The organism is Anaeromyxobacter soli (genome assembly GCF_022808855.1).
Taxonomy (GTDB): domain Bacteria; phylum Myxococcota; class Myxococcia; order Myxococcales; family Anaeromyxobacteraceae; genus Anaeromyxobacter; species Anaeromyxobacter soli.
In genome coordinates this window covers 246,597-358,047 of sequence record NZ_JAKZLF010000001.1, presented here as the reverse complement: position 1 = coordinate 358,047, position 111,451 = coordinate 246,597, and the positions used below count along the sequence as shown (strand labels likewise).

Genomic DNA, 111,451 nt, shown 5'->3' with positions numbered 1-111,451 from the left:
GGGGTGTTCTACCCGCTCGCCACGCTCCCGCCCTGGATGCGCGCGGTCGGGCGCGCGCTGCCGCCGTCGCACGTCTTCGAGGCGATGCGCGCGATCGTCGCCGGCCGCGCCTTCTCGGGCGCGGCGCTCGCCTGGGGCGGCGGCCTCGCGGTCCTCTACATCCTGCTCGCGAGCTGGGTCTTCGTGCGCGTCCACCGCCACGCGGTCCGGACCGGGCTCATCGCGCGCTACAGCGCCGAGAGCGTGAGCTGAGCCAGCGGCCGGCGCGGCCGGTCGCCATCCCGCCCCAACACGCCGCGGCCGCCTGGCCGCTTCCTCGCTCGCCCGTGGCACGGGCGGCCGGGCGAGCCATCGCTCGCGGCCACGGCCGGCGAGCGCCCGAAATCCACGAGGCATCCGGCGTGAGCTGAAACAGCTCGTATTCGCTTCGAGCCGCGCTCGAGGAGAGCGAACCGGGTCGGCAGGGAGGCGAACGGGGGAGGCTTCGCGCGCTCCGTCCATGCGAAGGCCATGGGACGGGCGAGCGAGGGTAGATGGGTCGGGTAGACGGCGACTCGCCTGCAGGAGAGCCCCCATGACGAGTCACGGCAGTCGATCCCGCGCGCTGGCCTCGTGCGCGCTCCTCATCCTCGCCCTGCTCCCCGCGCACGCCCGGGCCGCGCCGGCCGCGAAGATCTGGGTCGCTTCGGCGACCGAGAAGATCCGTCCGGGCGACCCCGCGCGCGCGACCTCGGTCGCACGGATCTCCGCCGCCCGGAACGAGTTCGAGGCCTTCCAGGTGGTCGTCACCGGCAACGCCCGGGGCGTGCGCGCGAGCGCGTCCACGCTCTCGGGCCCGGGCGGCGCCGTCATCGCCGGCGTCCGGCTCTACCGCGAGGCCCTCATCAACCTGACGCGGCCGTCCGCGCCCGACGGCGCCACCGGGCGCTTCCCCGACGCCCTCGTCCCGGACGTGGACGAGATCGTCGGGGAGCGGCGGAACGCGTTCCCCTTCGACGTCCGGGGCGGCGAGAGCCGGGCGATCTGGGTGGAGGTGTTCGTGCCGCGCGGCGCCGCCCCCGGGCTCTACCGAGGGGAGCTCCGCGTGGACGCCTCGGGGCGCTCCACGGTCGTGCCGGTCGAGCTCACGGTGTGGGACTTCGAGCTGCCCTCGACCTCGACGCTCCGCACGGCCTTCGGCCTCATGTGGGGGACGCTCCCCGCCGGCCACGGCATCAGCGCGTCGGACGTGGCCGCGTTCGCGACGCTGCGCGCTCGCTACGGCCAGCTCGCGCTCGACCACCGCCTCTCCCTCTCGCGTCACGATGACGGACAGTGGAACGACCTCGACCACTTCGACCGCTACTACCGTCCGCTGATGGACGGGACCGCCCCGACGCGGCTCGCCGGCGCGCGGCTGACCGCCGTCGAGTACCTCGGCAACCTCGAGGACGTGGCGAACCTCGCGCGCTGGGCGACGCGCTACCGGTCACGGCCGGGCTGGTTCGAGCGGCTCTTCCAGTACACGTGCGACGAGCCGCCGTACCAGGGCTGCACCTTCGCGGACGTGCTCACCCGCGCCCGGGCGGCGAAGACGGCCGACCGGGAGTTCCGGACGCTCGTCACCACCACCATCCAGCAGGCGGACGCGAACGGGATCTCCCCGGTGCTGGATCTCCTCGTGCCGGTGGTGAACTTCATGGACGACAAGTCCGGCACCTACGCGGGGAACCAGCGCAGCAAGTACGACCCGTTCCTCGCCGCCGATCCGCTGAACGAGGTCTGGCTCTACCAGAGCTGCATGAGCCACGGCTGCGGGAGCAGCTCCGCGTACGACACCGGCTGGCCGAGCTACATGATCGACGCGTCGGCGGTGCGGAACCGAGCCATGCAGTGGCTCGACTTCGTGTACCGGGCGACGGGCGAGCTGTACTGGGACACGACCTACGCGTACCTCTCCGGCGATCCCTGGACGAGCCAGTGGGAGTTCGACGGCAACGGCGACGGGACGCTCTTCTACCCGGGCACGCCGGCCAAGATCGGCGGCGCGACCCACGTCCCAGTCGCGTCGATCCGCCTCAAGATGATCCGGGAGGGGATGGAGGACTACGAGTACCTGAGCCTGCTCTCGCGGCTCGGGGACCCGGGCCTCGCGGCCGCCGTCGCGAGCGACCTCTTCCCGACGGCCTCCTCGACCGACCCCGGCGTCGCCCGGCTCATGGCCGCGCGCGAGCGCGTCGCGCGCCGGATCTTGGAGCTTCGCGGCGTCCCGTTGCCGTGAAGGACGGATGCGCGCGCGCCCCGGCAGACGAGCAGCCGGTAGCTTGACTCGACGCGGCGCGCGGGACTAGCCTCGCGACGTTCCTCGGACGAAGCGCAGCGGGTGCTGCGCCGCGTCCGCGGACGATCCCGATCACAACGACCCGAGCGTCGCCCGGCTCCGGGCGTCGCGGAGCGCGAGAGGCGCCCCGCGGCGCTCACACCGGCGATCGTCGTTGCAGGAGTGGTCCGACCATGCAGTCCGCGCTGTTGCCCGCGCTCGTCCTCGCCGCTGCCGCCATCGTCGTGGGCCAGAGAATCCGCGCGCGCCGTCGCTTCGCCAGGCTGAAGGTCTCCGGGGGCCGGATGGCTCTCGTCCTCAACATCGTCAATCGACGCTGATCCGTCGCTGGATCCCGCGCCGCGATCACCAGATCGTAGCGCCCGGGTCGGGTGGCGGTACCATTCGCGCCGTGGCGAGACGGCGCGCGAGGCGGAGGCCTGCCCGGAGCCGGCGGCGCGAGGCGCCGCCGCTCGCGGTGGTCGTGCTCCTCGCCGTCGCGTCGCTCGCGGCGGTCAACTTCGCCTACCAGGTCATCCGCAAGCCGACCGAGCTGCTCGGGCTCGTCGCGCCGACTTCCCCGAAGCCCCCCGAGGCGACCTGGGCCGAGTACGGCGCGCTCTTCGAGGAGCACTCGACCGATCTCGTCCGTCCGGAGCTCCTCGCCGCGCTCGTCCAGGTCGAGAGCGCGGGAGACCCGCTCGCGCGCACCTACTGGCGCTGGCGGTGGAGCTGGAACCCCCTCGAGCTCTACGCGCCCGCCTCGAGCGCCGTCGGGATCCTCCAGATCACCGACGGCACGTTCGTGGAGGCGAGCCGCCTCTGCATTCACGACCACGCGGTGGCGCACGAGGGCGCCTGGTACGACCCGCGCGCCTGCTGGCTCAACGCGCTCTACTTCCGCACCGTCCCGAGCCACGCCATCGAGATGACGGCGGCGCTCCTGCACGAGGCGATCGCGGAGGCGCTCGGAGGACGCAGCGCGACGGTGGCGCAGGGCGCGCGCCTCGCCGCCCTCGTCCATCTGTGCGGCCGGGGGCGGGCCCCCGCCTTCGCGGCGCGCGGGTTCCGGGCGCTGCCCGGCGAGCGCTGCGGAGACACCGACCTCGGCGGCTACCTGGATCGCGTGGAGGCGCTCTCGCGGACGTTCGCGCGCATGGCGGCGGTGGACCTCTGATCGCGCCGCCCGCCCGGGCGGGCTCCCTGCGCTCGGACTCCCTGGCGCGGGTCACTTGCACGCGACCGGCCGGCAGGCCCCCGCCGCGCCGGCCTGGCAGCAGTGCAGCGCCACCCCGCTCGTGTCGAAGAAGTCGACGCGGTAGCCGTGGCCGTCCGTCTCGAGCACCGCGTAGCCCCAGGCGGTCGTCGCGAAGCGGACCTGGGCGCGGGCGGGCGTGCGGGTCGTGAAGTGCGCGAAGCTGCCCATCGCGGTGCTGCCGGAGACGAACACCTCGAGACCGTCGAGCGTCAGGTGCTCCAGGGCGTGGACGTGGCCGGCGAAGAACGCGCGGGCGCGGCCCCCGGCGGCGGCGAGGAGCCGCGCCATGCGCGCGCCGTAGGGGAGCGGGCGGCGCGTGCCGTACCAGTGCACCGCCGCCGGCGGGTGGTGGCCGACGAGGAAGCAGAGTCGCCCGGCGCCGCACGGCGCGGTCGCCTCGCGGACGAAGGCGAGCTCCTCCTCGAGCGTGAAGCCGCCGTAGTCCCGGACGACGACGTTCGTGTCGAGCACGACGAAGCGGACGTCGCCCCGGTCGAGCACGTAGTGGCGCGCCGGCTGGAGCCACTCGGGCGAGCGGCGCGCGACCGCGAGGCACGCGCGCCGCCGCATGGCCTCGACCTCGCCCAGCGCCGGCCGCGCGCAGCTCCCGCCCCCGAGGCCGACGTCGTGGTTCCCGAGCGCGAGGTAGATCGGCAGAGGACCGCCGTGGCGCCCGCGCAGCCCCGCGAGCGGCGCCTCGTTCACGCGGAAGAGCGGGTCGTCCGGCGGCGAGGCGCCGGGCGCGACGGTCAGGCCGTCCTCGGCGAAGCGGCAGGTCTCCGCTCCCGGTCGGGTGGGCTCCGGGCCGCAGTGGTAGATGTTGTCGCCGAGCTCCAGCGCGAGGTCGAACGGGCGCGCGCGGGTGGCGCGGCGCATCGCGCCCGCCACGAGCCGCTGAGGGATCGACTGGAAGCCGAAGTCTCCGAAGACGAGGACGCGCTCCGTCTCGGAGCGCGAGGCCGGGCGCGGGCCGAGCGGCTCGGCCCGGTACACGTCGTGGACGCAGGCGAGCAACGCGGCGGCCACGAGCGCGACCGAGCCACTCCTCAGATGCGCCGCGTTCATCGTCGGATCCCCTCGGCGTGGCTCGGGGGCCCGAGCGGGCCGCTCCCTCGGGTCCGCTCCATGGCCCCCGGACGCCATGGCGCGAGTCTCGCCCGAACCCGGAGGACGGACGGCGCTCGCGCTGGGGGCTCCCCGGACGAGCGCCCGGCCCGGGCGAGGTGGCGCACGCCCCGGCGCCCGCGTTGAGCGCTCGAGCGTCCTGAGCGTACCGTGTTCGTCGTGGCGATCGCAGCGATGCCCGCTCGCCTGCTCCCCGACGCAGCACGGACCGTGACGCGCCGGCGCGCCGACGTGGAGTGGCTCAAGGTCGCGGGCGCGCTCCTCGTGTTCCTCATCCACGCGGCGGAGCCCTTCAACCCCTGGGACAGCTGGCACGTCACGAGCCCGGAGCGGACGAAGTGGCTGGGGGAGGTGATCCTGTTTTTCGCTCCCTGGATCATGCCCCTCTTCATGATGCTCGCCGGGGAGAGCACCTGGTACGCGCTCGCGCGCCGCTCGACCCGCGCGTACGTCAAAGACAGGCTCCTGCGCCTCGCGCTCCCCCTCGCCGCGGGGCTCCTCGTGCTCGTCCCGCCGCAGGTGTATCTCGAGCGCCGCCTGAAGGGTCAGTTCGGCGGGTCGTTCCTCGACTTCTACCCGCACTTCTTCGACGGCCTCTATCCGCGGGGGAACTTCGGCTGGCACCACCTGTGGTTCGTCGTCTTCCTGCTCGCGTTCTCGCTCGCCACGCTGCCGCTCCTCCAGTGGCTGCGCACGCCCGCCGGCCGGCGCACGATGGCGCGCATCGCGGCGCCGTGCGACGCGCCGGGTGGGCTCATCTGGCTCGTCCTGCCGTACGTGGCGATCCGGATCGCGATCGAGGTCGTCTTCCCCGGCACCCCGCCGCTCTCCGCGGACTGGTCCGACCGGGCGCTGCTCCTCCCCGGGTTCGTGTTCGGGTTCGCGCTGGCGGGAGAGGACGGCTTCAAGCGCGCGCTGGACCGGTGCTGGCAGGCGGCCCTCGTCCTGGCGCTCGCGACGTCCGCGACGCTCGCGGTGTGGGCCTGGCCCGGCCACCTCCTGGACCGCCTGCCCGCGCCGCGCTCCCCGGCCGGCGCGCTCCTGTGGGGCGGCTACGCGTTCGGCGCCGCCTGCTGGCTGCTCGCGCTGCTCGGCGGCGCGCGCCGCCACCTCGACGTCCGGCGTACGGTGGCGTTGCGCGCAGGAGAGCTGGTCTTCCCGTTCTACGTGCTGCACCAGCCGATCGTCGTCGGCTTCGCGTACCTCGCCGTGCGGGCGGGGCTCGGGATCCTGCCCGCGTTCGCGTTCATCTTCGTGGCCTCGCTCGCGACAACGCTCGCCCTCTGCGCGCTCGTCGCCTCGAGCGACCTCCTCCGGCCGATCTTCGGGCTCAAGCGGCGCTCAGCCGCCGTGCGCGCCAGCCAGGCGTGACGCGGCCCTCCCCGCCTCGCGCAGGTGCCGCGCGAGGAAGGCGCCGACGCGTCGCTCGTACTCGGCGGGCGCGAACGCGTGCAGGTCGACGTGCGCCGCCCTGTCGACCTCCCAGAGCTCCTTCGGCGACCGGGCGCGCTCGAAGAGCGCCCGCGACTCGCTCGGGGTCGTGTACCGGTCGGCGGTGCCGGCGGCGACGAGCACCGGCGCCGTCTGCTCGCCGATCCGGTCGATCGGCCGAAGGTCCGCGGCCCGCACGCCGTCGCGCGGGAAGATCGAGTGGAGCACGAGCGAGGTGAGGGGCGGGCCGATGGGCCCGAGCCAGGCGCGCAGCCGGTCGCGCACGGCGTCCCGGATGGTGGGGTAGACCGACTCGAGCACGAGCGCCTCCACCGGGAGCGGCGTCTCCCCGAGCAGCGCCGCGGCGCCTCCCATCGAGATCCCGATGACGCCCACCCGCTCGCCGGGGAGGGCGCTCCGCACGAACTCGACCGCGGCGCGCGCGTCGCGGCTCTCGAGCGCGCCGTAGGTGGACTCCTCGCCCGGGCTCTCGCCGTGCGCGCGGAAGTCGATGAGCAGCACGGAGTAGCCGGCGGCGCTGAGGAAGCGCGCCCGGTCCACCATCGTCAGCCGGTTCGCGCCGATGCCGTGCAGGAGCACCACCGCTCCGGCCCGCGGCCGTCCGCGCACGAACCAGCCGTGGATGTCGCTGCCGGAGGCGCTGGGGAACGCGACGGGCTCGGCGTCGAGGTCCTTCGGCGGTGGCCGCACGGCCGCGCCCGCGCACTGCACCGTCAGCGCGGCGAGCGCGAGGAGCGCGACGCGCACCGCGCCGCTCCGCCGCTCGATCGATCTCCCGACGCGCTCCGTCATGAGCGACGTTTGATAACGGCGCGTCGTCACGGCCACAGCGCGGGAGCGCCCGGATGCCCGGTCGCCGCCGCGAGGGCGAAGCTCCCTCCCGCCCGCGCCCGGGAGGCCGCGCCAGCCGGGCACGTCCTCCTCGGCGCCTACGCGCCGTGCCACGCTCGCTCGCTTCGCGGGGGGTACGACCGGCTGCCTCAACCGGGCCGCGAAACCGGACCGGTCCGTCGCGCGTCCAAGACTGAGAGCGCGGTCCGGAGGCGCGGGCCGAAGCGCGAGGAGAGGGAGGGGCGTATGCAGGCTGGAACGAGGGCCGGGCTCGTCGCCGTGGCGATGGGCGTCCTGGCCGGCTGCGGAGGATCGAGCTCGTCGAGCACGCCCTCCACGCCCGGCTTCTACATCACCATCTCCAACATGACCTTCTCCCTGGCGAGCCTGTCCGTGCCGCCCGGCGGGACGGTGACGGTCCTCAACAAGGACGCGGTCCCGCACTCGGTGACGAGCGAGGCGACCGCGAACGCCTTCACTCCCGGCGCCGTCGCGGGGGTGTCGTTCGACACCGGCACCTTCGACGGCCAGAAGACCTTCACGATCCCCGCGAGCGCGCCCGACGGGACGAAGATCCCCTTCTACTGCACGGTCCACGCGGCGACCATGAAGCCGCCGAACGGCACGATCACCGTCGACGCGGCCGCGCAGCCCGCCGCGCCGCCGGGCGGCAGCGGCGGCGGAGGCTACTGAGTGGCCCGCCGGTCACTGCTCGAGCGCGAGCGTCGCGAGGTAGGCGGCGGCCGTGAGGTAGCCCAGGCCGACGTGGATGGTGCGCGTGTTCTTGGGGAACCGATCGCCGGGCGCGGTGTTGCGCACCCCGATCACCTGGGGAAACGCCGAGACGAGGCCGAGGATCGGCTGCAGGGTGATCCCGCCGAGGTGGACGTAGGTGAGCGCGCGATGCCAGGGCCGGGCCGCCGGCCTGACGTGGCCCACCGGGCCGGGGAGCGAGAGCGCGAGCACGCCGTTCGCGGTGTAGAGCGTCGCGGAGAGGACGCCGCTCGTGCCGTGGAGGGTCGACAGCCCGCGATCGCAGCCGTACGTGCCGAGGACGGGGTGGCCGGTCTGGCAGCGCCCGTCCCCGAACGCCGTGGGCTGGTTGATTGCGGCCAGCGTCCCGAGGGTGCTCGTCGCGAGGAGCGCGCCGGCGGTGCTCCACTTGAGGGCGCGCTCCCAGCGGCGAAGGCTCCTCACGCGGGCGTCGTCCGGCGGCGCGAGCTCGCCGGCATCCTGGTGCGCTCGCTCGCCTTCGCCGAGCCCGGGACGGTGGAGCGCGAGGTCGCCGGGTGCGCTCGCGGTCACCCCGGCGGGCGCGAGGAGCTCGAGGTGGAGCGCCGCCTGCACCGTCCGAGCGGGAGCGGGGGCCGTGGAGAGGCTCCCCGCCGTCGCGCAGACCACCGACATCACCAGCGCGTGGAACATGTCGTCCTCCTCGCCGCGTCACCTGCCGGCATGCTGTGTATCCACGTTCGGTCCCGGTCGCGAGGTCTCGCCCGGAGCGGCCCCGTCGCCGGCCCGTCGAAGGATCGTGCGCCCGCGCGCTCACCCTTTGAAAGGGATCCTCCCGTGACGAGGAGCTGCCCGTGAGGTTCCTCTCGCTCGCGCTCGCGGTCGGTCTCGCGGCGGTCGCTCCGGCGGCGTCGGCGGGGGAGTGGGAAGCGCTCCCGCCGAGCGGCCGCATCGTCGTGCACGTCCAGAAGAAGGGCCTCTTCTCCGGCTTCGCCCACGACCACGCGTTCGAGGTCACGGAGTGGCGCGCGAGCGCGGTCATCCCCGACGGAGACCCGGCGTCCACCTCGGTCGAGGTCATCCTCTCGGCCGGCTCGCTGCACGACCGGCAGCCGCGCCTGTCCGAGGGCGACCGCCGGAAGGTGGACGCGCAGGCGAGCGGGCCGGACGTCCTCGACGCCGAGCATCACCCGCGGATCGAGTTCCGATCGCAGCGCCTCGAGCTCGAGCGCGGCTCGACCGACGGGGCGCACCTCCGCGGAACGCTGCACGGCACGCTCGCGCTCCGCGGCCGGAGCGCGCCCGCCGACGTCGACTTCGAGGCGGAGCGGGGCGCGGACGCCTGGAGCGTCCGCGGGAACGCGCACGTGAAGCAGACGGCGTTCGGGATCAAGCCGTTCAGCGGGTTCGGCGGGACCGTCGGCGTCAAGGACGAGCTCGTCGTCGAGATCGCCCTCACGTTGCACCGCGCCGGTCCCCGGGGGGCGTCCGCGAAGCCGCGCCCGGGCGCCGCGGCAAGAGAGCCGTAGCGCCCAGGCGCGATAGTGGAGTAAAGCAGTCCCCTTCACGCCGGCCCGCGAATTGGCCGGCTCGCGAGCTCTGGGCGCGCGGCGAAACGCCGCAGCGCCGGGCGAGGAGCGGCGGTGGAAGGGCAGCAGGTCGAGTCTCGAGCGCCACGGGTCGTCATCGTCGGGGGCGGTTTCGCCGGGATCTACGCGGCGCGGGGGCTCGCGCGCGCGCCGGTGCAGGTGACGCTCGTGGACCGGCGCAACCACCACCTCTTCCAGCCGCTGCTCTACCAGGTGGCGACCGCGGCCCTGAACCCCGGCGACATCGCCGAGCCGATCCGGCACGTCCTGTCGCGGCAGCGGAACGCGCGCGTGCTGCTCGCGGAGGCGGCGGCGATCGAGCCGGACGCGAGGCGGCTGCGGCTCGTGAACGGCCTCGCGCTCGACTACGACTACCTCGTCGTGGCGGCCGGCGCGACGCACTCCTACTTCGGCCACGACGAGTGGGCCCGGTTCGCGCCGGGGCTGAAGACGCTGGAGGACGCGGAGGAGATCCGCCGCCGCGTGCTCACCGCGTTCGAGCGCGCGGAGGCGGACCCGGACCGCCAGCGCCGCGAGGCGCTCCTCACCTTCGTCGTCGTCGGCGGCGGCCCCACCGGCGTCGAGCTCGCGGGGGCGCTCGCGGAGATCGCCCGCTTCACGATCCCGCGCGACTTCCGGACGGTGTCCACCGAGCGTGCGCGCGTGATCCTGGTCGAGGGCACCGAGCGCATCCTCCCGGCGCTGCCGCCGGAGCTCTCGGCGGCGGCGCAGCGCGAGCTCGAGCGGCTCGGGGTGCACGTCTGGACGGGCAAGCGCGTCACCGGCGTGGACCCGCGCGGCGTGCAGATCGGAGAGGAGCGCGTGGCCGCCCGCACCGTGCTCTGGGCCGCCGGCGTCGCCGGTGCACCGCTGGCGCGAACGCTGGGGGTGCCGCTCGACGGCGCGGGGCGCGTCGTCGTGAACCCCGACCTGACGGTCCCGGGGCACGAGGAGATCTACGTCGTCGGCGACCTCGCGGCGGCGCGGAAGAAGGACGGCACGCCGATCCCCGGCGTCGCGCCGGCCGCGATCCAGCAGGGCAAGCACGCCGCGAGGAACCTCCGCGCGACGCTCGCGGGGAAGCCGCGCCGGCCGTTCGCCTACTTCGACAAGGGCGTCATGGCCACGGTCGGGCGCGGGCGCGCCGTGGCCGGGTTCTGGAGGTTCCGCCTGACCGGGGTCCTCGCCTGGTTCGCCTGGCTCTTCATCCACATCTGGTTCCTCATCGACTTCCGGAACCGGGTGGCGGTCATGTTCCAGTGGATCTGGCACTACCTGACCTTCAAGCGCGGCACGCGCCTCATCCTGGAGACGCCGGAGGAGGAGCGGTTCCGGGCCGTCGCGGGGGTGGCGCCGCCGGACGTGGACGCCTGGCCGCCCAACGAGAGCGATCCGGAACGGCCGGACACCTAGGCGGCCGTCGTGGCGGCGCGCGGCCTGGCGACCGCACGCCCCGCGACCCGAGCCCAGCGCTTTGGATGGGAGGCCCTCGCGGGTTAGAACCCGGCCCCATGTCGGATCGGAGAGAAGAGGGCGGGCGGCCCCTCACCGGCGAGGACCTCGCGATCGCGCTGAGGGTCCTCGCGCGCGTCGCCGCCGACCGGACGGTGCTCGCGGACCTCGACGCCGAGACCCGGACGACGCTGCAGAAGCTCGCGGGCGAGGTGGCGCGGCCGGACCTCAAGCAGCGGAAGAAGCTCCAGCGGGCGCTCCTGCGGAACGAGCGGGTGGAGCGCAGGGCGCGCGACGAGGCGCTGCGCAGGGGGACCGGCATCCAGCAGCTGCGGGCAGCGCCGGTGTTCGAGACGCCGCTCCCCGAGCTCCCGCCCGCGGGCGCCGACGCCTCGGGCTGGTGGCCGCGGCTCCCGGGCGCCGAGGAGGCGGGGGCGGTCCGCCCGGCCGCCGGGGCGCCCCCGGACGCCGGCGAGGGCGACGGCCCGGAGCTCTCCGAGCCGCGCAAGTGCTACGTCTGCAAGGCGCCGTATCACCGGCTCCACCCGTTCTACGACCAGCTGTGCCGCGCCTGCGGCGACGAGAACCTCGCGCGGCGCACCGCGACGGTGGACCTCCGCGGGCGGGTCGCCCTCGTCACCGGCGCGCGCGTGAAGATCGGCTACCAGGCCGCCATCCTCCTGCTCCGCGCCGGCTGCAGCGTGGTCGCCTGCACGCGCTTCCCGCGGGACGCCGCCGCGCGCTACGCGCGCGAGCCGGACTTCGAGGCCTGGAGGGATCGGCTCACGATCCACGGCGTCGACCTCCGCCACACCCCGAGCGTCGAGCTGCTCTGCCAGCGGCTGGACGCGACCCTCCCGCGGCTCGACTTCCAGCTCCACAACGCCTGCCAGACCGTGCGCCGCCCGCCGGGCTTCTATGCGCACCTCCTCGAGCGCGAGGAGGCCCCGCTCGCGGCGCTGCCCGAGGGCGAGCGCGCGCTGCTGCGCGAGCACGAGGCGCTCAAGGCGGCGCTCGCGGATCACCGCCGGGCGGCGGGGGTGACGCGGCCGGCGCTCCTCTCGCAGGCGCCCGGCGACGAAGGCCCGCTGCTCTCCGGCAAGAGCGCGCTCGAGCTCTTCCCGCGCGGGGTCCTCGACCAGGATCTCCAGCAGGTGGATCTCCGCAGCCACAACTCCTGGCGGCTCACGCTGCACGAGGTCCCCACGCTCGAGCTGCTCGAGGTGCTGCTCGTGAACGCGACCGCGCCGTTCGTGATGACCGCGCGGCTGAAGGCCCTCATGCTCCGCGCGCGCGCGGCGCCGCCCGAGACCGCGACGAGCGGCGACCCGGCGAAGCACGTCGTGCTCGTGTCGGCGATGGAGGGGCAGTTCTACCGCGAGCACAAGACCGACAAGCACCCCCACACGAACATGGCCAAGGCCGCGCTCAACATGATCGTGCGCACGAGCGCGGGCGACTACGCGCGGGACGGCATCCACCTCAACGCGGTCGACACGGGGTGGGTGACGGACGAGGACCCCGCCCACCTCGCCGCGCGCAAGGTCGAGGAGCACGCCTTCTCGCCGCCGCTCGACATCGTCGACGGGGCGGCCCGGATCGTGGCGCCCATCTTCGACGGCTTCCGCACCGGCCGGCACGAGGCCGGCCTGTTCTTCAAGGACTATCGCCCGACGCCGTGGTGACGGGGGACGATGCCCCACGCGAGCTCGGCGCGGCGGCGAGGTCCGCTCGTGGCTCGGCGGCTCGCCACGAGCGGACGTCCGATCGGTCTCGCGCTCAACGCGTCGGCGCGGGCGGCGTCGTGCCGCTGCCCGTGCCGCCGGTGCCCGTCTGGCTCGCGGGCGGCGACGCGCCGGGCGCCGCGGGGTTGCCGGTCACGACCTGCACGAGCACGGCGGTCGGCTGGGTGCCGGTCATCTCGTACGCGACGCGCGCATCTTCACCCGGGGTGATCTGAGCCGCGGAGGCCTGCTGGCCGTCGATCTGGACGCGCGTCCGGTTCGTGATCTGGAAGGTCATCGGGTCGCCGCCGGGCGGCTGCACCACGACCTGGTTGGCGGTCGCCTGCTTCACCTGGCCACCCAGGATCTGCTCACCGCGGCTCACGAGCCGCTGCTGCTGGGAGAGCTGCCGTGAGGCCTCCTGCTGCGCCTGCTGCGCCTGCTGCGTCGACTGCTGGATCGCGAGGTTCGCCTCCCGCTGCGCCTGCTCGGCCTTCATCGTCTCCTGCTGGGCACGCTGCTGCGCCTCGTTCAGCCTGCGCTGCGCTTCCCTCACGTCCGCCTGCGCGGTCGCGGCGCGCTTCTGCTGGTCGGTGGCCTTCTCCTGCGCCTTCTGCGCCGCGCTCAGCGCCTCCTTCGACTGGCGCTGCGACTCCGAGACCCGCTCCGCAGCCGGGTTCTCACCCTTCGCCTGGCGGCCGGTCGCGCACCCGCTCGCCGCCACTGCCAGGAGTGCCGCGCCCGGCAGCGCATACCTCTTCCACGTTTTCATGGCTCCCCCCTCGTCCTATCCCCAACCTGGGGCCGCGACGCAGGGTCCGCAATCCGAGTGGCGCGGCGCCGCCGGGGGCGATGGCGATGCCGCTCCGCGTCATGGCATGTTCACCGATCGCCGAGGCGGCGCGAGGAACTGCGAACGGCGGAGGTCGCCGCCGCTAGGATGGCGGGGGTGCGTAGCGCCCGCCTCGATCTCGCCCCGTTCGGCCGCCTCGACTTCGGGGAACCCGCGCGCGTGATCGCGACCGACGACGTCCGGCGCGTCCGCGCCGCGCTCGTCGAGGTGGAGGCGGAGGCGCGGCGCGGCCGCTGGGCGGCGGGGTTCGTGTCGTACGAGGCGGCGCCCGGCCTCGATCCCGCGATCGCGGTGCGCCGCGGCTCCGGCCCCCTCGTCTGGTTCGGGATCCACGACGCGCCCGCGACCGCAGCGGCTCCTTCCGCGGCGGAGGTCGCGGCGGCCCGCGTGGATGACCTCGCGCCGGAGGTCACGCGCGCGCAGCACGTCGCGGACGTGGAGGCCGTGCGCGCCGCGCTCGGCCGCGGCGACGCCTACCAGGTGAACCTCACCTTCCGGATGCGGGGCCGGTTCACGGGCGATCCCTTCGCGCTGTACGAGCGCCTCCGCCGCGCCCAGGGAGGCGGCTTCACTGGCTGTCTCGTCGTGGACGGGCGGGCGATCCTCTCCGCCTCGCCGGAGCTGTTCTTCTATCGGCAGGGGGATCGGGTGGAGGTCCGGCCGATGAAGGGGACCGCCCGGCGCGGGCGCGACCTCGCCGAGGACGAGCGGGCCGCCGCCGCGCTCGCGGCCTCGCCGAAGGAGCGCGCCGAGAACGTCATGATCGTGGATCTGCTCCGGAACGATCTCGGCCGGGTGGCGCGGGTCGGCTCGGTGCGGGTGGGGGAGCTCTTCACGGTCGAGCGCTACCCCACCGTGCTGCAGCTCACCTCGACCGTCGAGGCTCGGCTTCGACCCTCGGCCGGCCTCGCCGAGCTGTTCGCCGCGCTGTTCCCGTGCGGCTCGGTGACCGGCGCGCCCAAGATCGCCGCCACGAAGCTCATCGCGGACCTGGAGCGGAGCCCGCGCGGCCCGTACTGCGGCGCCGTCGGCGTGGTCGCGCCGGGCGGCGACGCGGTGTTCGACGTCGCCATCCGCACGCTGGACCTCGACCTCGAGTCCGGCGCCGCGACGTACGGCGTCGGCGGCGGGATCACCTGGGGCTCGGACCCGGAGCGCGAGTGGGACGAGGCGATGGCGAAGGCGGCGGTGCTCTCGGAGCCCGCGGACGACCTCCAGCTCCTCGAGACGCTCCGGCTCTTCGGCGGCGCGTACGCGCGCCTCGAGCGGCACCTCGCCCGGCTCGCGGGCTCGGCGCGCTACCTCGGCATCCCGCTGGAGCTCGCGGCGGTGCGAGCGGCGCTCGAGGCGGAGGCGTCGCGCGCGCCGGCGGAGGGGGCACGAATTCGCCTCCTCGTGGGGCTCGACGGCCGCCCCCGCACCGAGGCGGCGCCGCTGCCGCCGCCCGCGCAGGCCCCGCTCCCCGTGACGCTGGCGCGCGCCCCGGTGGATCGCGCCGATCGGCTCCTCTTCCACAAGACGACCCGGCGCGAGGTGTACGCGTCCCGCCGCGCCGAGCGGCCGGAGGCGTTCGACGTGATCCTGCAGAACGCGGAGGGCGAGCTGACCGAGCTCACCATCGGAAACCTGGTCGTCGAGGTCGGCGGCGAGCGGCTCACGCCGCCCGTCGACGCCGGGCTCCTCGCCGGGACCATGCGCGCCGAGCTCCTCGAGCGCGGCGAGGTGCGCGAGGCGGTGCTCCGCCCCGAGGACCTCGCCCGCGCCGCGCGGCTGTGGCTCGTGAACTCGGTGCGCGGATGGGTGCCGATCCGGTACGTGCCGTGACGGCGTCCCGAGCCCCTGCGCCGGGCACCGAGCTTCACCGCAGCCTGGGGACCCGCATTCGCGGCTGCTCCCCTCCCTCGGCCCACCGCCTCGCGGCGGCTCGCCAGCGCTCCACCTCGACCACGAACGTGGAGAGCGCGAGCCCGCCCACCCCGCCGCTCGCCTCGAGCTTCCCGAGCCCGGCGCCGAGGAGCCGCACCATCCCCGCCGGCCGGCCCTGCACGAGGCCCTTGTGGAAGCCCGCGGCGATCTGGATGAGCCCCTGGAGCGCGAGCCTCGGCGCCCCGGCCTCGTCGCGCCACGCGTCCTCCCACACCTCGTGCGCGTCGAAGAACCGCCCATCGTCGAAGAGGCGCACGCCCGCGTCGAGCGCGGCGCGCGTGTCCGCGGAGAGCGTGTCCGGAGGCCGTGCCATCCTCCTCGTCTAGCGCGCGCTTCGCGGCGGCGCGACGCGGTGGCGCCGAGGTTTTTCGCTCCCGTCCAGGTGCGGATCGGAGGTATGGCTGCGCGCCATGACCGACGACGCGAGTCGCCCGGGGCTCGGGCACGCGCTCCTCCTCGCCGGCGCCGCGTGGGCCGCCCTCGCCGCCTCGTCCGCCGGCGCGCTCCTCGCGGGCGCGGCGATCGCGCTCGCGGTCGGGAACCCCGCCCAGGCGCTCACGCACCGCCTCTCGAAGAAGCTGCTGCCGCTCGCGGTCGTCGGGCTCGGCTTCGGGATGGACCTCGGCGCCGTCGCCCGGGCCGGGGCGCGCGGCTTCGGGTACACCGTGGTCACCATCGCCGCCGCCTTCGCGCTCGGCACGCTCATGGTCCGGGCGCTCCGGGTGCGCGGCAAGACCGGCCTCCTCATCACGGTCGGCACGGCGATCTGCGGCGGCAGCGCGATCGCCGCCGCGGCGCCGGCCATCCAGGCGGACGACCGCGAGGTCACGGTCGCGCTCGGGACGGTGTTCCTCCTGAACGCGGTGGCCCTCGTGGTCGCGCCGCCGCTCGGGCACGCCGCGGGGCTCGCCGAGGCGCCCTTCGGCGTCTGGGCGGCGCTCGCCATCCACGACACGAGCTCGGTGGTCGGCGCCGCCCTGCAGTACGGGCCGCGCGCGCTGGAGGTGGCCACGGCGGTGAAGCTCGCGCGCGCCCTCTGGATCCTCCCCGTCACGGTCGGCCTCGCGGCGCTGGAGCGGCGCGCGGGGCGGGCGGCGGCGGGCCGCGCTTCCTTCCCCGGGTTCATCGCGGGCTTCGTCGTCGCCGCGGCGATCGCGACGTTCGTCCCCGCCGCCGCCCCCGTGGCGGGCGCCCTGGCGCTCGCCGCCCGGCGGGCGCTCGTCCTCACGCTCTTCCTCGTCGGCGCGAACCTCTCGCGCGAGGCGCTCCGCGAGGTCGGGGCGCGCCCGCTCGCGCACGGGGTCCTCCTGTGGCTCGCCATGGGAGGCGCCACGCTCCTCGCCGTGCGGGAGGGCTGGATCTCCTGACGCGCCCGCGCCCGGGCGGGTTGAAGCGGGGCCCGCGGCGTGCGAAAACGCCCGTCCCGTGATCCGCTTCGACGGCATCTCCAAGCAGCACGGCCGGCAGCTCCTCTTCGTCGAGGCGTCGGCCGTCCTCCACCGCGGCGAGAAGATCGGCCTCGTCGGGCCGAACGGCGCCGGGAAGTCCACCCTGTTCCGGCTCGTGACCCGCGAGGAGGAGCCGGACGAGGGCAACGTCTCGATCGACCGCGGCGTCACCGTGGGCCACTTCTCCCAGGACGTGGGGGAGATGTCCGGGCGGAGCGCCGTCGAGGAGACGATGGACGGCGCCGGCCCGGTGTCGGCGGTCGCGGCCGAGCTGCACGCGCTCGAGCACGCCCTCGCCGATCCCGCCCGCGCCGACGAGCTGGAGGAGCTCGTCGAGCGGTTCGGGAACGTGCAGGCCCGCTTCGACGAGCTCGGCGGCTACGCGCTCGAGGCGCGCGCGCGGGAGATCCTGGGCGGCCTCGGCTTCACGCCGGAGATGATGGACGGCGACGTCGGGGCGCTCTCCGGCGGCTGGAAGATGCGCGTCGCCCTCGCGCGCATCCTCCTCATGCGGCCCGACGCGATGCTCCTCGACGAGCCCTCGAACCACCTCGACCTCGAGTCGATCATCTGGCTCGAGGAGTTCCTCCAGGCCTACGACGGCGCGATCCTCATGACCTCCCACGATCGGGAGTTCATGAACCGGGTCGTCTCCAAGATCGTCGAGATCGACGGCGGCGAGCTCACCACGTACTCCGGCAACTACGACCTCTACGAGCGCGAGCGCGCCATCGCGGACGCGCACCAGCAGGCGCAGTTCGACCGCCAGCAGGCGATGCTCAAGAAGGAGCTCGCGTTCATCGAGCGGTTCAAGGCGCGGGCGTCCCACGCGGCGCAGGTGCAGTCGCGCGTGAAGAAGCTCGACAAGATCGAGAAGGTCGAGCCGCCGCGCGTCCGCAAGACCGTCGACTTCGAGTTCCGCGCCGCGCCCCGCTCCGGCGAGGACGTGGCGAAGCTCGCCGGGGTCGTCAAGCGGTACGGGGCGCGCGTCGTCCACGGCGGCCTCGACTTCCTCGTGCGCCGCGGCGAGCGCTGGTGCGTGCTCGGCGCGAACGGCGCGGGCAAGTCGACCCTGCTCAAGATGGTCGCCGGCGAGACGGCGCCGGACGCGGGCACCGTCGCGGTGGGCGGGAGCGTGAAGATGGGCTACTTCGCCCAGCACGCGATGGAGCTGCTCGCCCCCCACCGGACGGTCTGGGAGACGCTCCAGGACGCCTTCCCGCGCGCCTCGATAGGCTCCCTGCGCACGCTCGCGGGCTGCTTCGGCTTCTCCGGCGACGAGATCGAGAAGCGCTGCAAGGTGCTCTCCGGCGGCGAGAAGGCGCGGCTCGTCCTCGCGAAGCTCCTCTACGATCCGCCGAACTTCCTCGTGCTCGACGAGCCCACGAACCACCTCGACGTCTCGACCAAGGAGATGCTGGTGCGGGCGCTCGCGGGGTACGAGGGGACGATGCTGCTCGTGTCCCACGACCGGCGCTTCCTCTCCGCGCTCACGAACCGCGTCCTGGAGCTCACGGCCGAGGGCCCGATCGCCTACGGCGGCGGCTACGGGGAGTACGTGGCGCGCACCGGCCGCGAGGGGCCGGGGCTCCGGCACCTCGGGGCGGCGCGCTAGTCGAGGCGCGGGCCCCGCGGCCGCCCCGCGCGAGCCGCCCGCGGCGCGGGAGTCCTGCCCGGAGGCCGCGGGCGCGGCGTGATCGCGGGCGCGTCGCCGGCGCGGTAACCTGTCCGGATGAGGACCGTCACCGCGACCCGCTACGTCACCGCGCTGCGCGAGGGCGGCTCGCTGCCGGCCATCGTCGAGGGCGACGACGACGGCCTGTACGTCGCGAAGTTCCGGGGCGCGGGGCAGGGGCCGAAGGCGCTCGTCGCGGAGGTGATCGCCGGCGAGCTCGCCCGCGCGGCGGGCCTGCCGGTCCCCGAGCTCGTCCGGCTCGAGGTCGGCGCGGAGCTCGGGCGCAACGAGCCGGACGGGGAGATCCGCGATCTCCTCAAGGCGAGCGTCGGGGCGAACGTCGGCCTCGACTACCTGCCGGGCAGCGCCACCTTCGATCCGGTGGCCGGGCCGCCGCCCTCCGCCGCGGAGGCCTCGGAGATCGTGTTCTTCGACGCGCTCGTGACGAACGTCGACCGCACGGCGCGGAACTCGAACCTGCTCTGCTGGCACCGGCGGCTCTGGCTCATCGACCACGGCGCGTCCCTCTACTTCCACCACGCCTGGCCGGACGCGCCGGACCCCGCGCTCACCCCGTTTCGCGCGGTGAAGGACCACGTGCTCCTGCAGTGGGCGGCCGAGCTCCCCGCCGCCGGCGCGCGCCTCGCCGCGCGGCTCGAGGGCGGGGCCGTCGCGCGCGCGGTGGGCGAGGTGCCGGACGCGTGGCTCGAGGGCGAGCCGCGCTTCGCCTCGGTCGCGGAGCACCGCGCGGCGTACGTGCGGCTCCTCGAGCGCCGCCTCGCGGCGGCGCCGCTCTTCGTGGAGGAGGCCGAACGTGCCCGCGCACTGCTCGTTTGACTACGCCGTCGTCCGCGTCGTCCCGCGCGTCGAGCGCGAGGAGTTCCTGAACGCGGGCGTCATCCTCTTCTGCCTCGAGCGGGACTTCCTGGCCGCGCGCGTGGAGCTCGATCGGGAGCGCCTCCGCGCGCTCTTCCCCGGGGTGGACCTGCCGCTCGTCGAGGAGCACCTCGCCGCGCTCTCGCGCGTCGCGGCGGGCGGGGAGGGGAGCGGGCCCATCGGCCGGCTCTCGCTCCGGGAGCGCTTCCACTGGCTCGTCGCGCCGCGCAGCACCGTCATCCAGGTCGGGCCGGTGCACTCCGGCGTGTGCGAGGACCCGGCGCGGGCGCTCGAGAAGCTCCTCGAGCGCATGGTGCGGCAGCCCCGGGCCCCTGCGCCATGACGCCCGGGCCCGCGCCCCTCCGCGACGTCCCGGTCCTCTTCGCGTCGCGTGCCCTGAGGCTCTTCGCGTACGGGCTCGTCTCGGTGGTGCTCGTGCTCCACCTCTCCGCGGCGGGCTACGGCGAGCGGCGGATCGGGGCGCTCCTCACGCTCACGCTCCTCGGCGACACCGCGCTCTCGCTCGTGATCACCACCCACGCCGACCGCTGGGGGCGGAGGCGCATGCTCCTCGCCGGCGCGGCCCTCATGGCGCTCGCGGGCGCCGCCTTCGCCGCCACGACCTCGTTCGCGCTCCTCCTCCTCGCGGCCACCGTCGGGGTGATCAGCCCCTCGGGGAACGAGGTCGGCCCGTTCCTCGCCGTCGAGCAGGCGGCGCTCTCGCAGGAGCTCCCCGCGGAGCGGCGGACCGCCGCGTTCGCCTGGTACCAGCTCGCGGGATCCGCGGCGACGGCCCTCGGCGCGCTCGCCGGCGGCGGCCTCGCCGGCGCGCTCCAGTCGCGCGGCGTCGCGCCGCTCGCGAGCTACCGCGCCGTGATGGCGGGCTACGGCGCGGCGGGGCTCGCGCTCGCGGCGGTGTTCACGCGGCTGTCGCCCGCGGTGGAGGCGCCCTCGGCGCCGGCCGCCTCCCGCCGCTCGCGCCTCGGCCTGCACCGCTCGCGGGGCACGATCCTCCGCCTCTCCGCGCTGTTCTCCGTCGACGCCTTCGCCGGCGGGCTCGTGGTGCAGAGCTTCGTCGCCTGGTGGTTCCACGCGCGCTTCGGCGTGGGGCCGGCGAGGCTCGGCGCGATCTTCTTCGGCGCGAACGTGCTCGCCGGGATCTCGGCGCTGTCGGCCGCGTGGATCGCCCGCCGCGTGGGGCTCGTGAACACGATGGTGGCGACGCACCTGCCCTCGAACGTGCTCCTCGTGCTCGTCCCGCTCATGCCGACGCTGCCGCTCGCGATCACGGTGCTCCTCGTGCGGTTCTCCATCTCGCAGATGGACGTGCCGACGCGCCAGTCCTACACGATGGCGGTCGTCGACCCCGACGAGCGCTCGGCGGCGGCCGGGGTGACCGGCATCGCCCGGACGGTCGGCGCGGCCCTCGCGCCGCTCGCCGCCGGACCGCTCTACGCGATCGCGGCGCTCTCGTCCGTTCCGTTCTTCCTGTCGGGCGGCCTCAAGATCCTCTACGACCTCGCGCTGTGGCGCAGCTTCCGCAACGTGGTGCCGGACGAGGAGCGCGCAGGGAGCGCGCGGTCTGCGGAGCGCTGATGCGGCCGCGCGCGCGATTCACGCGCCGCCGCCTCCCCCGCGCGCCCGTACCCGCGATTGCTCCCGCCGAGAAGGCGAGCAGCGGGGGGTGGAGTGGCTACGTTCTCCGCCCGGACCGAAGTCGGGTTGGGTGGGGGTGTGTCATGGAAAGGATCGAGAAGAAGATCCTCGTCGAGGTGGAGGCAGCGCGGGTGTTCGACTACCTGCACGATCCGAGGAACCTGCTCGAGATCTGGCCGAGCCTGGTCGAGGTCACGAACGTCCAGCTCAAGGAGGGCGGCGGGGCGGACTGGGACTGGACCTACAAGATGGCTGGCCTGCGCTTTCACGGACGGTCGGAGACCGTCGAGGCGGTGCGGCCCCGCCGCTTCGTGACGAAGAACGAGAAGGGGATCCCGAGCACGTTCACCTGGACCCTCGAGCAGCGCGACGCCGGGACGGAGGTGGTCCTGAAGATCCAGTACGAGCTCCCGCTGCCGCTGCTCGGGCACGTCGCGGAGCTGTTCCTCCGCCATTCCAACGAGCGCGAGGCCGAGACGCTGCTCGAGAACCTGAAGGAGCGGCTCGAGTCCGCGGGGGCGTCCCCGAGGGCGCCAGAGATGGCTCCGCCCTCGAGGCAGCCGCCGCCGACGTTGCCGCACGCCTAGCGCGCTCGAGCGGAGGCGCCGGCCTCCCGGCGCCTCGCCCCAGCGGGAGCGCTCAGTGATGGGCGGGGGCCTGGGACTCCGCGCCGGGCTGGGCTCGGGTGGTCCGGCCTTCCGCGTAGTGCTCCATGCCGGCGAAGTCGATGATGACGCACGCCTCGTCGCCGACCGTCCAGGCGTCGTGGCCGGGCGGGATGACGGCGTAGTCGCCGGCCCCGATCTCCGCCTCCTCGCCGTCGTCCATCACGAGGTGCATCCGGCCCGAGACGACGTAGCCGGAGTGCGCGGCCTGGCAGCTCCGGGTGCCCGCGAGCGGCTTCACGTGCGTCGACCAGCGCCAGCCCGGCTCGAACACGCCCCTTCCCACCACCCCGTCGCCGAACTTCAGGATCTCCGCGTGCCCGTTGCCCTTGAACGGACGGGTCTCGTCCGGCGACGAGAACCGCTTGATCGAGATGCGCGCCATCGCGATGTCCTCCCATCCGGCCGACGCGGCCGGGGAAGAGACGGTGCTCCGAGACCTTGTCGCATTCAACGGCCGGCGGCGGTCGTTCGGGTTCGCTCGAAATGTCCGAGCGGGCGGGACACGCCGCTCGCGCATGGCGGCTCCGACCCGGCCTTCTAGCGCCCGGGGGGCTGCCCGATCGCGAGCTCCGCGGACGCAGAGACCGGCTTACCGTCCGGCCCGACGCCCGGCCGCCAGCCGCGGCGCTCCAGCGCGCGCCGGAGCTCGGCCGTCTGCCGGGGTGAGGAACTGCACGAGGTACGGCCCGCCCTGCGAGCCGCCTCGGGCCGGGGTCAGGTCCCGAGGTAGCGGCCCGGCCGGTGGTTCACGGCCAGGACCAGGTTGAGCGCGACCGCGCCGACGACCGACAGGGCGATCGTGGAGAGCGGCGCGACGAACAGCGACGCGAGCACGACCAGGGCGTCGACGACCATCTGGAACGCGCCCGCGCGGACGCCGTGCCGCTCCTGCAGGTGGATGGAGAGGATGTTGAGCCCGCCGAGGCAGGCGTGGTGGCGGAAGAGCACGAGGAGCCCCACGCCCACGAGGACCCCGCCCATCACGGCGCCGTAGAGCGGGTGCAGCCGGTCGAGGTGGAGCACCGCCGGCAGGTGATCGGACGCGAGGGACACCAGCGCGATCGCGACGAACGTCTTCACCGTGAACCGCCACCCCATCCGCCGGACGCCGAGCCAGAAGAACGGCAGGTTGAGCGCGACGAAGAGCTGGCCGAAGGAGAAGGGCGTCACCCGGGCGAGCAGGAGGGCGACGCCGGCGGTGCCGCCCGTCAGGAGCTTCGCCTGCGCGAGGAAGCCGTAGCCGAGCGCGACGAGCGCCGAGGCGGTCAGGATGGCCTGGGCGTCGTCGAACGCGCTGTGGCTCTCCGCCGGGAGGACGGTGTCCATGAGGCGCGGCAGATTAGCGGAACGGCCCGGCGATGTCGCGCCGGGAGCGCCCGCTCACGGCCGGCGGGCGCGGGCGCCCCGGCGCGTCCACGCGAGCACCGCGCCGACGATCCCGAGGGCGAGCGCGCCGCCGGGGCCCGAGCCGCAGCCGCCGCCTCCGCCCGCTCCCTTGGGGCCGGCGACCGACTGCTCCGGGACGGGGGGCGGCGTCGTCGTGTCGCCGGGAGCCGGCGGCGTGAGCGGGTCGGCGCTCGGCGGCGGGACGTCCTTCACGATCTGGAACTTGTCGAGGAGCGAGCCGTCCGGCCGGACCGACTCCACGAGGAGCGTCCCGCCGTCGAGCGTGAGGATGAGGTGCTGGTACTCGGTCGCGCGGAACGCGGTCCACTCCGCCGCCGGGAGGACGGACTCGTACAGGTAGTCGCTGCCGCCGCCGGCGGTCAGGTACACGGGGGCGCCCGGGTGGTCGTAGTCCTTCTTCACGACCGCACCCTGCCGCGCCGGCCAGGTGCGCTCGTAGAGGTGGTTATGGGCCTGGAGGACGAGGTCCACCCCGTACTTCTCGAACGGGCCGAGGAGCGCCCGCGGGATCTCCGGAAAGACGCCGTACTTACCCGTGGCGAGCGCGGGCCGATGCATCGTGACGAGCTTCCAGGGCGCCTTCGACGCCGCGAGGTCCGCCTCGAGCCAGGCGACCATCGTCGCCGTGTCGCAGCCCATCTGGCTCGCGTCCATCGGGACGATGCAGTTCGTGTCGAGCGCGGCGACGTGGAGGTCGCCCCAGTCGAACGAGTAGTAGCGCTCGCCCTGCGGTCCCTGCGGCAGCTCGACCGCGTCGAGGTACGGCTGCGCGAACGGCGTCCGGTACTCGTGGTCGCCGACGCCCGTCCACATCGTCGCGGACCGCATCAGGTCCTTCCACACGCCGAAGAACGTCGTGTCCCACTCGCCGGCCGCACCGTCGGGGTACGAGTTGTCACCCATGGTGAGCACCGCCTCGACGCCGCGCAGCTCCATGCGCGCGACGTTCGCGCGCGCGTTCGGGCCGGCCGAGCCGGTGTCCGCGGTCGCCCCGATCACCGCGTGGCGCGCGGCCTCGGTGCCGGGCACGGCGGGCGTCCGCACGGAGCCGTCGCCGGCGGGTGCGCCGTCCAGCGTCACGTGGAACGGGATGGTCGCCGCGGCCGGGAGGCCGGAGAGGCGCAGCAGGTGGTGCGTGCCGTCGCTCTTCGCCTGGGCGGTGCCGCCGCCGGGGAGGTCCGCGACCGCCTCGACGTGCGCCGCCGCGTCGGTCGAGACGACCACGATCGTGGACGTGGGCGTGGTCTGCTGCAGGAAGGGCCCGCGCACGATGCTCGTGGCGAGCGCGAGCTGCGGGAGCGCGAGGGCCGCGGCGAGCGCGGGGAGGCGCGAGGTGAGGCGCACGGACGTCTCCTTCCACGTCCGCATGCGCGGACGCCGGGGCGGGCACGACGGGTTCTTGGTGACCCCGGTTGAACAGCCGGGCGCGCGCGCCACATTCCGTCCGGAGGCCCCTCGGAGGTGCGGACGGGTGCGCGGTTGTGGGTGCGCGCCGCGCGCCGGGATCGCCCCGCGGGCTTCACCTCCAGAGCGATCGGCTCCTGCGGGCGCGGCGAGGTGGCGCCACGCGCCTCTCTACCGGGGGCGGTCGTGCTCGTCGCGCCAGGTCCCGCCCACCTGGCCGGTGCGCCGCTCCTCCGCGACGGGGGCGCTCGGACCGTAGGGGTGGCCGCCGAACCCGTGGCGCATCATCGCGACGGCGCGCGCCCAGCGCTTCTCGCCGTCGCGCGAGGCGAAGAGCTGCAGGACGGCCTGGGCGATGACCGGGATCGGCGCCTCGAGCCGCAGCGCGTCGGCGACGAGCCAGGAGACCTCGCCCGTGTCCTCCACGTACGGCGGCACGGCCTCGAGCCCGCCCTCCGACTCGTACCCGGCGTGCATGAGGTCCATGAGCCAGCCGCGGATGACCGAGCCGTGCCGCCACGCGGAGAGGACGGCCGCGACGTCCAGCCGGTCGTGGTAGCGCTCGAGGAGGTCGACGCCCTCGCCGATCGCCTGCAGCATCCCGAACTCGATGCCGTTGTGGACGAGCTTCACGAAGTGGCCGGCGCCGGGCGGGCCCGCGTGGACGTAGCCGTCCTCGACCGCGAGCGCGCGGAGCAGCGGCTCGACGCGCGCGACCGCCGCGGCCTCACCCCCCGCCATGAAGCAGGCGCCGCGCCGCGCGCCCTCGACCCCGCCGCTCGTGCCGAGATCGACGAGCTCGATCCCCTGGCCCGCGAGCCGGTCGTGGCGACGGATGGAGTCGCCCCAGTACGAGTTTCCGCCGTCCACCACGACGTCCCCCCGGGCGAGGAGCGGCGCGAGCGCGTCGAGGAGCGCGTCCACCGGGGGCCCTGCCGGGACGTACAGGAACACCGCGCGCGGCGGCGCGAGCGCGGCGACGAGCGCGTCGAGCGTTCGGGCCTCCTCCACGCCCGCCGCGAGGAGCTCCGCGCGCAGCCCGTGCGCGTCGAGGCCCACGACCCGGAGCCCGACCTCGCGCGCCTGGAGCGCGAGCCCTCCGCCCATCCTCCCGAGCCCCACCACGCCCAGCTCACCCGCCGCGTAAGCCATCCGGGACCTCCCTCGGCGCGCCGGCCGCACGGGTCCGCGCGCTGGACAAATCGCTCACGTCGTTCCGGGCCACCGTCCCATCGTTGTCCGTCGCTCCCCGGCCGGACACGTCCTTCGCGTGGTCCGCCGCCGCCCCGCGGCTCGCGTTGACTGCGGGCGGCCGCCTGCCTAGAGACCCTCGCACGGCGTGCACGACGTTCGCCCGGTCCGGTGCCGCCCCAGAGGAGCGCCCGATGCCCTACGAACCCGCGGAGATCCTCGAGCGCTACGAGAGCGGCGCCGCCGCCCATCCGAACGGGAAGGCGCTCGCGCCGGACGCGCAGGCCGCCTTCCGCGCGCTGCAGCGTTCGGACGCGGGTCTCCTCGGCTCGGCGCGGACCCGCGACTCCGCGCGGCGCGAGTGGATCGTCGACGCGCACCGGGAGCGCCGCCGCGGCCGGTTCCTCGTGCTCCGCCCGGTCCACGGCGACCTCGAGCCGTTCCGCGCCACGGCGGACGGCTACCGCCCCGACACGCACCTCGCCGTCTCCGCCGAGGACTGGACCCTCCTCGCCCTCTTCGCCGCCGGGCACGCGGGCGACGCCGGCCGCCCAGACGAGGAGCTCTCCGCCGCGGTCTTCCGCGTGGTGGACCGGATGGTGCGCGAGGCCCAGCACCGGCTGCTCATGGGCGCCGCCGAGGACGAGGAGGACTGATGCCGCTCACCCCCGCCACGCCGATCGCCCGGCACCTCACCGACGACCACGCCCGGCTCGACGCGCTGCTCGACCGCGCCGTCCGCTCGGCGGGCGCGCTGGAGCGGACCGCGTTCGACGCCTTCCGCGCCGGGCTGCTCCGCCACATCGCGCTCGAGGAGAAGATCCTGCTGCCCGCGGCCCGGCGGGCGCGCGGCGGCGAGCCGCTCCCCGCCGCGCGCCAGCTCCGCATCGAGCACGGCGCGCTCGCCTCGCTGCTCGTCCCGACCCCGACCGCGGAGCTCGTGACGGAGCTGCGGTCCATCCTCGTGCCGCACGACGCGCGCGAGGAGGAGCCGGGCGGCGTGTACGACCAGTGCGACGCGCTGCTCGCGGCCGAGGCGGAGGAGCTCGTCCAGCGCATGCGGGCCTACCCGCCGGTGCGGGTCGCCCCCTACGCAGACGGGCCGCGCGTCCTGCGCACCGCCGAGGCCGCGCTCCGGCAATCCGCGCTGAGCCACGGGGGAAGGTGATCGGAGCGGCGCCCCGGCCTCGACCCCGACCGGCGTCTATCCGCGCACCGCTCACCCCGCCCCGAGCAGGCCGCTCGGCGCGCCGGCGAGCTCCACCACGAGATCGCGGAAGGCGCTGACCTTCCGCGGGACGTGCTTCGCCGCGGGCGTCACCACGTGGAGCGCGCCCGCGAGGCGCTCGTGGCGCGGGAGGATCCGCACGAGCCGGCCGGCCACCACGTCGGGCTCGGCCACGAAGGAGGGGAGGAGGCCGATCCCCGCGCCGGCGCGGACGGCGTCGCGCGCGAAGAGGAGATCATCGCAGACGATCCGCGCCCGGCCGCTCGCGTCCGCGGGCTCGCGCGCGCCTCCGATGCGCAGCTTCTCCGCCCCGCCGCGGAACACGACGCGGTCGTGCGTTGCGAGCTCGGCGTCCGCGCGCGGCGTGCCGCGGCGGGCGACGTACAGCGGCGACGCGAAGAGCCGCAGCACGATCGGCGCCACCTTGCGGACGACGAGCGTGGAGTCCTGGAGCCTGGCGCCGACCCGCAGCGCGACGTCGAAGCGCTCGGCGACGAGGTCCACCACGCGTCCGGTGAGGTGCAGGTCCACCGACACCGACGGATAGCGCGCCGTGTAGCGGGTCACGACCTGCGCGAGGAAGAGGACCCCGAGGTCGACGGGCGCCGTCACGCGGAGGAGGCCCCTCGGCTCCTCCTCCTGGGCCGGCACCTCGCCGAGGGCGGCCTGGACCGAGCGCAAGAGCGGCGCCGCCCGGTCGTAGAGCGCGGTGCCCGCCGTCGTGAGCGCCACCTGGCGGGTGGTGCGGAGCAGGAGCTGCGCCCCGAGCTCCCCCTCGAGCCGCGCGACGCCGCGGCTCACGGACGACTTGGGCAGCCCGAGCTCCTTCGCGGCGGCGGAGAAGCTGCGGCTCCGCGCCACGGCCTCGAAGACGGTGAGGAGGTTGAGATCCATCGTTCCTCCCATGGAACAGACATGTGCCAGCGTCCAGATTGCGCCTGACGAGGAACGATAGCAAGACTGCGGACACGAACGGCGCGGCAGGCGCGCCCCACGAAAGGACGGAACCGAAATGGCAGCCACCCCCTGGGACATCGACGTCGGACACTCCGCGGTGCACTTCTCCGTGCGCCACATGGTCATCTCCAAGGTGCACGGCCGGTTCGGCCGCTGGACGGGCACCGTGCAGCTCGACCCGCAGGACCTCGCCCGCTCCTCGGTCGAGGTCACGATCGACCCCGCCTCGATCGACACCGGCGTCGCCGACCGCGACGCGCACCTCCGCTCGCCGGACTTCCTCGACGTCGCGGCGCACCCGGAGATCAGCTTCCGCTCGAGGCGCGTCGAGCAGGTGGGCGGCGCGCTCCGGATCGTGGGCGACCTCTCGCTCCACGGCGTCGTGCGCGAGGTGACGCTCGAGGCCGAGTTCGCGGGCACCGGCAAGGACCCGTGGGGCAACGAGCGCGCGGGCTTCTCGGCGAAGGCGTCGCTCGACCGGCGAGACTACGGGCTCGTCTGGAACGCGGCGCTCGAGACCGGCGGCGTGCTCGTGGGCGAGAAGGTGGAGATCGCGATCGAGCTCGAGGCGGTGCGGAAGACGGCCGGGGCGACGGTCGCGGCGTAGGGGCGCCCGGGCAGGCGCCGGATCGTGCCGCAGCGCTTCATCGTGCGGCGGAGGTGGGGTAGAACCCCGGTCGTTCGACCGGGCCCCGCCTCCCCGCGCGGCTCGCTAGAGGAGCCGACCGATGAAGACGCCCGCCCAGGACGCCGACTGCCGCGCTCGCGCCGCCGCGCTTCCCGACAACATCGCCGACTGCGTGACCCTGCACGCGCGCCGGGCCCCCGGCGCGATCGCCCTCGTCGAGCACAACACCGGCGAGACGGTCACGTGGAAGGCGCTCGACACCGCGGTGGACGCGTTCGCGGCGAAGCTCCTCGCGAGCGGCTTCCGCAAGGGCGACGTCCTCGCGACGAGCCTGCCGCTCCTCAAGGAGCACGTCTTCCTCGTCCTCGCCTGCTACCGCATCGGCGTGGTCGCCGCTCCGCTCGACCTGCGCCTCCGCGCGGGCGAGCTGCGCGCGTGCCTCGAGAAGCTCCAGCCGAAGGGCTACTTCTTCGCCGGCGCGCCGGCGCTCCTGCCCGTGCTCCGCGAGGTGGTCGGCGGCTGCGCGAGCGTGCGGCACTGGGTGCAGTTCCAGAAGGAGCCAGGCGGGATCCTGCCCGGCGCGACCTGGGTGAAGGACTTCACGAAGGGGATCAAGGCGGGCTACGTCCGCGCGCGGCTCCTCGGCACGGTGCGGCGCGCGCGCCGGAAGGTCGGCCGGCGCGACGGCTGCCTCGTCATCTTCACGACCGGCTCGACCGGCTCCCCGAAGCCCGCGCTCCTGTGCCACGAGAGCATCCTCGTGCAGAACGTCGGGCTCGCGGTCGGCTTCGGCCTGAAGGAGGGCGACCGGCTCCTCGTGAACCTGCCGCCGTCGCACGTCGGCTGCACGACCGAGCTGCTCGGCACGGGGATCTACGCCGGGCTCACCTCGGTGCTCCTGCACGTCTTCGACGCCGAGAAGAGCCTCGAGGCGATCGCCCAGCACCGCGTCACCGTGGTCGGGCAGATCCCGGCGCTCTTCAACCTGGAGTGGAACCACCGGCGCTACCGCGAGGTCGACCTCTCGAGCCTGCGCGCCGCCATCTACGGCGGCCAGGGCGTGCCGCGCGCGTTCCTCGACCGGCTGCGCGAGATGGCGGCCGAGATCGGGACCGGCCTCGGGCTCACCGAGACCTCCGGGTTCTGCACGTACACCGCGCTCGGGGCGACCGCCGACGACCTCGCCGAGGGCATCGGGTTCGACTCGCCGCTCTGCCCGCTCACCATCCGCGGCCCCATGAGCGCCGAGGGCGCCGCCGGGCCGGAGCTCTCGCCCGGCGAGATCGGCGAGATCTGCTTCTCCGGCCCGCAGGTGTTCCTCGGCTACCTGAACGATCCGGAGGCGAGCGCGAAGGCCGTCTCGCGAGACGGGGTCTGCTACACGGGAGACCTCGGCGCGTACACGGAGAAGGGGCTCCGGCTCGCCGGGCGCGCCAAGCTGACCATCAAGCCAAAGGGGTTCCAGGTGTTCCCCGGCGACGTGGAGAACCACGTCGTCGGCGCGCTCGGAGGCAGGGCGAGCGCGGCCGCGTGCGTCGGCGTCGAGCACGCCGTCTGGGTGGAGGCCGTCGTGATGTTCGTCGAGCGCGCCGCCGGCGAGGACGTGACGCCCGAGGAGGTCAGCCAGGCCTGCGCGGGCATCGCCTCCTACGCGCGGCCGAGCCACGTCGAGGTGGTGGAGGCGGGGACGCTCCCCCTGAACCGCGTCGCGAAGACCGACTACCTCGCGCTGCGCGAACGGGCGCAGGAGATCGTCGAGGGCCTGCGCAGGCAGGGCAAGTGGGACAAGCGAGCTTCCGCGTGACGGGGCCGGTGCCCGCGCGCGGTGAGCCCACCCCGCCACGGGCCCGCCGGGGGTGGTTCACGGCGGGATGAGGCGGACCGTAGCGTCAGCGGATGGTCCGCATCATCGACAAGCGGCTGAGGCTCGCGTACCCGCTCGGGCATCACCTGCACTGCCTCATCGCGCAGATCCCGAACCACCTCCGCCGGACGCAGGAGGGGTGGCGGATCGCCGATCCCGAGGGGCAGTGGCGGACCATCCGCTCCGTCCTCGACCTCGTGGACGAGGGCCCGGGGAATCTCAAGAAGCTCCACTTCCTCATGCTCCCCGAGAGCTGCGTTCCGATCGAGCGCCTGGACGCCCTGCTCGATCTCGTCGCGGCGCGCTTCCGCCCGAGCACCGTCACGATGTTCGGCCTCGAGCACGTGCGGCTCAGGACCTACCGCGGGCTGCTCGAGCGCTTCAAGGCCGACAACGCTGAGGCGATCCCGCTCGTCGATCGCGACATCGACTCCGGCGACGTGCTCGGCGTGCCGGTGAACGTCGGGTGCGTGGCCGTGAAGGACGCGGAGGGTCGGCTGCGGGTGTTCCTCGAGGCGAAGACCCACCCGTTCCGCGCCGAGGAGTTCCTCGACAAGTACGAGGACCAGTACCGCGGCCGGCACTTCTACCTGTTCCGGAACGAGGCGACGCCCTTCAACTTCATGGTCCTCGTCTGCCTCGACTACGTGTACCGCAACCTGTACGAGTCCAACATCCGCGCGATCATCGACCACGCGAACCAGCTCTTCTTCCGGTCGCGCCAGACGCTCGACGCGCTCTTCGTCGTGCAGAGCAACCCCAAGCCCGAGCACCGCGTCTACCGCGACGTCCTCTCCGGCTTCTACGGCGAGTACCTCGAGGACACCCCCGGCGTGCGCGACACCGTGACCGTGTTCGGCAACTGCTCCGCCGAGAGCGTCATGGGCGAGCGCGATCCGGGCGCCACCCACGGCGTGTCGTCCGTCGTCCTCGGTCCGCACCACCGGCTCGCGCCGGTGCGCAACGAGGAGTTCTCGGTGGACGACTTCGGCGGGGCGCCGGTCTGCCGCCTGCGCTTCGGCACCCCGACGCGGCTCTACTACCTGAATCTGCCGCAGCACCACGAGATCGATCCGCGCTCCTCGCGCATCTCGCTCAAGGTCCACGCCATCTTCCGGCCCGGTCCGGACGGAGAGTGGATCGTGGCGAGGCCCGGGGAGGGCGCAGAGCCGGAGGCGCACGCCCGCGGCGAGTCGCCGAGGGGCGCTCCGCTCGCGGTCGAGCACCGGTAGCCGCGCCGGGCCGCCGCCGTCGCGGCGGCCGCGCCTCGCGCGGTGCGGCCGGCCGCTCCCCGCTCTCGCGGGCAACGGCCGGCCCCGGCCGTCAGCGCTCGTCCGGATCGCGGCGCGGGCTGAGCGGGTCGCGCTCGAGGTCCCCCTCGCCCTCGATGCGCGCCTCCTCGCGGCGAACGTCGCCCGAGACGCGCTGCTCCTGGACCCGCGAGGTCTTCGACACCCGGACCTCCTCGCGGACGCGCGGGCGCTTCACCACCTCGACCTCCTCGTCGCGCACCGGGACGGAGATCGTCTTCTCCTCGAACGCGCCCGTCGCGGTGTGCTCGGTCCCCGAGGCCGGAATGCGCTCCACCCGGACCTCCTCGTGCATCACCGGCACGTCGAGCTGCTTGTGCTCGGTGACGACCTCCTTCGTCACGCGGACCTCACCCCTGTCCCGCACGTGCTTGCGCGCCTCGAGCTCCTCCTCGGAGAGCTGCATGCGCCCCTCCTCGCGCGTGCCCGCCTCCGGCGAGCGCAGCTCCGAGGTCGTCGCGGCGCCGCCCGTCAGCGCCCCCTCGACCTTCAGGTCCTCCTTCGTGCACGACAGCCAGAGCTCGTCGTCGCGGACGTCGCTCAGGAGATGCATCGGCACCTCGTAATCGCGGGGGAAGAAGAAGCCCTTCTCGATCACGATCCCCGTCGACGAGACGCTCACGATCTTCCCGAGATCCTCTCCGTCACGCGCGCGAACCTTCATCCCTTCCCGTACCGCCTGCTTCTCGAACATGCGGATCCCCTTCCTTGGATGTGCGGTGTCCCCATTGAGTTGGGGTGCGCGCGGCCACGCGGCAAGAGGGCGGCGGGCGAGCGCCACGGGCACGCGCCCTCGCCGGCGGACCCTCGCGCCGCCGCACGCGCGGGGACCCGGCGCGCGCTCAGTCTCGCCGGAGCTCCGCACGGGCGTGGGGCTTCCTCGCCGTACGGCTGCCTTCGCGGAGCCTTCAGGGCATCATCGCGCCGTCGACGCCGAAGCCGGCGCCCTTCGCGACGTGCGGCCGGGAGATTACGCGCGCGTCGAGGAGCGCGCGCTCCACGTACGCGGCGAGCGCGGCGTGTCCGGCATCGTTGAGGTGGATCGTGTCCGCCGCGAAGCGCGGCAGCGCCTCCGGCGCGAACGCCTCGTCGCCGCGCACCACGACGGCGCCGACGGCGCGCGCCTCGTCCGCGAGCGCGGCGTCGTACGGGGCGCGCCGTGCGCGGTCGAGCCGCCGCCCGGGCTGCGGCGTGCAGACGACGAGCACCGCCCGCGGGAACGCGGCGCGGAGACCGCGCAGCACGGACGCGGCGGCATGCCGGAACGTCCCCGGCGCATCGGCCTCGCCGAGCGGCACCCCCGCGATCGCGTCGTTCGCGCCGTACATCACGACCACCACGCCGGGGCGGAGGCCGCTCCCCGCGAGCGCCCGCCAGCGGAGCTCTCCCGACGGCGCGGGACGGCCGGTCACGTCGGTGAGCGTCGAGCCGGGGAGCCCCTCGTTCACCTCGCTCCACCCGGCGTGACGCGCGAGGAGCGTGGTCCAGCGCCGCTCGGGGCGGGACGCGCCGGTGCCCGCGGTCGTGCTCGAGCCGAAGAAGATCACCTGAGGCGCGTCCGGGACCGCCGCGTCTCGCGGAGGCGCGGCGTGGCCCGCCATGCACGCGGCGAGGAGCGCCGCCGCGGCGGTCACTCCCCGCGCCCACCTGCCGGCGATCGTCCTCGCTCCGCTCATGTGACGCCCACGGTCCGGCGGATGCCGCCCGAGCGCGAGGAAGCGGGAAGGTCGCCGGACGGTGGAACGATGCTAGCGGGATGCGAGCGAGGGCGCGAGGGGGGCCCCGGCCCGTGTTCGTGGGACGGGCGCCACGGGTGAGGGGCGCGGGACGCCCCGAAGCGGGGCCGCCTCAGCTCCGGCGCCGGACCTCGAGCACCGTGAACTCGCGCACGCCCGCGGGGAGATCCACCTCCACGGTGTCTCCGGCCTCGTGACCGAGGAGGGCTTGCGCCACCGGTGAGCTGACGCTGACGAGGCCGCGCCGCGCGTCGGCCTCGTCCGGCCCGACGATGCGCCAGGAGTGAGTGCGCCCGTCCTCGTCCTCCACGAGCACCCAGGTCCCGAACCCGACCCGGCCCTCGGGCGCGCTCTCGGGACCGAGCACCGTCAGGGCCGCGAGCGTCCCCTCGACGAGCGCGGCCCGCCTGTCGAGCTCGGCACGCCGCGCGGCGCGCGCGTGCTCCGGCAGCGCCGCCGCGTCCGCCCGGGCCTCGCGCAGCCGCTCGAGCTCCTGGCGCAGCGCCGCCTGCCCCTCCGGCGTGACGTACCTCACCTCGCCGGGGGCGACCCGGGGCGGCGCCCGCACGACGGGGCCGAGGTCGGGCGTCTCCTCGCTCGTGAACGCCTTGGACACGAGTCAATCCTAGGTCCTCCCGGGCGCGCCGGCGCGCGAGGACGGGCCCTCGGGGCGCGTCGCCGCAGCCCCAAGGACGGCCCGCGGCGGCGCCGCGGCCCGGCTACTTCGCCCGCATGCGCGCCATGGTGGTCCCGAAGTTCGGCGGTCCCGACGTCCTCGAGCTCCGCGACGTCCCGAGGCCCACGCCCGGCCCCGGCGAGCTCCTCGTCCGCGTCATCGCCTCGGGCACGAACCCGGTCGACGCGAAGATCCGGCACTCCGGGACCTGGGCGCAGCTCGAGCTCCCCGCCGTGATCGGCTACGACGCGTCGGGCGTGGTCGAGGCGGTCGGCCCGGGTGTCACGCGCTTCCGCGAGGGCGACGAGGTGTTCTACACCCCGGAGATCTTCGGCAACCCGCACGGTACGTACGCCGAGTACGCCGTCGTGCAGGCGGCGATCGCCGCGCGGAAGCCGCCGCGGCTCACGCACGCCGAGGCGGCGGCGATCCCGCTCGCGGGCGGGACCGCGTACGAGGCGCTCGTGCGGCGCCTCGCGGTGCAGGTCGGCGAGACCGTGCTCATCCACGGCGGCGCGGGCGGCGTCGGCTCGTTCGCGGTCCAGATCGCCAAGGCGGCCGGGGCGCGCGTCATCGCGACCGCCGGCCCGGACAACCAGGAGACGCTGCGCGCGCTCGGCGCGGACGTCTGCGTGGACTACCGCGGCGAGAGCGTCGTGAAGGCCGCGCTCCGCGAGACGGGGGGGCAGGGGGTGGACGCGGTGCTCACCACCGTGGGAGGCGCCACGGTGCCCGGGTCGACCGAGGCGACGCGCCCGTTCGGCCGGATCGCCACGATCCTCGGCTGCGACGGCGACCTCACCTCGCTCTATCTCAAGAACCAGACGCTCCACGGCGTGTTCCTCACGCGCGAGGGGCGGCGGCTCGAGGAGCTCGCGCGTCTCGTGGAGCAGGGGAAGCTCCGGCCGCTCGTGGACGCGGTGCTCCCGCTCGAGGCGGCGGCCGAGGCCCACCGCCGGCTCGAGTCCGGGCACGGGCGCGGCAAGCTCGTCCTCGCCATCGGACGGTGACGCGGCGTGGCGGCGGCGCCGGGCCCGGTTATCGGTTCTGGCATGACGTCGGTCCGCTTCCAGCCCACGCTGTTCGACTCGGCCGCGCCGTCGTTCGACCGCTCGTTCGGCGGCGTGCGCCGCATCGAGCTCGACGCGGAGTCCTGGATCGACGTCGCGCCGGGGTGGGTCTCCGGCTCGGACGCGCTGTTCGAGGAGCTCCTCCGCACGCGCCGCTGGGGCCGGCGCAAGCGCAGGCTGTACGACCGCGAGGTGGAGGAGCCCCGGCTCACGGCGCCTTGGAGCGCCGCGTCCGGAGTGCCGCTCGAGCCGGCGATCGTGGACGAGATGCGACGGGCGCTCTCGCGCCGGTACGGCGTCGAGCTCGACTCCGCCGGGTTCAACCTCTACCGCGACGGCGCGGATGGGGTGGCCTGGCACGGCGACCGGATCGAGAAGCGCGTCGCGGAGCCGATCGTCGCGCTGGTGTCGCTCGGGGAGCCGCGTCGGTTCCTCCTGCGCCGGAAGGGCGCCGGACGGCCCCTGGCGTTCGCGCTCGGCCGCGGCGACCTGCTCGTCACCGGCGGCCGGACGCAGCGAACGTGGCAGCACTCCGTCCCCAAGGTCGCGCGGGCGGGGCCGCGGATCAGCATCGCCTTCCGCCACGGCCTCGATCCGCGCGGCTACGGGGTCGAGGTGGAGGACGGCGAGGGCGAGGCGCCGGACCGGGAGCCCGGCGGGCCCGCTCGCTGACGCATCACCTCCGACCGGGGGCGCCGGCGGCGCGCGCACGCGCGCACGCCCGTTCGGCGGGGCCCCCCGGGAACGCGCGGTTCTCCTTCACGCTCCTGCGCGAGGGGCGCACATTCTAGCGGCCCCTCCCGTGGCGAGGGGCCCCCCGCGAAGGAGCGCCCGATGGACGTCCTCACGCTCTCGCGCGTGCAGTTCGCGCTGACGATCATGTTTCACTATCTGTTCCCGCCGCTCACCATCGGGCTCGCGGCGGTGATCGCGGTGCTGCTCTGGAAGTACCTGCGGACCAAGGATCCCGTCTATCACTCGGCCGCCCACTTCTGGACCGGGCTCTTCGCGGCGAACTTCGCCATCGGCGTCGCGACCGGCGTCGTCATGGAGTTCCAGTTCGGCACGAACTGGTCGCGCTACTCGGTCTTCGTGGGCGACATCTTCGGCTCGGCGCTCGCGGCGGAGGGCATCTTCGCGTTCTTCCTGGAGTCGGGCTTCCTCGCCGTGCTGGTCTTCGGCTGGGACCGGGTGTCGCCGCGGATGCACTTCGTGTCGGCGGTGCTGGTCGCGCTCGGCTCGGTCTTCTCGGCGGTCTGGATCATCGTCGCGAACAGCTGGCAGCAGACGCCCGCCGGGTTCCGGGTCGTCGGCGAGGGCGCGGCGCGCCGCGCCGAGATCACCGGGTTCTGGGACGCGGTCCTGAACCCGTCGACGATAGGCCGGCTCCTGCACACCCTCAACGGCGCCTACGTGCTCGGCGCGTTCTTCGTGCTCAGCATCTCGGCCTTCTACCTCCTGCGCGGGAGGCACGAGGAGTTCGCGCGGCGGAGCTTCTCGGTCGCCCTCTCGTTCGGGGCGATCTTCTCCGTGCTCCTCCTCGTCACGGGCGACCAGAGCGCGCGCATCGTCGCCGAGCACCAGCCGCCGAAGCTCGCCGCCATGGAGGGACACTTCGAGGACGGCCCGGCGGACCTCCACGTGTTCGGCGTGCCGAGGCCCGAGGAGGGCCGGGTCGCGCTCGGCGTCGCCATCCCCGGCGGTCTCTCGCTGCTCGTGCACCGCGACCCCCACGCCTCCATCCCGGGGCTCGCGTCGGTGCCGCCCGACGCGCGCCCGCCGGTCGCCGTGCCGTTCTACGCCTTCCACCTGATGGTCGCGCTCGGCACGGCGTTCATCGCGCTCACGCTCCTCGGCCTGTGGCTCCGCCGGAGGGGGACGCTCTTCCGCACGCGCTGGCTCCTGTGGATCTTCGTCTTCGCGGTGCTCGGGACGTACGCCTCGAACCAGCTCGGCTGGATCGTCGCGGAGGTGGGGCGGCAGCCCTGGACGGTGTGGAACCTGCTCCGCACCGAGCACTCGTTCTCGCTGTCCGTGACGGACGGCCAGGTGCTCCAGTCCCTCGCGCTGTTCGGGCTCGTCTACGCGGGCCTGTTCCTCGTCTGGGTCTACGTCATGAACGCGAAGATCCAGGCCGGGCCGCCGCCGGCGGTCCCGCCCCATGGTCCGACCAGGGGCAAGGAGCTCGTGGACGTCGCGGCCACCTACGAGGAGCCGGGGCGCTCCCACCTCGCAGGCGAGGGGAGGCGGTGATGGACCTGCAGGTGCTCTGGTTCGTCCTCCTCGGCGTGCTGCTCGCGGGCTACGCGGTGCTCGACGGGTTCGACCTCGGCGTCGGCACGCTCTACCTCCTCGCGCGGCGAGACGAGCAGCGCCGCGTGATGCTGAACGCGATCGGGCCGGTCTGGGACGGGAACGAGGTCTGGCTCGTCACGTTCGGCGGCGCGCTCTTCGCCGCGTTCCCGCGGGCGTACGCGACGGCGTTCAGCGCGCTCTACACGCCGCTCATGCTGCTCATCCTCGCGCTCATCTTCCGGGCCGTGGCGATCGAGTTCCGCAGCCGCCGCCCGTCGCGGGCCTGGCGCAACACCTGGGACGTCGCCTTCTTCGCCGCGAGCGCGCTCTCGCCCATCCTGTTCGGCGCCGCGGTCGGTAACGTCATGATGGGGCTGCCGGTGCGCGCCGACGGCGAGGCGCAGGTGGCGCTCTCCGGGCTCCTCTCGCCGTACGCGCTCCTCGTCGGCGTCTTCGCGCTCTCGCTCTTCGCGCTGCACGGGGCGGTGTGGCTCCTCATCAAGACCGAGGGGGAGCTACACGAGGAGGTGCGCCGCTGGGCCTGGAGCGCCGCCGGCGTGTTCTCGGTGCTCTACCTGCTCACGACGATCTTCACGCTCGTGGCCATCCCGCGCGCGACGGCGAACTTCGCCCACCTGCCGTGGGCGTGGGGCATCGTCGTCCTGAACGTCCTCGCGGCGGGGAACGTCCCGCGCGCCGTGTTCCTGCGCCGCTACTTCCAGGCGTTCGCCTCCTCCGCCCTGACGGTCGCCGGGCTCGTGGTGCTGTTCGGGCTCGCCCAGTGGCCGAACCTCGTCACCTCGAGCCTCGATCCCGCCCTGTCGATCACGATCCGGAACGGCTCCTCCACCGGCCCGACCTTGCGCAACATGGCGATCATCGCCGCCATGGGGATGCCGTTCGTGCTCGGCTACACCGGCCTCATCTACTGGGTGTTCCGCGGGAAGATCCGCGAGGGGGAGCACCGCGGCGGGCACGGGTACTGATCCGTCCGGACGCGCCTTCAGCGGAACCGTGCCGCGGCCGCGGAGAGCCCCTCCCGCTCGCACCAGCCCGCGAAGCGCCGTGGCAGGGCCTCGTCGCTGCCGGTCTGCACCGCCTGCGCGACGAGGTGCTCGGCCTGGGCGAGGTCCCCGGAGAGGCAGTGCAGGAACGCGAGCCGGACCGTCTCGCGCTCCGAGGCCGGCTCACCGAGGCCCGTCTCCGCGAGCACCGAGACCTCGTCCCAGCGCTGCGCCCGGCCCGCCGCGAGGGCGCGCCACCAGCGGAGCTCGGCCGCGAGCGCGGGCGGCGGGCTCGCCCCGGCGTCCCGCTCGAGGCGGGCGGCGTCGGCCGGGGAGGGCGACCAGAGGGGATCCTGGGCGAGGAGCGCGGCGAGGGGCGGGAGGTCGTGCACGGCGCGAGGTTAACGCGCTCGCGAGCGCGCCGCTCCCGTGGCGCAGCGCGCAACGCTTTCGCTTGACGCGACCGCGTCGCTTCCTGGATTTCTTCGCTCCGTCTCGCGTGGGGTCGGAAGGCCGCAAAGTGGCTCCGGGTCCGGCGCGAGTTCATAAAATGCCCCAGCCTTCCGAACCGCGCCCACCGGAGACCCCCGTGCAAGACATCGAAAAGCGCAACCTCATCGCCCAGTGGGCCTTCGACACCCGGCCGGTGCTCCTGCGCTTCCACCTCTGGCTGGAGGACGTCGAGGTCGAGCGCTACCAGGCCGATCCGGTGTCGGCCCACAGCTTCACGCCCCGCGGGATCGCCCGCTGCCTCGCCATGACCTCGGCGGCGACCGCGCTCGGCACGAAGCTCTTCGGCGACTACGGCGCCGGCGCGGGCAAGGACAAGGCGGCCTACAACCAGGTGAAGAAGAACGCCGACGCCATCAGCGCCTACGTGATGAGCGAGGGCCTCTGGACCACCACGCGCACGCTCCCCGAGAACCACGCCATCATGGTCTCCCTCGGCGAGGGGCTCATGCCCAAGGCCGGCGAGACGCCGGAGATGGGCGCGAACCCGCTGCTCGGCTTCGGCCGCGTCTACGCCCGGCCCGAGGTGGCGCGCATCGTGGACCGCCGCGTGCGCCGGCTGCTCAACGAGCCGGGTCACACCTTCGAGCAGTTCTACGGCTGGCTCCAGGACCGCGGCATCACGGTGTGGGGCGCCGCGGTGGACACGCTCGAGAACACCTCCCGCTTCGCCGAGGGGAAGCCGTCCGGCCCGATGGCGGTGTTCCACCTGTTCGACTCGCCGCTCACCGTGTCGCGGCCGTACGAGTCGTACATGGGCTGCCTCACGCTGCCGCGGAAGGTCGCCGCCGCGGCGGAGCGCGACTCGGTCCTGCTCGACTACCGCACGCCCCGCAAGCAGGTGATGGAGGCCATCGAGGCGACCTACCCCGGCATCCGGCGTGAGAACGTCCACGTCTGGACGCTGCGCGGGAAGAGCCGCGTGGGCCGGCTCGGGAAGCTCTGGGAGGAGTGGAAGGCGCTCGGCGCCCACCTCGTGGAGGACGGGTGGAAGGCGCCGTCCGGCCTCGAGGTCTTCACCGACTCCGGCACCTACGCGCCGACCTTCCTCGTGGGGAGCTGGGCGGACGGCGCGGGCGCGACGCACGTCTTCCTCTGCGACGGCTACGCCGCCACCGCCGAGGCCATGCAGGCCGCGAGCCTCTCGTCCGTGCTCGACGTGGACACGACCATGGCCACGTTCTCGCCGGCGTTCACGCTGCCCTGCGACGCCGAGGGCAAGCTCATGCAGCTCGACCCGCGGGCCGCCGACTTCGCGCGCCGGCTCGGCGAGCTGTTCGGCGGGAGGGTGCTCGAGGCGGGGGAGGTGAAGTCCTACGCCGAGGCCATCGAGGAGGCGGAGGCCGCCGCGATGCCGCTCAAGCAGCGCGTCATCCGGGCCGACGACTTCCTGCCCGAGAAGAAGTGGGGCGTCCTCGCGAGCCTCGGCTACATGTGCGACGACCCGTACTCCGGCGCGCCCGGCGTCACCCAGGTGCGCGAGGGCGTCTACAAGGTGACGACCCGGCTCGCCACCCGGCAGGCCTCCGCGAAGATGACCTTCACCTTCCGGCTCATGGAGTCGTTCGACGAGACGCGGCTCATCTTCAGCCCGCTCCTCTCGCGCTTCCTCTCCGGCGTGGATCCCGCGAGCCGCGCGGTGAAGATCTCCGACTCCGGCCGCATCCGGAACGAGCTGCAGACGATGCTCTCCCAGGCGCTCGAGCACGACGGCGAGAGGATCCGCGTGCACCTCGACCGGGTGGACGAGCGGGTCATGCCGCGGGAGAAGCAGGCCGCCATCCGCCGGGTGCTGGAGTGGTACAAGACGAACCACCCGGTGTGGTTCTCCTGGCTCGAGCTCGGCTGACCGGCTCGCCCGCGCGCTCCACGGGGCCCGGCCGCCGGCAGGCGCGCCGGGCTCGCCGTCCGAGGGAGGCAACCCACCTCGCGCCGCCCGCGCGCCGCGGGCGCGGCCATGATCGCGCCGTCCGCCCGCGGAGGCAGCGATGGAGCTCTCGTCCGTCCGAATCGAGAAGCCCGACGACGTGAACGTGATCGTCGGCCAGGCGCACTTCATCAAGACGGTGGAGGACCTGCACGAGGTGCTCGCCGGCTCCTCGCCGCACCTCAAGTTCGGGCTCGCGTTCTGCGAGTCGTCCGGCCCGCGCCTCGTCCGCCGCTCCGGCAACGACCCGGCGCTCGTGGCGCTCGCGGTGAGGAACGCGGAGGCGATCGGCGCCGGTCACTCCTTCGTGGTGTTCCTGCGCGAGGGCTTCCCCGTGAACGTGCTCAACGCGGTCAAGCTCGTGCCGGAGGTGTGCACGATCTTCTGCGCGACGGCGAACCCGGTCGAGGTGGTGGTCGCCGGCACCGACGCCGGGCGAGGGATCCTCGGCGTGGTGGACGGCGGCGCGCCGGCGGGCGTGGAGAGCGACGCGGACGTCGCCGAGCGCAAGGGGCTCCTCCGGCGGTTCGGCTACAAGCTGTGAAGCGCGGCGGCCGAGGCGGCGCTCGGCCGGACCGCCGTTGACGCGCCGCAGGGGCCCCGTCCGGCGCGTGCCGCCTCCGGCGCCGCCGTTAGGGCCCTCTCCGTACGTCACCCATCGTGTGACGGAGGGAGGCGGGCATGGCGAGCGATGGAAGGCGCGGCCTGACGCGCAGGGAGATCCTCAAGGCGGCGGGCGTCGGCGCGCTCGCGGCGGCGGCGGGAGCTCCGCGGCGCGCACGCGCGCAGCAGAAGACGCTCAAGATCGTGCAGTGGAGCCACTTCGTCCCCGGCTACGACAAGTGGTTCGACGGGGTGTTCTGCAAGCAGTGGGGCGCGAAGCACGGCACGCAGGTGGTGGTCGATCACATCGCCATCGGCGAGATCAACGCGCGCGCAGCGGCGGAGGTCTCGGCGCAGCGCGGCCACGACCTCTTCATGTTCCTCTCGCCGCCCGCGGCCTACGAGAAGCAGGTCATCGACCACACCGAGATCTACCAGTCGGTGGAGAAGAAGTGGGGCAAGCCGATCGACCTCGGCCACAAGTCCACCTTCAACCCGAAGACGAAGAAGTACTTCGCCTTCTCCGACAGCTACGTCCCGGACCCCGGCAACTACCGCCAGGACCTCTGGTCGCAGGTGGGCTTCCCGAAGGGCCCCGACACCTGGGACGACCTGCGCAAGGGCGGCAAGGCCATCAAGGACAAGTTCGGGAACCCGGTGGGCATCGGGCTGTCGCAGGAGCTCGACACCAACATGGCCGTGCGTGCGGTCATGTGGTCGTTCGGCGCGTCCGAGCAGGACGCCGAGGGGCGCGTCGTCATCAACTCCCCCCAGACCATCGAGGCGCTCAAGTACATGCGCGCGCTCTACAAGGAGGCCGAGACGGGCGAGATTTTCACCTGGGATCCCTCGTCCAACAACCGCGGCATCCTCGCCGGAAAGCTCTCCTTCGTCGCGAACGCCATCTCCGTCACGCGCACCGCGGAGAAGGAGAACCCGGAGATGTCGAAGAAGATCCAGATCGTCCCCGCGCTCAAGGGGCCGGTGCGCCGCATGGCCGCCGAGCACGTGATGGACTGCTACGCGATCTGGCGGTTCGCCGAGAACCCGGAGGGCGCGAAGCAGTTCCTCGTCGACTACATCGACGCGTTCGCGGAGGCCTTCAAGGCGAGCGAGTTCTACAACTTCCCGTGCTTCCCGAAGACAGTGCCCGACCTGAAGCAGCAGATCGCGAACGACCCCAAGGGCTCGCCGCCGGACAAGTACGCCGTGCTCGGCAACGTGCTGGAGTGGGCGACGAACGTCGGGTACCCCGGCTACGCCACCGCCGCGGTGGACGAGGCGTTCAACACCTTCGTGCTCCCGACCATGTTCGCGAAGGTCGCGCGCGACGAGCTCTCGCCCGAGGACTCGGCGAAGGCCGCGGAGAAGGAGCTGAAGCGGATCTGGGACAAGTGGAAGACCGCCTGAGGCGCAGGGACCCGGCGAGCGCGGGTAGCACCCCGTCGTGAACGTGGAAGACCGCCTCTAGCGGCGGCCGGAGATGAGGCGAGCGAAGCGAGCCCGCCGGGGCGGGGCCCCGGGGGGGGGGGAGGTCCCGGGGCTGGCGGGGGGGGGCCCCGCCGTTGGTGTGCGGGGGGGGGCGGGGGCGGCAGCCCCCGTGAGATCGGAGGGCCCGGTGGCGGTGGTCGAGACGCGCAGGCTCACGAAGGTGTTCAAGAAGGCCGAGGAAGGCGCCGTCAACGACGTCGACCTCGTCACCCGCGACGGAGAGTTCCTCGTCTTCCTCGGCCCCTCCGGCTCGGGCAAGTCGACGCTCCTCCGGATGATCGCCGGGCTCGAGGAGCCCACGCGCGGCGACGTGCTCATCGGCGGCGACGTGGTCACCGACCTGCCGCCGCGGGCGCGCGGCATCGCCATGGTGTTCCAGAGCTACGCGCTCTACCCGCACCTCTCGGTCGAGCAGAACATCGGCTTCCCGCTCAAGGCGCACGGCGTGCCGAAGCCGAAGCGCCGCGAGCGGGTCGAGTGGGCCGCGGGCCTGCTCGGCATCGGCCACCTCCTCGGCCGGAAGCCGCGCGAGCTCTCCGGCGGCGAGCGGCAGCGGGTGGCGCTCGCGCGCGCGCTCGTGCGAGAGCCGACGGTGTTCCTGCTCGACGAGCCGCTCTCGAACCTCGACGCGAAGCTGCGCGCGTCCGCGCGCGAGGAGCTCACCTCCTTCCACAAGCGCGTGCGCACCACGACCATCTACGTCACGCACGACCAGGTCGAGGCGATGGCGATGGGGGACCGGATCGTGGTGCTGAACAAGGGCATCGTCCGGCAGATCGGGACGCCGCACGAGGTCTACGACGAGCCCGCCGACACCTTCGTCGCGACGTTCCTCGGCTCGCCGCCGATGAACCTGGTCGAGGACACCGACTTCATCGCCGGGTTCCGGCCCGAGAGCGTCGTCCCCGCGGCGATGGTCCGCGGCCCCAGCGCGCCGATCCGCCTCCGGATCCGGCTCGTCGAGTTCCTCGGCTCGGAGCGGGTCCTGCACGGCGTCATCGACGGCGGCCGCTTCGACGGCCGGAAGGTCGTCTCGCGCGTCGCCACCGCCGCCAGCGGAGGCCTCGGGGAGGGGGAGGCTCACGACTTCGCGGTCCCGGCGAGCGAGGTGAAGTTCTTCGACCGGGCGACCGGCAAGCGCGCCGCCCCGCGGGAGCTGTCGTGGCGGTGACGGGGGCCGCGCTCGAGCGGGAGGCGCCCCGCCGGCGCCGCCGGGTGAGCGGCGCGACCCGGCTCGGCGTCGCCCTCTTCTCGCCCGCGCTCGTGTACATCCTGGCGCTCCTCGGGCTGCCGCTCGTGCTCGCCTTCCTCTACAGCGTCGGCGACGTGACGGTGGGGTCGGTGGGCTACGAGTTCGTCGGCCTCGAGAACTTCCGGAGCGTGGTCGAGAGCCCGAGCTTCCGGCGGGCGCTCGTGAACTCGTTCGTGTTCACGATCGCCTCGCAGGTGATCGTCATCGTCTGCGCGAACGCGCTCGCCCTCGCGCTGCGGGAGCGGTTCCGCGGGCGCGGGCTCGTCCGGTTCCTCATCCTGCTGCCCTGGGTCGCGCCGATCAGCCTGGGCGCCATCGGCTGGAAGTGGATCCTGGACTCGATCTACTCGGTCGTGAACTGGGTCCTCGCGAAGATGCACCTCGTGAACCTCTTCGACCCGCCGATGTGGCTCGGTCGGCCGGCGCTCGCGATGGCGTCGGTCATCGCGGTGCACTCGTGGCGGATGATCCCGTTCTCGACGGTGATCCTGCTCGCCGGGCTCACCTCGATCCCGAAGGAGCTCCCGGAGGCGGCGGCCGTGGACGGCGCCGGCTTCTGGCGGACGCACTTCGAGATCACGCTCCCGATGATGCGCCCGATCATCAACGTGGCCCTCCTCTTCGGCGTGGTCTTCACCTTCACCGACATGACGGTCGTCTACATCCTCACCCGGGGCGGGCCGTACGACTCGACGCAGGTCCTGCCCTCGCTCGCGTTCCAGACCGGCGTGCTCGGCTCCGACCTGGCGGAGGGCGCGGCGATCTCGATGTTCCTCGTCCCCATCCTCGTGGCGGTCGCCGCGCTCATGCTGCGCGTGGCCCACCGCGCGGAGGTGGTGTAGCGATGGCGGGCCCTCGGAGATCGCCGCTCACGCGCCTCGGGCGCTGGCTCATCGTGATCGGGTTCGCGGTGCTGCTCGCGTTCCCGTTCTACTGGATGGCGATCACGACGTTCAAGCAGACGAGCGACCTGTACAACGTCGAGCACGACCCGTTCGTCTTCAACGCGGCGCCCACGCTCGATCACCTGCGGCTCCTCTTCGGCGAGACGCTCTTCCTGCGCTGGTTCTGGAACACCACCGTGGCCGGCGCGGCGGTCGTGGCGATCACGCTCGTGCTGGCGGTCCCCGCCGCCTGGGCGCTCGCGCGGCTCACCGGCCAGTGGGGGCAGCAGCTCGGGATCGGGATCTTCCTCACCTACCTCGTCCCGCCGACGCTGCTCTTCATCCCCATGTCGCGCGTGGTCTCCTGGCTCGGGCTGCAGGACACGCTCTGGGCGATCATCGTCACCTACCCGACCTTCACCGTCCCGTTCTCGATCTGGCTGCTCATGGGCTTCTTCAAGGCGATCCCGCGCGACCTCGAGGACGCGGCGCTCGTGGACGGGCTCACGCGCTTCGGCGCGTTCGTGAAGCTCGTCATCCCCATCTCGGTGTCCGGGATCCTCACGGTGGTCATCTTCTCCTTCACCCTCGTGACCCAGGAGTTCGTCTACGCCCTCACGTTCATCTCCTCGGCGGAGCACCAGACGGTCGGCGTGGGCGTGCCCATCTACCTCGTGCGCGGCGACGTCTACTACTGGGGCTCGCTCATGGCGGCCTGCCTGATCACGAGCCTGCCGATCGCCGTCGTCTACAACCTGTTCCTCGATCGCTTCATCGCCGGCTTCACCGTCGGCGCGGTGAAGTGAGGAGGCTGGAGGTCGAAGGTCATGGCCCCGAACGTCTCGTCGTCTCCCGGCCGCGCGGGCCCCGAGCCCGCTCCGCTCCCGCTCCTCGTCGACGGCGCGGCGCGCCCGGCGGCGGCCACCGAGACCGCGCCCGTGCTCGAGCCGGCGACCGGCCGCACCGTCGCGCGGGTCCCCCTCTGCGGCCCGGCCGACGTGGACGCCGCGGTGCGCGCCGCGGCGGCCGCGTTCCCGGGCTGGCGCACGATCCCGGTCCCGGACCGCGTCCAGGTGCTCTTCCGCTACAAGGCGCTCCTCGAGCGCGAGCAGGACTCGCTCGCCGCCTCGGTCTCGCGGGAGAACGGCAAGCTCCTCCCGGACGCCCGCGCCGAGGTCCGGCGCGGGATCGAGGTCGTGGACTTCGCCTGCGGCATGCCGACGCTCGCGCAGGGGCGGACGGTGGAGGGGATCGCCCGCGGCATGGACTCGCACACCTGGCGCGTCCCGGTGGGCGTCGTGGCGGGGATCTGCCCCTTCAACTTCCCGGCGATGATCCCGCTCTGGATGTTCCCCATCGCCGTCGCGGCGGGGAACACGTTCGTCCTGAAGCCTTCGGAGCGGACGCCCTCGACCGGGCTCCGGCTGGCCGAGCTCTTCCAGGAGGCGGGGCTCCCGCCCGGCGTGATGAACGTCGTGCACGGCGGCCGCGACGCCGTGGACGCGCTGCTCGACCACCCGCTCGTGCGGGCGGTGTCGTTCGTGGGATCGGAGGGGGTCGCTCGCCACGTCTACGCGCGGGCGGCGGCGAGCGGCAAGCGCGTCCAGGCGATGGCGGGAGCGAAGAACCACCTCCTCGTGCTGCCTGACGCGGACCTCGACCTGACCGTCTCGGCCGTGATGGGCTCCGCGTTCGGCGCCGCGGGCCAGCGCTGCCTCGCCGGGAGCGTGCTCGTGCCGGTGGGCGGCGCGGCGGAGCCGCTCCTCGAGCGGCTCGCCTCCGAGGCGCGGGCGACGCGCGTCGGCGATCCCTTCGCCTCCGACTCGGCGATGGGCCCGGTGATCCGCGAGGACAGCCGCGCCCGCGTGCGCCGCTACATCGAGGCCGGGCTCGCCGAGGGGGCCGCGCTCGTCGTGGACGGGCGCGAGGCGACCGCCGGCGGAAACGGGTTCTTCATCGGCCCCACCATCCTCGATCGCGTCGCGGCGGACTCGACGCTCGCCCGGGACGAGATCTTCGGGCCCCTGCTCGCGACCGTGCGGGCCGGGAGCGTGGAGGAGGCGGTCGCCCTCGCGAACCGCTCCCGCTACGGCAACGCCGCGAGCATCTTCACCACGAGCGGCAAGGCGGCGGCGTACTTCCGGCGCAACGTCGAGGCCGGGATGATCGGCGTGAACGTGGGCGTGGCCGCGCCGATGGCGTTCTTCCCCTTCGCCGGATGGAAGAGCTCGTTCTTCGGTGACCTGCACGCGACCGGCGAGGACGCGGTCCGCTTCTACACGGAGACGCGAGTGGTGATGGAGCGCTGGGCCTGAACGACAGTTCGCGGCGTAGCCCCCGGGCGCCCAGGGGGGCGCGCCCGGGAGGCGTCACCATGAGGCTGCTCGCGTTCGCCGCGTCGCTGCGGAAGGAGTCCTTGAACCACCAGCTCGTCGCGCTCGCATGCGAGATCGCGCGGCGCGAGGGGGCGGACGTGGATCTCGCCCGCTTCTCGGAGTTCGAGATGCCGCTCTACGACGGTGATCTCGACCGGACGAGCGGCCTCCCCGCGGGGGCGCTCGAGCTGAAGCGCCGGGTCGAGGCCGCGCAGGCGCTCCTCATCGCGGCGCCCGAGTACAACTACTCGATCGCCGGGCCGCTCAAGAACGCGATCGACTGGGTGTCCCGGGCCCGCCCGATGCCCTGGCGCGGCAGGAGCGTGTACCTCCTCTCGGCGTCGCCCTCGCCGATGGGCGGGATCCGCGGCCTGTGGCAGACCCGCATCCCGCTCGAGGGGTGCGGCGCGCTCGTCTTCCCCGACATGTTCGCGCTCGCCCACGCGGGCGAGGCGTTCGACGCCGACGGCCGGCTCCGGGACGCCGGGCTCGCGGGGCGGCTCGAGCGCGAGATCGCGGGGTTCGTCCGGCTCGCGGAGACGCTCGCGCCGATCTGCAGCGTCGCCGCGACGCGCGAGACGAAGGCGCGTCAGGAGAAGATCGTCCCCGCCCTCGAGGACGAGTCGCACATCCAGCCGCCGGCGCGCTGAGCGCGTCGAGGGCGACGCTACGAGCCGGCCGGCTCGCCGTCGCGGAGCACGGCCGCGAAGGACGCCGCGCGCGGGCCGCGCAGCGGGACGTCGAGCGGGTCGACCCGGCCCGACGGATCCCCGCACACGGGGCAGTCCTGCCGCGGCGCCGGGGTGAGCCACACGCTCTGGTAGGCGTGCTGCCCCGGGGTGTCTCCGAACACCTGCGGGTAGAACCAGTAGCCGGGGACGGTGGAGGTCGTGAGGTAAGGCGTCCCGTCGGAGAGCGCGGTCTCCGCGAGCGCGGCGAGCGGCGCGCCGCTCCCGGCGAGGAGCAGCGAGAGGCCGAGCTTCGCCGCGGCGCTCGCCACGTGGTGCACGTCCGGCCCGATCGCGAGCTCGCCGCGGAGCCGCGCCGTGCCGTAGTCGATCTCGCGCGCGCCGCCGCCTTCCCGTGCGAGCGCGCCGCGCGTGCGCGTCGCGCACAGGTAGCAGGGTGTCCGGCCGGGGACCGTCATCACCACCTCGCCGCCCTGCGCCCCCGCGTACAGGCCCACGAAGAGCGCGGGCCGCCCGCGCGCGTATGCGAACCGGTCGAGCAGGCGCTGGCCGGCGGGATCGTCGGTGGCCGCGACGACCAGGTCGGCCGCCCGGACCAGCGCGTCGAGCGGGGCAGGCCCGAGCGCGTCGAGCGCGGCGGCGTGGAGCGAGAGGCCGACCGCGGGCTGGACGGCGAGGAGACGCCGGGCGAGCGCCTCGACCTTGGCCCGGCCGAGATCGCCGACCTCGTACCCGGTGCGCGAGAGGTTCGGCGCCTCCACCGACTCGGGATCCACGAGCGCGAACGCGCCGACGCCGCTCCGCGCGAGCGCCTCGGCGAGGTACGACCCCACCGACCCGCAGCCGGCGACGAGGACCGTCCGCTCGCGCAGCGCCGCCGAGACGAGCCCCGCGCTGCGCGCGAAGAGCGCGTCCCGGAGCCGCGCCGCCCCCTCCGCGGGGTCGCCGCGCGTGAGGAGCCGTCCCCACCCCGCGAGCCGCGCGCGCTCGCGGTCGGCGGTGAGCGCCGGTCCGCCGCGCGGCCCGAAGGCGGCGCGGTACGGGCCGGGCGGCAGGAGGATCGTGCGCACCGCCGCGGCGAGCCGGTCCTCCTCGGCGAGGGCGAGCGACCAGCCGAGCTCGAGCTGCTCGGTCTCGCCCTCAGCGTTCGTGGCGAGCACGAGCGGCGGCAGCGCCGGGTAGCCGTCCCCGACGACCACGAGGAGCTCGAGCCCGCCCGCGAGCAGCCGGGCCGCGGGGAGCGCCGCGTCGCCCGCGGCCGCCACGTCCACCAGCCCGACGCCGCCCACCTCCCCCCCGATCGCGCGGGCGAGCCGCTCTGCGTCGCGCAGGAGCGGCACCACGGTCACCTGCAGCGGGCGGACGGCAGCGTGGTCCTCGCCAGCGCGCCAGGCCCCGAAGAAGGAGACCTTGCTGCCGGGCGGGGAGAGCGCGAGCTCGTGGGGCGCCAGGCGACTTCCGGGATCGCAGCGCGTGACGATCGGGGCGAGGTACGTCGCGAGGTGCCCGTTCCGGCGCAGCCCCTCCGCGAGCTCCGCCGCGTCCTGCGCGGACGGCGCGTCGAGGAGGGGAGGGTGGGAGTGGACGATGCCCTTCAGCTCGAGCCCGTCCTCGCGCTCGAGCGCCTTCACGCGCGCGTCGAGCGCGCGCGAGGGGCGGTAGCTCGCCTCGGTGGCCGCCCCCTCCGGATCGGGGACGAGCTGCGTGACGAGGGACACGCCTCGGGGGCCGACGAGCGCCCCGCCGCGCTCCGCGGGGTGCACCGCGAGCTCCTCCCCGATGGCGCGGAGCACCGCGTCGAGGACGCGCACGTGGATCAGCGCAGTGGGGCGGCGAAGACGGCCGGGTGGATCTCGGAGAGCGACTGGCCCTCGTCGCCGCGCGGGACCCGATCCCCGATCACGATGCGGCCCGCAGGATCGACGAACACCCGGCGTCGCCGCTCGCGCGGCGGCGTGTCGGCAGTGCGGCGATCGTCGAGGAACAGCTCGCGTAGGTCTGCGACGGTGGCATCGGACATGGCGTCTCCTCCGAGGGTCAGAACGGGAACTTCCCCGTGCGCTGGAACTCGCTGAAGCCGTTCGCCCACAGCACGCTCTTCGCGTAGGCGGCCTCGAGCGTGGGCATGCCGCCGGCCGGGTCCGCGGAGAGGCAGATCCGTCCGTGCGGGAACAGGTGGCAGGCGTGCGGGTCATGGCCGGAGACGTCGGGGCTCGCGACGGTGACCTGGTAGACGGCGCCGTCGAACCACAGGAAGAGCTGGAACGGATCGCCCGCCACCGTCGTCACCGGGAAGAGCCAGCCCCGAACGCCGTCCACCACCACGGACCGCGTCGCCGCGGGGAGGCTCTGCTCGACCATCGCGCGTTCTCGCAGCGCGTCACGAACCGGACCCGCAAGCCAGTCGCCGCCGAACAGCTGCTTCATGCTCCCGCTCCCCGGGCACGGTGCTCCAGATCGAACCCTAGTGGCGCCGGGTCCGTGCGGCAGCGCGCACCGGTGGGAGGGTTCACCCGCATGGCGGTGAAGGCGGCAACGAAATCCGGGTGAAGAGCTCCGCGCCCCGGCTGAAAAGTCCGTGATCCCGACCGGTTCGGCGGCTGGCGAGAACCTTGCTCTTCACATCGGTCATGAGCGAGCTCATCGAAACGGGCGCCCCTCCTCGGAAGGACCTCCTGAAGCACCTCATCCTTCAGCTCCACGACGGCGTGGCGCCGGAGGCGGTGCAGCGGCAGCTCCAGCGCCTGCTCGGTCAGGTGCCGTACGGGCTCGTGGTGGAGGTGGAGCAGGAGCTCATCGCCGAGGGGTTGCGGCCCGAGGAGATGACGCGGCTCTGCCACCTTCACTCGGCGGCGCTGCAGGGCGGCATCGATCTCTCCGGCGCCCGCACGCCGCCGCCGGGCCACCCCGCGCGCGTGCTCTCCGAGGAGAACGCGGCGCTCGCGAAGCAGGCCCACGCGCTCGAGCACGTCGCCGAGGCGCTCGAGACGGCCGTCAACGGGGACGCCGTGGGCGTGCACCTCCTGCAAGCGCGCGTGCGCGTGAACGCGCTCACGGACGTCGAGAAGCACTATCAGCGCAAGGAGCACCTCCTCTTCCCGTTCCTGGAGCGGCACGGCATCACCGGTCCGCCCCAGGTCATGTGGGGCAAGCACGACGAGACGCGCGCGCTGCTGCGCGGCGCGCTCGCGGCGCTCGCCTCGGCCGGCGAGGACCCCGTCACGGCTCGCGCGATCGCGGGCGGCGCGCTGCGCCCGCTCGCGCGCGCCATCCGCGACCTCGTGGACAAGGAGGAGAACATCCTCCTGCCCATGTCGCTCGACGTCCTCGAGGAGCGCGAGTGGTGGGAGATCGCGCGCCAGAGCGACGAGCTCGGCTACTGCCTCGTGGAGCCCGAGGCGCGCTGGCGCCCGGCGTCCGCCGAGGGGGACGACGCGCCGGCGCCGGGCGCGCGCGTGAGGCTGCCCACCGGGAGCCTCCTCCCCGCCGAGCTCGAGGCGATCCTCGGCGCGCTGCCGCTCGACGCGACGTTCGTGGACGCCGAGGATCGCGTCCGCTGGTTCAGCCACGGCAAGGACCGGGTCTTCTCGCGCAGCCGCGCCGTCATCGGCCGCAACGTCCAGTTCTGCCACCCGCCCGCGTCGGTGGGGACGGTGGAGGAGATCCTCGCCAGCTTCCGCGCCGGCACGCAGGATCGCGCCGCCTTCTGGCAGCTCCACGGGCGCTTCGTCCACATCGAGTACCGCGCGCTGCGGGACGACGCCGGCGCGTATCTGGGCTGCCTGGAGGTGACCCAGGACCTCACCGAGAAGCGGGCGCTGAAGGGCGAGCAGCGGCTCCTGTCGTGGTCCGGCGCTCGCGCCGCCGCGGAGGCCGCGCGGCCCGTCGAGGCCTGCCCCGCGCACGCGGAGGCCGGCCGATCCCCGGCGCCGGAGCCGGCGCACGCCCACGTCCACGCCCCGGCCGCGCACGCGGAGCCGCGCCCGGCGTGGCTCGACGGCGCGTCCGTCTCCCGGCGGCTCGACGCGCGGCCGATGCTCGCGTCCGGCGCTCACCCGGTGCAGGAGATCATGCAGGAGCTCGCCGTGCTGGCGCCCGGCGACGTCTTCGAGCTCGTGACGCCCTTCGTGCCCGGTCCGCTGCTCGAGCGGGCGCGCGCCGTCGGGTGCGTGGCTCACTCGGAGCCGGGCGGAGCCGGCGTCGTGCGCACGTTCTTCACGCGCGCCGCGGGGTGAACGTCCCCGTGTGATCGCTCAGCGCGTCCGCTCGAGGCCGCGCGCCGTCTGCCGGACCTCGTCGCCCACGCGGAAGTCGTAGGGCTGGTCGTAGACGAACGTGTCCGTCCCGCCGTCGTCGAACCGGACGAAGACCTCGTAGGTCCGCCGCTCGGCGCCGCCCTGGCTCGCGGCGGCGCCGACCACCGCACCGCCGACGGCGCCCGCGACCGCGCCGGCGCCGCTCCCGTGGTGGTGCGCGTAGCCCCAGCGGTCGTAGTAGGTGTGGCCGCCCACGGCGCTGCCGAGGATCCCGCCGATGATCGCGCCGGCGACGGCGCCTGCGCCGGGGTTCCCCTGCTGCCGCTCCACGGTCTCGCGGATGGAGGCGACGTAGCCGACGCGCTCCCACTGCTGGGAGGACCCCTCGCCCCAGGTCGTGGAGGTGGTGGACGTCGTCACGCAGGCGGTCGAGAGGAGGGCGGTCAGGGTGGCGAGCGAGGCGAGGCGGCCGGGTCTCATGGAAGCACCTCCGAGCAGTCGTCCGGGGAAGAGGGTGCCGGGCGAGCTCTCATCGGTGCACGGCGCGGACCAGCGCCGACCTCGGCGCGAAGCGCAGGGCGATCAACGAGTTACGCGCGTGCGTCGGCGGGCGGGCGCGTGAACGCGCCGCACACCTGGCGCGGCGACACCCCGGTAGGTGCTCCTCTCACCCCCGCTGCACCCTCGAAGGACGCTCGTCGTCCTCCACGCCGGCGTCCTTCCGCCTGCGCGCGCGCCGATCGAGGAAGTCCGCCGCGAGCCAGCAGGCGACCGCCCAGCTCGCGCCGACGGTCCAGCCGGCGAGGACGTCGGAAGGCCAGTGCACGCCGAGGTACACGCGGCTCACGCCGGCGAGCCCGGTGAAGAGGAGCGCCCACCCGAGGACGAACGCCTTCTGCCGCCGCCGCGGGAGCACGCGCGCGACGAGCGCGCCGAGCGTCAGGTAGGCGATCGCCGAGAGCATGGAGTGGCCGCTGGGGAAGCTCGACGTGTAGACCCACGTGCCGTGGGGCACGAGCTCCGGGCGGGGCCGGTCGAAGCCGCGCTTCAGCGCGAACGAGAGGATCGCCCCGCCCACCACGGCGACGGCGAGCAGGGCCGCGGAGCGGCGACGCCCGGCGAGCCACAGCGTGGCGGCCACCGCGGTCGTGACGAGGCTGATGATCGGGACGCCGCCGAGGGCGGTGAGGTCCCGCCCGGTCTCCTCGACCCACTTCGGGCCGAGGGGATCCGCGGGGTCCCCGGGCTTGCGCATCGCGAGGAGGATCTTCTCGTCGATCGCGCGGGTCTCGTCCTCCCGCACCGCCTCCGCGATCTCGACGAAGGTGAGGACGCCGCCGGCGAGCGCCGCGACGAGGAGGAGCGTGACGAGCTCGCGCGCCCTGAGCCAGCGGTGGACGTTCGCCGCCGCCGCGCCGAGCCGCTCGTGCCACCGGGCGCCGCGCTCCATCTCGCAGAGTGTATCGCCCGCCCGTCGCGGGCGCCGTCCGCGGGAGGGTCGTCGCCCTGGGAGCGGGAAAGGCGAACGCCGGCGGCGGCCGGAGGGAGGGCCACCGCCGGCGTCCGCGCCGGGATCTCCGTGCCGCTACTTGCGGGGGACTTCCGGCGTGCTGCGGAGCGCGGTGCGGCGGTCGGCCTCGCAGAGGCCGTTCCACAGGCGCGAGAGGATCGAGATGAGCTGCTTCATGAGGTCTCCAGGAGCGAATGCGCCGGCGGGCTAGCCCTCGGCCGCGGTGAGCGGGACTTCCTCGAGGAGCGGCACCGGGGTCGGCGTCGGCTCCGCGGCGTCGACCGGTTCGGCGCCCGCGAGGACCGCGCGCGCCCGGGCGAGATCGAGCTCGCCCTCCCAGCGGGAAACCGCCACCGACGCGACGCCATTCCCGATGAGGTTCGTGATGGCGCGCGCCTCCGACATGAAGCGGTCGATCCCGAGGAGGAGCGCGAGGCCGGCCACCGGGATGGTGCCGACCGCGGAGAGGGTCGCGGCGAGCGTGATGAAGCCGCCGCCGGTGACCGCCGCGGCGCCCTTCGAGGTGAGGAGCAGCACCGCCAGGATCTCGAGCTCCTGCCCGAGCGAGAGGTGCGTGTTCGTCGCCTGGGCGACGAACAGCGTCGCGAGCGTGAGGTAGATCGACGTCCCGTCGAGGTTGAAGGAGTAGCCCATCGGCACGACCAGGCCGACGACCGGCTTGGAGCAGCCGAGCCGCTCCATCTTCCTCATCATGAGGGGCAGCGCGGACTCGGACGAGGAGGTCCCGAGCACGACGAAGATCTCCTCCTTGATGTAGCGGAGGAACCGGAGGATGCCGAGCCCGCAGCTCCGCATCACGAGCCCGAGGACGAGGACGACGAACACCGTGCTCGTCGCGTAGAAGCAGGCGATGAGCTTGCCGAGGCTCAGGAGCGTGTCCACGCCGTACTTCCCGACCGTGAACGCCATCGCGCCGAACGCGCCGATGGGGGCGAGCCGCATCACCATGCCGACGATCCTGAAGAGCACCCCCGAGAGGACGTCGATGAACTCGAGGATGGGCTTCCCCGTCTCGCGCAGCCCGGCGAGCGCGATGCCGAACAGGATCGAGAAGAGCAGGACCTGGAGGATGTCGCCCTTCGCGAACGCGTCGGCCACGTCCTTCGGGATGACGTTCATGATGAAGTCGATCGTCCCGTGCTGCTGGGCGCCGGCGGTGTACGTGGCCACCGCCTTGGCGTCGAGGGTTGCGGGGTTCACGTCCATGCCGGCGCCGGGCTGGACGAAGCGGGCGACGACGAGCCCGATGGCGAGGGCGACCGTGGTGAGCCCCTCGAAGTACAGGAGGCCCTTCAGCCCCACGCGGCCGACCTTGCGCAGGTCGCCCATCTTCGCGATGCCCGTCACCACCGTCGCGAACACGATGGGCGCGATGAGCATCTTCACGAGCTTGATGAACGCGTCGCCGAGCGGCTTCATCGACGCGCCGGTCGCCGGCGCGAGGTGGCCGACGAGGGCGCCGAGCGCCACGGCGACGAGGACCTGCAGGTAAAGGCTGCGAGCGAGACGCTTCACGTGAGCCTCCTCCTGGCGGCGCCGCGCCGCCGTCGCGCCGCGCCACGAGAGGACGGGAGCGCGCTCCTCCACAGCACGCGATGTGCCCGGGAGCGCCGATCCGGCGAAAGTCGAAGAAATGCACGCCGGGGCGCGTGCCACGGCCCATCGGGCCGGGCGGGCGCGCGCGAAGGGCCATTCCGATCGTCATCGGCGCTCGAGGGAAAGCGCGCGCGGGCGCGCAGGGACGCGCGCTGCGCGGCGTCCGGGAGCGGTCATTCCGGGAGGCATGACCATTCCGGAGGGAATGGCCCTTCTCGTCGAAAGGGCCCCGCCGAGCTTCGCTCGGCGGGAGCAGCGCGCCGTTCCCCGTGCGAGCGAAGCGAGCAAAGCCGGGGCGCCATCGCGACAGCGGCGAAGCCGCGCGCGGTGGCGCACGGGACCCGGCGAGCAGGGGTGGGGCGGGGCGCAGCCCTCATCATTCGTCACAAGTGCGGGTACTCGCCGGACGAGCGGCGGGTGTTACCACGGCTTCCGTGCGCATGGCGGATTCGGGGCATCGACGGGGTCGGCGCGCGCGCTCGTGCTCGACCCCGATGAACGCGGGAAGGCGGGGGCGCAGGCGAGCGTCTCGTAGTGTCGAACCGGGCACAGCGACGGCGTGACTTCGCGCGGGGTGCACGCGGACTTCTCGAAGGCGCCTCCGCAGCTCGAGGTCGACCGTATTCACCTTGGGTGACAGCTATCGCCAGCGGTAGTGCCGGCCGGTGCCGCGGCTCTTCTCGCGACGAGGCAAGGCGTCCCAGATGCGGTGGGTGAAACATTTCCCGTTGACGCCTTCTCGCCTCGATCGCGGTCCGGCATTGGACCGGCGCGGAAGGGCCGCTCTCGCGCACGCGCCTCGCGCGTGTCACGCGCGGAGACCGAGGAAAGGCATCGACGAGGGTGCAGCGAATAGCGCCGCGCAGGCGCGAGCCTGGAGCGTCTCCGGAGCTCCGGAAATCGCGTGCTACGAAGGGTGTACTGGAGGTGCACCCCATGTCTGCGCTCGCCCCCGCTGCTCTCGAGTCGAATGTCCTCGCCCTTCGCCTGCGCGAGCTCGCCGGAGAGGAACGGAACGTCCAGGTCGACTTTCTCCTGCACCTCGACGAGTTCGATCGGCGCCGCGCCTTCGTCGAGGTCGGCCATGCGTCCCTCTGGGCGTACTGTTTGGAGGCGCTTCACCTCCGCGAGGGCGCCGCCGGCCGGCGCATCCAGGCGATGCGGGTGCTGCGCCGCTTCCCGATCCTCGAGGCTCCGCTGCGCGATGGGCGTCTGTGTTTGTCCACCGTGGCGCTCCTCGGCCAGGTGCTCACCGAGGAGAACGTGGACGACCTCCTCGCTCGCGCCGCCTTCCGGACCCGGGCCGAGGTCGAGCAGCTCGTCGTCTCCGTCCAGGCGCGCACCGCTCCGCGTGCTGGCCTCCGCAAGCTCACCGACCGCGCGCCCACCGCGGGAAGCGCAGCGCTGCAGCTCCCGGCGTCCGATGCAGGACAGGCCGAGACGGCGACCGAGCCCGGCACCGCGAAGCCGACCCTCGATCCGGGCCCTGCGGCCGACGCGCTGCCGGCGCCTTCGCCCCCCGTCGCGCAGCCGAAGCGAAGGGCCGAGACACTCGCCGTCTCGGAGAGCCACTGGTCTCTCCGGGTCACGCTCGACCGCGCCTGCAAGGAGGACCTCGAGACGCTCCGGTCGCTCCTGTCGCACAAGGTCCCGGACGGCGACCTCGCGGCGGTGCTCCACGAGGCGATCCGCTGCGCCATCCAGAAGCACGGCAAGCGCAAGGGCGCGGTCGCGCCGGAGCGGAAGACGAAGGGAGCGAAGCAGGCCGGGAATGCCGCCACGACGAAGAAGACCGCGGCGAAGCCGCCGGCCACGAGGACCACGATCCCGGCGATAGTGCGCCGCGCAGTGTGGACGCGCGATGGCGGGCGCTGCGCCTGGGTCGGCCCGGACGGCTGCCGCTGCAACAGCCGCTGGAAGCTCGAGCTCGACCACATCCAGCCCGCCGCCCTCGGGGGACCGTCCACGTTCGAGAATCTTCGACTCGCCTGCCGAGCTCACAACCTACTTCACGCAGAGAGAACCTTCGGACGCGAGCACATGGACCGCTTCCGCCGCGACGCGGGCGACGGGCCATCGTCGCTCTCGCGCGCTGACGTGGCGCCTCTGCGTCCCGTCATGCAGCTGGGAATGTGGGCGCCGTGACCCTGCGGCGACCCGGAGTTGGCCGAGCAGTGCTCCGCCCTGAGCGTTCCCGGCGCGCGCGTGCCGACCCGTCAATGACCAGCCGGAGCGCGCGGTGCGCCGCTCGGCCGACCGAAGCCGCTCCCCCGGTCAGCAGCCGAAGATGTGACGAATCCTGAGGGCGCAGCCCCCGTGAGATCATTCACCGACGCCAGGCCTTGAGGCGCTTCGACAGGGCGGGCTGCGAGAGGCCGATGAGGCGGGCCGCGAGCGTCTGGTTGCCGCCGGCTCGCGCCATGGCCTCGCGGGCGAGGAGCTCGAGCGCCTCGTCGAACGTGGGGAGCCGCTCGGCCCCGGCGAACGGGTTCGCGTCCGCCTCCGGATCGGCGCGGCCGCCGTCGGCGACGCGCCCGATCGCCGCCACGAAGGCGTCCATCGACAGGACGCGATCCACGTGGAGCGTGACCGCGTCGAACACCATCGCGCGCAGCTCGCGTACGTTCCCCGGGAAGTCGTGCGTCGCGAGGAGCTGCGCGAGCTGGCGCGGCGGCGTGGGCTTCTTCTTGCCGAGCGCGCGCGACGCCTCCTCGAGGAAGTGGTCGAGGAGCAGCGGCAGGTCCTCCTTCCGCTCCCGCAGCGGCGGCACGCGCACGCGGTGGGTGCGCAGCCGGTAGAAGAGGTCGCGCCGGAAGCTGCCGGCCCGCTCCTTCGCGGCGAGGTCCTGGTGCGTGGCGGCGATGACGCGCGCCTTCACGCGCCGCGGGCGGTCGCTGCCGAGCGGGAAGAACTCGCCGTCCTGCAGGAAGCGCAGGAGCTTCACCTGCGACGCCATCGACAGGTCGCCGATCTCGTCGAGGAACAGGGTCCCGTCCGCCGCCTCCTCCACCATGCCGCGCCGCGGCTGGTCCGCGCCGGTGAAGGCGCCGCGCACGTGCCCGAAGAGCGTGTCCGCGAAGACCGCGTCGTCGAGGCCGGCGACGTTCACGGCCACGAGCTTCCCGGCGCAGCCGGAGACCGCGTGGGCGGCCCGCGCGACGAGCTCCTTGCCCACCCCGCTCTCGCCCGTGACGAGCAGGGGCTGGGCGCTCCTCGCCACCGCCTCCACGTACGAGAAGAGCGTCCGCATGGTGGGATCGCGCGTCACGATCCCGGCGAACGCCTCCGGGTGGCGGAGCTCGCCGGAGAGGAGCCGCGTCGCGACCTCGACGTTCTCCCGCTGGAGCTCCTGCATGCGGAGGGCGCGCAGGACGCCCGCGACGAGCCGATCCTCCTCCTCGGTCTTCACGTGGTAGTCGAACGCGCCGAGCTTCACGCAGCGCACGGCGGTCTCGACCTGGTTCAGCCCGGAGACGACGATGACCGCCACCTCGGGGTGCTCCGCCGCGATGCGCGGCAGGAGCTCCTCGCCCGAGAGGTGCGGCATGGTGAGGTCGAGGAGCACGACGCCGATGTCGTCGCCGTCGAGGATCTCCAGCACGCGCCGCGGGTCCTGGCAGGTGACGACCCGGCGGATGCCGGCGGTGCGCTCCAGGGTGAGGCTCATGGCGCGCAGCCAGGCCGGCTCGTCGTCCACGAGCAGGATTCCGAAGGCGGAGGAGCCCGGGTCGCTCACGCGGCGGCCGCCTCCGGCGCGGCCGGGAGGGTGAGGGTGGCGGTCGTGCCGGCCCCCGGGGTGGAGGTGAGCGCGAGCGTGCCGCCGTGCTCCTTCACGATGCCCGCCGAGACCGAGAGCCCGAGGCCGGTCCCGCCCCCGCTCCGCTTGGTCGTGAAGAACGGCTCCTCGACGCGCGCGAGGTGCTCCGCCGCGATGCCCACGCCCTCGTCGCGCACCTCGAGCACGACGCGCCCGTCCTCTCGGCGGGTGGTGAGTCGCACGCCGCGGCCCGGCGCGGGCAAGGCCTCGGACGCGTTCACGAGCAGGTTCACCACCACCTGCTCGATGCGCTGCGCGCTCCCGAGCACCGCCGGCAGCGCGGGGGCGAGCTCGAGCTCGAAGCGCGCGGTCGCCTTCCGCAGCGCCGCGCCCGCGAGCCGCGCCGCCGCGCGCGCGACCTCGTTCAGATCCACGGGGGCGAGCGGCGGTGCGTCGTCGCGCCGGGCGAAGTCCTTGAGGTCCTCGACGATCCGCTGGATCCGCCGGCCGCTCTGGGCCATCTCGTCGAGGAGCTGCGGGAGCTCCTCGCGCATGCGGCGGTAGGGGAGGCCCGCGAGCGCGAGCCCGTCCGTGTCTCCGCGCGCGTCGAGCGCGTCGAGGGCGTCGAGGAGGGCGGCGCGCACGGTGGTCGTGTCGAGCAGGATGAGGCCCGTCGGGTTGTTGATCTCGTGGGCGACGCCGGAGACGAGGACCCCCAGCGCCGCGAGCTTGTCCGCCTGCAGGAGCTCCGCCTGGTGCCGCCGGAGCTCCTCCATCGCGCGCTGCCGCTCCTTCACCTCCGCGGCGAGCGAGGCGGTCCGCTGCGCCACCTGCCGCGAGAGGGAGCGCGACCAGAGGAGCACCGCCCCGAGGACGGCGAGGAGCGGCACGAGCACGATCGCCGCCCACCGCAGGGCCGTCTCCCAGCTGAGGCCGCGCGGCTCGAGCACCCCGAGCCAGCGCTGGTGGATCGCGTCGTAGCGGCCGGTCTTCTTCAGGATGGCGAGGCCCTCGTCGAGGCGGGCGAGGAGCGCCGCGTTGCCCTTCCGCACCGCGTAGCCGTAGGGCTCGCTCGCCACGGCGCGCGCGACCGGCTCCACGTTCGAGAGTCCGAGCTCGCGCGCGATGTACACGCCCGGCAGGAGCGCGAGCGCGACGTAGTCGTGGCGGCCGGAGGCGAGGAGCCGCATCGCGTCGGCGGGGGTGCCGGTCCGGACGAGCGCGGCGCCCATCCCGCGGCGGGTGAGCTCCTCGTCCATGATCCCGCCGCCGAAGACGATGACCTCCTTGCCGCGCAGGGCGTCGAGCGAGGTGACCTCCGGGGTGCCCTTCCGCGCGAACAGCGCGTGCTGGACGATGGCGTGGGGCGGGGCGAAGTCGAGCGTGCCGGCGCGGGCCTCGGAGAAGGAGATGCCCTGCAGCGCGTCGATCTCTCCCGCCTCGAGCGCCGCCCTGATCTCCGCCCAGTCGCCGAAGCGGAACGCGACCCGCAGGCCCATCACCTCGGCGATGGCGCGCGTGAGCTCGACGTTGTAGCCGGCGGGCTGGCCCTCGGCGTCGAGGAACTCGTAGGGCGGGTAGTCGCGATCGGCCCCGACCACGATGGTGCGCTCCGGGCCGGCGGCCGCGGACCGCGGGAGCGCGAGCAGGCTGGCCGCGAGCAGGGCGGCGGCGAGGCGGCGGCGCATGGAGGCGCGAGGCTACGCCGTCGTCCCGCCGGGGACAAGGCGCGGCGGGCCGGGCGGGCGGCGGGCCCGCCGCGCGCTCCCTCACTCGGTCGCGTACGGGCTCGAGGGCGCCGAGGGCATCGAGGGCGCCGTCGGCGTGGGGGTGGTCGTCGCCGGTGTGGCGGTGACCACGATCTCGCCGTTCGGCGTCGCCATCGTGCCGAGGTGGACCGAGCAGTAGTACGGGATCGTCGCGCCGACGGGCGCGTTCGCGGGGATCGTGAACGTCCGCTCCCCCGTGAACGAGCCGGTGTCGAACGAGACCCCGCTCGCCGCGCCCGGGCGGAACGCCCCTGCCGTGCTTTCGCTCGTGACGGAGTGCGGCATGGAGTCGAGGTTCCGCACCGTCACCGTGGCGCCAGGCGCCACCTCCAGCTTCAGCGGGCTGAACGCCATGCCCTTGATCGTGATCTCGTTCTGAGCCGTGGGGTTCGCGCTGGGCGTCGTCGTCCCGGGCGTCGGCATCGGGGTCGCGCTGCTCGAGCCGCTCGACGACCCACCGCCTCCGCACGCGACCAGCGTCGCGAGGAGCGCCCCCCACCTCGTCGTGAAACGCATACGACCTCCAGTCACCTTCAATACGGTCGGATGCGGGAGGCGTTACGCGGTGACCGCGCGCCCCTTCAAAGCGACGATCAGCCGAGGCGGGGCATGACCGCGGCGACGATCCGGTCGCAGCGCGACGCGAGGCGGGCGGGAGAAGATCGAGGGCGCGCTGGAGGAACGACGTCGCCTCTCGCGCCGCGGCCCGATCCTCGGGCGAGCGGTCGGGCAACGCAGGCGCCTCGTCCTCCGCCTCCGGCGCGTCGAGCCGCTCCACACCCGTCCGCCGCAGCCGCCCGAGCGCCTCGTCGACGGCGATCCCGGTGAGCCAGGTCGAGGAGGCCGCCAGGCCGGCGAACGTAACCCCTCGCCGCCTCCGCGCATCCGACTGCGAGGAGGGAATCATGGAGAAGACCACAGTGAAGGCCTACCGGGTGCTCCGGATCGCCTATGGCGTCGTGCCCATCGTCGCCGGGCTCGACAAGTTCACGAACCTGCTCACCGACTGGCGGATGTACCTCAGCCCGCTCGCGATCCGGCTCCTGCCGGTCCGTCCGGAGCTGTTCATGCGGGCCGCGGGGATCGTGGAGATCGTCGTCGGGGCGGCGATCCTGCTCGGGTTCGCGCGGATCTTCGGCTTCGTGGCGATGGCGTGGCTCGCCGCGATCGCGCTGAACCTCGTCACGGCGGGCGCGTTCCTCGACGTGGCCGCGCGCGACGCGGTGATGGCGTGCGGCGCGTTCGCGCTCGGCGAGCTGGCGCGGGTGCACGAGCCCGTCCGCGCGCGCCGCGCCGCCCGCGCGGCGGCGCCGGAGGAGGCGCGCGCGCACGCGTGAGCCGCGGGGGCGGCGGTGGGGCGCGGCCGTCCTCGCCTCGCCGCCGCGGCGAGTCAGCGGGCCTCGTCCGGCGGCGCGCCCGCCGGCGTGCCCATGAGGTCGCGCGTCCCGCCTCGGGCGGCGAACGCGACCCCGAGCAGCGCCACCGGCACGACGTGCACGAGGTGGAAGCCGAGCGCGTAGGCGAGGGCGAGCTCCCGGTCGACGCCGAGCGCCTCCAGCGCGACGACGGCCGCGAGCTCGAAGACGCCGGCGTTCCCCGGCGAGACCGACACCGCCGAGGAGAGCGTCGTCGCCACCACCATGAGCACCGCCACCGTGAGCGAGGCGGGCATGTGCAGCGCGGGGAGGCAGAGGAGCGCGACGAGCGTCTCCGCCGTCCAGCCGAGGAGCGCGGCGGCGAGCGATCTCGCGACGACGCGCGGGTCGCCCGCCGCCGTGAGGCCGCTCCTCAGGCGCGCCCAGGTCCGGGCGAGCCACCCCGCGTGCGCGGCGGCCCCCTCGCGCCGCGCCAGGAGCGCCGCGAGGGCGGCGGCGGCGGTCGCGACCGCGAGGGTGGACCACGCGGCGGAGCGAGCCCAGCCGGGCAGGGGCGCGAACAAGCCGAAGAGCCCGAGCCCGCCCAGGAAGGCGAACGAGGCGGTGAGGTGATCGAGGCCGACGGTGGCGAGGAGCGTGGCGGTGGGGCTCCCGCTCGCGCGCGCGTGCAGGTGGGCGCGGGCGGGGTCGGCGGCGCGCGCCGGCAGCACGAGGCCGAGCGCGTAGCCGCCGACGAGGGCGCGGAAGCTCGCGCCGTAGGTCGCGCGTGGCGCCACGGGGCGGACGAGCACGTGCCAGCGCAGCGCCTGCGCCGCGAGCCCGCCCACGTTCGCGAGCGCCGCCGCGAGGAGCAGCGCCGGGTCGGCGCCGGCGAGCGCGCGCGCGACGCCCCGGACGTCGGCGTGACGCAGCCCGAGCGTCACGAGGAAGGCCAGGACGGCGAGCCCGCCGAGCCGCGCGGCGAGGCCACCGCCGGCGGCGCGCGGAGATCGCTCGAGCCGGTCGAGCGTCACGAAGCGGAACCCCGCGGCGCGCCAGCGGCGGACGAGCTCGGGGATCGCCTCGGCCGTCTGCTCCCGGCGTCGCGCCGGCGCGGGGTCGCGCTCGCCGGCCGCCTCGCCGGCGCCGTCATGGAGCAGCAGGATCTCGCCGCCGCGCATCCGGGCGCAGGCGCGATCCGCGATCGCCGCGGCGCCCGGCCGCTCCGTGTCCCAGACGCCGCGCGTCCACGCGACGAGCACGAGGCCGCGTCTCCGCAGGGCCCGGCGGAGCAGCGCCGACTTGAAGCCGTGCGGCGCGCGGAAGAACGGCGCCGGCTCGACCCCCGCCGCGCGGATCGCGGCGGCGCCGCGGTCGAGCTCCGCCGCGAGGGTGGCCGGGCCCGCGAGGTGGAGCTTCACGTGGCCGTGGCCGTGCTGTGCGACGAGGTGCCCACGCCGGGCCGTCTCGCGCACGAGCTCGGGGGCCGCCTCGGCGGCGCGGCCGAGCACGAAGAAGGTGGCCTTCACGCCGGCGCGGTCGAGGGCGTCGAGCACCGCGCCCGTGTCCGGCCCCGGCCCGTCGTCGAAGGTGAGGGCGACCTCGGGGCGATCGCGGCGCCCGGCGCGCAGGCTCGTCCCGCCGGGATCGAACGTCGGCCACAGCGCGTCGGCGGCGGCCGCGGCGAGCGCGAGGGTGACCGCCGCGAGCCCGAGCCCCGCAAAGGGGCTGCCGCGCACGGCGAGGAGCGCGGCGCCGCCGAGGAGGGCGGCGAGCGCGGCGACGGCGACCGCGAGGAGGGCCTGCTTGCGGAGCGGCATCGGGTCCCTGGAGAATCCTATACGACGGCGCGCGCGATCACCCGAGGTGCCGCTCAGGCCGCGCCGACCGCGCGGTACAGCTCGAGCACCTGGCGCGCCACCCGCGGCCACGCGTACCGCGTCGCGGTGAGCTTGCCGCGCGCACCGTAGGCCGCCGCGAGCGCGCGGTCCGAAGCGAGGCGCGCGAGCGCGCGCGCCCACGCCGCCGGGTCGGCCGGCGGGAGGAGCTCTCCCTCGCGCTCGTGCTGCATGACCTCGCGGAAGCCGGCGATGTCCGACGCCAGGACGGGCTTCCCGGCGCTCATCGCCTCGAGGAGCGTCACCCCGAACGACGCGATGCGGGTGGGCGCGCAGTAGACGTCCGCGGTCGCGTACCAGTCCGGCCGGTCGTCACGGGAGACGCCCGCGAACACGATCTCGTCGCGGAGCTCCGGGGGGACCCGGTCCTCGTAGCGGCCGCGGAGCGGACCGTCCCCGACGACGAGGAGCCGCGCGGGCAAGGAGCGGCGGAGGAGGGCGAACGCCTCGATCATCACGTCGAGGCCGTTGCGCGGCTCGAGCCGCCCCACCCAGAGCACGTTGAGACGCCCGTCGTCGAAGCGTTCGAGCCGCTGGCCCGAGCCGAAGCGCTCCGTGTCCACGCCGTTCGGGATGATGCGGAAGCTGGCGCGCAGCCGCTGCTCGTACGGCCCTGCCGCCGCGTGGGACACCGCGACGGCCGCGTCGAGCCGCTCGAGGTAGCGGCGCTGCCAGAGCTGCGTGAGCGCCCAGGCGCGGCCGGGGCGGAAGTTCGTGTGGAAGGTCCCGACCACCGGGCAGCGCGCGTGGTGGATCGCGAGCCAGGGGAGGACCGGGGTGAGCGGGCAGTGCACGTGCACGACGTCGAACCGCTCGCGCTCGAGCGTCTCGCGCACCGTCCGGGAGAGGCCATAGCCGACGGACACGCGTCCGAAGCCGCCGTTCAGGTAGAGCGGGACGCTCCGCCCCACGCGCAGCACGTCCGGCGCCTCGGCGACGCCCGGGCCGCCGGCGGCGTCGGCCGCGGCGAGATCCGGCATCTCGCTCGTGACGATGCGCGCGACGTGGCCGAGGCGGCGCGCCTCGCGGGCGAAGTGGTGGACGTGCTCCTGAACGCCGCCGATGCTCGGGTAGTAGTACTCGGTGACGATGCCGATTCGCATTCGGGGGCTCAGGCCTGCGAGGCGCGGCGGTCGGTGGGCGGCGTCGGGGCGACCGCGTCGCCCGGGTGCAGCTCGCGGCCGAGCGGGCGCCGGCGCCGGAGGATCGGGAGCATCGCGGCGCCCGCTCCGAGGAAGGCGACGACGTCCATCCACGCGACGCGGGCGACCGCGCGGACGACGCGCGCGCGCGCCCAGCGCCGCGAGCGCGGCGGCGGGGCAGGGGCTCGAGGATCGACGGGTGACATGGTCACCGAGCGTAAGATGTGGCGCTCGCGCCGGCACGTCACGGAGAAGCCGGCCGAGTGGGTTGCGGCCGATCGAGCGGCGTGGCCCCGCCCGAGCGCTCGGGGTCGGGGAGAACGGGGACGGTTCGCGCCCGCGGGCGGGGAGATTCTCCCCGACGAGGGACGCCGCCGCTGCCCGGAGGGGGCGCGCGCTCCTGGGGAGCTGTCCACTGCGTGCGGGAACGCGCGCGCCGGTTGACGCCTGCGACAGTTAGCGTTAAGTCGGGTTCATAAGTTGAACGGAGATTCATCGAATGACCCGCTCCTCAGCTCACCCCCGCCTGCGCGACCGCCTCCGCGAGGAGACCAGCCGCGCCATCCTCGAGGCGGCGGAGCACGAGTTCGCGGGCGAGGGGCTGCACGCCGCGCGCATGGAGCGGATCGCCGCTCGGGCCGGCGTCGCGGTGGGCACCCTCTACAACCACTTCGCGGATCGCGAGGCGCTGCTCGGCGCGCTCGCGCGCTCGCGGCGCGAGCGGCTGCTCGCCCGCGTCGACGCGGCGATCGCGGCCGTGAGGGGCGAGCCGGTCGCGACCCAGCTCCGCGCCTACCTCGAGGCCGTCAGCGAGCACGCGGCGGCCCATGGGCCGTTCCTCACCGTGCTCGTGCAGGCGGGCGAGGGGCCGGCGCGGGCGCGGCCGGCGCGGCTCGGCGACGAGCTCACGGCGCGGGTCGAGGCCGTCGTCCGGCGGGCGATCGCGTCCGGAGAGCTCCGGAAGGACGAGGCCGGCGTGTTCGCGCTCGCCTTCGTGGGCATGGTCCGGATCGTGCTCACCCGCACCATCGAGGAGCACGCACCCTTCGATCGCGCGGCGGCCGCGCTGCTCGAGCTCTTCCTGGAGGGAGCACGCCGGTGAGCACCGCCACGCTCTCCGCGCCGATGGCCGCCGCCCGGCCGGTGCCGAACAAGTGGCTCGTGACCGTCTCGGTGACGTTCGGGACGCTCATGGGCGCGATCGACTCGTCGATCGTGAACGTCGCGCTGCCGCAGATCCGCGGGGCCGTCGGGGCGACGGTCCAGGAGATCACCTGGATCACGACCGGCTTCGTCATCGCGACGGTCATCGTGATGCCCCTCACGGCGTTCCTCGGCCGGCTCTTCGGCCAGAAGCGCGTGTACCTGGCGAGCCTCGTGCTCTTCCTCGCCGGGTCGGCGCTGTGCGGCGTCGCCTCGAGCCTCCCCGAGCTCGTCCTGTTCCGCGCGCTCCAGGGGCTCGGGGCGGGGGCGCTGCAGCCCACCGAGCAGGCCATCCTGCGCCAGACCTTCCCGCCGAAGGAGCAGGGGATGGCGATGGCGCTCTTCGGGATGGCCGTGATGGTCGGCCCGGCGATCGGCCCGACGCTGGGCGGCTACATCGTCGACAACTATCACTGGTCGTGGATCTTCTTCATCAACCTGCCCGTCGGCGCGCTCGGCCTGTTCATGGTCTGGCAGTTCGTGCAGGAGCCGGAGGACATCCGCGCCGCGAACGCCGCCGCGGCGGCCGAGCAGCGGCGGAACCTCGACTGGCTCGGCATCGCGCTCCTCGCCGTCGGCCTCGCCGCCCTGCAGTTCTTCCTCGAGGAGGGCCAGCAGGAGGACTGGTTCCAGTCCGGGCTCATCGTCGCCGCCGCGGCGGTGGCGGTCGTCGGCCTCGCGCTGTTCGTGTGGCGCGAGCTCACCGCGAAGGCCCCCGCCGTGAACCTCCGCCTCTTCAAGGATCCGGTCTTCACCTCCGGGACCCTGATCGGCGCGGTGATGTTCTCGATCCTCATGGCGAGCATGTTCCTCCTGCCGCTCTTCATGCAGGAGCTGCTCGGGTTCACCGCCATGCAGTCGGGGCTCGCGCTCATGCCGCGCGTGCTCGTCATGATGGCGGTGACGCCGATCGTGGGGCGGCTCTACGGCAAGGTGTCGGCGCGGCTCCTCATCGCGATCGGGGTGCTCCTCGTCGCCTACGGCGCCTTCGCGGTGTCGCACGTGACGCTGGCCACCTCCGCCGCGGGCATCACCCACGCGATCCTGGTCCAGGGCGTGGGGTTCAGCTTCCTGTTCGTGCCCCTCACCACGGTCGCGCTGTCGAACGTCCCGCGCATGCGGCTCGCGGACGCGACGGGCCTGAACTCGCTGCTCCGCCAGGTGGGCGCCTCGATGGGCCTCGCGGTGTTCGCGACCTTGCTCTCCCGCTACGGCGTCCACGCGCGCGCCGCCGTCGCGAGCCACCTCACGGTGGACCGGCCGGAGGTGCAGTCGCGCCTCGCGCAGCTCGCGGCGGGGTTCCAGCAGCGCGGCTTCGACCCGGTCGCCGCGCGCGAGGCCGCGCTCCGCGCCCTCGACGGCATCGTCCGGCGGCAGGCGATGGTGCTGTCCTTCGAGAAGGTGCTGCTCCTCACCGGCCTCCTCTTCCTCTGCGTCCTGCCGCTGCTCTTCTTCCTCAAGGCCAGGCGTGGCTCCGGCGAGCCGGTGCACGTCGAGATGGAGATGTAGAAGATGACCCCTTCCGATCCGAAGCTCCACGAGGTCAGGCCGCTCCCCGCGGCGCCTCCCCCGGCGGCCGCCGCGCCCGCTCCGGGGCGATCGCGGCGCCGCGTGATCCTGGGCGGCGCCGCCCTGGCGCTCCTGCTCCTCGGCGGGTTCGCCGGCTGGGAGTACCTGCACCGCGGGGAGGAGGTGACGGACGACGCGCAGGTCGAGGCGGACGTGGTCGCCCTCGCGGCGCGCGTCGGCGGTCCCGTCGCCGAGCTGCTCGTGAAGGACGACGCCCCGGTGAAGGCGGGCCAGCCCATCCTGCGGCTCGACCCCGCCGACTACGAGCTGCGCGTCCGGCAGGCCGAGGCGGAGCTCGCGACCGCGCGCGCCCAGGGTCAGGCCGCCGACGCCCAGGTGGGCGCCGCCCGGGCCACCGTCACCCGCGGGGAGGCCGAGGCGGAGAAGGCCCTGTCGGACCTGCGGCGGGCCGACGAGCTCAAGAAGGGCGAGGCCATCGCGGCGAGCCAGTACGACGCGACGCGCGTGTCGAGCGAGACCGCGCGTGCGGGCGCCGGCGCGAACCGCGCGCAGTACGCCGCAGCGCTCGCGAACGCCGAGCTCGCCCAGGCGCGCGAGAAGAGCGCCGAGGCCGCGCTCGCGCTCGCGAAGCTCCAGCTCGGCTACACGGAGGTCCGCGCTCCCGCCGACGGCGTCGTCTCGCGGCTCGGCGCGCGCGTCGGCCAGATCGTGGCGCCCGGGCAGGTGCTGGGGCAGCTCGTGCCGGATCGCACCTACGTCGTCGCGAACTTCAAGGAGACGCAGACCGGCGCGCTCCGCCCCGGGCAGAAGGTGGAGGTCGAGGTGGACGCCTACTCGGGCCGGACGATCGAGGGGCGAGTCGAGAGCATCTCCGGCGGCACCGGCGCGCGCTTCGCGCTGCTCCCGCCGGACAACGCCTCCGGCAACTTCGTGAAGGTCGTCGAGCGCGTGCCCGTCCGGATCGCCTGGGTGTCTCCTCCGCCGGACCTCTCGCTCCGCGCGGGCCTCTCCGCGGTCGTGACGGTCCACACGCGCTGAGGGGAGGCGGAGGCGGGCGCGGTCGCGCCCGCCGGGGGGCGGGGCCGAGGGTCGGGGTCGGGGTCGAGGAGGTCGGGGTCGAGGGTCGCCGGTCCTACTGCGCCGTGTACCCTCCGTCGATCACCGCGGTCGCCCCGGTGATTCCCGCGGCGCCGTCGCTCGTGAGGAACAGCGCGTACTCGGCCACCTCGCGCGGCGTGAGCAGCCGCCTGAGCGGCACGAGGGGGTAGATGACCTCCTCGAGGACGCGCTCGAGCGGCACGCCGCGCGTGCGGGCGAGGTCCGCGAGCTGGTTGCGGACGAGGGGGGTCTCCACGTAGCCCGGGCAGAGGGCGTTCACGGTGATGCCGTGCGGGGCGCCCTCGAGGGCCGCGACCTTCGTGAGGCCGATGAGGCCGTGCTTCGCGCTGTTGTAGGCGGACTTTCCCGCGAAGCCGACGAGGCCGTTCACCGACGCGATGTTCAGGATCCGGCCGAAGCCCTGGCGCTTCATCACCGGGAAGGCGTGCTTCGTCGCGAGGAACGGCGCGACGAGCATCACGCGCAGGAGCAGCTCGAAGCGCTCGGTGGGGAACTCCTCGATGGGCGCGACGTGCTGCAGCCCCGCGTTGTTCACGAGCACGTCGAGGCGCCCGTCCTCGGCGACCACCTCCTCGAGGACGGCGCTCACCTCCGCCTCGCTCGTCACGTCGCAGGCGACGCCGCGCACCGCGAAGCCGGCCTCGGCGATCGCGCCCGCCGCCGCGGCGGCGGCGGGGCCGTTCAGGTCCGCGAGCGTCACGCGCGCGCCCGCCTGCGCGAGCTGTGTCGCGATCTCGAGCCCGATGCCGCTCGCGGCGCCGGTCACCACCGCGATGCGACCCTGGATCTCCACCGTCATGGCTTCCCTCCGATGAACGAGCGGCGCACCAGCGCGCGCACCTCGCCGACGATGCCGCGCCGGAACGCGAGCACGCACGCGACGAACACCGCGCCGGTGATGACCGTCACCCACGATCCCACGTCGGCGAGGTAGTTCTCGAGGGTGACGACGAGCAGCGCTCCGACCGACGGCCCCAGCACCGTCCCCATGCCGCCGAGCAGCGTCATGAGCACGACCTCGCCGGAGCGGTGCCAGTGGACGTCGGAGAGCGACGCGAACTGGAGCACCACCGCCTTGAGCGACCCTGCGAGGCCCGAGAGGGCGGCCGAGAGGACGAACGCGAGCAGCTTGTAGCGCGCGACGTCGTAGCCGAGCGACAGCGCCCGCGGCTCGTTCTCGCGGATCGCGCGGAGCACGTGGCCGAAGGGCGAGTGGATGGCCCGCTGGATGAGCCAGAAGCCGGCGAGGAACGCCGCGTAGACGAAGTAGTAGGTCGTGATCGGCCCGTCGAGCGCGAGGACGCCGAGCGCCTTGCCGCGGGGGATCCCCTGCAGCCCGTCCTCGCCCCCGGTCCAGGGCAGCTGGACGACGAGGAAGTAGACGAGCTGCGCGAAGCCGAGCGTGATCATCGCGAAGTAGATCCCGGAGCGTCGGATCGCCAGCGCGCCGAACACGAGCCCGAGCAGGGTCGCGACCGCGGTGCCCGCGAGGACGCCGAGCTCCGTCGGCAGCCCCCAGGTGCGCAGCGTGATCCCCGTGACGTAGGCCGCGGAGCCGAGGAACGCCGCGTGGCCGAAGGAGAGGAGCCCGGCGTAGCCGAGCAGGAGGTTGAACGCGCTCGCGAACAGAGCGAGGCAGAGCACGTTCATCGCGAAGACCGGGTAGACGAGGTACGGCGCGGCGAGGCCCACGAGCACCATCGCCGCCCACGCCCAGGCCCGCAGCGCGCGGCCGCTCATCGCTGCCTCCCGAACAGCCCGGCCGGGCGGACGAGCAGGACGAGCGCCATCACCACGAACACGACCACGCTCGAGGCCTCCGGGTAGAGGTAGCGCGTGAGCCCCTCCACGAGCCCGATGCCGATGCCGGTGAAGATCGAGCCCGCGATGGAGCCCATGCCGCCGATCACGACCACCGCGAACACCACCATGATGACCGAGCTCCCCATGAGCGGGGTCACCTGGTAGACCGGCGCCGCCATCACCCCGGCGAAGGCCGCGAGCGCCACGCCGAAGCCGTAGGTGAGCGTGAACATGAGCGGCACGTTGACGCCGAAGGCCTGCAGGAGCCTCGGGTTCTCCGTGCCCGCCCGCAGGTACGCGCCGAGCTTGGTCCGCTCGATGACGAACCAGCTCGCCGCGCACACGACGACGGACACGACCACCACCCAGGCCCGGTAGAGGGGCAGGTACATGAACCCGAGGTTCACGCCGCCCCGGAGGGCGGCGGGCACCGGGTAGGTGCTCCCGGAGTTCCCGTAGGCCTGGTGGAACAGGCCCTCGGCGATGAGCGTGAGGCCGAAGGTGAGGAGGAGGCCGTACAGGTTGTCGAGCCCGTACAGCCTCCGCAGGAGCAGCCGCTCCACGGCGACGCCCACGAGGCCCATCGCCGCGGGCACGAGCAGGAGCGCCCAGAAGTAGCCGACCCCGAGGTACGTCGCCGCCATCCACGCGGCGAAGGCGCCCATCATGTACTGCGCGCCGTGCGCGAAGTTCACGACGTTGAGCAGCCCGAAGATGATCGCGAGCCCCAGCGACAGGAGCGCGTAGAACGACCCGTTGATGAGGCCGACGAGGAGCTGCCCGAAGAGCGCCTGCATCGCGCGACGCTACTTCTTCATCACCGCGGGCGAGGCGGACTTCGCGAGCGGGCAGGCCTGCTGCTCGACGGTCGGGAACGCCTCGGCGGCCGGGATCGTCTTCACGATCTCGTAGTAGTCCCAAGGCTTCTTGGACGCGCCCGGCGCCTTCACGCGGGCGAGGTACATGTCGTGGCGGAGGAGCCCGTCGGGCCCGATGCGCGCGTTCTTCGCGAAGAAGTCGTTCACCGGCGTGGCCTTCATCTTCGCCATCACCGCGTCCGCGTCGTCGGTGCCCGCCGCCTGCACCGCCTTCAGGTAGTGCATGACCGACGAGTACACGCCCGCCTGGACCATGGTCGGCATCTTCTTGTGCTTAGCGAAGAAGCGCTCCGACCACTTGCGCGTCTCGTCGTTCATGTCCCAGTAGAACGCGGTGGTGAGGTACATGCCCTTCGCGGTGTCGAGCCCGAGGCTGTGGACGTCGGTGATGAAGACGAGCAGGCCCGCGAGGCTCTGCTTGGGCGTGACGCCGAACTCGTTCGCCTGCTTGATGCAGTTCACGGTGTCGGCGCCGGCGTTCGCGAGGCCGACGATCTTCGCGCCGGACGACTGCGCCTGCAGCAGGTAGCTCGAGAAGTCGGTCGTGCCCGGCGAGGGGTGCCGGGCGAACCCGAGCACCTTGCCGCCCGCGGCCTTCACCACCTTCGTGGTGTCCTCCTCGAGCGAGCGGCCGAAGATGTAGTCGGCCGTGACGAAGTACCAGGTGTCGCCGCCCTGGCGCACCACCTCGCGCCCCGTGCCGTTCGCGAGCGCCCAGTTGTTGTACGTCCAGTGGACGTTGTAGGCGGTGCACTTCTCGCCGGTGAACGCGGTCGTGCCCGGGCCGGAGAGCAGGGTGATGCGCTTCTTCTCCGCGGCGACGGGCATGACCGCGCCCGCCGTGGACGACGAGACCAGGTCGGCGATCACGTCCACCTGCTCCTGGTCGAACCACTTGCGGGCGGTGTTGGAGGCGACGTCCGCCTTGAGCTGGTGGTCGGCCGAGACGAGCTGGACGGGCTTGCCGAGGACCTTGCCGCCGAAGTCCTCGATGGCCATCCGCGCGGCGAGCACGGAGCCCGGGCCGGCGAGGTCGGAGTAGTAGCCCGTCATGTCGGTGAGGACGCCGATCTTGACGACGCCGTCCGAGACCTTGTCGGCGGCGAGGGTGGGCGCCGCGAGCAGCGCGGCGAGGCAGCAGGCGACTCGGGGGATCCGGCTCATGTGCCCTCCTTCGTGGTTGGGCGGCGCTAGACGCCCAGGAAGCGGTGCAGCGACTCCAGCTTTCCCGGGAGCTCGTCCCGGGTGATCGTGTCCACCACGCGCCCGCGCTCGAGCAGCACGTGACGGTCCGCGAGCGGGGCGACGAAGCGGAAGTTCTGCTCGACCAGGATCACCGTGAACCCGCGGTCGCGGAGCGCGCGCACGGCGCGCCCGAGGGCCTGCACGATGACGGGCGCGAGCCCCTCGGTGATCTCGTCGAGGAGGAGCAGCCGCGCCCCGGTCCGGAGGATCCGGGCCATCGCGAGCATCTGCTGCTCTCCGCCGGAGAGCCGCGAGCCGGGGCTCCTCCGGCGCTCCCGGAGGTTCGGGAACATCTCGTAGATCTCCTCGAGCGACATGCCCCCCGAGCGGACGACCGGCGGGAGCGTCAGGTTCTCCTCCGCCGTGAGGCTCGCGAAGATGCCGCGCTCCTCGGGGCAGAACCCGAGGCCGAGCTGGACGATGCGGTGGGTCGGCAGCCCGATGGTCTCGTGCCCGCTCACCATGATCGAGCCCGTGCGCCGCCCCACGAGCCCCAGGATGGCCTTGAGGGTGGTCGTGCGCCCGGAGCCGTTCCTGCCGAGGAGCGTGACGAGCTCGCCCGCGCTCACGGCGAAGTCGACGCCGTGCAGCACGTGGGACTCTCCGTAGAACGCGTGGAGGCCCGCGAGGCGCAGGAGCTCGGGGCGCGCGGGCTCGATCACGGGGTCGCTCCGATGTACGCCTCGAGGACGGCGGGATCGCGCGAGACCTCGTCGTAGCTCCCCTCCGCGAGCACCGCGCCGCGCGCGAGCACCGTCACGCGCCGCGCGAGGTCCTGCACCACCGAGAGGTTGTGCTCGACGAGCAGCACCGTCCGACCGGCCGCGACGCGCCGGATGAGCGCGACCACGCGGCCCACGTCCTCGTGGCCCATCCCCTGGGTCGGCTCGTCGAGGAGCAGCAGCTCCGGATCGAGGGCGAGCGTGGTCGCGAGTTCGAGGGCGCGCTTGCGCCCGTAGGGCAGCTCGACCGCGACGGTGTCGCGGTCGGCCTCGAGCCCGACCGCCGCGAGGAGCTCGACGGCGCGCGCCTCGAGCGCGTCCAGCGTCCGCTCCGAGCGCCAGAAGTGGAAGGAGGTGCCGAGCGGACGCTGCAGCGCGACGCGCACGTTCTCGAGGGCGGTGAGCGCCGGGAACACCGCGGACATCTGGAAGGACCGGACGATGCCGCGCCGCGCCACCTCGGCGGGCCGCGCGTGCGTGACGTCGTCCCCCTTGAACAGGATCGCGCCGCGCGTCGCAGGGAGGAACCGGGTGAGGAGGTTGAAGACCGTCGTCTTGCCCGCACCGTTCGGGCCGATGAGCGCGTGGATGCTGCCGCGCGCGACGCGCAGCGACACGCCGTTCACGGCGACGAAGCCGGCGAACTCCTTCACGAGGTCGCGCGTCTCGAGGATCGTCTCCTCGGGCATCCGGCCTCCGGCGTGGAACCCAGGTGGAGAGCGAACCTTTACAGCTTGTGGGGTGCGCCGAAACGCCCCAGGGGGAGGGGAGGGTTCTCGATGGCCGCAGGAAGGAGGTCCGCGCGCGGCCCGGCGACGCGGCGCGTCTAGAGCAGTCGCGCAGCAGCCTCTCCGGCGATCCCGCTCGAGAAAAAACGCGCGGGCCCGGAGGCCCGCGCGCGATGCACGCCGTCCTGTGAAGGTCGGGCCGGCAGCAGCCGGCCCGACCGCGCCGTCAGGGCACGACGGGGTAGCAGAGCGTGGCGCCGGTCGTGCCGAACGACGCCGACACCGACTTCGCCGCCGTCATCGTGACGGTGCACGTCCCCGTCCCGATGCACCCTCCGCCCGACCAGCCCGCGAAGGTGTCGCAGGTGGAGCTGGGCGAGGCGGAGAGCGTCACCGTGGTGCCGGTGTCGATCGCCGCCGTGCAGCCGTCGGGCGAGCCCGACGTGCACGCGATGCCGGGCCCGCTCACCGTGCCGTGCCCCAGCCCCGTGGGCGTCACGGTGAGCGTGAACGTGGCGGGCTGGAACGTCGCGGTCACGGTCTTCGCGCTCGTCATGGTGACGGAGCAGCTCGCGCCGTCGACGGCCGTGCAGCCCGACCAGCTCTTGAAGATCGAGCCGGGGGCGGCCGCGGCGAGGAGCGTGACGGTCGCGCCGTTCGCGACGGTCGTCGAGCACCCCGTCGTCGCGCCGGGGGCGCAGGAGATCCCCGGCCCGCTCACGGTTCCGCTCGCGCCGTACGTCCCCGTGACGGTGACGGTGAGCGGGTACTCGCTCGGCATGAACGACGCGGTCACCGTCTTCGCGGCCGCCATGGTGACCGTGCAGCTCGTGCCGCTCACGGAGGTGCAGTTCGCCCAGCTCTTGAAGAGCGAGCCGGCGGCGGGCTCGGCGACGAGCGTGATCGTGTCGCCGTTCGCGACCGAGGTGGTGCAGCCGGTCGTCGCGCCGGGCGTGCAGCTGATGCCCGGGCCGCTCACCGACCCGCTCGCGCCCGACGTGCCGGTGATGGAGACCGTGAGCGGGAACTCGCTCGGCTGGAACGTCGCCGTCACCGTCTTCGCGGCCGTCATGGTGACGTTGCAGCTCGTGCCGCTCACGGAGGTGCAGTTCGTCCAGCTCTTGAAGATCGAGCCGGCGGCGGGCTCCGCGACGAGGGTGATCGTGGTCCCCGTCGCGACCGAGGTGGAGCAGCCCGTCGTCGCGCCCGGCGTGCAGGTGATGCCCGGGCCGCTGACGCTGCCGCTCGAGCCGTACATGTTCGAGATGGAGACGGTGAGCGGGTACTCGCTCGGCTGGAACGTCGCGGTCGCGGTCTTCGCGCTCGTCATGGAGACCGAGCAGGTCGCGCCGTCGACGCTCGTGCACCCGGCCCAGCTCTTGAAGATGGAGCCGGCGGCGGGCTCGGCGACGAGCGTGACGGTGGCGCCGTTGGCCACCATCGTCGAGCAGCCATCCGTCGCGCCAGGCTGGCACGCGATGCCAGGACCGCTCACGGAGCCGCTCGCGCCCGAGACGCCCGAGACCGCGACCGAGAGCTTGTACTGGGCCGGCTCGAAGTAGGCCGTGGCGGTCTTGGCGCTCGTCATGGTGACGGTGCAGGTGGCGCCGTCCGAGGTGGCGCACCCGCTCCACCGCCTGAAGATCGAGCTCGCGTCGGGCGTGGCGGTGAGCGTCACCGTCGCGCCGTTCGCGATCATGGCGGAGCAGCCGTCCGTGGATCCCGTGGTGCAGGCGAGCCCGGCGCCCGTGACGGTGCCGCCGGCGTTCGTCCCGGACGTCGTCACGGTGAGCTTGTACTGGGCGGGCTCGAAGTAGGCCGTGGCGGTCTTGGCGCCCGTCATGGTGACGGTGCAGGTGGCGCCGTCGTAGGTCGTGCACCCGCTCCAGCGCTTGAACACGGACGTCGCGTCGGGCGCCGCCGTGAGGATGACGGTGTCGCCGTTCCCGACGATGGCCGAGCAGCCCGCCGTGGAGCCCGTCGTGCAGCTCAGCCCGGGGCCCGTGACCGTCCCGCCCGCGCCGCCGGAGCCGGAGGTCGTGACGGTGAGGGGATACGTGCTCGGCTGGATCACCGCGTTCACGTTCTTCGCGGAGGAGACGGTGACGGAGCACGTGTTGCCGGACGAGCTCGTGCACCCGCTCCAGCTCTTGAACACCGAGCTCGCGTCGGGCGTGGCGGTCAGGGTCAGCACCGTGGACGGCGTCGTGTTGGCCACCACCGCGGAGCAGCCGGTGGTGGAGCCCGTGGTGCAGGAGATGCCCTCACCGGTGATGGTGCCGACGCCGCCGCCGGAGCTGCTCACCTTCACCGTGTAGGTCGAGGGCTGGAAGCTGGCGGTCACCGTCTTCGCGGCGCTCATCGTGAGCGTGCAGTCGCCGAGACCCGTGCACCCGCCGGTCCAGCCCTTGAACACGGCGTCCGTGCCCGGCGCGGCGCGCAGGGTGACGGAGTCACCGCTCGCCACGAGCGCGGTGCAGCCCGTGGTGGAGCCGGTGGTGCACGCGATCGTGCCCGTCCCCACGGGACCGGTGGCGCCGCCGCTCACCGTGCCGGTCGCTCCGCCGATGTTGGACACGGTGAGCTTGTAGCCCGGGACGAACGTCGCGGTGACCGACTGCGCGGCGCTCATCGGGACGACGCAGGTCCCCGTCCCCGAGCAGGCGCCGGACCAGCCCGCGAACACGGAGGTGGCGCTGGGCGTGGCGGAGAGCGTCACGACCGTGCCCTCGACGAGGTCCGCCGCGCAGGTCGCGCCGCAGGCGATGCCGGCCGGATCCGAGGTGACGTCCCCGGTCCCGGCCCCCGCCCGCGTGACGGTGAGCGCGTACAGCGGAGAGAACTTCGCGATGGCGAGGCGAGACTCGTCCACCGTCAGCGTGCAGGGCCCGAGCCCCGCCTCGGCGCAGGCGCCGGACCACCCGACGAACGCCGAGCCGGCCGCCGCCGAGGGCGTGAGGGTGACCACCGTGGGCGCGTCGAACATCGCGGCGCAGGTCGCGCCGCAGTCGACGCCCGCCGGCTCGGAGACGACGGACCCCGAGCCGTTCCCGATGAGCGAGGCCGTGAGCTCCGCGCGGACCGTGATCGCCTGCGTCCGGACGCGCGAGACGGTGGTGAGGGGGTCGACGGCCAGCAGGGCGTCGAACGCGACGAGCACGCGGCCCGCGCGGTCGGAGGAGACGGAGGTCGTGACCCCACCCGTGCCCGTCCCGACGAGGAAGCCCGAGGGGTCGATCACCGCGCCTGCGCTCGTGACGCGAGCCGCGTAGACGTCGAACGCGGTGCCGCTGCGGCGATCGTGCCACGCGACCACGTAGTACGCCCCCTCGAAGCCGACGTCCGGCGTCTGCTGTGCGTCCGCCGCGGCGGCGATCGCGAGGCCGGACGCGTCGAGCACTTGGCCGGACGCGCTGACGCGGCTGCCGAACACGTCGCTCGTCCCCGAGCGCGTGTCGTTCCAGGCCACGAGGAAGCCGCTCCCGTCCGAGGCGATCGCCGGGCGGCCCTGGCTGCTGCCCGCCAGCGAGATCGGCAGGCCGTCGGGGTCCGTCACGGTGGAACCGGCCACGCGCGCGCCGTACACGTCAGGTCTACCCGCGCGGCCGTCGCGCCACGCCACGAGGCAGGTGCCGGTCGCGCACGCGACGGCGGGCTGCGTCTGGTGCAGCGGCGCCCCGGAGATGACGAGGTCCGTGGCGAGGACCGTGCCGTCCGGTGCGACGCGCGCGCCGCGCACGTCGCCGAAGCCGGTCCGGCGGTCCTCCCAGACCACGAGGTAGCTCGTGCCGTCGAAGGCCACCGCGGGCTCGACCTGATGATCGAGCGCGGTGCTGATCGGGATGCCGCCCGGATCCAGGACCGTTCCGTCCGGCGTGACGCGCGCGCCGTAGACGTCGCGCCCGGTGGCGCCGCGCGAGTCCTGCCAGACCACGAGGTAGTTCGCCCCGTCGAACGCCACGCTCGCCTCGACCTGGTCGCCGGCGGCCGCGGAGATGACGATCGGCGCGGAGCCGAGCACGACGCCGGCCTTGCTCACCCGCGCGCCGTACAGATCCTGGCCGGTGCCGCCCCGCGCGTCGGACCAGACCACGAGGTGGTTCGTCCCGTCGGACGCGGCGGCGGGCGCGGCCTGGGAGCCGGTGGGAGGCGGGAACACGTCCGCGCCCGTCTGGTTCACCACGGCGAAATCGGTCGATTCCAGCGCGGCGGGTGCCGGGTCGCCCGCGCCGTTGCACGCGAGCAGCGCGACCACCCACAGCAGCGACAGCAGCGAGAGCTTCCCCCTCATGACGCACTCCTCCCTTTCGGAGCGCCGACCGAGATCCCCGGTTTGGGTGATCCCTTGTCGGTGACGGCGCACCCTAAGTGGACAATTCACGACATGTCCTGATCCCGAACGGGGTGAGTCTAGCGTGACCTGCGACCGTAAGGGAAGAGTGCCGGGTCGCCGCGTGGTTGCTGAGAGGCAAATCCGCGTGGGTGATATCGCCCAGCAACCTTTAGTGAACGCCGGGAGCGTCCGGATCCGCACGAGAACGGGCCGACGCGCGCGTCACGCCGCGGCGCCGCGGCGGGCCGCTCCGGGGACGTGGATTCACGCTGGGTGATTTACACCGAACGTCTCGAGCGCGCAGGCCGGACGGCCGCGCGAGGTTCACGCGTCGCGAAGCTCGGACCTAGCCGGAGAACGCCTCGTCGATGCGCCGCAGCACCTCGGGCGCGAGCTTCACGCCGGACGCCCTCGCGTTCTCCGTCACCTGCTCGGGCCGCGAGGCGCCGATGATCGCGGACGAGACCTCCCGACGTCGGAGCACCCACGCGAGCGCGAGCTGGGAGAGCGTGATCCCGAGCTCGGCCGCGATCGGCCGGAGCCGCTGCACGCCCTCCAGGACGCGGTCCTCGAGCCGCCGCTGGATGAAGGTGCCCATCGTCGCGCTCGCCGCGCGCGAGCCGGGGGGGACGGCGGCGCCGGGCGCGTACTTCCCGGTGAGGATCCCCTGCGCGAGCGGGGACCAGACGATCTGGCCGATCCCGTTCGCCGCGCACAGCGGGAAGATCTCCGCCTCCGGCTCGCGCCAGAGGATCGAGTACTGCGGCTGGCTCGACACGAAGCGCTCGCCGGGGAGCGCCAGCGCCGCGCGGACCTGGTCCGCGCTCCACTCCGAGAACCCCAGGTAGCGGGTCTTGCCCTGCCGCACCGCCTCGGTGAGCGCCGCCATCGTCTCCTCGAGCGGGGTCTCCGGGTCGTAGCGGTGGCACTGGTACAGGTCGACGTGGTCGAGGCGGAGGCGCCGGAGCGAGGCGTCGAGCTGCTTGCGGATCTGCGCGGCGGACAGGCCGCGGTCCGTCTCGGACATGGGAAAGTAGAGCTTCGTCGCGAGGACGTAGGAGTCGCGCGGCACGCCCCGGAGCACCTCCCCGAGGAGCTCCTCCGCCCGCCCGCCGGAGTAGACGTTGGCGGTGTCGATGAAGTTGATGCCCGCCTCGAAGGCGGCGCGGACGCAGCCCTCCGCCTCCGCGCGCGCCACGCCGCCGCCGTAGGTGAGCCACGAGCCGAGCGAGATCTCCGACACGACGAGGTCGCTGTTGCCGAGCTTGCGGTACTCCATCGGTTCCCCTCCGTTGCCGGGCGGCTCCTGCGCGGGCGCCCACGCGGGCGCGGCGCAGAGCGTTCCGAGCCATGAATACGACGCGGAGCGGGCCGACGCACGCATCGTGACCGCGAGGCCCGCGACCCGATGGAGCGGCGAGCCTCCGCGCCTTGACGCGCCGCCCGCCCGCCGCTAGACGAGCGGGTGCATGTCGTCCATCGCCTGCCATCGCCCGCGCCCTTCCGCGCACCCGCAGCCGCGGCGGCAGGTGGCCCCGCGCGCGCCGGGCTCGGCGCGCGCTCGCGAGACGGCCTGCCTCCTCGCCCGCGCCTCGCGCTCCCCGCTGTAGCGAGGGCGAGGCGCCACCCCGGCAGCGTCCCCCGACCGGCGCGTCACGCGCCGGATCCAAGCCACCCCCCGTCGCCCCCGCGCTGGCCGCGCGGGCGACCTCCGAAGGAGCCGTCATGTCCGCGCCCGTCCGCAAGCCCATCCACGTCCTCCGCGCCGATCTCGACCGCCTGCGCGCGCTCGTCGACCAGCACCTCGCGAGCCGCGACGCCGCCGCCGCCGAGCAGCTCGACGCCGAGCTCGACCGCGCGATCCCGGTGGAGGTCGCGCCGCCCGACGTCGTCACGCTCGACGCGCGCGTCGCGTTCGTGGACGAGGCGACGGGGGTGCGTCGCGAGGTCGTGCTCGTCTACCCGCGGGACGCCGACGCCTCCTCGGGCCGCATCTCGGTGCTCGCGCCCATCGGCGCGGCCCTGCTCGGGCTCGCCGTCGGCGACGACATCGCCTGGCCACTGCCGGACGGGCGCGTCGCGCGGCTCCGCATCCTCTCGGTCGCGCAGCCCGCCCAGGCGTCAGCGGCTCCCGCCTCGGCCTGAGCCCTCCGGCGGGTCGCCGATCTGCGCGCGGTACGCGTCGCCGCCGAGCGTGCGATCGAGGATCGGGAAGAGGACGTGCTCCTCGAGCTCGAAGTGCGCGAGCACGACCCCGAGCAGGCGATCCGCGTGCCGGACGAAGGCGCGCGGGTCGCCACCCGCCCGCCGCGCGAGCTCCGCGCTCCAGCGGTGGATGATGTCGTGCTCGTAGCGCATCGACGCGCTGAACGCGGCGGGGCCCTCGCAGGCGTACTTGTCCACGACGGGGTGCAGGGTGCGCTCCTCCCAGGCGAGGTGCGGCCTGAGGCACGCGTCGAGCGCGCTCACGACGGCGCGCATCTCGGCGACGGCGGCGTCCACCTCCAGGCCGGCGAGCGCGCCGACGCGATGGTCTATCGCCGCCAGGGTCTCGCGCAGGCGGGCGCGCTGCGCGCGGAGCGGAGCGGTGACCGCCGGGGGCGACGTGCTCAGCACCGGGCTCCCCGCGCCGCGACGAACCGCGGCATGAGGACGTGGTTCTCGAGGTGGACGTGGCGGAGCACGTCGCCCTCGAGCGCCTCGAGCTCGCTCATGAGGACCCGATAGGAGGAGCAGGCCCACTCCGGCGTCGCGTACCCGTCGGCGAGCGCCCGCATCCGCGCGAGCAGCGTCCCGACCGCGACGTGCTCCTCGTACATGCGCTCGAGCTCGCGGCGGACGAGCGCCGGGTCCGGGCTGCGCGACATGAGCGCCGGGAAGAGCACCTGCTCCTCGTCGTCGAGGTGCGGCTCGAGGGCGTCCGCCAGCTCCGCGAAGGTGAGGCGAAGCTCCTCGAGCTTCTCGTTCCTCGGCCCGTGGACGCGGGCGACCTTGTCCGCGAGGGGGGCGATGAACGGGATCGCCCGCCTCAGGTAGGCGTGGTGGTGCGAGACGATGTGAGCCACGAGCGCGGGGACCGGGAGCGAGCGGGGGTCCGCCTCGAGCGAGGCCTCGCCGCTCGCCGGGAGGGCTGCCTCGAGCTCCGCGAACACCGCGTCGGGGTCGAGCTCCCGGCCCGCGCAGGCCTCCGGGAGGGTGACGTTCCCGTGGCAGCAGAAGTCGATCTGGTGCTTCTGGAAGACGCGGGCGGCGACGGCGTGGTCGGCGACGATCTGGGCGACGGTGGCGCTGCGGTCGAGGTGGGGCATTTCGGTCGTGTTTCCTTTCGGGGCTCCCGAGGAGCACGCGGCGTGCCGCGCGGGAACGCTCGCCGATCGCGCGGTTGTGGGGCGTCGCGGGCGCCGTTAAGCACCGGATTGGAACACCATGGAACGCTCCCTGCCGCCGCTCCACGTGCACGACGCCTGCGAGGTCTGCGGGCTCGACACCGTCGTCCCGCGCATCGCGCGCACGGCCCACCTCGTCGCCGAGGGTCCCGCCATGCAGGCGGCCCTCCGTCGCGCCCACGACTTCGCGGACTCCGACGCGCCGGTGGTGGTGCTCGGCGAGAGCGGCACCGGGAAGGAGGTCGTCGCGCGCGCCCTCCACGCCGCGAGCCCGCGCGGCGCCCGGCCGTTCGTGCCGGTGAACGTGGCGGCCCTTCCGGCGGAGCTGCTCGAGTCGGAGCTGTTCGGGCACGTGCGCGGCGCGTTCACCGGCGCGACCGCCGAGAAGGAGGGGCTCTTCGAGGCGGCCGACGGTGGGACGCTCTTCCTCGACGAGATCGCCGAGATGCCGCTCGTCCTCCAGGCCAAGCTCCTGCGGGCGCTCGAGGACGGCGAGATCCGGCGCGTGGGCGACACGCGCGCGTTCGGGGTGGACGTCCGGATCGTCTGCGCGACGCACCGCGACCTCCCCCAGCGCGTGGCGGAGGGCCGCTTCCGCGAGGATCTCTACTACCGCCTCAAGGTGCTCGTGCTCCGGCTGCCCCCCCTGCGCGAGCGGCGCGAGGACGTCCTCCCCCTCGCGCGCCAGTTCCTCTCGGCGGAGCGGCGCCCTCCCGCGGGCCTCGCGCCGGACGCCGAGCGGCTGCTCCTCGCCTACGCGTGGCCTGGCAACGTCCGCGAGCTCCAGAACGTGATGCGCCACGCGGCGGTGCTCGCCCGCGGCGGCGAGATCCGGCCCGAGCACCTGCCCGAGGAGCTCCTGCGCCCCGCCGCCCGCGCGGAGTCGCCGGCGCGCACGCTCGCCGAGGTCGAGCGCGAGCACGTGCTGCGGGTCCTCGAGGCGTGCGGCGGCTCTCAGGTCGAGGCGGCGCGCGCGCTCGGCATCGGCCGGAACACGCTCTGGCGGAAGCTGCGGGCGTACCGCGAGGGCGAGCGGTAGAGGCCGAGGGCCCGCCTGCCTTGACGGCGGGCCGGGACTCGCTCATGTTGCGCGGCCCATGCCCGTCCTCGGTGGTGCCGTCACGTTCGCCCGGTTCCGGTGGGAGCCGGGCAAGAAGCCTCCCTCAGACACCCGGCGCTGGCTCGCGAAGGGGCTCGCCTCGGGCGCCTTCGAGCCGCTCGATCCCGCCAAGGGCGACGAGGAGCGCGCCGCAGGCTTCGTGGAGCTGGAGGATCAGGACGCGACCTCCTTCGCCTCGATCATCCAGGGCGAGTACGCGCTCTTCGCCTTCCGCGTCGACACGCTCAAGGTGCCGGCCGCGGCGCTGCGCGTCGAGCTGGAGCGCTGGCGCGTGGCGTTCGAGAAGGAGCACGGCCGCCCGCCGGCGAAGCGCGAGAAGGCCGAGCGCAAGGAGGCGGTGCGCCACCTGCTCCGCCAGCGCGCGACCCCCAGCTCGCACGTCCACGACGTCAGCCTGAACCTGAAGGCCGGCCAGGTGCAGATCTGGGCCGCCTCCCGCAAGGCGGTGGACGAGGTCGTGGCCGCGCTCGAGACCGCCCTCGAGGTGAAGCTCGCGCCGCTCACCCCGGCCGCGCTCGCCGCCAGGGCAGGGACCCCGGACGCCGCGCTCGCGCCGACGCCGGAGCTCGTGGGCCTCGAGTCGTCGCGGCGGGAGGTGAGCGATGTCGAGGCGTGAGCAGGCGCGGACCGACGCGGCCTTCCAGCGCGGCGCCGCGGGCGTGGACGGGCTCCCCACCGAGGAGGAGCGCCGCGACGAGGCCGAGGTCGAGAAGGACAAGGCGCGCGAGCAGCTCCTGCGCGGCCGCACGTACCTCGGGCGCGAGCTGCTGACGTGGCTCCTGTGGCGCTCGGAGTCGACGGAGCCCGTGATCGAGCTCGACGGGGCGGGGGTGACGGTCGTCTTCGTCGGCCGGCTCACGCTCCGCGGCATCGCGGGCGACGTGACCGAGCTCGTGGCGCGGGGCGCGCTCGCGCCGTACTCGGCCCAGGTTCGCCGCGCGCTCGACGCCGGCCTGCTCGTGCACCAGGCGCGCGTGCGGCTCGAGCACGCGGAGCGGGTGTACGAGGCGACGCTCGACGCCGAGTTCCTGGACGTGCGCGCCGCGAAGCTGCCCGAGCTCCTCACCGAGGAGGAGGACGATCGGCTGCTCGAGCGGCTCGAGCTCGCCGAGCGGCTCTCCGCGATCGTGGACGCGCTCACCGGCGCCTTCCTGGACGTCCGCACGAGCCGCACCTGGCGCAAGCGGGTTGCGACACTCAAGACGTGGATGCGCGCGGGCGAGGAGGCCTAGCCTCGCCTAGAGCCGTCGCCGGTCGAAGCGGTTCGCCGACGCCCCATCGGCAAGAAGACGAGCTCGCTGCCGAAACTTTTCACGCGATGACGGCTCGCATCGCCTGTGAAAAGACATCCGCTCACGTGGAAGGGGCTCGCCCTCGCGGCGCTCGCCGCGCTCGCGGCGCTCCCCGCCGGCGCCGCCGGGGCATCGCCCGTCACCATCCAGGAGGCGATCCGCGCCGCCTGGCAGGAGAACGCCGGCCTCAAGGCCTCGTCCGCCCAGGTGGAGGCCGCGCGCGCGGAGGCGGCGCGCGCCCGCGCCGGACACCTCCCGACGCTCTCGCTCTCCGGCCGCGGCGTCCGCACCGACGAGCCGATGATGGCCTTCGGGCTGAAGCTCGACCAGGCTCGCATCGGCCAGGCGGACTTCGATCCCGCGCGGCTCAACCACCCCGACGCGGTGGGGGGCTGGGGGGCGAGCGCCGCCCTCAACCTCCCGGTCTTCACCGGGGGCCGCGTGGCGGCGGGCTCGCGCGCCGCCGGCGCCATGGCCGGCGCCGAGGCGGCGAGCCACGAGCGCCGCCGCCTCGAGACCGCCGCCGCCGTCGTGGAGGCCTACTTCGGCGCGCAGGTCGCGGAGGAGGGCGTCCGCTACGCCGAGGACCTCCTCGCGCAGGCGAAGGAGACCGAGCGCTTCGTGCGCCAGCGGAACGCGCAGGGGCTCGCGCTCGACGCGGACCTCGCCCGCGCCTCCGCGTTCCGCGCCCAGGCGGAGGCCGAGCGCGCCGCCGCGCTCCAGCGTCGCGCCTCCGCCCGCTCCGGGCTCGCGCTCGTGGCCGGCGACGCGGTCGGGACGGCCGAGCTCGCGACCCCCGTCGCGGCCCTGCCGCCGCTGCCCGCCGCGGCCGACGCGCCGCCGCCGCCGGAGCGACCGGACCTCGTCGCGGCGCGGCTCCAGCGCGACGCCGCGGACGCGGGCGTCTCCGTCGCGCGCGGGAGCCTGCTCCCGTCGCTGTTCGCGCAGGCCAGCGCCGAGACGATGCGCGAGGGGAGCGACCTCTCGCGCGGGGGCAGCTGGACGACGCTCGGCCTCATGCTGCGCTGGGACCTGTCGCTCGCGGACGCCCAGGGGGCGCGGGCGGCGCAGGCGCGGGCCCGCGCCGCGGACGAGGCCCTCGTCTGGCGCGAGCGGCAGGCGGCCCGCGAGGTCGGGGAGGCGCGCCGGGCGATCGAGACCGCCGACGCCCGGATCCGCTCCGGCGAGGAGGCCGTCGCGGCGTCCGAGTCGGCGCGGAACCTCCGCGCCGCGCGGCATCGCCAGGGACTCCTCCCGCTCACAGACGTCCTCGACGCGGAGGCCGGCCTCGCCGGCGCCCGCGCCCTGCTCCTCGCGAGCCGGCTCGAGGCGCGCGTCGCGCGCGCCCAGCTCGCGCTCGCGCTCAACCTGCCCATCGAAGGGATCACGCCATGAAGATCGCCGCACTCGCCGCGCTGGCGCTGCTCGCGCCCGCGCTCGTCTCCGCCTCGCCCGCCGCCGAGGCCGCCTCCCCGCGGCGCGTCCGGCCCGTCCGCGGCGAGACGACGCCCACGGGCGGCCACCTGGTCCCCGCGAACGTGATCGCGGCCCGGCGCGCGACCCTCTCGACGCGGATCGCCGCGCACGTCTCGGCGCTGCACGTCGAGGAGGGCCAGCGCGTGAAGCAGGGGCAGCTCCTCGTGTCCCTCTCCGCCTCCGACCTGCGCGGGGCGCTCGCCGCGGCCGAGAGCGGCCACGCGGCGGCCGCCGCCCACGAGAAGCGCATCCGCGCCCTCGCCGCGGAGCGCGCGGCGACGCCCTCCGAGCTCGAGATGGCCGTCTCCCAGCGCGCCCAGGCCCAGGCGGCCCTCTCGTCCGCGCGCGCCAACCTGGAGTACGCCCAGATCCGCGCGCCGTTCGCCGGCACCATCCAGGCGCGCCGCGTCTCGGCGGGCGACATGGTCGGCCCCGGCCAGCCGCTCCTCGAGCTCGAGGGCGACACGCTGGAGCTCCAGGCGAGCCTCACGGAGTCGGAGGCGGCCGGGCTCGCGCTCGGGCGAGCGCTCCCGTTCGTCTCGGGGGACGCGAAGGGGCAGGCGGAGATCACCGCCCTCACGCCCGGCGGCGACCCGGTCTCGCACCGGCGCGGCGTTCGCGCGCGCGTGCGGAACGTCACCGGCGAGCTCCGCTCGGGCGCGTTCGCGCGCCTCGAGGTGCCGGGCGCGGCGGAGGGCGCGCACGGGGCGTGGGTGCCGCGGAGCGCGCTCGTCGAGCGGGGCGATCTCACCGGCGTGTTCGTGGCCGCGGGCGGCAAGGCCGAGCTGCGCTGGCTCTCGCTCGGCGAGGCGACCGGCGACGGCTTCTCGGTCCGCGCCGGGCTCCGGCCCGGCGAGACCGTGATCGACGCCCCGGGCCCGCTGCGCGACGGGGAGCCGGTGGAGGTGCAGCCGTGAAGGAGCAGGGCTACGGTCTCGCCGGGCGCCTCGCGCGCCCGTTCCTGCGGTCGAAGCTCACGCCGGTGATCGTCTTCGCGTCGATCCTGCTCGGCGTGCTCGCCGTGTCGCTCACGCCGCGCGAGGAGGAGCCGCAGATCATCGTCCCGATGGTCGACGTCATGGTGCCCTTCCCGGGCGCCACGCCCTCCGAGGTGGAGAGCCAGGTCGTCACGCCGCTCGAGCGCCGGCTGTGGGGCATCCCCGGCGTGGAGTACCTCTACAGCACGAGCCGGCCGAACGCCGGGTTCATCACCGTGCGGTTCAAGGTGAACGAGCCGCTCGAGCCGAGCCTCGTGAAGGTCCACCAGGAGCTCGGGGCGCACCCGGAGCTGCTCCCGCAGGGCACGATGCCGCCCGTCGTCCGGGCGCTCACCATCGACGACGTCCCGTTCCTCACCGTGACGCTGCACGCCCAGGAGGCGCTCCCGGCGGGCGAGCTGCGCAAGCTCGCCGAGCAGGTCGCCCGGGAGCTCTCCGACGTCGAGCGCACCGCGCAGGTGCGCGTGGAGGGCGGCGCGCGGCGCGTGGTGCGCATCGAGCCGGATCCGGCGAGGCTGCGCACGCTGTCCGTCTCCATCGGCGAGCTGCACCAGGCGCTCCAGTCCGCCCAGGCGCAGCTCCCCGCCGGAGCGCTCGTCGACGGCGGCGCCCGCGTCGAGATCGAGGCGCGCGGGTTCGCGCGGTCGGCGGAGGAGCTCCGGCGCGTCGTGGTCGCGGTGCGCGACGGACGGCCGCTCTACGTCGAGGACGTGGCCCGCGTGACGGACGGCCCCGAGCCCGAGCCCGCCGTGGTGCTCACCGCGTCCAAGGAGCGGCCCGGCTTCGAGCAGGCCGCGACGGTGGTGGTGGCGAAGCGGCCCGGGACGAACGCGACCGAGCTCGCGGAGCGGGTGGTCGCCAAGGTGGACGCGCTGCGCGGCGGGCTCATCCCCGCCGCCGTCGACGCGACGGTCACCCGGAACTACGGCGAGACGGCGGGGGAGAAGTCGAACGAGCTCATCGAGCACCTCCTCATCGCGACGCTCTCGGTCATCGCCCTCATCCTCCTCGCCATGGGCTGGCGCTCGGCGCTCGTCGTGGCGGTCGCGGTCCCGGTGACGCTCGCCCTGACGCTGCTCCTCACCTACCTGAACGGCTACACGCTGAACCGCGTCACGCTGTTCGCGCTCATCTTCTCGATCGGCATCCTGGTCGACGACGCCATCGTGGTGGTCGAGAACATCCACCGCCACATGTACCTGCCCGGCCCGCGCCGGAGCTTCGCGCAGACCGTGCTCGACGCGGTGGACGAGGTCGGGAACCCCACCATCCTCGCCACGGTGGCGGTGATCGCGGCCATCCTGCCGATGGCGATGGTCCGCGGGCTCATGGGCCCCTACATGCGGCCCATCCCGGTGGGCGCGAGCGTGGCGATGGTCTTCTCGCTCGTCATCGCCTTCGTCGTGAGCCCCTGGGCGGCGATGAAGATCTTCCGCAAGGAGGCGCACCTCCCGGACACCGACGCGAGCGGCCTCCACCCCTCGGATCCGGCGCGGGACGCGCCCGAGCCCGAGCGCGACCTGCCCTCGGCCAACCCGGAGACCGCGCCCGAGGGGCGGCTCGCGCGCGCCGATCGCCGCGTCGTGCGGTGGCTGCTCGGGACCGGGAGGGTCCGCGTCGGCTTCCTCGCCGCGGTCGCCGTGCTGCTCCTCGCGGCGACGGCGCTGCTCTTCACCGGCGCGGTGAAGGTGAAGATGCTCCCGTTCGACAACAAGCGGGAGTTCCAGGTCCAGCTCGATCTCCCCGCGGGCGCCGCCCGCGAGGAGTCCCTCGCCCTCGGCCAGCGGGTCGCCCGCCGGCTCCTCGCCGAGCGGGAGGTCGAGAGCGTGCAGCTCCACTCGGGCGTCGCCGCGCCGTTCACCTTCGTCGGCATGGTGCGGCACAGCTTCATGCGCGAGGCGCCGGAGCAGGTGGACCTGCAGGTGAACCTCGTGCCGAAGGGTGAGCGCGACGCCTCGAGCCACGCCATCGCGGTGCGGGTGCGGCCCGAGATCGAGGCCCTCGCGAGGTCGCGCGACGCGCGCGTGAAGGTGGTCGAGATCCCGCCCGGTCCGCCGGTGCTCGCCACCATGGTGGCCGAGGTCTACGGCCCGAGCGCGGCGACCCGCGACCGGATCGCCGGCGAGGTGCGCGAGGCGTTCCGCGCGGTGCCCGGCGTGGTGGACGTGGACTCGACGCTCAACCCCACGGCCCCCAAGCTCGTCGTGGCGGTGGATCGGGAGAAGGCGGCGCTCCACGGGGTCGCGCCCGCGCACGTCGTGCAGACGCTCGCGGCGGCGGGCTACGGGGCGCCGCTCGGCGCGTTCCACGTCGAGCGCGGCGCGGCGCAGGTGCCGCTCGTCCTCCAGCTCGCGCCGGCGCAGCGCTCCCGGCTCGACACCCTCCTCGCGCTCACCGTCCCGGGCGCGCGCGGTCAGGTGCCGCTCTCCGAGCTCGTCCGCGTCGAGCGGACCCGCGAGGCGCCCGAGATCCAGCACAAGAACCTGATGCCGGTCTCCTACGTCACGGCCGACCTGGCCGGAGAGATCGAGAGCCCGCTCTACGCGCTCCTCGCCCTCGACGAGAAGCTCGAAGGCCTCCGCGGCGATCGCGGCGAGCCGGTCGCGCGCTACGGCCTCGCCCACCCGGCCAACACCGAGTCGCCCGCGATCAAGTGGGACGGGGAGTGGCACATCACGCTCGAGGTCTTCCGCGACCTCGGCCTCGCCTTCGCGGCGGTGATGCTGCTCATCTACGTGCTCATGGTCGGCTGGTTCCAGAGCTTCACGATGCCGATCGTGATCCTCGTGCCGATCCCGCTGTCGCTCGTCGGGATCCTGCCGGCGCACGCGCTCGGCGGGACCTTCTTCACGGCGACGAGCATGATCGGCTTCATCGCCGGGGCGGGGATCGTCGTGCGGAACAGCATCATCCTCGTGGACTTCGCGGAGCTGAAGCTGCGCGAGGGGATGCCGCTCGCGGCGGCGGTGGAGGAGGCGGTGCTCGTCCGCTTCCGCCCCATGGCGCTCACGGCGCTCGCCGTGATCGTCGGCAGCGCGGTGATGCTCGCGGACCCCATCTTCCAGGGGCTCGCGGTGGCGCTCATGGCCGGCGCGGTCGCGGCGACCCTGCTCTCGCGCTACGCGGTCCCGGTCCTCTACTACATGCTCGCCCGGCACGGGCGCGCCGCCGAGCTGCAGCGCGAGGGCGCCCGGGGCCGCACCGTCGAGGAGGAGGAGCGCCGGCCCTCGCCGCCGCTCGAGGCGGCGCTCGCGACCGGCACCGACGTGTATTGACGGAGCGCCGGGCGCCGCAGGCGCGCCCCCCGCTCGCGCCGACCAGCCGGCGCTGGCGGGGGGTGCGCTGCTTCTACTCTTCCTCGACCTTGTCCTCCACCCAGCTCATCGCGGCGAGCGCCCGGGGCCAGCCGATGGTGGTGATGGCGAGCCGGACCACGTGGGCGAGGTCCTCGCGCGAGCAGCCGCCCGCGGTCGCGAACCGGACGGCGGAGTGGACGCCGCCCTCCGTGCCGAGGCCCACCGCGATCCCGAGCTTCACGAGGCGGCGCTCGCGCTCCGAGAGCGGCCCGCTCTCGTGGAGTCGCCGGCCCAGCTCCTCGAACGCGGCGTAGACGTCGGGGTGCGAGCTCTTGAAGCGGAGGAAGTTCTCGGGGAGCTTCTGGGCCATCGGTCACCTCGCGGGTCGGAGTTCGCGCCTTCGTACAACGATGTGGACGCCGCCTGCGCGCGGGCGCAGGCGGAAGCCCCGGAAGGGCGGCCCTCCCCGTCCGCTCGGCCGAGCCGCCGAGCGGCGCGCTCCACCGTCCCCCGGGTCTCGCAGCCCGTCAGACGGCGCGACCGGCGTGGCGACGACTGCGCGATAATCGACACGAATGACGGCTCGCCTCTTCCGCTGCATCGCCGGCGCGGTCCTCGTGACCCTCGCGGGCGCGGCGCTCGCCGACGCGGCGCCCGCGCCGGTCCTCGTCTTCGGCGGCGACCGCGACTACCCGCCTTACGAGTTCATCGACGAGCACGGGAATCCCGCCGGGTACAACGTCGACCTGACCCGCGCCATCGCCGAGGTGATGGGGCTCCGGGTCGAGGTCCGGCTCGGCGGCTGGTCGGAGATGCGACAGGCGCTCGACGAAGGTCGCATCGACGCGCTGCAGGGGATGTCGTGGTCGGAGGAGCGGGCGCGGCGGCTCGCGCTCTCCCCGCCGCACACCCTCGTGAACCACGCCATCTTCGCGCGCAAGGGGACTCCTCCGGTGGGGTCGCTCGAGGAGCTGCGCGGCCACGCCGTCGCCGTCCACCGCGCGGGCATCATGGACGAGCACCTCACCGCGCTCGGGCTCGGCGACACCTTGCTCCGCACCGACACCCCCGCCGACGCGCTCCGGCTGCTCGCCTCGGGCCAGGGGGAGTACGCGGTGGTGGCCGCGCTGCCCGGGACGTACATCACGCGGCAGCTCCGGCTCACCAACGTCGTCCCGGTCGCTCGGAACGTCGCCGCGCACCGCTACGGCTACGCGGTCCGGAAGGACGACGCGGCGCTCCTCGCCCGCATCGAGGAGGGGCTCGCCATCCTGAAGCAGACCGGCCGCTACGATCAGATCCGGGAGCGGTGGCTGGGCGTGCTCGAGCCGGGCGTCACCTGGTGGACGTTCGTGAAGTACGGCGCGGTCGTCTTCGTGCCGCTGCTCCTGGTGCTCGGCGGCACGGTGCTGTGGTCGCGCTCGCTGCAGCGCGAGGTCGCAGCCCGGACCGCGTCGCTCGCGCGCGAGATCGGCGAGCGCGAGCGCGCCATGGAGCTCCTGCGCGACAACCAGGCCCAGCTCGTCCAGGCCGACAAGATGGCGGCGCTCGGCGTGCTCGTCTCCGGCGTCGCGCACGAGGTGAACAACCCGAACGGCTACATCCTGCTCAACATGCCCGTGCTGAAGGACGTCTACCTCGACGCGCTCGAGCTCTTCGAGCGGCGCTTCCAGGAGGAGGGCGACTTCATGCTGGCGGGGCTCCGCTACTCGCAGATGCGCGAGGAGCTGCCGGGCATGCTCGACGAGATGCTCGAGGGGGCGCGGCGCATCAAGCGGATCGTGGAGGACCTGAAAGACTTCGCGCGACGCGAGGACGCGCCCCGCCTCGAGCCGGTGGACCTCAACGCGATCGTGCGCGCCGCGGTGCGGCTCCTCGACGCTCGGATCCGGAAGGCCACCCGCCGCTTCGAGCTGACGCTCGCCGATCCGCTCCCGCGCGTGCGCGGCAACGCCCAGCGGATCGAGCAGGTGGTGGTGAACCTCGTCCTGAACGCCTGCGAAGCGTTGCCCGCCCCCGACCGCGCCATCCGCGTGAACACGGAGCACGACCGCGCCGCGGGCGTGGCGCGCGTCACGGTCCAGGACGAGGGGGTGGGGATCCCGCCCGAGCACCGCTCCCGCCTCACCGACCCCTTCTTCACCACCAAGCGCGAGCAGGGCGGGACCGGGCTCGGGCTCTCGGTGTCCGCCGCCATCGTGAAGGAGCACGGGGGCGCGCTGGAGTTCCGGTCGCCTCCCGGCGGGGGGACGGCCGTGGTGGTCACCTTGCCCGTCGTCCCCGAGGAGCGCGCCGCATGACCACCGGCACCTATCCGTCCTTTCCCATCCTCGCGGTGGACGACGAGCCGGCCTGGCTCCGCTCGCTCCGCGTCGCGCTCGGCCGCGCGGGCATCGATCACGTCGAGACGTGCCAGGACGCGCGCGAGGTGCCGGGCCTGCTCGCCGCGCGGCCGTTCGGCCTCGTCCTGCTCGACCTCAACATGCCGCACGTCTCGGGCGAGGATCTGCTCGCGCGCATCGCCGCCGATCACCCGGAGGTGATGGTCATCGTGATCAGCGGGATGAACCAGGTCGAGACGGCGGTGCGGTGCGTGAAGGCCGGCGCGTTCGAGTACTTCGTGAAGACGGAGGAGGAGGATCGACTCGTCGGCGGGGTCCTGCGCGCGGTGCGGATGCTGGAGCTGGAGGGCGAGAACCGCGAGATGGCGAGCCGGGTCCTCTCCGGCGGGCCGAAGCACCCCGAGGCGTTCGAGGCCATCGTGACCAGAGACCGCGCCATGCACGCGGTGTTCGCCTACGTCGAGGCCGTGGCGCGGAGCCCGCGACCGCTGCTCGTGCAGGGCGAGAGCGGCGTGGGCAAGGAGCTCGTCGCGCGCGCCGCGCACGCGCTCTCCGGTCGACCCGGTCCCATGGTGGCGGTGAACGCCGCAGGGCTCGACGACGCCATCTTCGCCGACACCCTCTTCGGGCACGCCCGCGGCGCGTTCACCGGCGCGGACCAGGCGCGGCCGGGGATGATCGAGGCCGCGGCGGATGGGACGCTCTTCCTCGACGAGATCGGCGACCTCGCCGTCGCCTCGCAGGTGAAGCTGCTCCGGCTGGTGCAGGAGGGCGAGTACTTCCCGCTGGGCAGCGATCGCCCCAAGCGCCTCCGGGCGCGCCTGATCGTCGCGACGCACCACGACCTCGCGGCGAAGCAGGACTCCGGCGCCTTCCGCCGCGACCTGTACTACCGGCTCGCCACGCACCAGGTCCGGATCCCGCCGCTTCGCGAGCGCAAGGGCGACGTGCCCCTGCTGCTCGAGCACTTCCTCGCGGAATCCGCGCGCGAGCTCGGACTCAAGAAGCCCACCGCGCCGCGCGAGCTCCCGATCCTGCTCTCCACCTACGCCTTCCCGGGCAACATCCGGGAGCTGAAGGCGATGACCTACGACGCGGTCAGCCTTCACCCCGGGCGAATCCTGTCCATGGAGACGTTCCTCCGGGCGATGGAGCGCGGCGGCGGCCCGGCGCCTGCGCGCGTCGCGGCGCAGGGGGAGCATCCGTTCGCAGGCGTCGACCCGCTGCCGACCATCCACGACGCCGTCGACCTGCTCGTGCGGGAGGCCGTCTCCCGCAGCGGAGGCAACCAGACGATCGCTGCGCGCCTCCTCGGCATCACTCAATCCGCGCTGTCGAGGCGCCTCAAGGCAGCACGAGGCGGATAGCGCCCCCGCGAATGGGCATGCGCCGGCGTATGGTCGTGCGCCCGCGCATCGCGCGCGCAACCGGGCGAGATCACGGAACGTCTCTGGGCCGTCGGCGCCGCAGGCATGAGCGGGCGCATGACCATTCACGAACCCGCCGGCGAAGAAGCCCCGGCGTTTCGGGCGGTTGCGCGCGGCGGCCGTCCGGCACCGCGCGTGCTCTCGCTTCCCTCGGGCCGGCGCGAGAGCCGGCCCGAGGGAGACCCCATGACGATCTTCTGGATCCAGTTCGCGCTCGTGCTCGGCGCCATCCTGCTCGGCATCCGCAAGGGTGGCGTCGCGCTCGGGATGATCGGCGGCCTCGGCGTGGCCGTGCTCGTGTTCCTGTTCCGGGCGGCGCCTTCCGAGCCGCCCGTCGCGGTGATGCTCATCATCCTCGCCGTCGTGACCGCGTCGGCGACGCTGCAGGTCGCGGGCGGCCTGGACTACCTCGTCCAGATGGCCGAGCGGCTCCTGCGCGCCCACCCGAAGTACGTGACCCTGCTCGCGCCGCTCTGCACGTTCGTTCTCACCATGTGCGTCGGGACCGGGCACGCCGTCTACGCGCTCCTGCCCGTCATCTCCGACGTGGCGGTGCGCACGAAGACCCGGCCCGAGCGCCCCATGGCCGTCTCCAGCGTCGCCGCCCAGATGGGCATCACCGCGAGCCCCGTCGCGGCGGCGGTGACCACGTTCCTCGGCTACTCGGCGAAGATGGGCACGCCGGTCACCATCTACGACATCCTCAAGATCACCATCCCGGCCGGCATCGTCGGGGTGATCGCTGCGTCGCTCTGGAGTCTCAACCGCGGGAAGGACCTCTACCAGGACCCGGAGTTCCTCGCGAAGCTCGACAGCCCCGCGTTCAGGGAGTCCCTCGACGTCTCCGTGACGACGCTCGGGAAGGAGCTGCCCAGGACCGCGAAGCTCTCGGTCGCGCTCTTCTTCGGCGGCGTGCTGTTCATCGTGCTGCTCGCGCTGCGCGACACCGCCGCGAGCGCCGGGCTCGCGCTGCCGCAGATCGTCCCGCTCGTGGGCGGAAAGCCCGTCCCCATGACGACGATCGTGCAGGTCGTCATGCTCGCCTTCGGCGCGATCATCCTGTTCGCGACGAACGTGAAGGCAGCGGACATCGCGAAGTCCTCCGTGTTCACCGCGGGCATGGTCGCCGTCGTGTCGATCTTCGGCATCGCGTGGATGAGCGACACGTTCGTCTCGGCGAACAAGTCGCTCCTCGTCTCGAAGATCGGCGACATGGTCCAGTTCGCGCCGTGGACCTTCGCGCTCGCGATGTTCTGCGTGTCCGCGTTCGTGAAGAGCCAGGCCGCGACGCTCACGGTGATGATCCCGTTCGGCATGGCGCTGAAGCTGCCGGCGACGCTGATGCTCGGCCTGCTGCCCGCGAGCTACGCGTACTTCTTCTTCGCGTTCTACCCGAGCGACATCGCCGCCATGAACATGGACCGGACCGGGACCACGCGCATCGGGAAGTACCTGCTCAACCACAGCTTCATGATGCCGGGCCTCATCGGCGTGTCGGTCTCGACGTTCGTCTCGTACGGGCTCTCGAAGATCGCGTTCTAGTGCTCCGTGCGCCCCGTCACCCGGTCTCCACGCGCCGTCCGGTCGCCCGGTCGAACCGGTGCACCCGCCGCGGGTCGAACGCGAGCCGCACCGGCGCGCCGGGGGCGGCCTCGAACCCGGCGTCGCAGCGCGCGACGAGCCGCGCGCCGGCGCGCTCCACCGTCACCCACGTCTCGGAGCCCATCGGCTCGACGAGCCAGACCTGCGCCTCGAGGCCGCCCGCCGCGGCGTCTCGAGAGACCCGCAGGTCCTCGGGCCGGAGCGCCACGTCGGCCGGGCCGGCCGGGAGCCCGAGCACCTCCGGCGCGACGAGGTTCACGGGCGGCGTCCCGACGAAGCGCGCCACGAAGGCCGTCGCGGGCGCGCCGTAGATCTCGCGCGGCGTCCCGAGCTGCTCGAGCGCGCCGTCTCGGAGCACCGCGATGCGGTCGGCGAGCGTCATCGCCTCGGCCTGGTCGTGCGTGACGTACACGAACGTCGCGCCGAGCCGCTCGTGCAGCTTCTTCAGCTCGGCGCGGACGCCGAGGCGCAGGGCGGCGTCGAGGTTCGAGAGCGGCTCGTCGAGCAGGAAGACCTTCGGGCGGCGGACGAGCGCCCGGCCGAGCGCGACGCGCTGCCGCTGCCCGCCGGAGAGCGCGCCGGGGCGGCGGTCGAGCAGCGGCGCGAGGCCGAGCAGCGCCGCGACCTCCTCCACGCGCGCCGCGATCTCGCGGCGCGGGCGGCCGGCCACCGCGAGCGGGAAGGCGAGGTTCCGGCGCACCGTCATGTGCGGGTAGAGCGCGTAGCTCTGGAAGACCATCGCGACGTCGCGCTCGCGCGGGGAGAGGTCGTTGACCACGCGCCCGTCGATCCGGACGACGCCGGCGTCCGGCGCCTCCAGGCCGGCGACGAGCGACAGGAGGGTGGACTTTCCGCAGCCCGAGGGACCGACCACCGCGACGAGCTCCCCGTCCCCCACGGAGAGGCTCACGCCGCGCAGCGCCGGGACGGCGCCGTAGGACTTCGCGAGCGACTCGAGCTCGAGGCGCGCGGCCACGCTCACCCCTTCACCGCGCCGGCCGTGAGCCCCGCCACCACCCGCCGCTGGAACAGGACCGCGATGGCCACGACCGGCGCCGTGGCGAGCGTGGACGCCGCCGCGAGGACGACGAAGGGATCGCGGAACTCCCCGCCGAAGAGCGCGAGCGCGACCGGCACGGTGCGGCGCGAGGGGGAGGTGAGGAACGTCACGGCGTAGAGGAGCTCGTTCCAGGCGAACACGAAGACGAGGAGCCCCGCCGTGGCGAGCCCTGGCGCGGCGAGCGGGAGGAGCACCCGCCGGAACGCGCCGAGCGGCGTGCACCCGTCCACGCGCGCGGCGCGGTAGAGCTCGACTGGCAGGGCGCGGAAGGTCCCCGTGAGGAGCCACAGCGCGAGGGGCACGGAGAAGCTCGTGTACGGGGCGACGAGCCCGGGGAGCGTGTCGAGGAGCCGCGCCGCCCGGAGCGCGGTGTAGAGCGGCGCCGCCGTGGCGATGGGCGGGAACATGGAGATGGCGAGCGCGCCGCCCAGGAGCGCCCGGCCGCCGCGCACGCCGAGCCGCGCGACGGCGAACGCCGCCGGGGCGGCGAGCGCGAGGGCGAGCGCCGCGGTGGCGCCGCTCACGAGGAGCGAGTTCAGGACCGCGCGCGCGAGGCCGCCGCCGGAGAGCGCGGCGGCGTGGTTCTCGAGGGTGAGGTGCGAGGGGAGCGGCCGCGCGAGCTCCGCGTCGGGCCAGAAGGAGGTGAGCGCGAGCCAGCCGAGCGGCAGGAGGAAGAACGCGAGGTAGGGGAGGGCGATCGTCCACGCGGAGCGCGGGCTCATGGCGGCGCCTCCCCCGGGCTCCGCTCGCCGAGGGCGGAGAGCCACGCGAGGCCGATCGCCACCACGCCCAGGAACGTGACGAGCGAGATCGCCGCGCCGAGCCCGAAGCTGCCCGCGCGGAGGAGCGTCCGGTACGCGTAGAGCGAGAGCGGCTCGGTCGTGTGGCCGGGCCCGCCCTCGGTGAGGACGAAGACGACGTCGAACACGCGGAAGGCGTCGAGGCTGCGGAACAGCAGGGCGAGCAGGAGCGCGGGGCGCAGGAGCGGCAGCGTGATCGAGCGGAAGACGCGGAGCGCGGACGCGCCGTCCACCCGCGCCGCGCGGGCGAGATCCTCCGGGATCGCCTGGAGGCCGGCGAGCAGGAGGAGCGCGACGAAGGGGGTCGTCTTCCAGACGTCAACGAAGATCGCGGCGTGCAGCGCGAGGCGCGGCCGCGTGAGCACCGCCCCCGCGCCGTCGGGCCAGAGCCTGGCGAGGAGCCCCAGGTCCGGCTGGAGGAGGAGCGCCCAGAGCTTCGCCGCGACGACCGTGGGGAGGATCCACGGGACGAGCACCGCCGCGCGGAGCGCGCCGCGGCCCCGCCCCGCGTGGTGGAGCGCGAGCGCCAGCGGAAGCGCGAGCAGGAGCTCGAGGCCGACCGCGACCGCGGTGAAGTACGCGGTGTTGGCGAGCGCGCCGAGGAAGCGCGCGTCGTGCGCGAGCGCGCGGTAGTTCGAGAGCCCGACGAAGTGGTCCTCGCCGAGCACCGGGACGCGGTGCCGGAGGGAGAGCCAGGCCGTGGCGAGGAGCGGCCCGAGCGCGACGAGCGCGAGCGCCGCCCCCGCGGGCGCCACGAGCGCCGCGCCCACGCGCCGCTCCCCGCGCGCGCTCACCGCGCCACCCCGGCGATGGCGTCCGCCTGCGCCTGCGCGCGGGCGAGCGCCTCCGCGGGCGAGCGCAACCCCGAGACCGCCGCGGAGAGCTCCCCCTGCAGCGCGTCGCCGGCGAGCATGTAGTAGGGCGTGACCGGGCGCGCGCGCGCGGCCTCGACGCGCGGGAGCAGCGCGGCGATGAACGGCGCCGCCGCGCGGATGCGCGGATCCTCGTACGAGGCGCGCCGCGCGGGGTTCCGGCCGTAGGCGATGGCGAGGACGGCGTTCGCGTCGGGCGAGGTGAGGTGCGCGACGAGCCGGGCCGCCGCGGCGCGGCGCGCCGCCGGCGCGCGCGAGGAGATCCCGAGCTGCCAGCCCCCGAGGGCGCCGGGGGCGGGCCCCTCCGCGCCCGGGAGGGACGCGACCCCGACCCGTCCGCGGACCGGCGAGGCGGGATCCTGCAGGAGCGGCCACGCGTAGGGCCAGTTGCGCATGAACACGGCGCGGCCCTCCTGGAAGGCCCGCCGCGCGTCCTCCTCCGCGGCGGTCACCACCGACCTCGGGGAGAGCCCGTCCGCGACGAGCCCGCGCAGGTGATCCAGCGCCTCGCGCGCGGCGGGCGAGTCGAGCCGCAGCCGCTCGCCGTCGAGCGCCGTGCCGCCGTACCCCCACAGCGCCTCGAAGAAGTTGCAGGAGAGCCCCTCGTACTGCCGTCCCTGCCACAGGTAGCCCGCGATCCCGGGCGCCTCCGCCTGCGCGGCGCGGATCGCGGCCGCGAGGGCGGCGTAGGTGCGGGGCGGCTCCGGGACGAGGTCGGTGCGGTAGTAGAGGAGCCCCACGTCCACGTACCACGGCACCGCGTACGTCCGGCCGCCCTGGACGACGGCGCCCGCAGGACCGGCGAGGAACTCCTCCCGCACGCGCGCGGGCGGGAACGCGTCGGAGAGATCGGCGAGCCACCCGGCCCGCGCGAGCTCGGCCACCCAGACCACGTCGAGGACGAGCACGTCCACGTCCTCGCCGCCCGCGCCGAGCGAGGTGACGAGGAGCTGGTGGGCCAGATCGGCCGCGTTGGGGAGGGCCTGCAGCTCGACCTCCACGCCGCTCTCGCGCTCGAAGGCCGCGACGAGCGCGCGGAACGGAGCCGGGTCGGGGCCGAGCGGCTGGTAGCGCAGGACGAGGCGCTGCGCCCCGCGGGCGTCCCCCTCGTGCGACCGGCACCCCGCGGCCAGGGCGGCGCAGAGGAGGACCGGGACGAGGGCGCGGGGAGACGGCCTCACGCGGGGAGCGTAACGGGGGTGGGCGCTTCGGGCGGAGCATCCCGCGGGTGCGGCCCGGGTCGGGGGGTCGGTGCACGCCCCCGGACCAGGATCCCGCTCCGCACCGCGATCTCGAGAGCGAAGCCCGCGAGGCTCGAGGGCGCGGGCCGGGACGCGCGCTCCAGCGGGGGCAGGGCGGGGCGCTCGCCGCGAGCCCTGGGGGCCGAGTCGGGACCGCGGTCACCCGAGCGCGCCGACGACCACCTTCCACTCGCGGACGCGCCACGAGGTGACGAGCCCGTTCCGGACGTAGGGGTCGGCCCGCGCGAACGCCTCCGCGCTCTCGGGGCCGTCGCCCCGGAACACGAGCAGCGCGCCCTCGGGCGGATCGAACGCACCCGCGAGGACGAGCTTGCCCTCGCGGTGCGCCTGCTCCGCGAGCGCGAGGTGCTCCGGGCGGTGGGGCGCGCGCCGCGCGAGGTAGTCGGGGATGGTGTCGTAGACGAGCGCGTAGAGCGGCATGGGCACCTCCGGTGTCAGGGGTTGAGGAGCGACGTCGTCCAGCCTCGGTCGTAGCGCGTGAACAGGGTCCTGTGGTGGAGCCGGCCGTCGGCGCTGACCCAGAACTCGATCCGATCGGGTCGCAGCAGGTAGCCCCCCCAGAACGGCGGACGCGGGACGTCGGCGCCGGCGAAGCGCGCCTCGGCGGCCCGGGCCGCCTCCTCGAGGACCGCGCGCGACGCGAGCGGCTGGCTCTGACGGGAGGCCCACGCGCCGAGCTGGCTCGCCCGCGGGCGCGTGGCGAAGTAGGCGTCCGAGGCGGCGTCGTCGAGGAGCGCCACCTCCCCCTCGGCGCGCACCTGCTCGCCGATGGCCGGCCAGTGGAAGCAGAGCGCCGCGCGCGGATTGACCGCGAGCTCTCGCCCCTTGCGGCTCTCCCGGTTCGTGAAGAACGCGAACCCCTCCGCGCCGACCTCCTTCACGAGGACGATCCGGACCGAAGGCCTCCCGCTCGCGTCGGCGGTGGCGAGGGCCGCCGCGGTGGGGTCGGCGCTCGAGGCGCCTGCGGCCCGGGCGAGGGCCGCGTGGAAGCGGGCGATGGGGTCGAGCGGATCGGGCATCGCGCGGGAGCATAACCGGGCGCGGGCGAGCGCGACGGGTGGAGGACCGCGACCTCGACCTCGACCCGGGTGCGACCTCGACCCGCCCCCGACCCCGATCCCCTTACGCCGCATCCCCTTGCGCCTGCGCCCATCCTCCGCCAATTAGACGGCCGTGCCCGCCTCCTCCCTCGACCGCGCGACCGCTCGCCCGGGCCCCCATCGCCGCTGGCTCCTGCTCGTCCTCGGCTGGACCTGCTTCGTCCTGGGGGTCGTCGGAGCGGTGCTCCCGCTCGTCCCGACCACGCCCTTCATGCTCGTGGCGCTGTGGGCGTTCTCGTCGAGCTCGGAGCGGTTTCACCGCTGGCTCTACCACCACCGCGTGTTCGGGCCTCCCCTGCAGCGCTGGCAGCGGGAGCGGGCCCTCCCGCTCTGGGTGAAGCTCGTCGCGGCGGGCTCGATGGCCGCGAGCCTCGTGTACGCCACGTTCGCCCTGAGCGTCCCCGGGTACGCGCTCGCCGCGATGGCGGCGGTGATGCTCGCGGGCCTCGTCTTCGTCGCGCGGATCCCGAGTCGGGCCGCGCGAGGTCCCACTCGATGAACGGCGTGGAGGAGAACATGGACGTGCGCTTCGAGGAGGCAGAGGCGGCGGATCTTCCTCAGCTCCGCGCGCTCCTCGCGCAGGCGAACCTCCCCGAGGCGGACGTTGGCGCCTCGAACCAGGTCTTCCTCGTGGCGCGTGCGCCGGGCGGCGCGCTCGTGGGTTGCGTCGCGCTCGAGCGCTACGGGGACGACGTCCTCCTCCGCTCCCTCGCGGTCGTACCGTCGCGTCGGGGAGAGGGCCTCGGCGTGGCGCTGCACGCGCGCGCGCTCGAGCGGGCGCGCAAGCTCGGCGCCCGGACCGTGTACCTGCTCACCACCACCGCCGAGGGGCTGTTCGCCCGCGCCGGCTACGCGCGCATCGAGAGGAGCGCGGTCCCGGCGGAGGTCCGGGCGAGCCCGGAGTTCGACGCGCTCTGCCCGGCGAGCGCGGTCTGCATGATCCGGCGCCTCGGCTGACCGCCGGACCGCCTTCTAGCGGTGGGGCGCAGGCGGCGGGGCGGGGACGGGCTGGGCGGCGGGCGTCGCCGGTCCGCCGATCTGCGTGAGCCCCGTGAACGTCCCGTCCGGCCTGTCGGCGACGTCCGCCTCGAGGCGCAGCTCCGTCACCGAGCCGCCCGAGAGCGCCACCTCGCCGTTCGCCACGAGGTCCGCCAGCCGGAACGCGACGAGGCCGACGTCGGTCATCCGGCCGCCGCCCTCGTCGGTCACCACCCGCAGCGAGATCGTCCGTTCGTCGTACGCGTTCGCCGCGACGACGACGCTGCCCTCGAGGAGTGCGTAGACGCCGCGCCGCGGCGCGCTCTGGAAGGCGCGGCCGTCGGGCAGCGCGAGGGTCACGACGAGGTTCGGCTGGTTGGCGTGCGGGATGCGGCGCGCGAGGTCGAGCGCCACGCCCGTCGGCGACTGGGCGCTACCCTCCGTGTGCTTCGCGAGGCGCGTCAGCGCCCGGTCGAGCTCGAGGCTGCGGCTGCCCGCCCAGGGCCAGCCGTCCGGCCGCGTGGGGCGGACGAGGACGGACCGGAGCCGCACCGCGTAGGGGCGCACCTTGACGCGGTCGAGCTCGGCGAGGGCGATGCCGCCGTCGGCCTCGAGCGCCGCCGCCTCGGCGAACGCCCGCTCGGCGCCGGAGAAGTCGCGCCGCCGGAGCGCCTCGTCGCCCTGGGCGAGGAGCCCGGCGCAGCGCGCGCGGGGCTGGGCGCGGCCGTTCGGGCGCAGCTTCAGGGCGGCGTCGTAGCTCGCCTTCGCCTCCGCGAAGCGACGCTTCGCGAGGAGCGCGTCGCCCTCGGCCGCGTACCGCTCGGACTCCGCGTCCTTCCAGCGCTCGTGCTCGGCGCGGACCGCGTCGAGCCGGGGGGTGACGCTCGCGTCGACCCGCGCCGCGCGCGTGAGGAGCTCGATGGCCTCGGGGAACTGACGGGCCGCGCGGTGGCGCTCCGCCGCGTCGACCGCGCCACGCACCACGCCCGGCTCCACCCGCCGGGCCTCCGCCGCGACGCCCGGGTCGTCGGTCGCCGCGCGCGCGCCTTCCAAGAGCTGCAGCGCCGTGGCCCAGTCGCGCCCGCTCGCCGACTCCTGCGCGCGCCGGAGCCGGAGGTAGCCCACCTCTCGGCCGGAGTCGCGCCGCAGGGTCGCGAGCGCCGCGCTCGTCGGCTCCAGCGCGAGCGCGTAGTCGGACTCGGAGAACGCGCACTCCCAGTCGCGCGCCGCGACGCACGCCTGCGCCCGCCTCGTCGCGTCCTCCAGCGCGGCCGCGCGCGCCTGCCGGTACTTGTCCTGCAGCTCCTTCTTGGACGGATCCTTGCGCACCGCCGCCGCGTACTCGCGCTCGGCGGTCTTCCAGTCGCCGAGCGCGGCGGCGCGGTCGCCGGACTTCTCGTGCGCGGCGCACGCGAGCGCGACGGCCAGGGCCAGGGCGAGGAGCGACAGCGAGCGGCGCGTCATGCGGGGATCTCCGGGGCGCCGGCCGGGCGGCCGGGCGAGCCCACGCTACGGGGAAGCCGCCTCGCTGGGCAAGTCCGCGACCGGCGTGACGTCCGCGCCGCCGCGGCGCGTCGGGATATCGTGGGCGAAGCGGGACCACCGCTGCGCACCGTCCCTCACAGCGGCCCTCGATCTTCGCGCCTCCGGGTCAGACCCAGTCGCGCGGCGTGCGGAGCACCTCGAGGAGCGCCGCCTCGCGGCTGCCCGGGGCGGGCTCGTGGCCGTACACCCAGCGGACGCGCGGCGGCAGCGACATCAGGATCGACTCGGTGCGCCCGCCGGTCTCGAGCCCGAACACCGTCCCGCGGTCGAGCACGAGGTTGAACTCCACGTAGCGTCCGCGGCGGATCTCCTGCCAGCGCCGCTCCTCCTCGCCGTACGGCTCCGCGCGGCGCCGCTCGACGATGGGCACGTAGGCCGCCAGGAAGTCGGACGCGACGTCCTTCGCGAAGGCGAGGTCCCGCTCGAGCGGGCCCCCCGTGTCCTCGAAGAAGATCCCGCCCACGCCGCGGTGCTCCCCGCGGTGGCGCAGGTGGAAGTAGGCGTCCGCGGCGCGCTTGAGCCGCGCGTGGCTCCCCGCCGCGTGCCGCTCGCAGGCCTCGCGCATCACGCGGTGGAAGTGGACGCAGTCCTCGTCGAACAGGTAGTAGGGCGTGAGGTCCGCCCCCCCGCCGAACCAGCCTGCCTCCCCGCGGCGGATCATCCGCACGTTCATGTGCGCGGTCGGCACCATCGGGCTCTGCGGGTGGATGACGACGGACAGCCCGGTCGCGGCGAACGCGACGCCCTCGCCTCCCACCCTGCGGGCGAAGTCGGGGGAGAGCGCGCCGTGCACGTCCGAGAAGCTCACCCCCGCCTTCTCGAAGACGGCGCCGTCCTGGAGCACGCGGGAGATCCCGCCGCCGCCGCCCGGCCGCGCCCACGCGTCCTCGCGAAAGCGCGCCGCGCCGTCCACGCGCTCGAGCTCGCGGCAGAGGGCGTCCTGGGTGGCACGCGTGAACGCGACCATGTCGGCGTAGAGGCGGTCGAGCGCTTCGGGCGGGGCGGGCGTGGGCACGGCGACGAGATGCCGCGCGGACCCGCGCGGTGCCACCTCCCGGCGGGGGCGGGGACGCACGCACCGTCTCGTGCCTTGATGTCGCGAGGCGCGTCCGTGAAAGGGAGCGCGGGGCGGGGGATGCGGGATCGGGTGAACCGGGTGTTCGGCGCCGCGAGCGCGCTCCTCGACCGTTCGCACCGGCCGCGCGCCATCGAGGCGGCGCTCCTCCTCGCCGTCGCCGGCGCGGCGGTCGGGCTCGTGCGGCTCGGCCACCTGGCCGGTGGCGGGCTCCGCGCCGCCGTCGAGATCGACCTCTCCGTCGCGGCGCTCCCGCGCTACGCGCTCTACTCCCTGCTCCGCGGCGTCGCCGCCTATGCGCTCTCCCTCGTCTTCTCCATCGGCTACGGGTACTGGGCCGCGAAGGATCGCCGCGCGGAGCGCGTCCTCGTCCCGCTCCTCGACGTGCTCCAGAGCATCCCGGTCCTCGGCTTCATGCCCGGGCTCGTCCTCGCGCTCGTCGCCGCGTTCCCGCGCTCGCGCGTGGGCCTCGAGCTCGCGGCGATCCTCATGATCTTCACGGGCCAGGCCTGGAACATGACGTTCAGCTTCTACCGCGCGGTGAGGAGCGTGCCGAAGGAGCTCGCCGAGGTCGCCGCCTGGGGGCGCTTCTCGGCGTGGCGGCGCTTCCGCGCGCTCGAGCTGCCGGCGGCCGCCATCGGGCTCGTCTGGAACAGCATGATGAGCATGGCGGGCGGCTGGTTCTTCCTCATGGTGAGCGAGGCGTTCGTGCTCGGCGACCGGGACTTCCGCCTCCCCGGGATCGGCGCGTACATGAGCGTCGCCGTTCAGCGCGGGGACGGCGGCGCCATGATCGCGAGCGTCGTCGCCATGGCGCTCCTCGTCGTCCTGCTCGACCAGCTCGTGTGGCGGCCGCTCGTCGCGTGGTCGGAGCGCTTCCGGCTGGACGAGGGCGGCGCCGCCCTGCCGGCGCGTTCCTGGGTGTACGACCTCCTGCGCCGCTCGCGGCTCGCCGCCGCCCTCCGTCGCCGGCGACGCCCTCCTCGCCCGCCCCGCCGCGCACCGCGCGCGGTCGCCGCGGCGCTGCCGCTCGTCTCCCCGGCGCTGTTCCTCCTCCTGCTCGGCGTCCTCGCGGTGGGCGGGCTGCGCCTCGTCCAGCTCCTCCGGGCGGAGAGCGCGTCCGCCTGGATCGGCGTGGGCCGCGAGGCGGCGATCACGCTCGGCCGCGTGCTCGCCTCGGTCGCGCTCGCGACGCTCTGGGCGGTGCCGGCGGGCATCGCGATCGGGCGCTCGCCGCGGCTCGCACGCGTGCTCCAGCCGGCGGTCCAGGTCGTCGCCTCGTTCCCGGCGCCGATGCTCTTCCCGGCGGTGGTCCTCGCGCTCCGCGCGGCGGGCGTCGGCCTCGGCGTCGCGAGCGTCCTCCTCATGACGCTCGCCACCCAGTGGTACGTGCTCTTCAACGTGATCGCCGGCGCGCAGGCGGTGCCCTCGGATCTCGAGGAGGCCTCGCGCGCCTACCGGCTCGGGCGCTGGCAGCGGCTCCGCGCGCTCTACCTGCCGGCGGTGTTCCCGTACCTCGTCACCGGCTGGGTCACCGCCGCGGGCGGCGCCTGGAACGCGAGCATCGTCTCGGAGTACGTCGCGATCGGGAGGGACACCCTCGTCGCGCCCGGGCTCGGCGCCGCGATCAGCCGGGCCGCCGCGGAGGCGAGGCTCGCGGATCTCGCGGCCGCGGTGACGGTGATGGCGGTCACCGTCGTGGTGTTCAACCGGCTCGTGTGGCGCCCGCTCGGCCGGGTCGCCGAGGAGCGCTTCTCGCTCCAGAGGTAGGGGAGGGCATGGCCGCGAACGCCGCGAACGGACCGCTGTGCGAGCTGAGGAGGCTCGTCGTCGAGTTCCCGCAGCCGCACGGACCGCCGCGCCGCGTGCTCGAGGACGTGGACCTCGAGGTCCGCGCGGGCGAGGTGCTCGCGCTCCTCGGCCCTTCGGGCTGCGGGAAGTCGACGATCCTGCGGGTCCTCGCCGGGCTCCTCGCGCCCACCGGGGGCGAGGTGCGCTTCCGCGGCGCGCCGCTCCGCGGCGTGAACCCGGCGGTGGGGTTCATGTTCCAGGGCGCTGCGCTCTTCCCGTGGATGACCGTGGCGCGGAACGTCTCGGAGGTGCTCCGCGCCGCCGGGACGCCGCCCGCCGAGGTCCCAGCGCGGACCGAGCGCGCGCTGCGGCTCGTCGGCCTCGCCGAGGTGGCGGACGCCTACCCGCGAGAGCTCTCCGGCGGGATGAAGCAGCGGGTCGGCACCGCCCGCGCGCTCTCGCTCGAGCCGGAGCTCCTGTTCATGGACGAGCCGTTCAGCCAGGTGGACGCGCTCACCGCCGAGGCGCTCCGCGCCGAGATCCTGGACATCTGGGCGGCCGCGGAGCGGCGCCCGAGCGCGATCGTGCTCGTGAGCCACGACATCCCCGAGGTCGTGTACATGGCCGATCGGATCGTCGTGCTCGACGCCAACCCGGGCCGGGTCCGCGCCGTGATCGACGACCCGCTCCCGCGCCCGCGCGACTACCGCTCGCCGGGGCTCGCGCAGCTCGTCGACCGGCTGCACGACGTCATCACCGGGATGGAGATGCCGGACGTGCCCGCCGGGGGCGCGCCGGTGGAGGCGCTCCCGGACGCGAGCGCGGGCGACGTGATCGGCCTCGTCGAGTACCTGGACGCGCGCGGCGGGCGGGAGGACGTGTTCCGCATCGCCGCCGAGACCGACAGCCGGTTCGACCGCACCATCAACGCGGTCAACGCCGCCGAGCTCCTCGATCTCGTCGACACGCCCCGCCGGGCGGTGGTGCTCGCGCCGCTCGGCCAGCGCTTCGTCCGGGCGCCCGACGCGGAGCGGCGCGCGATCTGGCGCGAGCGCCTCCTGGGCCTCGGGCTCTTCCGGCAGGTGCAGGACGCCATCGCCCGGAGCCCCGGCGGCCGGGTGGAGCGCGACTTCGTGCTCGAGCTCATCGCGGTCGCCGCGCCGCGCGAGGACTTCGAGGCGGTGTTCGAGCGGTTCGTGTCCTGGGCGAGCTACGGCGGCCTCTTCGTCCACGACGCCGCGGCGCAGGTGCTCACCGCGCCCTGAGGGCCGCGGCGCGGATCCGGGATGGCCGCTCGCCCGGGGATCGGCCGGGGGGCCCCCGGGGTCCGCCCGCGCCAGCGCCTTGACGGCGCGCGGCGCGGGCTGTTACGACCCGCCGGCGCGCTGGCCGCCCGGTCGCGCGCCCCCGACCATGACCGTCCAGCACGAGACCGCCCGCCGGCGCACGTTCGCGATCATCTCCCACCCCGACGCGGGCAAGACGACGCTCACCGAGAAGCTCCTCCTCTACGGCGGCGTCATCCAGCTCGCGGGCGCGGTGAAGGCGAAGCGCGGCCGCGCCAACGCGGTGAGCGACTGGATGGAGATGGAGCGCGAGCGCGGCATCTCCATCACCACGAGCGTCCTGCAGTTCCCGTATCGCGGGATGCAGATGAACCTGCTCGACACCCCCGGCCACGCCGACTTCAGCGAGGACACCTATCGCACGCTCCACGCCGTCGACGGGGCGGTGATGCTCCTCGACTCGGCCAAGGGCGTCGAGGCGCAGACGCGCAAGCTGTTCCGGGTCTGCCGGCAGCGCGCCATCCCCATCTTCACCTTCGTGAACAAGATGGACCGGCCCGGCCGTGAGCCCTTCGAGCTCATCGGCGAGGTGGAGAGCGTCCTCGGCATCGGCGTCTACCCGATCACCTGGCCGGTGTTCCGCGGCGGCACCTTCGCCGGCGTCTACCACCGCGTCGCGCGGCGGGTGTACCTCTTCGACCCGGCGCACTCCGGCTCCTCCGCGGGCGTGGGCGCCGAGCGTCCGCCGGTGGAGGTCAGCGGCATCGACGATCCCGCCGTCCGGGAGGCCCTCGACGACGCGGGCTATGCCCGGCTCCGCGAGGACGCCGAGCTGCTCGAGGCGGCGGGCGACGACTTCGATCGCGCGCGCTTCGAGGCGGGCGAGCTCTCGCCGATGTTCTTCGGGAGCGCGGTCAACAACTTCGGCCTCGAGGCGTTCCTCGACACGTTCATCGAGCTCATGCCGCCGCCGCGCCCGCGCGAGTCCGACCAGGGGCCCGTCGCGCCGGCGCAGGACGAGTTCAGCGGGTTCGTCTTCAAGATCCAGGCGAACATGGACAAGGCCCACCGGGATCGCGTGGCCTTCCTGCGCATCTGCTCCGGCCGCCTCACGCGGGGCATGAAGGTCCACAACGTGCGCTCGGGCAAGGAGGTGCGGCTCGCGACGCCGACGCAGTTCATGGCGCGCGATCGCACCATCGTCGACGAGTCCTACCCCGGCGACGTGGTCGGCATCCACGACACCGGCGCGCTCGAGATCGGCGACACCCTGACCGGCGGCTCCCGGTTCATGTTCGAGGGCATCCCGAGCTTCGCCCCCGAGCACTTCCGGCGCCTCGCGCTCGTGGACCCGCTCCGCCGCAAGCAGTTCGCGCGGGGCATCGAGCAGCTCGCCCAGGAGGGGACGGTGCAGCTCTACCGGCCGCCCGCGGGCCGCGCCGGCGACCTCGTGCTGGGCGCGCTCGGGCAGCTGCAGTTCGAGGTGGTGAAGTACCGCCTCGAGTCGGAGTACGGCGTCGAGGTCCGCGTCGAGGCGGTGCCCTACCAGCTCGCGCGCTGGGTGAGCCGCGCCGACGGGAAGGCCATCGACGTCGAGGACTTCCCGAGCGGCGTGGAGGGCCTCCTCGTGCTGGACGTGCGGGACCGGCCCGTCGTGCTCTTCGACCGCGAGTGGGCGCTCCGCACGGCGGAGCGGCTCCACCCGGAGCTGCGGTTCGCGGAGACCGCGAGCGGCGTCGTCGTCCGCGCGGCCTGATGGACGAGAAAGAGCCGCTCGCCCCTCGAGGAGCTCGGGGCGGGCGGCGGGTTACTTTCGGTGAATCCGCCCCGCCCGCGGTGGCGAGGCGCACGAGACTGGAGCCGAGACGGGCACCCACAGCGACGAGCGCCGAGGCGTACTGCTTCCGTACGCCGCAGGCGCGAGGAGCGAGGACGCCCGTCGCAGGCCCGGGATCGTGCGCCGCAGCTACATGGAGCGCGCGTCCGCGCCGGCAACAGCCCGCGCCTGCGGCGGGAAGACGGCCGGGGCCTCCTCGCGCTTCGCCGCCCGGCGGCCGATGCGGATGCGGACCTCCTTCTCCGGGATGCTCACCGAGATGCTCACGTAGCTCAGCATGGCGAGCACCACCGCCACGAGGAGCAGCACCGCGGCCATGCCGTAGGCGCCGGCGTACGAGCCGGTCTGGTCGGCGATCTTGCCGGCGAGCGTCGGGCCGAGCACGCCGCCCACGCCCCACGCCGTGAACAGGATGCCGTAGTTGAGGCCGAGGTTCTTCGTGCCCCAGTTGTCGGCCGCCGTCGCGGGGAAGAGCGAGAGGCACGCGCCGTAGCTGAAGCCGACCACCGCCGAGCCGAGGATGAAGGTCGCGATCGTGGAGAAGCTCGCGAAGAACATCATCGCCACGGCCTGCAGCACGCAGACGAGGCCGATGGTGACCACGCGGCCGATGTAGTCGGAGATGATGCCGGCCACGATGCGGCCGCTCGCGTTGAAGATGGCGAGCAGCGCGACGAACACGAACCCGACCTTGATGGAGTTCTGCGACTGCACGGAGACGATCTTCGCCATGTGGCCGATGATCATGAGACCGGCGGTGGCGGCGCAGGCGTACTGGATCCAGAGCGACCAGAACGTGGGGGTGCGCACCATCTCCTGCCACGTGCGATCGGGGCCGACGCCCGCCTTCGCCGCCGCCTTCGCGGGGGAGAGCGGGGTGGGCGGGTTCGCGACGAGCTGCGCGAAGCCGGTCGCCGTCACGAGGAACGCGATGCCGAGGATGCGGAACGCGCCGGCGACGCCGTAGGAGGCGATGAGGTACTTCGAGAGCGGCGCGATGTACACCGGCGCCAGGCCGAAGCCGCCCACCACGATGCCGGTGATGAGCCCCTTCTTCGCGGGCGGGAACCACTTCACCGCGGCCGGCGTCGTCGCCGAGTAGCCGAGGCCGAAGCCGGTCCCGCCGAGGAGCCCGAAGCCGAGCAGCGCGGGCCAGGTCGTCTCGGCAGAGGCGAAGCTCGCGACGATGAGGCCGAGGCCGGTGAGCACGCCGCCCGCGGACGCGACGACGCGGGGCCCCAGCCGATCCTGAAGGCGGCCGGCCGGCACCATCATCAGGGCGAAGCACGCGATCGCGACCGTGTAGGGCAGCGTGGCGGCGGTCTTCGTCCAGCCGAACCCGCCTCGCTCGACGGACTCGACGAGCTGCTTCGAGAAGACGCTCCAGGCGTAGAGGATGCCGAGGGCGAGGTTGAGGCCGGTGCCGGCGAGGACGACGATCCATCCGCGTCGTGACATGTTTGATCTCCTAGAGGCGGCCGGGCCGGAGCTGTCGCAGGCTCGCGATGTTTTCGGGGCCGCAGGCGTGGCGAAAAGAGCACGGGGGCGGCGCGTGTGTCACCTATCGCGCGGGGTGCATATCGACCGGTGAGGTGCACCATATGCGCGAACGGCGAAGGCGACATTGGCTCGTCGGGTGCGACCCGAAGGCGCGGGAGAGAGATGCCGGATCGCTTGCCGCGCAGTTGTTTCGTCGCGCCCCATTGGACGCGCACAATGGTGCGTCCACACGCGCAGATTGTTTTCCGAAGACGCAGAATCTTCCGAAGACGCAAATCGTTCGTCGCTCCCCCGGAGGGCGGCGTGACGCCGACTCGGCTCGCGTGCGGCCGCTCGTCACGCCCCTGCGGGCGCGTCCGGGGTCGCGCCGGAGGCGGCCGCGGCGCGGACCGGCGTGCCGGTCGCGCGCTCTAAACGGCCGATCTCGAGCCGCGACCCGGCGCGCGCCGGGAGCCCGCCGGGGCGCCGGCGCGGGG

At 74.1% G+C, this 111,451-nt stretch carries 100 protein-coding genes (1 of these 100 running past the window's edge); 54 read left to right on the top strand and 46 right to left on the bottom strand.

What is annotated here, in order from left to right; translation table 11 throughout:
* From MLV88_RS01505 to MLV88_RS01490, 4 genes are all read left to right on the top strand, one after another.
* A protein-coding gene (locus MLV88_RS01505) for an ABC transporter permease (protein WP_242333556.1) crosses the window boundary here: on the top strand, positions 1-252 show its 3' end. Its footprint begins 558 nt before the window's first position; the window shows 252 of its 810 coding nt (coding positions 559-810); the start codon falls outside the window, past its left edge; the stop codon is at positions 250-252.
* A 322-nt stretch (positions 253-574) separates the two neighbouring features.
* Entirely contained in the window at positions 575-2,260 is a 1,686-nt protein-coding gene (locus MLV88_RS01500) for a DUF4091 domain-containing protein (protein ID WP_242355637.1), read from the top strand.
* A gap of 233 nt (positions 2,261-2,493) precedes the next feature.
* Positions 2,494-2,640, top strand: coding sequence for a hypothetical protein (locus MLV88_RS01495; protein WP_242333549.1), 147 nt, complete (start codon positions 2,494-2,496; stop codon positions 2,638-2,640).
* Between the two features lie 71 nt (positions 2,641-2,711).
* Complete coding sequence (locus tag MLV88_RS01490) at positions 2,712-3,476, top strand: transglycosylase SLT domain-containing protein (RefSeq protein ID WP_242333546.1); 765 nt, start codon at positions 2,712-2,714, stop codon at positions 3,474-3,476.
* A gap of 51 nt (positions 3,477-3,527) precedes the next feature.
* Here the strand turns inward: MLV88_RS01490 and MLV88_RS01485 are convergent, their stop codons facing one another.
* Entirely contained in the window at positions 3,528-4,622 is a 1,095-nt protein-coding gene (locus MLV88_RS01485; RefSeq protein ID WP_242333543.1) for a metallophosphoesterase family protein, read from the bottom strand.
* A 234-nt stretch (positions 4,623-4,856) separates the two neighbouring features.
* On the opposite strand from MLV88_RS01485, the gene MLV88_RS01480 reads away from it, so the two are divergent.
* On the top strand, positions 4,857-6,053 hold the full coding sequence (locus tag MLV88_RS01480; protein WP_242371618.1) for an acyltransferase family protein: 1,197 nt from the start codon (positions 4,857-4,859) through the stop codon (positions 6,051-6,053).
* Here the strand turns inward: MLV88_RS01480 and MLV88_RS01475 are convergent.
* On the bottom strand, positions 6,024-6,926 hold the full coding sequence (locus tag MLV88_RS01475) for an alpha/beta hydrolase (protein ID WP_243336655.1): 903 nt from the start codon (positions 6,924-6,926) through the stop codon (positions 6,024-6,026). The genes MLV88_RS01480 and MLV88_RS01475 overlap by 30 nt on opposite strands.
* A gap of 285 nt (positions 6,927-7,211) precedes the next feature.
* On the opposite strand from MLV88_RS01475, the gene MLV88_RS01470 reads away from it, so the two are divergent.
* Positions 7,212-7,658, top strand: a complete 447-nt coding sequence (locus MLV88_RS01470; protein ID WP_243336653.1) for a plastocyanin/azurin family copper-binding protein — start codon at positions 7,212-7,214, stop codon at positions 7,656-7,658.
* A gap of 12 nt (positions 7,659-7,670) precedes the next feature.
* Here the strand turns inward: MLV88_RS01470 and MLV88_RS01465 are convergent, their stop codons facing one another.
* Positions 7,671-8,390: a hypothetical protein gene (locus MLV88_RS01465; RefSeq protein WP_243336650.1), complete on the bottom strand. Its 720-nt coding sequence runs from the start codon at positions 8,388-8,390 to the stop codon at positions 7,671-7,673.
* Between the two features lie 161 nt (positions 8,391-8,551).
* On the opposite strand from MLV88_RS01465, the gene MLV88_RS01460 reads away from it, so the two are divergent.
* The 3 genes from MLV88_RS01460 (at position 8,552) to MLV88_RS01450 (ending at position 12,423) form a co-directional block, all read left to right on the top strand.
* Positions 8,552-9,226 (top strand): YceI family protein, encoded by a 675-nt coding sequence (locus MLV88_RS01460; protein WP_243336649.1) that lies wholly within the window; start codon positions 8,552-8,554, stop codon positions 9,224-9,226.
* 114 nt (positions 9,227-9,340) lie between these two features.
* The gene (locus MLV88_RS01455) at positions 9,341-10,699 is read left to right on the top strand and encodes an NAD(P)/FAD-dependent oxidoreductase (RefSeq protein ID WP_242333526.1); all 1,359 of its coding nucleotides are present in this window, start codon (positions 9,341-9,343) and stop codon (positions 10,697-10,699) included.
* Between the two features lie 98 nt (positions 10,700-10,797).
* Entirely contained in the window at positions 10,798-12,423 is a 1,626-nt protein-coding gene (locus tag MLV88_RS01450; RefSeq protein ID WP_243336641.1) for an SDR family NAD(P)-dependent oxidoreductase, read from the top strand.
* Positions 12,424-12,517: 94 nt separating this feature from the next.
* Here the strand turns inward: MLV88_RS01450 and MLV88_RS01445 are convergent, their stop codons facing one another.
* On the bottom strand, positions 12,518-13,234 hold the full coding sequence (locus tag MLV88_RS01445; protein WP_242333520.1) for a hypothetical protein: 717 nt from the start codon (positions 13,232-13,234) through the stop codon (positions 12,518-12,520).
* 177 nt (positions 13,235-13,411) lie between these two features.
* On the opposite strand from MLV88_RS01445, the gene pabB reads away from it, so the two are divergent.
* Complete coding sequence (gene pabB / locus MLV88_RS01440) at positions 13,412-15,139, top strand: aminodeoxychorismate synthase component I (protein ID WP_242333517.1); 1,728 nt, start codon at positions 13,412-13,414, stop codon at positions 15,137-15,139.
* Between the two features lie 34 nt (positions 15,140-15,173).
* On the opposite strand, the gene MLV88_RS01435 is transcribed toward pabB, so the two are convergent.
* A complete protein-coding gene (locus MLV88_RS01435; RefSeq protein ID WP_242333514.1) occupies positions 15,174-15,554 on the bottom strand; it encodes a DUF309 domain-containing protein in 381 nt (126 codons plus the stop codon).
* Between the two features lie 97 nt (positions 15,555-15,651).
* On the opposite strand from MLV88_RS01435, the gene MLV88_RS01430 reads away from it, so the two are divergent.
* From MLV88_RS01430 to MLV88_RS01405, 6 genes are all read left to right on the top strand, one after another.
* Positions 15,652-16,608: a YeiH family protein gene (locus MLV88_RS01430; RefSeq protein ID WP_242333511.1), complete on the top strand. Its 957-nt coding sequence runs from the start codon at positions 15,652-15,654 to the stop codon at positions 16,606-16,608.
* Positions 16,609-16,666: 58 nt separating this feature from the next.
* Positions 16,667-18,304, top strand: a complete 1,638-nt coding sequence (locus MLV88_RS01425; protein ID WP_242333509.1) for an ABC-F family ATP-binding cassette domain-containing protein — start codon at positions 16,667-16,669, stop codon at positions 18,302-18,304.
* A gap of 117 nt (positions 18,305-18,421) precedes the next feature.
* A complete protein-coding gene (locus MLV88_RS01420) occupies positions 18,422-19,201 on the top strand; it encodes a phosphatidylinositol 4-kinase (RefSeq protein WP_242333508.1) in 780 nt (259 codons plus the stop codon).
* Positions 19,179-19,583: a DUF3037 domain-containing protein gene (locus MLV88_RS01415; RefSeq protein ID WP_242333506.1), complete on the top strand. Its 405-nt coding sequence runs from the start codon at positions 19,179-19,181 to the stop codon at positions 19,581-19,583. The genes MLV88_RS01420 and MLV88_RS01415 overlap by 23 nt, the downstream gene beginning before the upstream one ends.
* Positions 19,580-20,836 (top strand): MFS transporter, encoded by a 1,257-nt coding sequence (locus MLV88_RS01410; protein WP_243336639.1) that lies wholly within the window; start codon positions 19,580-19,582, stop codon positions 20,834-20,836. Before MLV88_RS01415 ends, MLV88_RS01410 begins: the two co-directional genes overlap by 4 nt.
* Positions 20,837-20,979: 143 nt before the next feature.
* On the top strand, positions 20,980-21,483 hold the full coding sequence (locus MLV88_RS01405; RefSeq protein WP_242333502.1) for an SRPBCC family protein: 504 nt from the start codon (positions 20,980-20,982) through the stop codon (positions 21,481-21,483).
* Positions 21,484-21,535: 52 nt separating this feature from the next.
* On the opposite strand, the gene MLV88_RS01400 is transcribed toward MLV88_RS01405, so the two are convergent.
* The 4 genes from MLV88_RS01400 to MLV88_RS01385 form a co-directional block, all read right to left on the bottom strand.
* Positions 21,536-21,946 carry a cupin domain-containing protein gene (locus MLV88_RS01400; protein ID WP_242333500.1) on the bottom strand — a complete coding sequence of 137 codons (411 nt, stop codon included), beginning with the start codon at positions 21,944-21,946 and terminating at the stop codon, positions 21,536-21,538.
* A gap of 332 nt (positions 21,947-22,278) precedes the next feature.
* Positions 22,279-22,890 (bottom strand): YitT family protein, encoded by a 612-nt coding sequence (locus tag MLV88_RS01395; protein WP_243336637.1) that lies wholly within the window; start codon positions 22,888-22,890, stop codon positions 22,279-22,281.
* A 54-nt stretch (positions 22,891-22,944) separates the two neighbouring features.
* Complete coding sequence (locus tag MLV88_RS01390; RefSeq protein WP_243336635.1) at positions 22,945-24,315, bottom strand: metallophosphoesterase; 1,371 nt, start codon at positions 24,313-24,315, stop codon at positions 22,945-22,947.
* 231 nt (positions 24,316-24,546) lie between these two features.
* A complete protein-coding gene (locus MLV88_RS01385) occupies positions 24,547-25,527 on the bottom strand; it encodes an NADP-dependent phosphogluconate dehydrogenase (RefSeq protein WP_243336633.1) in 981 nt (326 codons plus the stop codon).
* A gap of 233 nt (positions 25,528-25,760) precedes the next feature.
* On the opposite strand from MLV88_RS01385, the gene MLV88_RS01380 reads away from it, so the two are divergent.
* The gene (locus tag MLV88_RS01380; RefSeq protein WP_242333492.1) at positions 25,761-26,222 is read left to right on the top strand and encodes a hypothetical protein; all 462 of its coding nucleotides are present in this window, start codon (positions 25,761-25,763) and stop codon (positions 26,220-26,222) included.
* Positions 26,222-26,734, top strand: a complete 513-nt coding sequence (locus MLV88_RS01375) for a hemerythrin domain-containing protein (protein WP_242333490.1) — start codon at positions 26,222-26,224, stop codon at positions 26,732-26,734. Before MLV88_RS01380 ends, MLV88_RS01375 begins: the two co-directional genes overlap by 1 nt.
* 51 nt (positions 26,735-26,785) lie before the next feature.
* Here MLV88_RS01375 and MLV88_RS01370 read toward each other — a convergent pair whose 3' ends face one another.
* The gene (locus MLV88_RS01370; protein ID WP_243336631.1) at positions 26,786-27,688 is read right to left on the bottom strand and encodes a LysR family transcriptional regulator; all 903 of its coding nucleotides are present in this window, start codon (positions 27,686-27,688) and stop codon (positions 26,786-26,788) included.
* Positions 27,689-27,806: 118 nt separating this feature from the next.
* On the opposite strand from MLV88_RS01370, the gene MLV88_RS01365 reads away from it, so the two are divergent.
* The 3 genes from MLV88_RS01365 (at position 27,807) to MLV88_RS01355 (ending at position 31,475) form a co-directional block, all read left to right on the top strand.
* The gene (locus MLV88_RS01365) at positions 27,807-28,358 is read left to right on the top strand and encodes a YceI family protein (protein WP_243336629.1); all 552 of its coding nucleotides are present in this window, start codon (positions 27,807-27,809) and stop codon (positions 28,356-28,358) included.
* Between the two features lie 121 nt (positions 28,359-28,479).
* Positions 28,480-30,183 (top strand): class I adenylate-forming enzyme family protein, encoded by a 1,704-nt coding sequence (locus MLV88_RS01360; protein WP_243336627.1) that lies wholly within the window; start codon positions 28,480-28,482, stop codon positions 30,181-30,183.
* 92 nt (positions 30,184-30,275) lie between these two features.
* A complete protein-coding gene (locus MLV88_RS01355; protein WP_243336625.1) occupies positions 30,276-31,475 on the top strand; it encodes a hypothetical protein in 1,200 nt (399 codons plus the stop codon).
* A gap of 91 nt (positions 31,476-31,566) precedes the next feature.
* On the opposite strand, the gene MLV88_RS01350 is transcribed toward MLV88_RS01355, so the two are convergent.
* From MLV88_RS01350 to MLV88_RS24420, 3 genes are all read right to left on the bottom strand, one after another.
* Entirely contained in the window at positions 31,567-32,247 is a 681-nt protein-coding gene (locus MLV88_RS01350; RefSeq protein ID WP_242371739.1) for a YsnF/AvaK domain-containing protein, read from the bottom strand.
* Positions 32,248-32,461: 214 nt separating this feature from the next.
* Positions 32,462-33,229: an SGNH/GDSL hydrolase family protein gene (locus MLV88_RS01345; protein ID WP_242371741.1), complete on the bottom strand. Its 768-nt coding sequence runs from the start codon at positions 33,227-33,229 to the stop codon at positions 32,462-32,464.
* A gap of 172 nt (positions 33,230-33,401) precedes the next feature.
* Positions 33,402-33,905 (bottom strand): GreA/GreB family elongation factor, encoded by a 504-nt coding sequence (locus tag MLV88_RS24420; RefSeq protein ID WP_243336623.1) that lies wholly within the window; start codon positions 33,903-33,905, stop codon positions 33,402-33,404.
* Between the two features lie 116 nt (positions 33,906-34,021).
* On the opposite strand from MLV88_RS24420, the gene MLV88_RS01335 reads away from it, so the two are divergent.
* The 4 genes from MLV88_RS01335 (at position 34,022) to cydB (ending at position 38,316) form a co-directional block, all read left to right on the top strand.
* The gene (locus MLV88_RS01335) at positions 34,022-34,975 is read left to right on the top strand and encodes a zinc-dependent alcohol dehydrogenase family protein (protein ID WP_242371745.1); all 954 of its coding nucleotides are present in this window, start codon (positions 34,022-34,024) and stop codon (positions 34,973-34,975) included.
* Between the two features lie 42 nt (positions 34,976-35,017).
* Entirely contained in the window at positions 35,018-35,707 is a 690-nt protein-coding gene (locus tag MLV88_RS01330) for an alpha-ketoglutarate-dependent dioxygenase AlkB (RefSeq protein WP_242360041.1), read from the top strand.
* Positions 35,708-35,869: 162 nt separating this feature from the next.
* On the top strand, positions 35,870-37,288 hold the full coding sequence (locus MLV88_RS01325) for a cytochrome ubiquinol oxidase subunit I (protein WP_243336621.1): 1,419 nt from the start codon (positions 35,870-35,872) through the stop codon (positions 37,286-37,288).
* Positions 37,288-38,316, top strand: coding sequence for a cytochrome d ubiquinol oxidase subunit II (cydB, locus tag MLV88_RS01320; protein ID WP_242355924.1), 1,029 nt, complete (start codon positions 37,288-37,290; stop codon positions 38,314-38,316). The genes MLV88_RS01325 and cydB overlap by 1 nt, the downstream gene beginning before the upstream one ends.
* 17 nt (positions 38,317-38,333) lie before the next feature.
* Here the strand turns inward: cydB and MLV88_RS01315 are convergent, their stop codons facing one another.
* Entirely contained in the window at positions 38,334-38,726 is a 393-nt protein-coding gene (locus MLV88_RS01315; protein ID WP_242355923.1) for a hypothetical protein, read from the bottom strand.
* A 197-nt stretch (positions 38,727-38,923) separates the two neighbouring features.
* Between MLV88_RS01315 and MLV88_RS01310 the strand changes: the two genes are divergently transcribed.
* From MLV88_RS01310 to MLV88_RS01275, 8 genes are all read left to right on the top strand, one after another.
* Positions 38,924-40,693, top strand: coding sequence for a hypothetical protein (locus MLV88_RS01310; RefSeq protein WP_242355921.1), 1,770 nt, complete (start codon positions 38,924-38,926; stop codon positions 40,691-40,693).
* Positions 40,694-40,832: 139 nt separating this feature from the next.
* Entirely contained in the window at positions 40,833-41,315 is a 483-nt protein-coding gene (locus MLV88_RS01305) for an adenosine-specific kinase (RefSeq protein ID WP_242355919.1), read from the top strand.
* 137 nt (positions 41,316-41,452) lie between these two features.
* The gene (locus MLV88_RS01300; protein ID WP_242355917.1) at positions 41,453-42,784 is read left to right on the top strand and encodes an ABC transporter substrate-binding protein; all 1,332 of its coding nucleotides are present in this window, start codon (positions 41,453-41,455) and stop codon (positions 42,782-42,784) included.
* A gap of 208 nt (positions 42,785-42,992) precedes the next feature.
* Complete coding sequence (locus MLV88_RS01295) at positions 42,993-44,036, top strand: ABC transporter ATP-binding protein (RefSeq protein ID WP_308197066.1); 1,044 nt, start codon at positions 42,993-42,995, stop codon at positions 44,034-44,036.
* A complete protein-coding gene (locus tag MLV88_RS01290) occupies positions 44,027-44,959 on the top strand; it encodes a carbohydrate ABC transporter permease (RefSeq protein ID WP_242355915.1) in 933 nt (310 codons plus the stop codon). Before MLV88_RS01295 ends, MLV88_RS01290 begins: the two co-directional genes overlap by 10 nt.
* A gap of 2 nt (positions 44,960-44,961) precedes the next feature.
* Positions 44,962-45,807, top strand: coding sequence for a carbohydrate ABC transporter permease (locus MLV88_RS01285; RefSeq protein ID WP_242340787.1), 846 nt, complete (start codon positions 44,962-44,964; stop codon positions 45,805-45,807).
* Between the two features lie 21 nt (positions 45,808-45,828).
* Positions 45,829-47,316: a CoA-acylating methylmalonate-semialdehyde dehydrogenase gene (locus MLV88_RS01280; protein ID WP_242360042.1), complete on the top strand. Its 1,488-nt coding sequence runs from the start codon at positions 45,829-45,831 to the stop codon at positions 47,314-47,316.
* 59 nt (positions 47,317-47,375) lie between these two features.
* Positions 47,376-48,026: an NADPH-dependent FMN reductase gene (locus MLV88_RS01275; protein ID WP_242355911.1), complete on the top strand. Its 651-nt coding sequence runs from the start codon at positions 47,376-47,378 to the stop codon at positions 48,024-48,026.
* A 17-nt stretch (positions 48,027-48,043) separates the two neighbouring features.
* Here the strand turns inward: MLV88_RS01275 and MLV88_RS01270 are convergent, their stop codons facing one another.
* The 3 genes from MLV88_RS01270 to MLV88_RS01260 are packed head-to-tail and all read right to left on the bottom strand — an operon-like array spanning position 48,044 to position 50,426.
* Complete coding sequence (locus MLV88_RS01270; protein WP_242355909.1) at positions 48,044-49,876, bottom strand: ThiF family adenylyltransferase; 1,833 nt, start codon at positions 49,874-49,876, stop codon at positions 48,044-48,046.
* Positions 49,877-49,881: 5 nt separating this feature from the next.
* Positions 49,882-50,085: a hypothetical protein gene (locus tag MLV88_RS01265; RefSeq protein ID WP_242340791.1), complete on the bottom strand. Its 204-nt coding sequence runs from the start codon at positions 50,083-50,085 to the stop codon at positions 49,882-49,884.
* Between the two features lie 17 nt (positions 50,086-50,102).
* Positions 50,103-50,426 carry a hypothetical protein gene (locus MLV88_RS01260; protein ID WP_242340792.1) on the bottom strand — a complete coding sequence of 108 codons (324 nt, stop codon included), beginning with the start codon at positions 50,424-50,426 and terminating at the stop codon, positions 50,103-50,105.
* A 269-nt stretch (positions 50,427-50,695) separates the two neighbouring features.
* On the opposite strand from MLV88_RS01260, the gene MLV88_RS01255 reads away from it, so the two are divergent.
* Positions 50,696-52,300 (top strand): DUF438 domain-containing protein, encoded by a 1,605-nt coding sequence (locus MLV88_RS01255; protein ID WP_242340793.1) that lies wholly within the window; start codon positions 50,696-50,698, stop codon positions 52,298-52,300.
* Between the two features lie 18 nt (positions 52,301-52,318).
* Here the strand turns inward: MLV88_RS01255 and MLV88_RS01250 are convergent, their stop codons facing one another.
* The 3 genes from MLV88_RS01250 to MLV88_RS01240 form a co-directional block, all read right to left on the bottom strand.
* Positions 52,319-52,801 carry a hypothetical protein gene (locus MLV88_RS01250; protein WP_242340794.1) on the bottom strand — a complete coding sequence of 161 codons (483 nt, stop codon included), beginning with the start codon at positions 52,799-52,801 and terminating at the stop codon, positions 52,319-52,321.
* Positions 52,802-52,988: 187 nt separating this feature from the next.
* A complete protein-coding gene (locus MLV88_RS01245; protein ID WP_242340795.1) occupies positions 52,989-53,771 on the bottom strand; it encodes a phosphatase PAP2 family protein in 783 nt (260 codons plus the stop codon).
* A 267-nt stretch (positions 53,772-54,038) separates the two neighbouring features.
* The gene (locus MLV88_RS01240) at positions 54,039-55,367 is read right to left on the bottom strand and encodes a dicarboxylate/amino acid:cation symporter (protein ID WP_242340796.1); all 1,329 of its coding nucleotides are present in this window, start codon (positions 55,365-55,367) and stop codon (positions 54,039-54,041) included.
* Positions 55,368-56,384: 1,017 nt separating this feature from the next.
* Here MLV88_RS01240 and MLV88_RS01235 point away from each other — a divergent pair.
* Positions 56,385-57,593, top strand: a complete 1,209-nt coding sequence (locus MLV88_RS01235) for an HNH endonuclease signature motif containing protein (RefSeq protein WP_242360046.1) — start codon at positions 56,385-56,387, stop codon at positions 57,591-57,593.
* Positions 57,594-57,774: 181 nt separating this feature from the next.
* On the opposite strand, the gene MLV88_RS01230 is transcribed toward MLV88_RS01235, so the two are convergent.
* The 3 genes from MLV88_RS01230 to MLV88_RS01220 form a co-directional block, all read right to left on the bottom strand.
* Positions 57,775-59,184, bottom strand: a complete 1,410-nt coding sequence (locus MLV88_RS01230) for a sigma-54-dependent transcriptional regulator (RefSeq protein ID WP_242341466.1) — start codon at positions 59,182-59,184, stop codon at positions 57,775-57,777.
* Positions 59,181-60,893 carry a transporter substrate-binding domain-containing protein gene (locus MLV88_RS01225; RefSeq protein ID WP_242341465.1) on the bottom strand — a complete coding sequence of 571 codons (1,713 nt, stop codon included), beginning with the start codon at positions 60,891-60,893 and terminating at the stop codon, positions 59,181-59,183. The genes MLV88_RS01230 and MLV88_RS01225 overlap by 4 nt, the downstream gene beginning before the upstream one ends.
* Before the next feature lie 81 nt (positions 60,894-60,974).
* The gene (locus tag MLV88_RS01220) at positions 60,975-61,397 is read right to left on the bottom strand and encodes a plastocyanin/azurin family copper-binding protein (RefSeq protein ID WP_242357005.1); all 423 of its coding nucleotides are present in this window, start codon (positions 61,395-61,397) and stop codon (positions 60,975-60,977) included.
* Between the two features lie 482 nt (positions 61,398-61,879).
* Here MLV88_RS01220 and MLV88_RS01215 point away from each other — a divergent pair, with 482 nt between their 5' ends.
* Positions 61,880-62,311, top strand: a complete 432-nt coding sequence (locus MLV88_RS01215; RefSeq protein WP_242341463.1) for a DoxX family membrane protein — start codon at positions 61,880-61,882, stop codon at positions 62,309-62,311.
* 53 nt (positions 62,312-62,364) lie between these two features.
* Here the strand turns inward: MLV88_RS01215 and MLV88_RS01210 are convergent, their stop codons facing one another.
* From MLV88_RS01210 to MLV88_RS01200, 3 genes are read right to left on the bottom strand one after another with little or no spacing between them, the layout of a single operon-like run.
* Positions 62,365-64,149, bottom strand: coding sequence for a lysylphosphatidylglycerol synthase domain-containing protein (locus tag MLV88_RS01210; RefSeq protein WP_243336619.1), 1,785 nt, complete (start codon positions 64,147-64,149; stop codon positions 62,365-62,367).
* A 53-nt stretch (positions 64,150-64,202) separates the two neighbouring features.
* Positions 64,203-65,330, bottom strand: coding sequence for a glycosyltransferase family 4 protein (locus MLV88_RS01205; protein WP_242340253.1), 1,128 nt, complete (start codon positions 65,328-65,330; stop codon positions 64,203-64,205).
* Between the two features lie 8 nt (positions 65,331-65,338).
* The gene (locus MLV88_RS01200) at positions 65,339-65,575 is read right to left on the bottom strand and encodes a hypothetical protein (protein ID WP_243336618.1); all 237 of its coding nucleotides are present in this window, start codon (positions 65,573-65,575) and stop codon (positions 65,339-65,341) included.
* 293 nt (positions 65,576-65,868) lie between these two features.
* On the opposite strand from MLV88_RS01200, the gene MLV88_RS01195 reads away from it, so the two are divergent.
* From MLV88_RS01195 to MLV88_RS01185, 3 genes are read left to right on the top strand one after another with little or no spacing between them, the layout of a single operon-like run.
* On the top strand, positions 65,869-66,471 hold the full coding sequence (locus MLV88_RS01195) for a TetR/AcrR family transcriptional regulator (RefSeq protein WP_242340251.1): 603 nt from the start codon (positions 65,869-65,871) through the stop codon (positions 66,469-66,471).
* On the top strand, positions 66,468-68,081 hold the full coding sequence (locus MLV88_RS01190) for a DHA2 family efflux MFS transporter permease subunit (protein WP_242340250.1): 1,614 nt from the start codon (positions 66,468-66,470) through the stop codon (positions 68,079-68,081). The genes MLV88_RS01195 and MLV88_RS01190 overlap by 4 nt, the downstream gene beginning before the upstream one ends.
* Before the next feature lie 3 nt (positions 68,082-68,084).
* Positions 68,085-69,140, top strand: coding sequence for an HlyD family secretion protein (locus MLV88_RS01185; RefSeq protein WP_242340249.1), 1,056 nt, complete (start codon positions 68,085-68,087; stop codon positions 69,138-69,140).
* Positions 69,141-69,234: 94 nt separating this feature from the next.
* On the opposite strand, the gene MLV88_RS01180 is transcribed toward MLV88_RS01185, so the two are convergent.
* From MLV88_RS01180 to MLV88_RS01145, 8 genes are all read right to left on the bottom strand, one after another.
* Positions 69,235-70,020: a 3-hydroxybutyrate dehydrogenase gene (locus MLV88_RS01180; RefSeq protein ID WP_243336616.1), complete on the bottom strand. Its 786-nt coding sequence runs from the start codon at positions 70,018-70,020 to the stop codon at positions 69,235-69,237.
* The gene (locus tag MLV88_RS01175) at positions 70,017-70,961 is read right to left on the bottom strand and encodes a branched-chain amino acid ABC transporter permease (protein ID WP_242340247.1); all 945 of its coding nucleotides are present in this window, start codon (positions 70,959-70,961) and stop codon (positions 70,017-70,019) included. The genes MLV88_RS01180 and MLV88_RS01175 overlap by 4 nt, the downstream gene beginning before the upstream one ends.
* The gene (locus MLV88_RS01170; RefSeq protein WP_242340246.1) at positions 70,958-71,821 is read right to left on the bottom strand and encodes a branched-chain amino acid ABC transporter permease; all 864 of its coding nucleotides are present in this window, start codon (positions 71,819-71,821) and stop codon (positions 70,958-70,960) included. The genes MLV88_RS01175 and MLV88_RS01170 overlap by 4 nt, the downstream gene beginning before the upstream one ends.
* A gap of 9 nt (positions 71,822-71,830) precedes the next feature.
* Positions 71,831-73,066: an ABC transporter substrate-binding protein gene (locus MLV88_RS01165; RefSeq protein WP_242340245.1), complete on the bottom strand. Its 1,236-nt coding sequence runs from the start codon at positions 73,064-73,066 to the stop codon at positions 71,831-71,833.
* Positions 73,067-73,092: 26 nt separating this feature from the next.
* Positions 73,093-73,809, bottom strand: a complete 717-nt coding sequence (locus MLV88_RS01160) for an ABC transporter ATP-binding protein (protein WP_242340244.1) — start codon at positions 73,807-73,809, stop codon at positions 73,093-73,095.
* Positions 73,806-74,558 (bottom strand): ABC transporter ATP-binding protein, encoded by a 753-nt coding sequence (locus tag MLV88_RS01155; protein WP_242340243.1) that lies wholly within the window; start codon positions 74,556-74,558, stop codon positions 73,806-73,808. Before MLV88_RS01155 ends, MLV88_RS01160 begins: the two co-directional genes overlap by 4 nt.
* 265 nt (positions 74,559-74,823) lie before the next feature.
* Positions 74,824-78,888, bottom strand: a complete 4,065-nt coding sequence (locus MLV88_RS01150) for an InlB B-repeat-containing protein (RefSeq protein WP_242340242.1) — start codon at positions 78,886-78,888, stop codon at positions 74,824-74,826.
* Positions 78,889-79,276: 388 nt separating this feature from the next.
* Entirely contained in the window at positions 79,277-80,209 is a 933-nt protein-coding gene (locus tag MLV88_RS01145) for an aldo/keto reductase family protein (RefSeq protein WP_242356175.1), read from the bottom strand.
* 446 nt (positions 80,210-80,655) lie between these two features.
* On the opposite strand from MLV88_RS01145, the gene rnk reads away from it, so the two are divergent.
* The gene (rnk, locus tag MLV88_RS01140) at positions 80,656-81,075 is read left to right on the top strand and encodes a nucleoside diphosphate kinase regulator (RefSeq protein WP_242340240.1); all 420 of its coding nucleotides are present in this window, start codon (positions 80,656-80,658) and stop codon (positions 81,073-81,075) included.
* Here rnk and MLV88_RS01135 read toward each other — a convergent pair.
* Positions 81,052-81,546, bottom strand: coding sequence for a hemerythrin domain-containing protein (locus tag MLV88_RS01135; RefSeq protein WP_242340239.1), 495 nt, complete (start codon positions 81,544-81,546; stop codon positions 81,052-81,054). The genes rnk and MLV88_RS01135 overlap by 24 nt on opposite strands.
* Positions 81,540-82,238 (bottom strand): iron-sulfur cluster repair di-iron protein, encoded by a 699-nt coding sequence (gene ric, locus MLV88_RS01130; RefSeq protein WP_242340238.1) that lies wholly within the window; start codon positions 82,236-82,238, stop codon positions 81,540-81,542. Before ric ends, MLV88_RS01135 begins: the two co-directional genes overlap by 7 nt.
* Before the next feature lie 118 nt (positions 82,239-82,356).
* Here ric and MLV88_RS01125 point away from each other — a divergent pair, with 118 nt between their 5' ends.
* From MLV88_RS01125 to MLV88_RS01100, 6 genes are all read left to right on the top strand, one after another.
* Positions 82,357-83,355, top strand: coding sequence for a sigma-54 interaction domain-containing protein (locus tag MLV88_RS01125; RefSeq protein ID WP_242340237.1), 999 nt, complete (start codon positions 82,357-82,359; stop codon positions 83,353-83,355).
* Positions 83,356-83,413: 58 nt separating this feature from the next.
* Entirely contained in the window at positions 83,414-84,052 is a 639-nt protein-coding gene (gene rdgC / locus MLV88_RS01120; protein ID WP_242340236.1) for a recombination-associated protein RdgC, read from the top strand.
* Positions 84,039-84,668, top strand: coding sequence for a hypothetical protein (locus MLV88_RS01115; RefSeq protein WP_242340235.1), 630 nt, complete (start codon positions 84,039-84,041; stop codon positions 84,666-84,668). Before rdgC ends, MLV88_RS01115 begins: the two co-directional genes overlap by 14 nt.
* 105 nt (positions 84,669-84,773) lie before the next feature.
* Positions 84,774-86,123, top strand: a complete 1,350-nt coding sequence (locus MLV88_RS24415) for a TolC family protein (protein WP_242360730.1) — start codon at positions 84,774-84,776, stop codon at positions 86,121-86,123.
* Positions 86,120-87,121: an efflux RND transporter periplasmic adaptor subunit gene (locus MLV88_RS01105; RefSeq protein ID WP_242355808.1), complete on the top strand. Its 1,002-nt coding sequence runs from the start codon at positions 86,120-86,122 to the stop codon at positions 87,119-87,121. Before MLV88_RS24415 ends, MLV88_RS01105 begins: the two co-directional genes overlap by 4 nt.
* Complete coding sequence (locus MLV88_RS01100) at positions 87,118-90,477, top strand: efflux RND transporter permease subunit (RefSeq protein WP_242339729.1); 3,360 nt, start codon at positions 87,118-87,120, stop codon at positions 90,475-90,477. The genes MLV88_RS01105 and MLV88_RS01100 overlap by 4 nt, the downstream gene beginning before the upstream one ends.
* Positions 90,478-90,550: 73 nt before the next feature.
* On the opposite strand, the gene MLV88_RS01095 is transcribed toward MLV88_RS01100, so the two are convergent.
* Complete coding sequence (locus tag MLV88_RS01095) at positions 90,551-90,868, bottom strand: carboxymuconolactone decarboxylase family protein (RefSeq protein WP_242339727.1); 318 nt, start codon at positions 90,866-90,868, stop codon at positions 90,551-90,553.
* Positions 90,869-91,073: 205 nt separating this feature from the next.
* Here MLV88_RS01095 and MLV88_RS01090 point away from each other — a divergent pair, with 205 nt between their 5' ends.
* The 3 genes from MLV88_RS01090 to MLV88_RS01080 all read left to right on the top strand — a co-directional run bounded on the left by MLV88_RS01090 (position 91,074) and on the right by MLV88_RS01080 (position 95,809).
* Entirely contained in the window at positions 91,074-92,798 is a 1,725-nt protein-coding gene (locus tag MLV88_RS01090; protein ID WP_242339725.1) for a transporter substrate-binding domain-containing protein, read from the top strand.
* Positions 92,795-94,207: a sigma-54-dependent transcriptional regulator gene (locus MLV88_RS01085; RefSeq protein WP_242339723.1), complete on the top strand. Its 1,413-nt coding sequence runs from the start codon at positions 92,795-92,797 to the stop codon at positions 94,205-94,207. Before MLV88_RS01090 ends, MLV88_RS01085 begins: the two co-directional genes overlap by 4 nt.
* 246 nt (positions 94,208-94,453) lie before the next feature.
* Positions 94,454-95,809 (top strand): anaerobic C4-dicarboxylate transporter, encoded by a 1,356-nt coding sequence (locus MLV88_RS01080; protein ID WP_242339721.1) that lies wholly within the window; start codon positions 94,454-94,456, stop codon positions 95,807-95,809.
* A 16-nt stretch (positions 95,810-95,825) separates the two neighbouring features.
* Here MLV88_RS01080 and MLV88_RS01075 read toward each other — a convergent pair whose 3' ends face one another.
* The 6 genes from MLV88_RS01075 to pdxH form a co-directional block, all read right to left on the bottom strand.
* Positions 95,826-96,851: an ABC transporter ATP-binding protein gene (locus tag MLV88_RS01075; protein ID WP_242339719.1), complete on the bottom strand. Its 1,026-nt coding sequence runs from the start codon at positions 96,849-96,851 to the stop codon at positions 95,826-95,828.
* On the bottom strand, positions 96,848-97,651 hold the full coding sequence (locus MLV88_RS01070; RefSeq protein WP_242339717.1) for a carbohydrate ABC transporter permease: 804 nt from the start codon (positions 97,649-97,651) through the stop codon (positions 96,848-96,850). The genes MLV88_RS01075 and MLV88_RS01070 overlap by 4 nt, the downstream gene beginning before the upstream one ends.
* Positions 97,648-98,523 (bottom strand): carbohydrate ABC transporter permease, encoded by an 876-nt coding sequence (locus tag MLV88_RS01065; protein WP_242339714.1) that lies wholly within the window; start codon positions 98,521-98,523, stop codon positions 97,648-97,650. The genes MLV88_RS01070 and MLV88_RS01065 overlap by 4 nt, the downstream gene beginning before the upstream one ends.
* Positions 98,520-99,782 carry an ABC transporter substrate-binding protein gene (locus MLV88_RS01060; RefSeq protein ID WP_242339712.1) on the bottom strand — a complete coding sequence of 421 codons (1,263 nt, stop codon included), beginning with the start codon at positions 99,780-99,782 and terminating at the stop codon, positions 98,520-98,522. Before MLV88_RS01060 ends, MLV88_RS01065 begins: the two co-directional genes overlap by 4 nt.
* 219 nt (positions 99,783-100,001) lie before the next feature.
* Positions 100,002-100,283, bottom strand: coding sequence for a YciI-like protein (locus MLV88_RS01055; RefSeq protein WP_242339710.1), 282 nt, complete (start codon positions 100,281-100,283; stop codon positions 100,002-100,004).
* 14 nt (positions 100,284-100,297) lie between these two features.
* A complete protein-coding gene (gene pdxH, locus MLV88_RS01050; RefSeq protein ID WP_242339708.1) occupies positions 100,298-100,882 on the bottom strand; it encodes a pyridoxamine 5'-phosphate oxidase in 585 nt (194 codons plus the stop codon).
* Positions 100,883-101,036: 154 nt separating this feature from the next.
* Between pdxH and MLV88_RS01045 the strand changes: the two genes are divergently transcribed.
* Both MLV88_RS01045 and arsN2 read left to right on the top strand, forming a co-directional pair.
* The gene (locus MLV88_RS01045) at positions 101,037-101,462 is read left to right on the top strand and encodes a YbaN family protein (protein ID WP_242339707.1); all 426 of its coding nucleotides are present in this window, start codon (positions 101,037-101,039) and stop codon (positions 101,460-101,462) included.
* Positions 101,459-101,920, top strand: a complete 462-nt coding sequence (gene arsN2 / locus MLV88_RS01040; protein WP_242339705.1) for an arsenic resistance N-acetyltransferase ArsN2 — start codon at positions 101,459-101,461, stop codon at positions 101,918-101,920. The genes MLV88_RS01045 and arsN2 overlap by 4 nt, the downstream gene beginning before the upstream one ends.
* Positions 101,921-101,935: 15 nt before the next feature.
* Here arsN2 and MLV88_RS01035 read toward each other — a convergent pair whose 3' ends face one another.
* Together MLV88_RS01035 and hemF are read right to left on the bottom strand one after the other, a co-directional pair.
* Entirely contained in the window at positions 101,936-103,405 is a 1,470-nt protein-coding gene (locus MLV88_RS01035) for a hypothetical protein (RefSeq protein WP_242339703.1), read from the bottom strand.
* Positions 103,406-103,592: 187 nt separating this feature from the next.
* Positions 103,593-104,453, bottom strand: a complete 861-nt coding sequence (gene hemF / locus MLV88_RS01030) for an oxygen-dependent coproporphyrinogen oxidase (protein WP_242339735.1) — start codon at positions 104,451-104,453, stop codon at positions 103,593-103,595.
* Positions 104,454-104,597: 144 nt separating this feature from the next.
* Here hemF and MLV88_RS01025 point away from each other — a divergent pair, with 144 nt between their 5' ends.
* The 3 genes from MLV88_RS01025 (at position 104,598) to MLV88_RS01015 (ending at position 109,394) form a co-directional block, all read left to right on the top strand.
* A complete protein-coding gene (locus MLV88_RS01025) occupies positions 104,598-106,331 on the top strand; it encodes an ABC transporter permease subunit (protein ID WP_242339701.1) in 1,734 nt (577 codons plus the stop codon).
* Positions 106,332-106,339: 8 nt separating this feature from the next.
* A complete protein-coding gene (locus MLV88_RS01020) occupies positions 106,340-107,617 on the top strand; it encodes an ABC transporter ATP-binding protein (protein ID WP_242339699.1) in 1,278 nt (425 codons plus the stop codon).
* A gap of 148 nt (positions 107,618-107,765) precedes the next feature.
* The gene (locus tag MLV88_RS01015) at positions 107,766-109,394 is read left to right on the top strand and encodes a peptide chain release factor 3 (protein WP_242339697.1); all 1,629 of its coding nucleotides are present in this window, start codon (positions 107,766-107,768) and stop codon (positions 109,392-109,394) included.
* A gap of 210 nt (positions 109,395-109,604) precedes the next feature.
* On the opposite strand, the gene MLV88_RS01010 is transcribed toward MLV88_RS01015, so the two are convergent.
* The gene (locus MLV88_RS01010) at positions 109,605-110,933 is read right to left on the bottom strand and encodes an L-lactate MFS transporter (RefSeq protein WP_242339694.1); all 1,329 of its coding nucleotides are present in this window, start codon (positions 110,931-110,933) and stop codon (positions 109,605-109,607) included.
* Between the last annotated feature and the right edge of the window lie 518 nt (positions 110,934-111,451).

Bases quoted from the DNA above. Each gene is read 5' to 3' on its own strand.
- MLV88_RS01210 (WP_243336619.1), bottom strand. From the start codon at position 64,149: ATGCCGCTCCGCAAGCAGGCCCTCCTCGCGGTCGCCGTCGCCGCGCTC.
- rnk (WP_242340240.1), top strand. From the start codon at position 80,656: ATGTCCGCGCCCGTCCGCAAGCCCATCCACGTCCTCCGCGCCGATCTC.
- MLV88_RS01250 (WP_242340794.1), bottom strand. From the start codon at position 52,801: ATGAGACCCGGCCGCCTCGCCTCGCTCGCCACCCTGACCGCCCTCCTC.
- MLV88_RS01115 (WP_242340235.1), top strand. From the start codon at position 84,039: ATGTCGAGGCGTGAGCAGGCGCGGACCGACGCGGCCTTCCAGCGCGGC.
- MLV88_RS01245 (WP_242340795.1), bottom strand. From the start codon at position 53,771: ATGGAGCGCGGCGCCCGGTGGCACGAGCGGCTCGGCGCGGCGGCGGCG.
- MLV88_RS01500 (WP_242355637.1), top strand. From the start codon at position 575: ATGACGAGTCACGGCAGTCGATCCCGCGCGCTGGCCTCGTGCGCGCTC.
- MLV88_RS01145 (WP_242356175.1), bottom strand. From the start codon at position 80,209: ATGGAGTACCGCAAGCTCGGCAACAGCGACCTCGTCGTGTCGGAGATC.
- MLV88_RS01350 (WP_242371739.1), bottom strand. From the start codon at position 32,247: ATGTTCGAGAAGCAGGCGGTACGGGAAGGGATGAAGGTTCGCGCGCGT.
- MLV88_RS01055 (WP_242339710.1), bottom strand. From the start codon at position 100,283: ATGCCGCTCTACGCGCTCGTCTACGACACCATCCCCGACTACCTCGCG.
- MLV88_RS01475 (WP_243336655.1), bottom strand. From the start codon at position 6,926: ATGACGGAGCGCGTCGGGAGATCGATCGAGCGGCGGAGCGGCGCGGTG.
- MLV88_RS01010 (WP_242339694.1), bottom strand. From the start codon at position 110,933: ATGTCACGACGCGGATGGATCGTCGTCCTCGCCGGCACCGGCCTCAAC.
- MLV88_RS01220 (WP_242357005.1), bottom strand. From the start codon at position 61,397: ATGCCGACGCCCGGGACGACGACGCCCAGCGCGAACCCCACGGCTCAG.
- arsN2 (WP_242339705.1), top strand. From the start codon at position 101,459: ATGAACGGCGTGGAGGAGAACATGGACGTGCGCTTCGAGGAGGCAGAG.
- rdgC (WP_242340236.1), top strand. From the start codon at position 83,414: ATGCCCGTCCTCGGTGGTGCCGTCACGTTCGCCCGGTTCCGGTGGGAG.
- MLV88_RS01095 (WP_242339727.1), bottom strand. From the start codon at position 90,868: ATGGCCCAGAAGCTCCCCGAGAACTTCCTCCGCTTCAAGAGCTCGCAC.
- MLV88_RS01225 (WP_242341465.1), bottom strand. From the start codon at position 60,893: ATGCGCCGCCGCCTCGCCGCCGCCCTGCTCGCGGCCAGCCTGCTCGCG.
- MLV88_RS01305 (WP_242355919.1), top strand. From the start codon at position 40,833: ATGGAGCTCTCGTCCGTCCGAATCGAGAAGCCCGACGACGTGAACGTG.
- pdxH (WP_242339708.1), bottom strand. From the start codon at position 100,882: ATGCCCGATCCGCTCGACCCCATCGCCCGCTTCCACGCGGCCCTCGCC.
- MLV88_RS01435 (WP_242333514.1), bottom strand. From the start codon at position 15,554: ATGGCACGGCCTCCGGACACGCTCTCCGCGGACACGCGCGCCGCGCTC.
- MLV88_RS01410 (WP_243336639.1), top strand. From the start codon at position 19,580: ATGACGCCCGGGCCCGCGCCCCTCCGCGACGTCCCGGTCCTCTTCGCG.
- MLV88_RS01280 (WP_242360042.1), top strand. From the start codon at position 45,829: ATGGCCCCGAACGTCTCGTCGTCTCCCGGCCGCGCGGGCCCCGAGCCC.
- MLV88_RS01495 (WP_242333549.1), top strand. From the start codon at position 2,494: ATGCAGTCCGCGCTGTTGCCCGCGCTCGTCCTCGCCGCTGCCGCCATC.
- MLV88_RS01380 (WP_242333492.1), top strand. From the start codon at position 25,761: ATGCCCTACGAACCCGCGGAGATCCTCGAGCGCTACGAGAGCGGCGCC.
- MLV88_RS01080 (WP_242339721.1), top strand. From the start codon at position 94,454: ATGACGATCTTCTGGATCCAGTTCGCGCTCGTGCTCGGCGCCATCCTG.
- MLV88_RS01360 (WP_243336627.1), top strand. From the start codon at position 28,480: ATGAAGACGCCCGCCCAGGACGCCGACTGCCGCGCTCGCGCCGCCGCG.
- MLV88_RS01125 (WP_242340237.1), top strand. From the start codon at position 82,357: ATGGAACGCTCCCTGCCGCCGCTCCACGTGCACGACGCCTGCGAGGTC.
- MLV88_RS01180 (WP_243336616.1), bottom strand. From the start codon at position 70,020: ATGACGGTGGAGATCCAGGGTCGCATCGCGGTGGTGACCGGCGCCGCG.
- MLV88_RS01370 (WP_243336631.1), bottom strand. From the start codon at position 27,688: ATGGATCTCAACCTCCTCACCGTCTTCGAGGCCGTGGCGCGGAGCCGC.
- MLV88_RS01365 (WP_243336629.1), top strand. From the start codon at position 27,807: ATGGCAGCCACCCCCTGGGACATCGACGTCGGACACTCCGCGGTGCAC.
- ric (WP_242340238.1), bottom strand. From the start codon at position 82,238: ATGCCCCACCTCGACCGCAGCGCCACCGTCGCCCAGATCGTCGCCGAC.
- MLV88_RS01020 (WP_242339699.1), top strand. From the start codon at position 106,340: ATGGCCGCGAACGCCGCGAACGGACCGCTGTGCGAGCTGAGGAGGCTC.
- MLV88_RS01445 (WP_242333520.1), bottom strand. From the start codon at position 13,234: ATGAAAACGTGGAAGAGGTATGCGCTGCCGGGCGCGGCACTCCTGGCA.
- MLV88_RS01420 (WP_242333508.1), top strand. From the start codon at position 18,422: ATGAGGACCGTCACCGCGACCCGCTACGTCACCGCGCTGCGCGAGGGC.
- MLV88_RS01175 (WP_242340247.1), bottom strand. From the start codon at position 70,961: ATGAGCGGCCGCGCGCTGCGGGCCTGGGCGTGGGCGGCGATGGTGCTC.
- MLV88_RS01155 (WP_242340243.1), bottom strand. From the start codon at position 74,558: ATGCCCGAGGAGACGATCCTCGAGACGCGCGACCTCGTGAAGGAGTTC.
- MLV88_RS01090 (WP_242339725.1), top strand. From the start codon at position 91,074: ATGACGGCTCGCCTCTTCCGCTGCATCGCCGGCGCGGTCCTCGTGACC.
- MLV88_RS01185 (WP_242340249.1), top strand. From the start codon at position 68,085: ATGACCCCTTCCGATCCGAAGCTCCACGAGGTCAGGCCGCTCCCCGCG.
- MLV88_RS01215 (WP_242341463.1), top strand. From the start codon at position 61,880: ATGGAGAAGACCACAGTGAAGGCCTACCGGGTGCTCCGGATCGCCTAT.
- MLV88_RS01015 (WP_242339697.1), top strand. From the start codon at position 107,766: ATGACCGTCCAGCACGAGACCGCCCGCCGGCGCACGTTCGCGATCATC.
- MLV88_RS01430 (WP_242333511.1), top strand. From the start codon at position 15,652: ATGACCGACGACGCGAGTCGCCCGGGGCTCGGGCACGCGCTCCTCCTC.
- MLV88_RS01205 (WP_242340253.1), bottom strand. From the start codon at position 65,330: ATGCGAATCGGCATCGTCACCGAGTACTACTACCCGAGCATCGGCGGC.
- MLV88_RS01325 (WP_243336621.1), top strand. From the start codon at position 35,870: ATGGACGTCCTCACGCTCTCGCGCGTGCAGTTCGCGCTGACGATCATG.
- MLV88_RS01285 (WP_242340787.1), top strand. From the start codon at position 44,962: ATGGCGGGCCCTCGGAGATCGCCGCTCACGCGCCTCGGGCGCTGGCTC.
- MLV88_RS01035 (WP_242339703.1), bottom strand. From the start codon at position 103,405: ATGACGCGCCGCTCGCTGTCGCTCCTCGCCCTGGCCCTGGCCGTCGCG.
- MLV88_RS01385 (WP_243336633.1), bottom strand. From the start codon at position 25,527: ATGGCTTACGCGGCGGGTGAGCTGGGCGTGGTGGGGCTCGGGAGGATG.
- MLV88_RS01355 (WP_243336625.1), top strand. From the start codon at position 30,276: ATGGTCCGCATCATCGACAAGCGGCTGAGGCTCGCGTACCCGCTCGGG.
- hemF (WP_242339735.1), bottom strand. From the start codon at position 104,453: ATGGTCGCGTTCACGCGTGCCACCCAGGACGCCCTCTGCCGCGAGCTC.
- MLV88_RS01275 (WP_242355911.1), top strand. From the start codon at position 47,376: ATGAGGCTGCTCGCGTTCGCCGCGTCGCTGCGGAAGGAGTCCTTGAAC.
- MLV88_RS01465 (WP_243336650.1), bottom strand. From the start codon at position 8,390: ATGTTCCACGCGCTGGTGATGTCGGTGGTCTGCGCGACGGCGGGGAGC.
- MLV88_RS01165 (WP_242340245.1), bottom strand. From the start codon at position 73,066: ATGAGCCGGATCCCCCGAGTCGCCTGCTGCCTCGCCGCGCTGCTCGCG.
- MLV88_RS01400 (WP_242333500.1), bottom strand. From the start codon at position 21,946: ATGGCGCGCATCTCGATCAAGCGGTTCTCGTCGCCGGACGAGACCCGT.
- MLV88_RS01255 (WP_242340793.1), top strand. From the start codon at position 50,696: ATGAGCGAGCTCATCGAAACGGGCGCCCCTCCTCGGAAGGACCTCCTG.
- MLV88_RS01085 (WP_242339723.1), top strand. From the start codon at position 92,795: ATGACCACCGGCACCTATCCGTCCTTTCCCATCCTCGCGGTGGACGAC.
- MLV88_RS01395 (WP_243336637.1), bottom strand. From the start codon at position 22,890: ATGGACACCGTCCTCCCGGCGGAGAGCCACAGCGCGTTCGACGACGCC.
- MLV88_RS01265 (WP_242340791.1), bottom strand. From the start codon at position 50,085: ATGTCCGATGCCACCGTCGCAGACCTACGCGAGCTGTTCCTCGACGAT.
- MLV88_RS01070 (WP_242339717.1), bottom strand. From the start codon at position 97,651: ATGAGCCCGCGCTCCGCGTGGACGATCGCCCTCCCCTACCTCGCGTTC.
- MLV88_RS01235 (WP_242360046.1), top strand. From the start codon at position 56,385: ATGTCTGCGCTCGCCCCCGCTGCTCTCGAGTCGAATGTCCTCGCCCTT.
- MLV88_RS01300 (WP_242355917.1), top strand. From the start codon at position 41,453: ATGGCGAGCGATGGAAGGCGCGGCCTGACGCGCAGGGAGATCCTCAAG.
- MLV88_RS01105 (WP_242355808.1), top strand. From the start codon at position 86,120: ATGAAGATCGCCGCACTCGCCGCGCTGGCGCTGCTCGCGCCCGCGCTC.
- MLV88_RS01150 (WP_242340242.1), bottom strand. From the start codon at position 78,888: ATGAGGGGGAAGCTCTCGCTGCTGTCGCTGCTGTGGGTGGTCGCGCTG.
- cydB (WP_242355924.1), top strand. From the start codon at position 37,288: ATGGACCTGCAGGTGCTCTGGTTCGTCCTCCTCGGCGTGCTGCTCGCG.
- MLV88_RS01195 (WP_242340251.1), top strand. From the start codon at position 65,869: ATGACCCGCTCCTCAGCTCACCCCCGCCTGCGCGACCGCCTCCGCGAG.
- MLV88_RS01335 (WP_242371745.1), top strand. From the start codon at position 34,022: ATGCGCGCCATGGTGGTCCCGAAGTTCGGCGGTCCCGACGTCCTCGAG.
- MLV88_RS01450 (WP_243336641.1), top strand. From the start codon at position 10,798: ATGTCGGATCGGAGAGAAGAGGGCGGGCGGCCCCTCACCGGCGAGGAC.
- MLV88_RS01330 (WP_242360041.1), top strand. From the start codon at position 35,018: ATGACGTCGGTCCGCTTCCAGCCCACGCTGTTCGACTCGGCCGCGCCG.
- MLV88_RS01375 (WP_242333490.1), top strand. From the start codon at position 26,222: ATGCCGCTCACCCCCGCCACGCCGATCGCCCGGCACCTCACCGACGAC.
- MLV88_RS01200 (WP_243336618.1), bottom strand. From the start codon at position 65,575: ATGTCACCCGTCGATCCTCGAGCCCCTGCCCCGCCGCCGCGCTCGCGG.
- MLV88_RS01480 (WP_242371618.1), top strand. From the start codon at position 4,857: ATGCCCGCTCGCCTGCTCCCCGACGCAGCACGGACCGTGACGCGCCGG.
- MLV88_RS01485 (WP_242333543.1), bottom strand. From the start codon at position 4,622: ATGAACGCGGCGCATCTGAGGAGTGGCTCGGTCGCGCTCGTGGCCGCC.
- MLV88_RS01470 (WP_243336653.1), top strand. From the start codon at position 7,212: ATGCAGGCTGGAACGAGGGCCGGGCTCGTCGCCGTGGCGATGGGCGTC.
- MLV88_RS01405 (WP_242333502.1), top strand. From the start codon at position 20,980: ATGGAAAGGATCGAGAAGAAGATCCTCGTCGAGGTGGAGGCAGCGCGG.
- MLV88_RS01260 (WP_242340792.1), bottom strand. From the start codon at position 50,426: ATGGTCGAGCAGAGCCTCCCCGCGGCGACGCGGTCCGTGGTGGTGGAC.
- MLV88_RS01170 (WP_242340246.1), bottom strand. From the start codon at position 71,821: ATGCAGGCGCTCTTCGGGCAGCTCCTCGTCGGCCTCATCAACGGGTCG.
- MLV88_RS01345 (WP_242371741.1), bottom strand. From the start codon at position 33,229: ATGAGCGGAGCGAGGACGATCGCCGGCAGGTGGGCGCGGGGAGTGACC.